At 58.7% G+C, this 115,343-nt stretch carries 93 protein-coding genes and 1 tRNA gene (2 of these 94 cut by a window edge); 52 read left to right on the top strand and 42 right to left on the bottom strand.

Annotated elements, in window-relative coordinates; all coding sequences use genetic code 11:
• The 4 genes in view from AC13DD_RS19975 to AC13DD_RS19960 are tightly spaced (at most 50 nt apart) and all read left to right on the top strand, a layout consistent with a single transcriptional unit that may run on beyond the window.
• Positions 1 to 1,276, top strand: the 3' portion of a protein-coding gene (locus AC13DD_RS19975) for a DUF2868 domain-containing protein (RefSeq protein ID WP_482931643.1). Its footprint begins 134 nt before the window's first position; 1,276 of the gene's 1,410 nt are visible here — the last part of the coding sequence; its start codon lies beyond the left edge, outside the window; its stop codon occupies positions 1,274 to 1,276.
• Complete coding sequence (locus tag AC13DD_RS19970; protein ID WP_482931642.1) at positions 1,273 to 2,703, top strand: GTPase/DUF3482 domain-containing protein; 1,431 nt, start codon at positions 1,273 to 1,275, stop codon at positions 2,701 to 2,703. Before AC13DD_RS19975 ends, AC13DD_RS19970 begins: the two co-directional genes overlap by 4 nt.
• A 50-nt stretch (positions 2,704 to 2,753) precedes the next feature.
• On the top strand, positions 2,754 to 3,149 hold the full coding sequence (locus AC13DD_RS19965; protein ID WP_008176749.1) for an ectoine synthase: 396 nt from the start codon (positions 2,754 to 2,756) through the stop codon (positions 3,147 to 3,149).
• Between the two features lie 12 nt (positions 3,150 to 3,161).
• Complete coding sequence (locus AC13DD_RS19960; protein WP_104270389.1) at positions 3,162 to 4,364, top strand: MFS transporter; 1,203 nt, start codon at positions 3,162 to 3,164, stop codon at positions 4,362 to 4,364.
• 170 nt (positions 4,365 to 4,534) lie between these two features.
• Here the strand turns inward: AC13DD_RS19960 and AC13DD_RS19955 are convergent, their stop codons facing one another.
• Together AC13DD_RS19955 and AC13DD_RS19950 are read right to left on the bottom strand one after the other, a co-directional pair.
• Positions 4,535 to 5,710, bottom strand: coding sequence for a type III PLP-dependent enzyme (locus AC13DD_RS19955; RefSeq protein WP_008176745.1), 1,176 nt, complete (start codon positions 5,708 to 5,710; stop codon positions 4,535 to 4,537).
• Between the two features lie 178 nt (positions 5,711 to 5,888).
• Positions 5,889 to 6,707, bottom strand: a complete 819-nt coding sequence (locus AC13DD_RS19950; protein WP_053113477.1) for an alpha-L-glutamate ligase — start codon at positions 6,705 to 6,707, stop codon at positions 5,889 to 5,891.
• A 141-nt stretch (positions 6,708 to 6,848) separates the two neighbouring features.
• Between AC13DD_RS19950 and AC13DD_RS19945 the strand changes: the two genes are divergently transcribed.
• Complete coding sequence (locus AC13DD_RS19945) at positions 6,849 to 7,703, top strand: eIF2B alpha/beta/delta subunit family protein (protein WP_008176740.1); 855 nt, start codon at positions 6,849 to 6,851, stop codon at positions 7,701 to 7,703.
• Here AC13DD_RS19945 and hrpB read toward each other — a convergent pair.
• The 6 genes from hrpB to AC13DD_RS19915 form a co-directional block, all read right to left on the bottom strand.
• Positions 7,657 to 10,137, bottom strand: coding sequence for an ATP-dependent helicase HrpB (hrpB, locus tag AC13DD_RS19940; RefSeq protein ID WP_482931641.1), 2,481 nt, complete (start codon positions 10,135 to 10,137; stop codon positions 7,657 to 7,659). The genes AC13DD_RS19945 and hrpB overlap by 47 nt on opposite strands.
• A gap of 22 nt (positions 10,138 to 10,159) precedes the next feature.
• Positions 10,160 to 10,831 (bottom strand): SCO family protein, encoded by a 672-nt coding sequence (locus tag AC13DD_RS19935; RefSeq protein ID WP_088558551.1) that lies wholly within the window; start codon positions 10,829 to 10,831, stop codon positions 10,160 to 10,162.
• Between the two features lie 148 nt (positions 10,832 to 10,979).
• The gene (gene cyoE, locus AC13DD_RS19930) at positions 10,980 to 11,900 is read right to left on the bottom strand and encodes a heme o synthase (protein ID WP_014578909.1); all 921 of its coding nucleotides are present in this window, start codon (positions 11,898 to 11,900) and stop codon (positions 10,980 to 10,982) included.
• Positions 11,897 to 12,958: a COX15/CtaA family protein gene (locus AC13DD_RS19925; RefSeq protein WP_053113475.1), complete on the bottom strand. Its 1,062-nt coding sequence runs from the start codon at positions 12,956 to 12,958 to the stop codon at positions 11,897 to 11,899. Before AC13DD_RS19925 ends, cyoE begins: the two co-directional genes overlap by 4 nt.
• Before the next feature lie 64 nt (positions 12,959 to 13,022).
• Entirely contained in the window at positions 13,023 to 13,661 is a 639-nt protein-coding gene (locus AC13DD_RS19920) for a hypothetical protein (protein ID WP_053113474.1), read from the bottom strand.
• Positions 13,654 to 14,391, bottom strand: coding sequence for an SURF1 family protein (locus AC13DD_RS19915; RefSeq protein ID WP_092032210.1), 738 nt, complete (start codon positions 14,389 to 14,391; stop codon positions 13,654 to 13,656). The genes AC13DD_RS19920 and AC13DD_RS19915 overlap by 8 nt, the downstream gene beginning before the upstream one ends.
• An 80-nt stretch (positions 14,392 to 14,471) precedes the next feature.
• Between AC13DD_RS19915 and AC13DD_RS19910 the strand changes: the two genes are divergently transcribed.
• On the top strand, positions 14,472 to 14,675 hold the full coding sequence (locus AC13DD_RS19910; RefSeq protein WP_053113472.1) for a twin transmembrane helix small protein: 204 nt from the start codon (positions 14,472 to 14,474) through the stop codon (positions 14,673 to 14,675).
• A 10-nt stretch (positions 14,676 to 14,685) separates the two neighbouring features.
• Here AC13DD_RS19910 and AC13DD_RS19905 read toward each other — a convergent pair whose 3' ends face one another.
• From AC13DD_RS19905 to coxB, 4 genes are read right to left on the bottom strand one after another with little or no spacing between them, the layout of a single operon-like run.
• On the bottom strand, positions 14,686 to 15,573 hold the full coding sequence (locus AC13DD_RS19905; RefSeq protein ID WP_014578903.1) for a cytochrome c oxidase subunit 3: 888 nt from the start codon (positions 15,571 to 15,573) through the stop codon (positions 14,686 to 14,688).
• Between the two features lie 16 nt (positions 15,574 to 15,589).
• Positions 15,590 to 16,192 carry a cytochrome c oxidase assembly protein gene (locus AC13DD_RS19900; protein ID WP_092032207.1) on the bottom strand — a complete coding sequence of 201 codons (603 nt, stop codon included), beginning with the start codon at positions 16,190 to 16,192 and terminating at the stop codon, positions 15,590 to 15,592.
• Positions 16,193 to 16,207: 15 nt separating this feature from the next.
• On the bottom strand, positions 16,208 to 17,791 hold the full coding sequence (gene ctaD / locus AC13DD_RS19895; protein WP_041645872.1) for a cytochrome c oxidase subunit I: 1,584 nt from the start codon (positions 17,789 to 17,791) through the stop codon (positions 16,208 to 16,210).
• 57 nt (positions 17,792 to 17,848) lie between these two features.
• A complete protein-coding gene (gene coxB, locus AC13DD_RS19890) occupies positions 17,849 to 18,973 on the bottom strand; it encodes a cytochrome c oxidase subunit II (RefSeq protein ID WP_482931640.1) in 1,125 nt (374 codons plus the stop codon).
• 200 nt (positions 18,974 to 19,173) lie between these two features.
• Between coxB and AC13DD_RS19885 the strand changes: the two genes are divergently transcribed.
• The 7 genes from AC13DD_RS19885 (at position 19,174) to AC13DD_RS19855 (ending at position 26,122) form a co-directional block, all read left to right on the top strand.
• Positions 19,174 to 20,502, top strand: a complete 1,329-nt coding sequence (locus AC13DD_RS19885; protein WP_482931639.1) for an MATE family efflux transporter — start codon at positions 19,174 to 19,176, stop codon at positions 20,500 to 20,502.
• 206 nt (positions 20,503 to 20,708) lie between these two features.
• Entirely contained in the window at positions 20,709 to 21,359 is a 651-nt protein-coding gene (locus AC13DD_RS19880; protein ID WP_008176713.1) for a hypothetical protein, read from the top strand.
• A 16-nt stretch (positions 21,360 to 21,375) separates the two neighbouring features.
• Complete coding sequence (locus AC13DD_RS19875; RefSeq protein ID WP_104270382.1) at positions 21,376 to 22,041, top strand: methylamine utilization protein; 666 nt, start codon at positions 21,376 to 21,378, stop codon at positions 22,039 to 22,041.
• Positions 22,041 to 24,395: a putative bifunctional diguanylate cyclase/phosphodiesterase gene (locus tag AC13DD_RS19870; protein WP_104270381.1), complete on the top strand. Its 2,355-nt coding sequence runs from the start codon at positions 22,041 to 22,043 to the stop codon at positions 24,393 to 24,395. The genes AC13DD_RS19875 and AC13DD_RS19870 overlap by 1 nt, the downstream gene beginning before the upstream one ends.
• A complete protein-coding gene (locus tag AC13DD_RS19865) occupies positions 24,392 to 25,267 on the top strand; it encodes a DUF3034 family protein (RefSeq protein WP_104270380.1) in 876 nt (291 codons plus the stop codon). Before AC13DD_RS19870 ends, AC13DD_RS19865 begins: the two co-directional genes overlap by 4 nt.
• Before the next feature lie 2 nt (positions 25,268 to 25,269).
• Complete coding sequence (locus tag AC13DD_RS19860) at positions 25,270 to 25,719, top strand: group I truncated hemoglobin (protein WP_008176706.1); 450 nt, start codon at positions 25,270 to 25,272, stop codon at positions 25,717 to 25,719.
• A 16-nt stretch (positions 25,720 to 25,735) separates the two neighbouring features.
• Positions 25,736 to 26,122 (top strand): DoxX family protein, encoded by a 387-nt coding sequence (locus tag AC13DD_RS19855; RefSeq protein WP_008176705.1) that lies wholly within the window; start codon positions 25,736 to 25,738, stop codon positions 26,120 to 26,122.
• Positions 26,123 to 26,136: 14 nt separating this feature from the next.
• On the opposite strand, the gene AC13DD_RS19850 is transcribed toward AC13DD_RS19855, so the two are convergent.
• Complete coding sequence (locus AC13DD_RS19850) at positions 26,137 to 27,933, bottom strand: sensor domain-containing diguanylate cyclase (RefSeq protein WP_199185491.1); 1,797 nt, start codon at positions 27,931 to 27,933, stop codon at positions 26,137 to 26,139.
• A gap of 159 nt (positions 27,934 to 28,092) precedes the next feature.
• Between AC13DD_RS19850 and AC13DD_RS19845 the strand changes: the two genes are divergently transcribed.
• Entirely contained in the window at positions 28,093 to 28,323 is a 231-nt protein-coding gene (locus AC13DD_RS19845; RefSeq protein ID WP_104270379.1) for a DUF1653 domain-containing protein, read from the top strand.
• Positions 28,324 to 28,439: 116 nt separating this feature from the next.
• The gene (locus AC13DD_RS19840) at positions 28,440 to 29,762 is read left to right on the top strand and encodes a Na+/H+ antiporter family protein (protein ID WP_092032198.1); all 1,323 of its coding nucleotides are present in this window, start codon (positions 28,440 to 28,442) and stop codon (positions 29,760 to 29,762) included.
• A gap of 93 nt (positions 29,763 to 29,855) precedes the next feature.
• On the opposite strand, the gene AC13DD_RS19835 is transcribed toward AC13DD_RS19840, so the two are convergent.
• Genes AC13DD_RS19835 through prlC form a run of 3 tightly spaced genes read right to left on the bottom strand, consistent with a single transcriptional unit; the run spans position 29,856 to position 32,445 of the window.
• A complete protein-coding gene (locus tag AC13DD_RS19835; RefSeq protein WP_139216041.1) occupies positions 29,856 to 30,047 on the bottom strand; it encodes a hypothetical protein in 192 nt (63 codons plus the stop codon).
• A gap of 40 nt (positions 30,048 to 30,087) precedes the next feature.
• Positions 30,088 to 30,342, bottom strand: a complete 255-nt coding sequence (locus AC13DD_RS19830) for a YheV family putative zinc ribbon protein (RefSeq protein WP_041645867.1) — start codon at positions 30,340 to 30,342, stop codon at positions 30,088 to 30,090.
• A 57-nt stretch (positions 30,343 to 30,399) separates the two neighbouring features.
• Positions 30,400 to 32,445, bottom strand: a complete 2,046-nt coding sequence (gene prlC / locus AC13DD_RS19825) for an oligopeptidase A (protein WP_482931638.1) — start codon at positions 32,443 to 32,445, stop codon at positions 30,400 to 30,402.
• Between the two features lie 306 nt (positions 32,446 to 32,751).
• Here prlC and AC13DD_RS19820 point away from each other — a divergent pair, with 306 nt between their 5' ends.
• The 5 genes from AC13DD_RS19820 (at position 32,752) to AC13DD_RS19800 (ending at position 37,891) form a co-directional block, all read left to right on the top strand.
• Positions 32,752 to 33,288, top strand: coding sequence for a gamma carbonic anhydrase family protein (locus tag AC13DD_RS19820; RefSeq protein WP_104270376.1), 537 nt, complete (start codon positions 32,752 to 32,754; stop codon positions 33,286 to 33,288).
• A gap of 66 nt (positions 33,289 to 33,354) precedes the next feature.
• Complete coding sequence (locus tag AC13DD_RS19815) at positions 33,355 to 33,600, top strand: hypothetical protein (RefSeq protein ID WP_104270375.1); 246 nt, start codon at positions 33,355 to 33,357, stop codon at positions 33,598 to 33,600.
• On the top strand, positions 33,593 to 35,503 hold the full coding sequence (gene mdoH / locus AC13DD_RS19810; protein WP_104270374.1) for a glucans biosynthesis glucosyltransferase MdoH: 1,911 nt from the start codon (positions 33,593 to 33,595) through the stop codon (positions 35,501 to 35,503). Before AC13DD_RS19815 ends, mdoH begins: the two co-directional genes overlap by 8 nt.
• A gap of 178 nt (positions 35,504 to 35,681) precedes the next feature.
• Positions 35,682 to 37,250, top strand: coding sequence for an alkaline phosphatase family protein (locus AC13DD_RS19805; RefSeq protein ID WP_104270373.1), 1,569 nt, complete (start codon positions 35,682 to 35,684; stop codon positions 37,248 to 37,250).
• Positions 37,251 to 37,435: 185 nt separating this feature from the next.
• Positions 37,436 to 37,891 (top strand): Hsp20/alpha crystallin family protein, encoded by a 456-nt coding sequence (locus tag AC13DD_RS19800; RefSeq protein WP_104270372.1) that lies wholly within the window; start codon positions 37,436 to 37,438, stop codon positions 37,889 to 37,891.
• 41 nt (positions 37,892 to 37,932) lie between these two features.
• On the opposite strand, the gene AC13DD_RS19795 is transcribed toward AC13DD_RS19800, so the two are convergent.
• The 8 genes from AC13DD_RS19795 to AC13DD_RS19760 all read right to left on the bottom strand — a co-directional run bounded on the left by AC13DD_RS19795 (position 37,933) and on the right by AC13DD_RS19760 (position 44,633).
• On the bottom strand, positions 37,933 to 38,250 hold the full coding sequence (locus AC13DD_RS19795) for a PA4642 family protein (protein WP_008176684.1): 318 nt from the start codon (positions 38,248 to 38,250) through the stop codon (positions 37,933 to 37,935).
• A gap of 113 nt (positions 38,251 to 38,363) precedes the next feature.
• Positions 38,364 to 39,197: a flagellar motor protein MotB gene (locus AC13DD_RS19790; protein ID WP_482931637.1), complete on the bottom strand. Its 834-nt coding sequence runs from the start codon at positions 39,195 to 39,197 to the stop codon at positions 38,364 to 38,366.
• 4 nt (positions 39,198 to 39,201) lie between these two features.
• Positions 39,202 to 39,975, bottom strand: a complete 774-nt coding sequence (locus AC13DD_RS19785; RefSeq protein ID WP_482931636.1) for a motility protein A — start codon at positions 39,973 to 39,975, stop codon at positions 39,202 to 39,204.
• A gap of 55 nt (positions 39,976 to 40,030) precedes the next feature.
• The gene (aroE, locus tag AC13DD_RS19780) at positions 40,031 to 40,858 is read right to left on the bottom strand and encodes a shikimate dehydrogenase (RefSeq protein ID WP_008176678.1); all 828 of its coding nucleotides are present in this window, start codon (positions 40,856 to 40,858) and stop codon (positions 40,031 to 40,033) included.
• Positions 40,851 to 41,777: an oxygen-dependent coproporphyrinogen oxidase gene (gene hemF, locus AC13DD_RS19775; RefSeq protein WP_008176676.1), complete on the bottom strand. Its 927-nt coding sequence runs from the start codon at positions 41,775 to 41,777 to the stop codon at positions 40,851 to 40,853. The genes aroE and hemF overlap by 8 nt, the downstream gene beginning before the upstream one ends.
• 8 nt (positions 41,778 to 41,785) lie before the next feature.
• The gene (tsaC, locus tag AC13DD_RS19770) at positions 41,786 to 42,358 is read right to left on the bottom strand and encodes an L-threonylcarbamoyladenylate synthase type 1 TsaC (protein WP_008176674.1); all 573 of its coding nucleotides are present in this window, start codon (positions 42,356 to 42,358) and stop codon (positions 41,786 to 41,788) included.
• Positions 42,359 to 42,402: 44 nt separating this feature from the next.
• Entirely contained in the window at positions 42,403 to 43,545 is a 1,143-nt protein-coding gene (gene dprA, locus AC13DD_RS19765; protein ID WP_482931635.1) for a DNA-processing protein DprA, read from the bottom strand.
• Positions 43,546 to 43,616: 71 nt separating this feature from the next.
• Positions 43,617 to 44,633: a LysM peptidoglycan-binding domain-containing protein gene (locus tag AC13DD_RS19760; RefSeq protein WP_008176670.1), complete on the bottom strand. Its 1,017-nt coding sequence runs from the start codon at positions 44,631 to 44,633 to the stop codon at positions 43,617 to 43,619.
• Between the two features lie 418 nt (positions 44,634 to 45,051).
• Between AC13DD_RS19760 and def the strand changes: the two genes are divergently transcribed.
• The 8 genes from def to AC13DD_RS19720 all read left to right on the top strand — a co-directional run bounded on the left by def (position 45,052) and on the right by AC13DD_RS19720 (position 53,200).
• Positions 45,052 to 45,555, top strand: a complete 504-nt coding sequence (gene def, locus AC13DD_RS19755; protein WP_482931634.1) for a peptide deformylase — start codon at positions 45,052 to 45,054, stop codon at positions 45,553 to 45,555.
• Positions 45,556 to 45,648: 93 nt separating this feature from the next.
• The gene (gene fmt / locus AC13DD_RS19750; protein ID WP_482931633.1) at positions 45,649 to 46,584 is read left to right on the top strand and encodes a methionyl-tRNA formyltransferase; all 936 of its coding nucleotides are present in this window, start codon (positions 45,649 to 45,651) and stop codon (positions 46,582 to 46,584) included.
• 1 nt (position 46,585) lies between these two features.
• Complete coding sequence (gene rsmB, locus AC13DD_RS19745; protein WP_482931632.1) at positions 46,586 to 47,887, top strand: 16S rRNA (cytosine(967)-C(5))-methyltransferase RsmB; 1,302 nt, start codon at positions 46,586 to 46,588, stop codon at positions 47,885 to 47,887.
• Positions 47,884 to 49,287, top strand: coding sequence for a Trk system potassium transporter TrkA (gene trkA, locus AC13DD_RS19740; protein ID WP_439531716.1), 1,404 nt, complete (start codon positions 47,884 to 47,886; stop codon positions 49,285 to 49,287). Before rsmB ends, trkA begins: the two co-directional genes overlap by 4 nt.
• A gap of 105 nt (positions 49,288 to 49,392) precedes the next feature.
• Complete coding sequence (glyQ, locus tag AC13DD_RS19735) at positions 49,393 to 50,418, top strand: glycine--tRNA ligase subunit alpha (RefSeq protein WP_041645858.1); 1,026 nt, start codon at positions 49,393 to 49,395, stop codon at positions 50,416 to 50,418.
• A 2-nt stretch (positions 50,419 to 50,420) separates the two neighbouring features.
• Positions 50,421 to 52,502 carry a glycine--tRNA ligase subunit beta gene (gene glyS, locus AC13DD_RS19730; protein ID WP_053113427.1) on the top strand — a complete coding sequence of 694 codons (2,082 nt, stop codon included), beginning with the start codon at positions 50,421 to 50,423 and terminating at the stop codon, positions 52,500 to 52,502.
• Between the two features lie 28 nt (positions 52,503 to 52,530).
• Positions 52,531 to 53,088: a D-glycero-beta-D-manno-heptose 1,7-bisphosphate 7-phosphatase gene (gene gmhB, locus AC13DD_RS19725; protein ID WP_014578870.1), complete on the top strand. Its 558-nt coding sequence runs from the start codon at positions 52,531 to 52,533 to the stop codon at positions 53,086 to 53,088.
• Between the two features lie 35 nt (positions 53,089 to 53,123).
• Positions 53,124 to 53,200, top strand: a tRNA-Pro gene (locus tag AC13DD_RS19720).
• A gap of 26 nt (positions 53,201 to 53,226) precedes the next feature.
• Here AC13DD_RS19720 and AC13DD_RS19715 read toward each other — a convergent pair.
• Positions 53,227 to 54,591, bottom strand: coding sequence for an OmpP1/FadL family transporter (locus AC13DD_RS19715; protein ID WP_474545883.1), 1,365 nt, complete (start codon positions 54,589 to 54,591; stop codon positions 53,227 to 53,229).
• A 188-nt stretch (positions 54,592 to 54,779) separates the two neighbouring features.
• Between AC13DD_RS19715 and AC13DD_RS19710 the strand changes: the two genes are divergently transcribed.
• The gene (locus tag AC13DD_RS19710) at positions 54,780 to 57,173 is read left to right on the top strand and encodes a 7TM diverse intracellular signaling domain-containing protein (RefSeq protein WP_482931631.1); all 2,394 of its coding nucleotides are present in this window, start codon (positions 54,780 to 54,782) and stop codon (positions 57,171 to 57,173) included.
• 20 nt (positions 57,174 to 57,193) lie between these two features.
• On the opposite strand, the gene AC13DD_RS19705 is transcribed toward AC13DD_RS19710, so the two are convergent.
• Positions 57,194 to 58,750 carry a phospholipase D family protein gene (locus tag AC13DD_RS19705; protein WP_474545884.1) on the bottom strand — a complete coding sequence of 519 codons (1,557 nt, stop codon included), beginning with the start codon at positions 58,748 to 58,750 and terminating at the stop codon, positions 57,194 to 57,196.
• Between the two features lie 176 nt (positions 58,751 to 58,926).
• Here AC13DD_RS19705 and AC13DD_RS19700 point away from each other — a divergent pair, with 176 nt between their 5' ends.
• The 6 genes from AC13DD_RS19700 to AC13DD_RS19675 all read left to right on the top strand — a co-directional run bounded on the left by AC13DD_RS19700 (position 58,927) and on the right by AC13DD_RS19675 (position 68,162).
• Positions 58,927 to 60,183 carry an NAD(P)/FAD-dependent oxidoreductase gene (locus AC13DD_RS19700; protein ID WP_053113421.1) on the top strand — a complete coding sequence of 419 codons (1,257 nt, stop codon included), beginning with the start codon at positions 58,927 to 58,929 and terminating at the stop codon, positions 60,181 to 60,183.
• Positions 60,184 to 60,400: 217 nt separating this feature from the next.
• Positions 60,401 to 61,954, top strand: coding sequence for a methyl-accepting chemotaxis protein (locus AC13DD_RS19695; protein ID WP_053113420.1), 1,554 nt, complete (start codon positions 60,401 to 60,403; stop codon positions 61,952 to 61,954).
• Between the two features lie 27 nt (positions 61,955 to 61,981).
• Positions 61,982 to 64,036 (top strand): putative bifunctional diguanylate cyclase/phosphodiesterase, encoded by a 2,055-nt coding sequence (locus AC13DD_RS19690; RefSeq protein ID WP_053113419.1) that lies wholly within the window; start codon positions 61,982 to 61,984, stop codon positions 64,034 to 64,036.
• A 9-nt stretch (positions 64,037 to 64,045) separates the two neighbouring features.
• A complete protein-coding gene (locus AC13DD_RS19685) occupies positions 64,046 to 66,412 on the top strand; it encodes a sensor domain-containing phosphodiesterase (RefSeq protein WP_053113418.1) in 2,367 nt (788 codons plus the stop codon).
• 33 nt (positions 66,413 to 66,445) lie between these two features.
• The gene (locus tag AC13DD_RS19680) at positions 66,446 to 67,735 is read left to right on the top strand and encodes a sensor domain-containing diguanylate cyclase (RefSeq protein ID WP_053113417.1); all 1,290 of its coding nucleotides are present in this window, start codon (positions 66,446 to 66,448) and stop codon (positions 67,733 to 67,735) included.
• 55 nt (positions 67,736 to 67,790) lie between these two features.
• Positions 67,791 to 68,162, top strand: a complete 372-nt coding sequence (locus tag AC13DD_RS19675) for a VOC family protein (RefSeq protein ID WP_053113416.1) — start codon at positions 67,791 to 67,793, stop codon at positions 68,160 to 68,162.
• 41 nt (positions 68,163 to 68,203) lie between these two features.
• On the opposite strand, the gene AC13DD_RS19670 is transcribed toward AC13DD_RS19675, so the two are convergent.
• From AC13DD_RS19670 to ptsP, 3 genes are read right to left on the bottom strand one after another with little or no spacing between them, the layout of a single operon-like run.
• On the bottom strand, positions 68,204 to 69,967 hold the full coding sequence (locus AC13DD_RS19670; RefSeq protein ID WP_482931630.1) for a PTS fructose-like transporter subunit IIB: 1,764 nt from the start codon (positions 69,965 to 69,967) through the stop codon (positions 68,204 to 68,206).
• A complete protein-coding gene (gene pfkB, locus AC13DD_RS19665) occupies positions 69,964 to 70,929 on the bottom strand; it encodes a 1-phosphofructokinase (RefSeq protein WP_482931629.1) in 966 nt (321 codons plus the stop codon). Before pfkB ends, AC13DD_RS19670 begins: the two co-directional genes overlap by 4 nt.
• Entirely contained in the window at positions 70,929 to 73,760 is a 2,832-nt protein-coding gene (ptsP, locus tag AC13DD_RS19660) for a phosphoenolpyruvate--protein phosphotransferase (RefSeq protein ID WP_405417737.1), read from the bottom strand. The genes pfkB and ptsP overlap by 1 nt, the downstream gene beginning before the upstream one ends.
• Before the next feature lie 132 nt (positions 73,761 to 73,892).
• Between ptsP and cra the strand changes: the two genes are divergently transcribed.
• Positions 73,893 to 74,927 (top strand): catabolite repressor/activator, encoded by a 1,035-nt coding sequence (gene cra / locus AC13DD_RS19655; protein ID WP_405417735.1) that lies wholly within the window; start codon positions 73,893 to 73,895, stop codon positions 74,925 to 74,927.
• On the opposite strand, the gene AC13DD_RS19650 is transcribed toward cra, so the two are convergent.
• Both AC13DD_RS19650 and AC13DD_RS19645 read right to left on the bottom strand, forming a co-directional pair.
• Complete coding sequence (locus AC13DD_RS19650; protein ID WP_405417732.1) at positions 74,848 to 77,145, bottom strand: helicase C-terminal domain-containing protein; 2,298 nt, start codon at positions 77,143 to 77,145, stop codon at positions 74,848 to 74,850. The genes cra and AC13DD_RS19650 overlap by 80 nt on opposite strands.
• Positions 77,142 to 78,851, bottom strand: a complete 1,710-nt coding sequence (locus AC13DD_RS19645) for a VRR-NUC domain-containing protein (protein WP_482931628.1) — start codon at positions 78,849 to 78,851, stop codon at positions 77,142 to 77,144. Before AC13DD_RS19645 ends, AC13DD_RS19650 begins: the two co-directional genes overlap by 4 nt.
• A 105-nt stretch (positions 78,852 to 78,956) precedes the next feature.
• Here AC13DD_RS19645 and folM point away from each other — a divergent pair, with 105 nt between their 5' ends.
• On the top strand, positions 78,957 to 79,664 hold the full coding sequence (folM, locus tag AC13DD_RS19640; RefSeq protein ID WP_053113411.1) for a dihydromonapterin reductase: 708 nt from the start codon (positions 78,957 to 78,959) through the stop codon (positions 79,662 to 79,664).
• 5 nt (positions 79,665 to 79,669) lie between these two features.
• On the opposite strand, the gene AC13DD_RS19635 is transcribed toward folM, so the two are convergent.
• A complete protein-coding gene (locus AC13DD_RS19635) occupies positions 79,670 to 80,110 on the bottom strand; it encodes a DUF4864 domain-containing protein (protein ID WP_405417729.1) in 441 nt (146 codons plus the stop codon).
• An 83-nt stretch (positions 80,111 to 80,193) separates the two neighbouring features.
• Entirely contained in the window at positions 80,194 to 80,625 is a 432-nt protein-coding gene (locus AC13DD_RS19630) for a hypothetical protein (protein ID WP_088558601.1), read from the bottom strand.
• Positions 80,626 to 80,702: 77 nt separating this feature from the next.
• Here AC13DD_RS19630 and AC13DD_RS19625 point away from each other — a divergent pair, with 77 nt between their 5' ends.
• Complete coding sequence (locus AC13DD_RS19625) at positions 80,703 to 80,993, top strand: DUF6482 family protein (RefSeq protein ID WP_014578848.1); 291 nt, start codon at positions 80,703 to 80,705, stop codon at positions 80,991 to 80,993.
• A gap of 18 nt (positions 80,994 to 81,011) precedes the next feature.
• Here the strand turns inward: AC13DD_RS19625 and AC13DD_RS19620 are convergent, their stop codons facing one another.
• The gene (locus tag AC13DD_RS19620) at positions 81,012 to 81,797 is read right to left on the bottom strand and encodes an SDR family NAD(P)-dependent oxidoreductase (RefSeq protein WP_053113407.1); all 786 of its coding nucleotides are present in this window, start codon (positions 81,795 to 81,797) and stop codon (positions 81,012 to 81,014) included.
• A gap of 155 nt (positions 81,798 to 81,952) precedes the next feature.
• Between AC13DD_RS19620 and recC the strand changes: the two genes are divergently transcribed.
• The 4 genes from recC to AC13DD_RS19600 all read left to right on the top strand — a co-directional run bounded on the left by recC (position 81,953) and on the right by AC13DD_RS19600 (position 92,985).
• Positions 81,953 to 85,579 carry an exodeoxyribonuclease V subunit gamma gene (gene recC, locus AC13DD_RS19615; protein ID WP_482931627.1) on the top strand — a complete coding sequence of 1,209 codons (3,627 nt, stop codon included), beginning with the start codon at positions 81,953 to 81,955 and terminating at the stop codon, positions 85,577 to 85,579.
• Positions 85,576 to 89,298 carry an exodeoxyribonuclease V subunit beta gene (gene recB, locus AC13DD_RS19610; RefSeq protein ID WP_482931626.1) on the top strand — a complete coding sequence of 1,241 codons (3,723 nt, stop codon included), beginning with the start codon at positions 85,576 to 85,578 and terminating at the stop codon, positions 89,296 to 89,298. Before recC ends, recB begins: the two co-directional genes overlap by 4 nt.
• A complete protein-coding gene (gene recD, locus AC13DD_RS19605; protein WP_104270976.1) occupies positions 89,295 to 91,568 on the top strand; it encodes an exodeoxyribonuclease V subunit alpha in 2,274 nt (757 codons plus the stop codon). The genes recB and recD overlap by 4 nt, the downstream gene beginning before the upstream one ends.
• A 67-nt stretch (positions 91,569 to 91,635) precedes the next feature.
• Positions 91,636 to 92,985: a sensor domain-containing diguanylate cyclase gene (locus AC13DD_RS19600; RefSeq protein ID WP_104270975.1), complete on the top strand. Its 1,350-nt coding sequence runs from the start codon at positions 91,636 to 91,638 to the stop codon at positions 92,983 to 92,985.
• Here the strand turns inward: AC13DD_RS19600 and AC13DD_RS19595 are convergent.
• Positions 92,970 to 94,787 carry an ABCB family ABC transporter ATP-binding protein/permease gene (locus AC13DD_RS19595; protein WP_482931625.1) on the bottom strand — a complete coding sequence of 606 codons (1,818 nt, stop codon included), beginning with the start codon at positions 94,785 to 94,787 and terminating at the stop codon, positions 92,970 to 92,972. The genes AC13DD_RS19600 and AC13DD_RS19595 overlap by 16 nt on opposite strands.
• A gap of 252 nt (positions 94,788 to 95,039) precedes the next feature.
• Between AC13DD_RS19595 and AC13DD_RS19590 the strand changes: the two genes are divergently transcribed.
• The 3 genes from AC13DD_RS19590 to AC13DD_RS19580 all read left to right on the top strand — a co-directional run bounded on the left by AC13DD_RS19590 (position 95,040) and on the right by AC13DD_RS19580 (position 99,107).
• Positions 95,040 to 96,770 carry an ABC transporter transmembrane domain-containing protein gene (locus AC13DD_RS19590; RefSeq protein ID WP_482931677.1) on the top strand — a complete coding sequence of 577 codons (1,731 nt, stop codon included), beginning with the start codon at positions 95,040 to 95,042 and terminating at the stop codon, positions 96,768 to 96,770.
• Between the two features lie 89 nt (positions 96,771 to 96,859).
• On the top strand, positions 96,860 to 98,137 hold the full coding sequence (gene gabT / locus AC13DD_RS19585) for a 4-aminobutyrate--2-oxoglutarate transaminase (protein ID WP_014578841.1): 1,278 nt from the start codon (positions 96,860 to 96,862) through the stop codon (positions 98,135 to 98,137).
• 205 nt (positions 98,138 to 98,342) lie between these two features.
• Positions 98,343 to 99,107, top strand: a complete 765-nt coding sequence (locus AC13DD_RS19580; RefSeq protein WP_008176596.1) for a VC0807 family protein — start codon at positions 98,343 to 98,345, stop codon at positions 99,105 to 99,107.
• Between the two features lie 102 nt (positions 99,108 to 99,209).
• On the opposite strand, the gene gyrB is transcribed toward AC13DD_RS19580, so the two are convergent.
• The 5 genes from gyrB to dnaA all read right to left on the bottom strand — a co-directional run bounded on the left by gyrB (position 99,210) and on the right by dnaA (position 106,824).
• The gene (gyrB, locus tag AC13DD_RS19575; RefSeq protein ID WP_062783697.1) at positions 99,210 to 101,624 is read right to left on the bottom strand and encodes a DNA topoisomerase (ATP-hydrolyzing) subunit B; all 2,415 of its coding nucleotides are present in this window, start codon (positions 101,622 to 101,624) and stop codon (positions 99,210 to 99,212) included.
• Between the two features lie 55 nt (positions 101,625 to 101,679).
• A complete protein-coding gene (gene recF, locus AC13DD_RS19570; RefSeq protein ID WP_482931624.1) occupies positions 101,680 to 102,807 on the bottom strand; it encodes a DNA replication/repair protein RecF in 1,128 nt (375 codons plus the stop codon).
• Between the two features lie 128 nt (positions 102,808 to 102,935).
• On the bottom strand, positions 102,936 to 104,207 hold the full coding sequence (locus AC13DD_RS19565) for an ABC1 kinase family protein (protein ID WP_421866669.1): 1,272 nt from the start codon (positions 104,205 to 104,207) through the stop codon (positions 102,936 to 102,938).
• A gap of 15 nt (positions 104,208 to 104,222) precedes the next feature.
• Positions 104,223 to 105,326 (bottom strand): DNA polymerase III subunit beta, encoded by a 1,104-nt coding sequence (gene dnaN, locus AC13DD_RS19560; protein ID WP_008172539.1) that lies wholly within the window; start codon positions 105,324 to 105,326, stop codon positions 104,223 to 104,225.
• 55 nt (positions 105,327 to 105,381) lie between these two features.
• Positions 105,382 to 106,824 (bottom strand): chromosomal replication initiator protein DnaA, encoded by a 1,443-nt coding sequence (dnaA, locus tag AC13DD_RS19555; RefSeq protein ID WP_228743933.1) that lies wholly within the window; start codon positions 106,822 to 106,824, stop codon positions 105,382 to 105,384.
• Positions 106,825 to 107,481: 657 nt separating this feature from the next.
• Here dnaA and rpmH point away from each other — a divergent pair.
• The 5 genes from rpmH (at position 107,482) to mnmE (ending at position 111,492) form a co-directional block, all read left to right on the top strand.
• Positions 107,482 to 107,616, top strand: coding sequence for a 50S ribosomal protein L34 (rpmH, locus tag AC13DD_RS19550; RefSeq protein ID WP_008172542.1), 135 nt, complete (start codon positions 107,482 to 107,484; stop codon positions 107,614 to 107,616).
• Positions 107,617 to 107,630: 14 nt separating this feature from the next.
• A complete protein-coding gene (gene rnpA / locus AC13DD_RS19545) occupies positions 107,631 to 108,038 on the top strand; it encodes a ribonuclease P protein component (protein WP_075267623.1) in 408 nt (135 codons plus the stop codon).
• Positions 108,038 to 108,331, top strand: a complete 294-nt coding sequence (gene yidD / locus AC13DD_RS19540) for a membrane protein insertion efficiency factor YidD (protein ID WP_008172546.1) — start codon at positions 108,038 to 108,040, stop codon at positions 108,329 to 108,331. The genes rnpA and yidD overlap by 1 nt, the downstream gene beginning before the upstream one ends.
• Positions 108,332 to 108,335: 4 nt before the next feature.
• Positions 108,336 to 110,051, top strand: coding sequence for a membrane protein insertase YidC (gene yidC / locus AC13DD_RS19535; RefSeq protein ID WP_482931623.1), 1,716 nt, complete (start codon positions 108,336 to 108,338; stop codon positions 110,049 to 110,051).
• Between the two features lie 70 nt (positions 110,052 to 110,121).
• Positions 110,122 to 111,492, top strand: coding sequence for a tRNA uridine-5-carboxymethylaminomethyl(34) synthesis GTPase MnmE (gene mnmE / locus AC13DD_RS19530; protein ID WP_482931622.1), 1,371 nt, complete (start codon positions 110,122 to 110,124; stop codon positions 111,490 to 111,492).
• A gap of 2 nt (positions 111,493 to 111,494) precedes the next feature.
• Here the strand turns inward: mnmE and thpD are convergent, their stop codons facing one another.
• Both thpD and AC13DD_RS19520 read right to left on the bottom strand, forming a co-directional pair.
• Positions 111,495 to 112,430, bottom strand: coding sequence for an ectoine hydroxylase (gene thpD / locus AC13DD_RS19525; RefSeq protein ID WP_482931621.1), 936 nt, complete (start codon positions 112,428 to 112,430; stop codon positions 111,495 to 111,497).
• Between the two features lie 165 nt (positions 112,431 to 112,595).
• Positions 112,596 to 114,416 carry an acyl-CoA dehydrogenase C-terminal domain-containing protein gene (locus AC13DD_RS19520; protein WP_482931676.1) on the bottom strand — a complete coding sequence of 607 codons (1,821 nt, stop codon included), beginning with the start codon at positions 114,414 to 114,416 and terminating at the stop codon, positions 112,596 to 112,598.
• A 247-nt stretch (positions 114,417 to 114,663) separates the two neighbouring features.
• Between AC13DD_RS19520 and AC13DD_RS19515 the strand changes: the two genes are divergently transcribed.
• Together AC13DD_RS19515 and AC13DD_RS19510 are read left to right on the top strand one after the other, a co-directional pair.
• The gene (locus tag AC13DD_RS19515; RefSeq protein ID WP_008172557.1) at positions 114,664 to 115,224 is read left to right on the top strand and encodes a DUF3833 domain-containing protein; all 561 of its coding nucleotides are present in this window, start codon (positions 114,664 to 114,666) and stop codon (positions 115,222 to 115,224) included.
• A 38-nt stretch (positions 115,225 to 115,262) separates the two neighbouring features.
• Positions 115,263 to 115,343 carry the 5' portion of an efflux RND transporter periplasmic adaptor subunit gene (locus AC13DD_RS19510; protein ID WP_008172559.1) on the top strand. 1,014 nt of this gene lie beyond the right edge of the window, so 81 of the gene's 1,095 nt are visible here — the first part of the coding sequence; it begins with the start codon at positions 115,263 to 115,265; its stop codon lies beyond the right edge, outside the window.

Here is a 115,343-nt window from a genome sequence, read left to right as displayed (position 1 = left end):
GGACGCGGCCCGCTGGCTCGCCCACCTGAACCGCCTCAGCGGTCCCCGGGCAACCCCGACATCCGCGGACCGGACACTGGCATCGTGGCGCCGGATCAACGGTGGTTTTGCACTGTCAGGCGCGGTCGCGGGCACGCTGGCGATGGCCGGGCTGCTGTTCTATGACGGCGGCCAGCGCATCAACATCACGGTTTTCCTGGCGTTCGTGTTGCTGCACCTGATATTTGCCCTGTTCACCACCGTGCAAGCCATGGCCGGATGGCAGCCCTGGCGCTGGTTGGCGCATCGATTGGGGGTCAACCCGGGAGATGGCGCCTTCACCAGGCTTCAGCCTGTTCTGATGGCCAGAGCGGCTCACCTGGGCGGCATTGCGTTCGCCATCGCAGGGCTGTTTACCCTGCTGGCCATGGTCGTCTTGCAGGACCTCGCCTTCGGCTGGAGCACCACGCTGGACACTGCCGCCACCAGCTATCACGGATTGGTTAGGGCCATTGCGACGCCCTGGGCCTGGCTCTGGCCTGCCGCGGCCCCGGATCTTGCGCTGGTCGAGGCGACGCGTTTTTTCCGGGCCGGTAACCCAACGGCAAGTCCTGACCCGGTCCTCTGGGGCCTTTGGTGGCCGTTTGTGGCCATGATGTGGGCAACCTGGGTTCTTCTGCCAAGGATAATTCTCTGGGCGTGTGCGTCCGTGCAGGCCCGGCAAAAAGCCCGGCGCCTGCTCACCAGCCATCCAGCCATGCACGCCCTGCTGTATCGCATGGAAACACCCGCCCTGGACACTGGCAACAGCCATCATGACGCCGACGATCTTCCGGACACCGACACTCGAGGCAACCTGCGATCACTGCCCGACAGCGACATTCTGTTGTGTTGGGCCGGCGCCGGTGAACCGGAATTGCCAGAGTCGCTTCGGTCAGGCAAGCAGCTCGTGCTCACGGCCGGCGGCGGCGCCAGCCTTTCGGACGATGATCAGGCTCTGCACCGGATCGCCGAGCATCTGAAAAACAACGCCAAGGCAGTCATCCTGCTGGTTCGCTGCTGGCAACCCCCGACCGGCGAGCTTCAGGACTTCCTGGCGGCCGCCCGGGACATCTGGCCCGACAACGCCAGGGTCGCGCTGGTGCCACTGGCCACGGACAGCAATCAGCAACCCGATGCCCACCAGATCCAGCCCTGGCTGCGATTTGCCGAAAGGGTGGGCAGCGAGTTCGTCCAGGTGTCTCTGCCCCCATTCCAGATGCGGGATCCCTACACAGCCATCGGGGACGGGTCATGACTCAGATACCCACGTTTGCGGTCGTCGGACACCCGAACAAGGGTAAATCCAGCGTGGTGGCGACCCTGTCCCAGAACGATGCCATTGCCATTGCCCTGGAACCCGGCACCACACGCAGGCATCAGGCTTACCCGCTGAAGGTGGACGGCCAGACCCTCTACACTCTGGTCGACACGCCCGGATTCCAGCGGCCGAGACGGGTAATGGAGTGGCTGGAAGCTCACAGTGTCTCCGTCTCTGATCACGCAGACACCGTCAAAGCCTTTGTGGCACAGCATGAGGGGGACGGCCGATTCACCGATGAATGTGAGCTTCTCAGACCGCTGATTGAAGGCGCCGGGATCATCTACGTGGTGGACGGCTCGGTGCCCTACAGCGCAGAGCACGAGGCAGAAATGACCATCCTGCGCTGGACCGGCCGCCCGAGCCTGGCCCTGATCAACAGCATCGGTGCCGACGACTACAGTGATACCTGGCAGGCCGCGCTGGGCCAGTTCTTTCAGGTTGTCCGCCGTTTCGACGCTGTTCGCGCCCCATTCGAGCAACATCTGGGCCTTTTACGGGCTTTCGGACAACTGGAGCCGGACTGGGAAACACCACTGGAACAGGCCACTCACTACCTGTCCGCCCAGCGGCAGCAGCGCCGCCATCAGGCCGCAGTACTGATCGCCGGGACACTGGAGAGCATGATGTCCTACCAGGAAAAACGGACGCTTACCGCCGGCCAGGCTGCAGAAACCAGTGACGGCTCCCTGGCCGAACAGCTGCGGGAACGTTGGTATCGTCACCAGCGCAAGCGGGAACAGACCCTGCGCGTGGATATCGAACATCTTTATCAGCACCAGCGCATCCGTCGCCAGGAGCCCGAACTGGAGTGGCACAGCGAACACGACCTGTTCTCGGAAGACAGCCGCAAAGCCTGGGCGGTCAGCAAGCGCTACCTGGCCACCGCCGGCTTCGGCGCGGGCGCCGTCAGTGGCGCCGGAATCGACGCGCTGACCTTCGGCTCCTCCCTTGGAACCGGCGCTCTGGTGGGCGGTTTGATCGGTGCTGCCGGCAGCTATTTCTACGGCGATCGGCTGGCCCTGCCGGCGCTGAGCATCGGCGTGCTAAGGGACGGATTGAAAACAGCCACCTTCGGTCCTGTACAGGACAGCCAGTTCGGCTATGTTGTATTGGGAAGGGCCGTGGATCACTGGTGGCATATCTCCCATCGGAATCACGCTGGTCGCGACCTGCTGGACCTTGAGCCAGCAGACCATCACTGGCTCGAGCGACTTGAAAAATCGAGCCGACAAGAAATTCAGAAAGCCTTCGACAAGTGCCGGAAACGGCGCCCCCTGGATGAACGCCAGCGGGAAAGATTCGCCACCTCGATCGAACAGGCCATGGCCGTTTACGACGATTGGCGGTTGAACCGCACCTGAAAGGGATGTTTATACTAAAAGGCTATTCCATCACAAAATGAGGAATGCTCATGAAAATCGTACGAGTGCAAGACATTATCGGTACCGAGCGGGAAGTCACCGGCCCAGGGTGGACAAGCCGCCGCATGCTGCTCAAGAAAGACGGCATGGGCTTTTCCTTCCACGAAACCATCATCCCTGCCGGGGCCGAGTTGAACCTCTGGTACAAGCATCACCTCGAAGCGGTCTACTGTGTTGCCGGCAACGGCAAGATCCTGGACAAAGCCACTGGTGAAACCCACGAGATCACTGACGGAACCCTGTACGCACTCGACAAGCATGACCAGCACACCCTGTACGGTGGCACGGAAGACATGCGACTGATCTGTGCCTTCAACCCACCGGTTACCGGCCGTGAAGTCCACGACGAAGACGGTGCCTATCTGCCGGACACCAGCGAAGACTGAATCGTCTTGCCCGTGGCTGAACACCAGGCCGCGACCACACCGCCACCGCCAGCGAAGCTGCTGCCGGTGGCGGTGTTGCTTTGGCTGGCCGGCGTTTACCTGCGGATACCGGTACTGGTCGCGCCGCCCCTGGCGCCTTTCATCAGCAACGAACTGGCACTCACCCAGGCACTCACCGGCGCCCTGACCACCCTGCCCATCCTGATGCTGGCCATCGGCTCCATGCCCGGCTCACTGGCCATTGCCCGGATTGGCCCCCGCAATACCCTGGCTCTGGCCATGGTGATTATGGTGATCGGCTCCGCCGGGCGCGGCCTGATGCCCGACACCCTGACCCTGATGATTGCCAGTGCCGTCATGGGCATCGGCGTCTCCATGATGCAACCATCACTGCCGGCACTACTGCCCCGGTGGCTGGAACCCCACCACCTCGCGTTAGGCTCGGCGATCTACATGAACGGCATGCTGATGGGTGAGTTCATCGGTGCCGGCATCACGCTGCCTGTGCTCATGCCCCTGCTAGACAACAGCTGGCGCGCCACCCTGGTGGCCTGGTCACTCCCGGCGCTGCTGGTTGCCGCAGCCCTGTTCCTGCCCAAACGGGACCGGGCCAAACCGGTGCGAAAAGTAGCCTGGCTACCGGACTGGCATAACCCCTTGACCCTGAGAATCGGTCTACTGCTCGGCCTCTCCGGCTCGCTGTTTTTTGGCCTCAACGCGTACATGGGCAACCTGCTGCAGCATCAGGGCCAGTTCGACAAACTGCCGGATGCCCTGTTCTGGTACAACCTTGCCCAGGTCTTCGCCTCCCTGATCATGCTGAAAATGGCGCGCTACTGGGTCGGGCGTCGTGGCGTCATCGCCACCCTGGCCAGCATCAGCCTGCTCGGCGCCATTGGCGCGGTCATGCTTACCGGCTGGTGGTCCATCGTCAGTGCCACCCTCATGAGCTTGGTCGCCGGCATGCTCCTGATCCTGCTCGTAGCGATACCCCCGCTGGTGGTCTCCGCCGCCGAAACTGGCCGCCTCTCCGCCGGCACCTTCCTGGTCGGTTACACCGTCGCTTTTTGCGTGCCTATGCTTGGCGGTGTCGTCGCCGACTGGACCGGCGATGCCCGCCATGCCCTGATGCTGATGATCACCTACGGCCTGCTGGTCTTGCCCCTGGCCTTTACCCTGAACCTGGAACGAAAAAAGGACCAGCCCGAAAGCTGATCCTTCTCTGAATACCAATTTTCCCTTCGCGGACTCCCCATATCCAGCCGGAACGGCCGTGGGGCGGGGGTGTCCTTTCCGCCGGGAAAAAATGTCTGAGCAAAGCGAGTTGTTTTTCCCAGAGGAAAGGACACCCCCGCCCCGCGGCCAGACTCCGAACTAATACAGGGTCAGATGTAATAGTCCTTCAACGGAGGAAACCCATTAAACTCAATGGCGCTGTATGTCGTTGTATAGGCTCCGGTAGACAGCCAATACATCCGATCCCCAATCGCCAGATTCAACGGCAACGGATACTTGTGATGCTCATACATGATATCGGCACTGTCACAGGTCGGCCCGGCAATCACACAGTCCTCGCCTTCGCCCGCCTTCTCAGTCCAGATCGGAAACTTGATCGCCTCATCCAGGGTCTCGATCAGGCCTGAAAACTTGCCCACATCGGTAAACACCCAGCGATGCAGGGCAGTACGGGATTTCCGGGAAATCAGAACCACCTCGCTCACCAGAACACCGGCGTTGGAAATCAGCGATCGGCCCGGCTCGATGATGATCTCCGGCAGCTCCGCACCAAAGTCCTCGTGCAGGAAGCGGGCAATCTCCTCGGCGTACACCTTCAGCTCATTGGTGCGAGTGATGTAGTTGGCCGGGAAACCACCGCCCATGTTGATCATCTTAAGCTCGATACCGTCTTCTTCCTTCAGACGCTCGAAAATCACCTTCACCTTGTTCAGGGCCGCATCCCAGGCGCCAATCTCGCGCTGCTGGGAACCGACGTGAAACGACACGCCGTAGGGCACCAGACCCAGGTCACGGGCAAGGATCAGCAGGTCCATGGCCATGTCGGTCTGGCAGCCGAACTTGCGGGACAGCGGCCAGTCTGCCGTCAGGGTACCTTCGGTCAGGATACGCACATACACTTTCGAGCCCGGGGCCGCCTTGGCGATGTTGCGAAGGTCTGCCTCCGAGTCGGTGGCAAACATACGAACGCCTTTCTCGTAGAAGGTGCGAATGTCCTTCGCCTTCTTGATGGTATTGCCGTAGCTGATCCGCTCACCGGTCACACCCAGGGCCATCACCTTGTCCAGCTCGTAAACCGACGCGATATCGAAAGAGGCACCCTTGTCGCGCAGCATGGTCAGGATCTGCGGGGCCGGGTTGGCTTTCACCGCATAGTAAACCTTGGCGTAGGGGAAACCCTCGACCAGCTCGTCGTACTGACGGTCAATCGTTGCGGTATCGATCACCACAAACGGAGTTTCCTTGCCGTCGGCAAAGTCCTTGATGCGCTTGAACGTGTCGGCTTCGTAGTAATCGGCGATATTGGCGTTAGCGGCTTCGGTCATGGGTGGTGTTTCCCTCCACAGGGCAAACAGGCATAAAAAAAGGCACTACAGCAACGCTGCAGCACCCGTTAGATAGCGCGATCATCGGGCTTTTTTGAGGGCCCGGATATGAGCAAATCTACCCATAAGTAATGGGCAATACTGGCAACGCCACTGGCATGAATTCTGGCGGGAATTCCTAGACCGCCACCGGCCATATCGGCGGTGGTTCGGTAGGCCCGTCCGGGTCTTCCGGTTCAGTCTGTTCCCGTAGATAGCCGAGAATCGCTTCCTGGAGCTCCGTGCCCTGGCCCAATCCCTTGTTTCCGAACAACCGGTTGAATTCCAGTACGTAAGGGTGGCCATCCACCAGCGCAATATCAAAGCCGGCGTGATCAACACCCAGATCCCGGGCCAGCCGCAATGCCAGCGCCGTCATCGCCGGGGGAACCGGGCTGTTGTCGATGCGGCCACCTTGGGCCACATTGTTGTAGAAGCCCTGATCGGCCTGGGTTCGCCAGTAAGCCGTCAGCACCTGATCGCCAACCACAACAACTCGTGCATCCCGGTCCAGAGGCAGGTATTCCTGGGCGTAGAGCACGTCAGTGCGCTCGCAGTAGCGGCGCCAGTCCTCACGGGATTCAATCAGCCAGACGCCTTCGCCCATGCTGGCCTTGGGAAGCTTTGCCACGAACGGATGCACCATGGCATCCCAGATCATGTCACGTTCCACCGGGCCGTTGGCCTCAATCATGGTCCAGGGCGTGTGCTCCGGGGCCACCGTCTGGAATGCACGGGTCATCTCCACTTTGTCGTGGCCGATGCGGTAGCTGGCTTCGCTGGGAAACACCCGGCACTTGAGACCGTGAACCAGGGCATTTAACTGCCAGTACTCTGGAAACAGGACCCAATCTGCTTCCCGCAACAGTTCTTTATGACGCAAAAACTGGTCCGGCTTGAGGACGGTGGTGTCGGGAAAACCCAGGGTTCGGAAAATATCGAAGGAAACAAGGTGCATGGATACTGCGCACTCGGGGTTGAGTTGCGCGTATTTTATACAGGGCTGACATTCAGGCAAGTGCTATTTTCACCTCCAGACATCAGGAAAAGACCGTACAGGTGCTACCCTTGAAGCAGCACATAAGCACGGAAGAGCGGAATGCAGGAACTTGATGCGAGGGCAAAGTCCCTTCTGGCCGCACTGAAAGCGGACTCCCGGTCAGGCGCTACACAGCTGGCAATGAACACCCTCGATCAACTGCTATCTTACCTGGACGAGGTCGAGCCAGAGGGCGAGACATTTCTGAGGCTACTGGCAGAACTCCGGGCGGCACGCCCGAGCATGATCGTGATTGGCAATGCACTGGCCATGATCGAGCAGCGTCTTTCCAGTGATGTTCAGGTCGCACTTCAGGCCGTCATGGACATCAGAGACCAGCTGGAAAATGCCACCGGAACCATTGCCCGGCAAGCCCTCGATCTTCTGCCAGAGTCGCCGGTGATACTGACCCATAGCGCCAGCTCCGCGGTACTGGCGCTGTTTCGTAACATGGCGGAACAGCGCCAGGCCTTCTCTGTCATCTGCACCCAGAGCAGCCCGGGCTTCGAGGGCCACTCCCTGGCACGGGCGCTGAACGAGCTAGCCATACCCGTCACCTTGATCACCGATGCGCAGATGGGGCTGTTTGTGCCCCAGGCTGACCTGGTGATCACCGGGTGCGATACCTGGCTTTCCAATGGGCATTTTATCAACAAAAGCGGTACACACTTGTTGGCTCTGGCGGCCCATGCGGCCGGGAAGCCCCTCTGGGTTCTTGCCGACAGCTTCCGGAACAGCGACGCCGACCCCGGGTCGGTTGAACTCGAGGAAATGCCCGCGGAAGAACTCAACGCACCGCCGGGAGACTGGATAACGCCACGGAATATCTACTTTGAGCGGGTGCCACACGCGCTGGTCAGCAAACGCATCAGCGAGTTGGGCGTTTTTTCGTGCCCTGCTGAGCCTCGGCGGTAAACGGATCTTCCGGCCAGGGATGCTTGGGATACCGCCCACGCATATCCTTGCGCACCTCGGGGTAGGCGTTATGCCAGAAACTGGCCAGATCGGCGGTGACCGCCAGAGGCCGTTGCGCGGGGGACAACAGATGAAGCACCACCGGTACCCGCCCACCGGCAACGGCAGGGGTTTCTTTCCAGCCAAACAGCGCCTGGAGCTTGGCCGCCAACACCGGGCCATTGTCGGCGGTGTAATCCAGACTCACCCGCTGGCCGGTCGGTATGGTCAGATGTGTTGGCGCCAGACTCTGAAGCTGCTGCTGGGACGGGTAATCAATCAGGCTGTTAAGGGCCGCCAGCAAGTCGATCCGGGCCAGATCGGACCATCGGGTCATGCCGACCAGAAACGGGCCCAGCCAAACCTCGAGACTATCCAGTAACGCCGCGTCATCGGTGTCCGGCCAGCCGGAATCCGGGAAGGTTCTGGCGAGCAACCTCATTCGGGCACGCCACTGGCGACTGCCATCACTCCAGGGCAGGCTTTCCAGGCCCTTCTTCCGAATCGCGCTGAGCAGCCCCTGCCGGACCAGTTCCGGATCCACCCGGCCGAGCGGCTTTTCCTGAAGCACGAGTTCACCCAGTTTTCGCGCACGCCGCGCCAGAATTTTACCCTGGCTGTCGTCCCACAGTGCCTCTTCGATCTCCTGTATGTGGTCAGCCAGGTCGAGCTCCAGGTCCGGAATGTCCACCGGCGCGGCCAGGTAAATCGTGGCTTCGCGGGCCTGGCCATCCAGCTCGGCCGCCACCAGCCACTCGTGCCGTGCCAGGGGATCATCCTCTCTCAGTACCGCACCTTTGCCATTACTGAGCTGATACCTCGCCGCCTTATCCGATCGCCGCCTGGCAATACGGTCCGGATAGGCCAGGGCAAGCAATCGGCCGATTTCGGTCTCCGAGGGCGGTGTTGCCTCAGTCGTCCCGGGCCCGGAAAGACGCCGGGCCGACTGGCGTACAGCCTTCAGGCGAGCGACATCCAGCGTGCGATCCCGCCGTTCCCCGAAGAACACCCGAACCCGCTCGTGCATGTCCGCACCAGTTCCGGGGCCCAGGAGATCACGCTCTTCCAGCAAGGCGGCCACGGCCGCAGCCGCGCCTCCGAGCCCTATAGAACGGCCTTTCAGCACCATATGCGCCAGTCGCGGGTGTATACCCAGCTCCCGGGCCGCTTTGCCGTGGTCCGTAATAGCTCCGTCTGAATCGAGCAGATCGAGCCACCGCAGGAGGGCCACAGCCTGCCTCCAATGGGCGGCAGGGGGCTTATCAATCCAGGCGACGGCATCGGCTTCCCGCGCGCCCCACTGGGCTAATTCCAGCACCAAGGGTGCCAGATCGGCCTCCAGAATTTCGGGCGGCGTGTAATCGGCCAATCCGAACTGTTCCGATTCGCTCCACAATCGATAACAGACCCCGGGCTCCATCCGGCCGGCCCGGCCTTTACGCTGTTCCGCAGAAGCCCTGGATACCCGGCCAGTGACCAGGCGGGTCATGCCACTGTTGGGATCAAAAACGGCCCGACGCTGCTGACCGCAATCGATAACAACCCGAACCCCTTCAATGGTCAGACTGGTTTCGGCAATAGCCGTAGCCAACACCACCTTGCGCTGGCCTTCGGGAGCCGGCGAGATTGCCTGGTCCTGCTGCTCCGATTTCAGATTGCCGTATAGTGGAGCAAGCATCACCCGGTCCGGCAGGTTTGCACGGAGCTGTTGCTCAACCCGACGTATCTCACCCACACCGGGCAGAAACACCAGCAGTGAGCCGCTTTGATCAGCCAATGCCTCCCGAACCACAGCGGTAACCTGATCCACCATGCGGCCACTGCGCGGCAACGGCCGGTAATGAACATCGACCGGAAACGCCCGTCCTTCACTGGTTATTACGGGAACGTCTCCAAGCACTTGCGCAATCGGCCCGGTATCCAGGGTTGCGGACATCACCAGCAACCGCAGATCCTCCCGCAACGCCTGCTGCGATTCCCGCACCAGGGCCAGGCCCAGATCCGCCTGCAAAGAGCGCTCATGGAACTCATCAAAGATGACCGCCGCGTACTCCTCCAGCATCGGATCCACCTGGATCAGCCGGGTCAGGATGCCTTCGGTCACGACTTCGATCCGGGTGGCCGCAGACACACGGGTATCCAGCCTTGTGCGATAGCCTACCGTCTGTCCGGGCTGTTCATTGAGTTGCCGGGCCATGAACCGGGCGGCAGAGCGAGCTGCAAGCCGACGGGGCTCCAGCATCAGGATCTTGCCGTCACCGCGCCAGGGCGCATCCAGAAGGGCGGCAGGCACACGGGTGGTTTTACCGGCACCGGGCGGAGCCTGCAGAAGTACGGTAGTCGTGCGTTCCAGGGCCGCTTTCAGGTCTGGAAGAATGGCATCAATAGGGAGCATCGGATTCCGGGTTTCTGAAGCGTCAGGAGCTCACCCGTTCACGATTGGCCTTTGCCCACTGGTAAATCCGCTCAAAGGCCTCGGCCAGGTTGTGCGGATTATGGGGCGGCTGGATCACAGCAGCAAGTTCGCCGTCGGGGTTCAGCAGCGCAAAATGGCCGCTGTGATCCACCAGCAGCTCGCCATCCACCTCACGATGGACAAACACCGCGTTCAGGCTTTTGGCCAGTTCCCGCAAGGTGTCCAGATCTCCGGTCAGACCATGGAAATTTTCACCGAAGAAGTCCGTGTAGGCTTTGAGTTTCTCCGGCGTATCGTGCTCCGGGTCAGCGCTGACCAGCAGATAGTCAGGCTGGGGCAATTCCTTGGACAGCAGCTTGTCGGTCTGGCGCAAATTGGCCATGGCTGCCGGGCAGATATCCGGGCAATTGGTGTAGCCCACGAATGCAATGGTCCAGCGACCCCTCAGACTCTCCCGCGTGACCGTTTCACCGTTCTCATCCGTCAGCGTGAACTCTGCCAATTGACGAGGCTGATCATAGACATACGTATTGAACTCCGTCAGCTCCGGCGCCGGAATCGGTTCCTGGTTACCCACCAGAAATACCTGCCGTCCAACAACCAGTCCAAAGATCAGAACAACGATTAGCAGAAGGCAGAACAGGGTAAGGCGAATAGAGCTGGAGCTTTTCATGGGTGGTCCACTTCGTTGATCAGATAAGCAGACGGGGATGGCTTTCCGAAACCGTGCGGAGCCATGGATGGCGTAGCCGGGCGTACACGGACGTATTTACAGCGTGTTTCGGAAAGCCATCCCCGCCTGCGTCAGCACAATGTCTGACTCAGAAGAATACAAAATGATCCACAAGCAATACCACAAACAGGGCCATGAGGTAAGTGATGGAATACTTGAAGGTATTCAGGGCCACCCGCCGATCGTCACCCTTCAACAGCCTTACCGCATACTGCAGAAAGCGCAGGCCAAGGGCCAGGGCGCCCACCAGGTAGATACCGCCGGACATGCCTGTGACAAAAGGTAGCAGACTGACCGCCAGCAACATCAGGGTGTAGAGCAGGATGTGCAGCTCGGTGAACTTGTTGCCATGGGTGACCGGCAGCATGGGAATGCCCGCCTTGGCGTACTCTTCCTTGCGATGGATAGCCAGAGCCCAGAAATGCGGCGGGGTCCAGGCAAAAATGATCAGCACCAGCAGCAGAGCGTGGCCCTCAACCTGGCCGGTCACAGCGGTCCACCCCAACAGCGGTGGCATGGCTCCGGCAAGACCACCGATGGTGATGTTCTGGGGCGTAGCACGCTTGAGGAACAGGGTATAGACACCGGCGTAACCCACCAGGGAGGCGAGGGTCAGCCAGGCAGTGAGGTGATTCACCTGCCACATAAGCACGGCCATACCAACACACGCGAGTATCGTTGCGAACAGGATCGCATCCACAGGCGAGATCTTGCCTGTGGCCACCGGGCGCTTGCGGGTGCGAGCCATGACGGTGTCAATTTTCTGGTCTACCACATGGTTGACCACTGCAGCCGCGCCGGCCAGCAGGGCGATACCCAGATTGCCCCAGACCAAGACGCCCCAACCGGGCACGCCTGGCGCCGCCAGCAGCATCCCGATAACCGATGTGAGGATCATCAGCGCGACAACCCTGGGCTTGGTCAGCTCCAGGTAGTCACGCCAGGAAATGGTTGTTCTGGAGTCGCTCGCAATTGCCTGGGCCGGCAGTGCTTCCACTTGCTCGCTCATGCCGTAACCTCCTGGTTCATTGTTGTTGTGTGTGTTGCCGGGATGCTATGTGGTTCGAGTAACAGCTGATGCCGCCAGATCAGGTGAATGACTGACAACAGCAGACCTGCGCCCATGGCGTTGTGGGCCACGGCGATGGACAGGGGAATATGGAAAATTACGTTGGCCAGACCCAACAGGATCTGAACACCCAGCAGGACCGCCACCAGCCGGATGGCGTTATCCAGGCCGGAATCACCACGTCGACGCCACATCAACGCCAGTAATGCGGCGAAATAGACCAGCACCAGCATGGCACCGAGTCTGTGAGTGACATGAATGGCCACCCGGCCATCCGCCGTCAGCTGGCCACCCAGGTAGTTCGGGCCCACATGCTGGGTCACGTCAAAGCCGTGCCGGAAATCCATGCCCTCAGGCCACCACTGGCCCTGACAGGTGGGCAGATCGGTACAGGCAACGGCCGCGTAGTTGGCCGCTGTCCAGGCCCCCAGGGCAATCTGCATCACCACTAACAGCAGCCCGCCATAGAGCCAGGGCCGGAAACCGGACAGGGCATTGGATGGCGGGGGCTCCCGATCCCCTGTCCGTCTGGCCTGACGTCGCAACCGGAGGGCCAGCAGCGTCAGGAGACTCAGGGTGGTAAAGCCGCCAAGCAGGTGCAGCGCCACCACCTGGGGCCACAGTTTCAGGGTCACCGTCCACATGCCGAAAGCGCCCTGAAGAATGATGAAACCGGCGATAAACAAAGGCAGCTTTACCGGAACACCCTGGCGCCGGTTACGAACCGCGTAGGCCGCCAGGCCGAACACCACCAGCCCCAGGGTGCCGGCGGCGTAACGGTGGATCATTTCGGGCCAGCCTTTTTGCACATCCACCGGCGTATCGGGAAAACGGGCATTCGCTATGGCAATGTTCGATTCGCTCTGGGGCACCGTGAGAAAACCATAGCACCCGGGCCAGTCAGGACACCCCAGCCCTGCGTGCACCAGGCGGGTCCAGGCACCCAGCATGATCACGACAACCGCCAGCAAAACGGCAAAGGTTGCCCACTTTGCCATCTTGTGGGCTGCCGTAGTTGGGGAAACAGATGACTGATTCAAGGCTGACTCTCCGCTCTGGCCATTAACCGATCTGCGACAGTTTGAGCAGGTGTTTCAGGTCCTCCAGCATATCCTTACCAGTATGCTCGGAACCGTAATGCATCATCACATTACCGAACGGATCAACCAGCAGGATGCGCGGCTCCGCTTCCGGATTGATACCGGCTGGCCAGTCCGGCCGGGCACCCGCCGCAGGCACAAGGCGCTCCATGGAGCTGTATTCGGAGGACCAACGCGCCTGCAGATCGGAGGGCACACTACCCAGTGCGGCAGCCCGGGAGACCCGGTTGGCGTTCTTGCCAAGGGCGATATTCACCTGCCTGGCCAGATAGAGCAGCTCTTCGCACTGACTGCCACATTGGCCGGCAGCCACAATCATGAGCCAGTCCGGATCGATTTTTTCCGGGCCAAAGCGTTCTGCCAGCGGAGTACCGGAAGCCGTTTCGAGATTGAGCGTTGAAACCGGGGCCACTGGCTGGAGCAAAACGCCGTTATTGGTGTGGCCGGCCGGGTTCAGCCAGCCGGTATAAAACATGATGGTTGCAACAATCATCGGGCCAAAACCCAGCGCAAACAGGAGGAATGCCGTGCGACGGCCGCGACGCACCTGTTCCGGGGTTGGCCCTTCGTTGTGTTCCTGGTCGGATATCCGGTTAGCCATTGTCATTGTCATTATTGGCTCCTGTCTTTCGGTAACTCGCCACTATAGTCAATATAGTCAGCGCCACGGCCAGCGCAAACCATTGCGTGGCATATCCGTAATGGGTTTGTGGCCCCATCAGGTCCGGTTCCCAATCCGCCCGGTAAGCGCCCGGCTGGCGATTGCCGGAAAGCCTTACTATTTTGTCGGGAAGATCCGGAATCTCCTTTCGTGCGGCCTCTCCGGACAGACTCTGTACCCGCCGGGGCCACGGACCGCCTGCCTCTGGCTGATCCACCAGCACCGGCGGCACCGGATAGTCACTGAGTCGACCTTCCAGGGTAAAAATCCCTTCCGGCGTTTCCAGCTGCGGGAGCTGATCCCGGGTTCGCGGCGCCTGGACCCAACCGCGATTAACCACAATCGGCGGCCCTTCCAGAGGACGAAACTCTGTCAGGACTTCATAACCCGGGATGCCATCACGGGTCCGGTTATCCAGCAGCCAGTTTCGGCTTCCGTACATCCCGGTCAGTGTCAGAGGCCGACCACGGGTCAGATCACCGGACTCCATGTCCTGCCAGGCCCGGTTTTCCGCTTCCTGCTGCCACTGGTTCAGCAGAAGCTGCTTTTCTTCCGCCCGATTCAGCTGCCAGACACCGAGGCCAATAAGTATGGGCAGGAAGACGCCGCTGAACACCAGCAATCGCCAGTCAAAGTGCCATTGACGGTGTTGGCCCTGCGAATCAGACATGCTCTGCTATAGTGACCTCAACGGGTCTGGAACCTGTTCCTGCCCGTACATTCACTGCACCTACAAAAACAGGAACTCCCATGCTCAAGGGCTTTATCGTTTTTCTGATGCTTGCCGTCGTGGTGAGTCTGTTCAGTGGCCTGTTCTTTCTCATCAAGGATGGCGGCAAAACCAACCGGGTGGTGAACTCCCTGGCGGTTCGGGTCACACTCAGCATACTGCTCCTGGCGGTCATTCTGATTGCTCTGTGGCAGGGCGCCCTGACATTGAACCCGACGCCCTGATCAACCTTTTTCAGAGAATGTAGACAAAGACAAAGAGACCAAGCCACACCACGTCCACAAAGTGCCAGTACCAGGCCGCCGCTTCAAACCCGAAGTGATTATCGGCCGTGAAGTGGCCTTTGTTTATGCGAATCAGCATGATGATCAGCATCAGAGACCCGAGAATCACATGTGCCCCGTGGAAGCCTGTCAGCATGAAGAAGGTGCTGCCGTAGATCCCGGATTGCAGAGTCAAATCGAGGTCCTGGTAGGCGTGCATGTACTCATAGCCCTGGACAAACACGAACACGATGGCCAGCGCAATGGTCAGGGCAAGCCAGAGCTTGGTTTTCGCCCGATTGCCCGCCTTCAGGGCATGGTGAGCCACGGTTACCGTGAAGGAAGATGTCACCAGCAGAATGGTATTCATCAACGGCAAGCCCCATGCACTGATGACCTCTTTGGGTCCGGGGTAGGCCTCCGGGCTAGGGTTATTGATGAGAGGCCAGCTCGACTGAAAGCCTTCCCACAGCATGTTGGAGGAACCCCGGTCGCCCTCGCCACCCAGCCAGGGCACAGCGAAAACCCGAACGTAAAACAGGGCCCCGAAAAACGCGGCGAAGAACATCACTTCCGAGAAAATAAACCAGCTCATGCCCCAGCGGAAAGAACGATCCATCTGCGGACTGTACAGCCCGGCCCGGCTTTCCTTGATGACGTTCCCGAACCAGCCGAACAACATGTACGCCATGATGATGGCGCCAATCATGAACATGATCCAGGCACCGGTGGTGCTCTCGCCCTGCTTGCCGTTGACCATGATGGCCGCAACCCCATAGAGGGTCACGCCGAGGCCAACCGTCGCAATGATGGGCCACTTGCTCTGTTCCGGAACGTAGTAGGTCTGGTTTTCCGCCATGACAGTCTCCGATGGCTTATCCGTTATCGTTTGTTGTTGTGTCTTTCCGGGAAGTTTGCGTTACCGCCGGCTGCTTGCCCTGATCGTAAAGCGTATAGGACAGGGTGAGTTTCGTGATGTGCGCCGGCAGGTCTTTATCGACGATAAAAATCAGGGGCATTTCAGTGCTTTCGCCGGCTTCAAGCGGTTGCTGGTTGAAGCAGAAGCACTCGGTCTTGTGGAAGTAGAGCGTGCCTTCCGAGGGCGCAAGGCTGGGAACCGCCTGCCCGACCATCGGCTCGGCCGTGGGGTTCTCGGCATAGAAGTTCACCGTCGTCGGCTCTCCGGGATGCACTTCCACGGAGCGCACAACCGGGCGAAACTTCCAGGTCATTCCCGGGCCATTGGACGCAAGAAACTGAACTTTTACCGTCCGGCTCATGTCAGCTTCGGCCACCTCGGTGGACTCGTATCGCCCGCCGGTTTTGCCGTTTATCCCGGTAATCTCACAGAACACGTTGTAGAGAGGCACCATGGCAAAGCCGAAGGCAAACATGCCAACTACCCCGGCCAGGCACCAACCCACAACACGGTTGGTGCTGCGGGATGCGCCTGCCTTGTTTGCCTGCTGGTTCGACATGGTGCCGGCCTCCGGTTACTTAACTTCCGGTGGTGTCGAGAAGGTGTGGTAAGGCGCCGGTGAGGGCACGGTCCACTCAAGACCTTCGGCACCATCCCAGGGCTTGGCGGCCGCCTCTTTGCCACCCCTGATGCACTTGACCACGATAAACAGGAACAACAGCTGTGTGGCACCGAACATGAATGCACCGACACTGGAAACCATGTTGAAATCGGCGAACTGCAGCGCGTAATCCGGAATCCGTCGTGGCATGCCTGCCAGTCCCAGGAAGTGCATCGGGAAGAACGCCAGGTTCATGCCAACAAAAGACAGCCAGAAATGGGTCTTGGCCAGGGTTTCGTCATACATGTGCCCGGTCCACTTGGGCAGCCAGAAGTAAGCCGAAGCGAAGATCCCGAAGATGGCACCCGGCACCAGCACATAGTGGAAGTGGGCAACCACGAAATAGGTATCGTGGTACTGGAAGTCAGCCGGCGCGATGGCCAGCATCAGACCGGAGAAACCTCCAATGGTGAACAGGATCACGAAGGCCACGGCAAACAGCATGGGCGCCTCAAAGGTGAGAGAACCCCGGAACATGGTGGCCACCCAGTTGAACACCTTCACCCCGGTGGGCACCGCGATCAGCATGGTGGCGTACATGAAGAACAGCTGGCCAACGATGGGAATGCCAACGGTGAACATGTGGTGGGCCCAGACCACGAAAGACAGCAGGGCAATGGCACCGACCGCATAGACCATGGAGGCATAGCCAAACAGGGGTTTGCGGGAAAATGCCGGAATGATATGGGAGACCGCCCCGAAGGCCGGGAGGATCATGATGTATACCTCGGGGTGCCCGAAGAACCAGAACACGTGCTGGAACAGTACCGGATCGCCGCCGCCGGAGGCGTCAAAGAAGCTGGTGCCGAAGTTGATGTCCATCAGCATCATGGTCACCACACCGGCCAGGACCGGCATCACCGCAATCAGCAGGAACGCCGTAATCAGCCAGGTCCAGACAAACAGGGGCATCTTCATCAGGGTCATGCCCGGCGCCCGGAGGTTCAGGATGGTGGCGATCACGTTGATCGCGCCCATGATCGACGAGATACCCATGATGTGGACCGCGAAAATGAAGAAGGTCGTGCTCGGCGGCCCGTAGGTTGTGGACAGGGGCGCGTAGAAGGTCCAGCCGAAGTTGGGACCGCCGCCTTCCATGAACAGGGTGGAAACCAGAATCAGGAAGGCGCAGGGCAGCAGCCAGAAGCTCCAGTTGTTCATCCGGGGCAGCGCCATGTCTGGAGCCCCGATCATCAAGGGCAGCATCCAGTTGGCAAGGCCGACAAACGCCGGCATGACCGCACCAAAGACCATGATCAGACCATGCATCGTGGTCATCTGGTTGAAGAATTCCGGCTGCACGATCTGCAGCCCGGGCTGGAAGAGTTCTGCCCGGATGACCATGGCCATGCTCCCGCCCAACAGGAACATGGCAAAGCTGAATATCAGGTACATGGTCCCGATATCCTTGTGGTTCGTGGTCAGCAGCCAGCGGCTGATGCCTTTTGCCGGGCCGTGATGATGATCCTGGGCGTGGGTATCTGCAACCGCACTCATGAAAACCCCCGTTACCGCCATTTATTGTGGCTGGTGATATCTGTTATCTGGCGTTGATTACTGCTGGTTCTTGTAATCAAAAATTTCTTTCGGAGTGACCATTTCACCGGTGTTGTTACCCCAGGCGTTCCGCTCGTAGGTAATCACCGCCGCCAGGTCCACTTCGCTCAGCTGGTTGCCGAAAGCCTGCATGGCCGTGCCGGACTTGCCGTTCACAACGATGTCTATGTGAGCCGCCATGTCCTGGGTTGCAATGGGACTGCCCTTCAGCGCCGGGAACGCCGGTGGCGCACCGCTGCCGTCGGCCTGGTGGCAGGCAGCACAAGCGGTCTGGTAGGCTTTTTCGCCCCGTTCCATCAGCTCGGCCATGGTCCAGTCTTTCTGGGTCAACTGGCGCTCGCGCTCGGCAGCTTCCTTCTTCTCCGCGACCCAGGTGTTGTATTCCTCCTCGGGAACCGCCTCGACAACCACCGGCATGAAGCCATGGTCCTTGCCACAAAGTTCGGTGCACTGACCGCGGTAAATGCCGGGCTTGTCGACGCGGGTCCAGGTCTCGTTGATGAAGCCTGGAATCGCATCTTTCTTGACACCAAAGTCCGGCACCCACCAGGAGTGGATAACATCGTTCGCCGTTACCAGAAAACGAATCTTTTTCCCGACCGGAATCACCAGATGGTTATCCACCTCGAGAAGGTAGTTTTCACCTTTGGCCTGTCGGTTCTCAATCTGGTCACTTGGCGTCGCCAGGTTGGAAAAGTAGCCGAAATCTTCATTGATATATTCGTATTGCCACTTCCACTGATACCCGGTGATCTTGATGTCCACCTCCGATTCGGAGGTGTCATACATGTCGACCAGGGTCGCCGTGGCAGGAATCGCCATAACAACGAGGATCACAAACGGTATGATGGTCCAGAGAATTTCTACCAGGGTGTTCTCGTGAAAGTTGGCCGGTTTGGCGCCCTGGGATTTTCGGTGGGCAAAAATAGACCAGAACATGACTCCGAAGACCACGACGCCAATGACGACGCAGATCCAGAGTATGGTCATGTGAAGGCTGAAAATTTCGTTACTGGTGCCGGTCACCCCCGGGGTCATGTTCAGTGTCCAGTCCGCCATGGACCAGGCGGGGAACATCAGACCGCCTAAAAGGGCACCTGCCCGCTGAGCGTGCACGCGCATACTGTGTCTCCACAGAGTGTTATTCTTGTCGGATTTTGCGTTATCCCGCTGGCATTTTCGGCGTCGCATACACCGCAAAACCAGAGTGGAAGCCTGCTTTCGGATACTCAGCTTGGAGTATAGACACAGATCAAAAAAAGACTAAAAAATCGGCTAAACCCAAAAAAGCTAAACAGAATTTTTTAAGAATTAAAACGCATATGCCTTTTAACTTGCCGGCAACCGACCGACGTCTCTGGGCCCTGGCCTGGCCATTGATGCTCACCAACCTCACCGTCCCTCTCCTGGGACTGGTGGATACGGCCGTGCTCGGCCACCTGGAAAGCCCGGAGTATCTTGGCGCCGTCGCCGTTGGTGCCAATCTGTTCAGCATCCTGTACTGGACCTTTGGCTTCATGCGCATGGGCACGACCGGCCTGGCCGCTCAGGCCTGGGGCAAGCGGGACAACTTCAGCCAGGTCGCATTACTGCTGCGCTCGATCCTGTTGGCAACCGGGATCGGCCTTCTTCTCATTCTGTTTCACCAGCCTCTGATCCAGACCGGCCTGAGCCTGATGAATCCCAGTGACAACGTGACCGAACTGGCGGCCGAGTACGCCGGAATCCGGATCTGGAGCGCGCCGGCCGTTCTCTGCCAGTACACGCTGGTTGGCTGGCTCATCGGCACCCAGTTTCCACGGGGCCCGATGATCATGCTGATTGCAGCAAACGGCCTGAACATCGTGCTGGATATTCTTTTTGTTACCGTGCTTGGCTGGAACAGCCGTGGCGTTGCCATTGCCACTGTGATCGCCGAATACGGCGCCGCCGCCATCGGTTTCCTGATCGTATTACGACGAATGCCTGAGGGGCAGGGGCTGACGAGGGCTCTGTTCGGCAAACTCGAGGATTACCTGAGGATTCTCCAGGTTAACCGCTACATCATGGTCCGAACCATCGCGCTGTTATTGGTGCTGGCATTCTTTACCGCCCAGGGCGCCCGTCAGGGAGACACCATCCTCGCTGCCAATGCCGTTCTGATCACCTTTCTTCTGTTGATCTCCAACGCCCTGGACGGTTTTGCCAATGCTGCCGAGGCGCTGATTGGCGAGGCTATCGGCAAAGGCAGCCGGCGGCGCTTCCGGGTGGTCTTTCGCAGTGCCCTGCGATGGTCACTCTGGGGCGCCCTCTTGCTCACCATTGTTTTTGTGGCCGGCGGGCATTGGCTCATTGCACTGCTAACCGGTATCGAGGAAGTGAGAGCCACCGCCTGGCGTTACCTGCCCTGGCTCTGGCTGCTACCTTTTGCCGCAGTCTGGGGCTTTCTTCTTGATGGGATTTTTATCGGCGCAACCCGGACCCGGGACATGCAGAACACCATGCTGTTTTCGGCCCTTGCCGTGTTTGCACCGGTCTGGTGGCTGACAACCGGATGGGGCAACCACGGGCTCTGGTTCGCGCTGATCTCCCTGATGGTGGCGCGGGCTCTGAGCATGGGATGGCTGTGCTGGTCCCATACCAGGAACGATCGTTGGTTCCAGAGCCAGTGACGCAGATTCAATCCGTAACATTACAGGCGGGGATTTTCACCACAGCGGAAAAGCAGGGGCAAAAATCTCGGCTACACTTGTCTAAAAAGGCAGGCACGATGTGGTAGCCAGCCCTCCTCTCCTGCCCGGGAACTCGTTGCTATCAGTTGCTAACAACGGGAGGCGCCTTGCGACCTCAATTCGTTCAGACATCGGCTTCTCCTGAAATGACACCACAGGTAGTCCTTGAGATTATTGACCAGGCGCGGCGCAAGGAAGCCCGCTCCGGGACCTTCCTCCGACAGCTTCACGAAAAGGTTGCCGCGCTCCCGTCTGCGGTCACTATTGAGGGGTATCAGCCCGCCACCTGCCTGTTCCAGTTCGTGGTTGAGTACATCGAAATGGCACCAAGGCTGATCGAATGCGTCGAAGCCTGTGCCCGGGAAGCCGGCAAAGCCGATCTGTTTGAGCCCTTTGTGAATGCCGCCATCCGGTATTTTACCCAGCCATCAGCGCTCCTGGTTCGCTACGACGGTCTCGATGGCCTGCTGATCCGCGCCTACCTTTGTCATCGGTTGATGGAAGAAATGTACGAAAACAACCGGTGTACCCGGGCCAGCGAAATCGTGGATATGGAAGCAACTCGTGCTAATCTTCTGGCTCATCAGCTTATCGGCGAGCCCTTTGCCAACGAGCTGGACGACTCCATCACCGTAACCGTGTTGCAGATAGCAGGCACGCCGGACTACTACGAACTCAACCTCGACCCGTTTGTCGAGCAGGTGAACAACGCCGCCTGGGACTGGATGCGGCATTACTGGGAAAATCTGCTGGTAAGGAACCACATTCGATTTTCTCTCGGGTCCGGCCTGGCCTGACAGGTTCAGAGGTTTAATGAAAGTATCAGCGATTGCAGTGCTGGCGGGACTGTTGATTTCTGCCATGGTATCGACAGCCAACGCGTACGAGCTGTCCGTAACCGTCACCCTGGAAGGCAACACCGAACCCGTGGCCAATGCCGTGGTTTCCGTAGACAGTGCCCGTCCGGCAACACCGGTTTCTGCCGAAATCTATCAGAAGGATCGCGCCTTCCACCCCCATGTACTGGTGGTGCCAGTCGGCTCCAGCGTGGATTTCCCGAATCGCGACAATACCCAGCATCACGTGTATTCCTTCTCGCCGGCAAAAACCTTCAACATCGAGCTTTACGCCGACCGCCCGGCGGCTCCCATTGTTTTCGACAAGCCAGGCATCGTTGAACTGGGCTGCAACATTCACGACCACATGCAGGGCTTTGTGGTGGTCACCGACACCGCTGCCACCGGCCGGACAGATGCCTCCGGCAAGGTCACCCTCTCGCTCGATGCACTGCCCAGCGAGGGCAGCCAGGGCACGGTGACACTTGAGATCTGGCACCCACGACTGCCGGATAATACCCGCCCGGTCACCCGTGAAATCGAACGTGATAGCGAGTCCGCAATCGTCACCCTCAATCTTGAGCCCGAGCCCGCCGCGGAAGGCTCGCTGGACCGTCTCCAGCAGCGCTTTCGGGAGCTTTGATGGGTCTGGTATCTCGTCTCGGATTCCGGGGCCGGCTTATTGCCGCCATGATCTCTCTGGTGGCGCTGGTCAGCCTGGTGATCGTCGCCCTGCTGATGGTGTACCTGTTCGAGGATGAGAAAAGCCGGGCACTGGAACAGCTGGCCATCGGAGAGCGGCTGACCAACGAGGTCATTGACCGCCGGACTGAGCTGGAACTGTCCCGGCTCAGTGTTGTGGTGCAGGATTTCGGCTTTCGCTCGGCCATTGCCAGCCGCGACCCGGCAACCATCGACAGTGCCCTGGAAAACCACAGCGGCAGGGTGGGTGCCGACTTCGCGCTCTTGCTGGACAGTCAGGGAGAGCCCCTGGCCTCGACCCTGCAAAACCCTTTTCCTGCCGTCAGCCAGGAACAGCTGACAAGCACCCGTCGTAATGGGTTTACCCGGTCACTGCGGGCCATTGATGGCAGGGGCTACGAGATTCTCATCATCCCGATAGAGGCCCCGGGGCTTCGGGCCTCGCTGGTCAGCGGCTTTGCCATGGACCAGTCCCTGGCAGAGGTCATCGCCAGGCTCAGTGGCACCTCGGTGATCTTCCGGGCGCGATCGAACCAGAACGACAACCTGAACAGTTTTGCCGCCACCAGCAGCATCGATGCCAAGCTGGAACAGGAGCTTGCAGGCGCATCCGCCAACGCCAATTTTATTGAAAGTGCCGGTTATTTCACCCGGATCATCAACCTGGGCGAATCAGACCCCGCCGCCGTCCAGGCCGTGCTCCTGATCAGCCGTGATGCCACGCTCCAGAATTACTACCGGCGAGCGGTGGAAATTGCCCTGCTGGTGACCGCCATCCTGATTTTCGCCATTCTGCTGGCGCTGGTCATTGCCCGGAACCTCGGGCGCCCGGTTTTGCAGCTGGCAAGCTACGCGCGGGCTATCGGTGAGGGCACCACACCCGAGGCACCGGCCATCCGGGCCGGCGGCGAACTGACCCAGCTCCGCAACGCCCTGCGGGATATGCTGTCTGGCCTTCGGGAGCGGGAAGCCCAGATCCGCTATGCGGCGACCCACGATGACGTCACCGGACTGAAAAACCGCAACGCCCTGATGCAGGAGGCCGCCGAGCTGTTTGAGAACCGTGGCACGGGTTCACTGGTGGGGATCCGGCTCAACGATCTCTCCGATATCAACGACACCCTGGGGCTGGAATTCGGCGACAAGGTCCTGATCGGTATTGCCAAGCGCCTGCAGCAGGAACTCCCGGACGCCCATATCCTCGCCCGCACCGGTGGCGGCGAATTCCTGGCCCTGATCCCTTCACTGCCCCCGGAGCAAGGCAGTGACAGAATCCGGCAACTGCACGCGCTCATCGAATCTCCCTTGCAGGTAGACCAGACGCCCTTCTCCCTCAGGGTCACCATCGTCACCATGGAACTGCCGGAAGATGCCTCGGATACCGACGCCCTGCGTCGCCGGCTCAATCTCACCTTCGAGCAGGCCGAGGCCCATCCCGAAGCCTTCACACGCTACAAGCCCGGACAGGATGAAAGTCATCTCCGGGAACTGAAACTGGTTACCGATCTGCACACCGCCATCCTGAACAACGGGTTGCACATGAACTATCAGCCAAAACTGAACAGCCAGACCGGCGAGCTGGAGCAGGTGGAAGCGCTGGTGCGATGGATTCACCCGGAGTTGGGCTTTATTTCCCCGGAAGAGTTTATCTTTCTTGCCGAACAGTCGGGACAGATCCACGATCTGACAGCCCACATACTCCAACGCGTAGCCAGCGATGCCCGGCGATGGCATGAACAGGGTGTCGACGCGGGCGTTGCCATCAACCTGTCCGCCATGGACCTGATCTGGCCCGCCCTGACCCGGCACATTGCCGAAACCTTTTCCGATTGGCACCACGACCTGGAACGGGTCACCCTGGAAGTGACCGAGAGCGCCCTGATGGAAGACCCGGAAGTGGCCATGGCCACCCTGAAACAGCTTCGGGAGCTGGGCGTGACTTTGTCGGTAGATGACTTCGGCACCGGCTATTCCTCGTTGTCCCAGCTCCGCAAACTGCCGGTACAGGAGTTGAAGATCGACAAATCGTTCGTACTTAAACTGGATTCCGAGCCTCAGGACCAGCTGATTGTGCAGTCCACCATTGATATGGCCCACGGCCTCGGGCTGAAGGTTGTAGCCGAAGGTATCGAGAACCTGGAGGCGTGGCGTCTTCTGCAGCATTGGGGCTGCAACCTGGCTCAGGGTTTCTACCTGAGCCGTCCGGTCGCACCGGAGGACCTGCCGGAGACGGCCCATTCCCTGGCTGCACGCCGGGAGCAATTGACCCATACCAACCCGGAGTATTCAGAATGACAGCTAGACGTCTGATGGCCCTAATCCTGGCGTTTCTGGCAGCACCGACTGCCACGGCCGACATCGGCAGCCGGATCTGGGCGACCGGCGGCGTTACCACCATAGAGGGCAGTGCCGGCGGCGGCCTGGTACCCTGGGCACTGCTGGGGAGCTATGCCAGCGACGAGGAGTGGGGTGGCACCCTGGCACTCAGCCGGGCCGAAGTGGACGATTACACGCTTGCGGTTACCGGTGCCGGCTTGAACTGGAATAACCGGCTGGAGCTCACCGTGGCGCGGCAGACCCTGGATCTGGACAGCCTGGTGTTTACCCTCAAAGACGGCTTCGGCCTTGAACAGGACGAGCTGAACCAGGATATTTTTGGCGCCAAGATCCGGCTCGTTGGCGATGTGCTTTACAGTCCCTCGGGCCAGTGGTCCGCCGGCGTGCAGTACAAGCGGCAGCGGGATTTCACCGTATCCTCGGCGATCGGCGCCCGGGATGACAGTGGCACCGATGTCTATGTCAGCGGCAGCAAGCTGTTCTTCGCCGCCGTGATGGAACGCAACCTGCTGGTTAATCTGACCGCCCGGGCCACCCGGGCCAACCAGGGCGGGCTTCTCGGTTTTGGCGGCGACCAGAACAACAGCCACGAACTGATGATGGAGGGCAGCGTCGGGCTTTTCCTCAACCGCCAGTGGCTGGTGGGCGCGGAATACCGGCAAAAACCGGACAACCTGGGGTTTGCCACCGAAGATGACTGGTGGGACCTGTTCGTGGCCTGGGTGCCGGACCGTCGTCTGGCGGTCACGGGCGCCCTGGTCAACCTGGGTGACGTTGCCACACTGGAAGACCAGCAAGGTCTGTATCTGTCGCTGCAGGGGAGTTTCTGATCATGGCACTTACCAATCTCTACCTTACGCCTACCGCCCTGTTAATCTCGCTGGCACTGATGCTCGGTGGCTGCCAGAGTCTGAACAGCCAACCTGATAGATCCCTTTATCAGCAGCTCGGTGAACGTGAAGGCATTGAAAACGTGGTGGAGGACCTGCTCTACCTGATCGTCGAGGACGAACGCATCAACCAACAGTTCAAAGGCATGGATGTCGCCCGGTTTCACCAGAACCTCACGGATCAGTTGTGCGAGCTCAGCGGTGGGCCCTGCAGCTATACCGGGCGAGAGATGCGTGAACTGCACTCTGACATGGACATCACGGACACCCAGTTCAATGCCCTGGCCGAGAACCTGATTCTGGCCATGGAACAGAACGATATCCCAACCGGCGCCCAGAACCGACTGATCAAACAACTGCTGCCGCTTTACCCTGACATTCGCAATCTGTAGAACGGAGACCTGTACCTTGCTCGAAAACGCTGATCTGGGAAAACTGATTATCCGCCTGACCCTGGGCGGCCTGATGCTGTTCCATGGCATTGCCAAGCTGCTCAACGGCATCGGCTTCATTGAAGGGGAGCTGGCCAGCCACGGCCTGCCAACCTTCCTCGCCTACGGGGTGTACGTGGGTGAGATCATCGCGCCGCTGATGGTCATCCTTGGGTATCAGACCCGGATCGGTGCGCTGCTGATTATTTTCAACATGCTGTTTGCCATCATCCTGGTTCACGGCAACGAACTCCTGAGCCTTGGGCGCAGCGGCGGCTGGGCGCTGGAGCTGCAGGGCTTCTTCCTCTTTACAGCAGTTGCAGTGATATTCCTCGGACCAGGGCGGTACAAACTGAAGAACTGAAGATCCGGGAGACCTCAGGCACCAGGTGCGCTCGCCGCCCTGAAATCCCGCGCCACCATAACCCGGTTACGGCCAGACTCCTTGGCCGCGTATAGCGCCTCATCGGCCTGACGGATGAGCTCCTGGGGCTCCATATCTGGCCCTGGCACCAGGCACGCCACGCCCACACTGATGGTAAGACTGACCGGAGCCACCCGTTCCCCGGAATGCACCGGGGAACGGGCCACCGCCTGACGCACTCGCTCGGCCACCCGAACCGCTCCCTCCTCAGGCGTGGCTGGTAGCAGGATGCTGAATTCCTCGCCGCCATAGCGGGCCAACAGATCCCCGGAACGCTGCACTTCTGCGACGCACAAGGCGGCCACCGCGGTCAGGCAATCGTCGCCAACCAGGTGTCCCAGCTCGTCGTTTACCCGCTTGAAGTGATCAATATCCAGCATCAACAGGCTCAACGGGTGACCGTGTCTCTGGGCCCGTCGCCACTCATCGTTGAGTTTTTCATCGAACCGACGCCGGTTGGCCACATGGGTCAGACCGTCGGTGAGGCTGATCGCCTTGAGCTGCTCATTGGCCCGTTCCAGTTCGTCGGTGCGCGCCTGAACCCGCATCTCCAGGGTCAGGTTGGCCTGCTGCTGGATCGCCAGCGCCTGCTCCTGGGCCTCATGGCGCTTGCGACGTTCCAGGTTGATCCGGTAGGCAAGCGCAAAGGAAAGCAGAACCACCTCCAGGGCCACGCCGATCTGAGGCATGAACTCGGTCAGGAAACTGCGGGGCATGATGCCAAGCTTGCTGACCGCGAGAATCAGATGGCCGATCAGCAATGGCGTCCAGGCCAGAACGTAGAAACCGCCCAATACCTGACCTTTCCGCCAGACCAGGAAACCGATGAACCAGACCGCGGGAGTGACCACTGCCGCAATCGCGCTGACCAGGACAATCCCCGTCTGGTAACTGCCAAAAAGAGTAAAGACGAAGCTGGCAGAAATGGCGGCCAGAATCCACTGCAGGAAGCGGTAACTTCTGAGGCTGTAGGACCGGATATTGAGAAAACGGATGGCGAAGATAATGGCGGAGAACAGAGCGAAACAGATAACCGGAATGGTGAAATACCGGTTGATACCCGGGGCATTCGGCCACAGCCACTGGAAGAGCACACCATTGAAGTTGAGCTGAACCAGCCCGGTAAACACAACCGTCAGCACGTACCAGAAGTAGGTGGAATGGCGCACGATGACAAACAGAAACAGATTGTAGAGCGCCATCGCAGCGATGATACCCAGAAACATCGTCTGCCAGCCGTAAGACAGCTGCTCATTGGCCAGGAATTCGGCCGAAGGCGTGACTGCCACGGGAATCTGTACCGACCCGAGCGTTTGCACGCGCACAAAGGCGGTCGCCGTATCGGTATTCGACGGTACCAGGAAGACGAAATTGCGGTGATAAATCGGGCGACTGCTGAACGGGAGGGTATCGCCCGTATGGTGGGTCTGGATCAGCTCGCCATCAACCACCCAGTGCACGGACACCTCGTCCAGCAACGGATAGCCGATTTCCAGAACCCGGTTCACCGGCTCTGGCGGAATCTCGACTCTCAGCCAGAAACTGCCATCGCTGAACCCGCGATTAAAAACCTCATTTGAGCCAAACCTCTGCCAGGCGCCCGGGGGCAGGGCGCGAACGTCTTCGAGTGCCAGCTCATCGGCGGGCGCTTCCAGCCAGTCAAAGGCTACGGGAGCGGCCTGAACAGGCGCGCTGGCCAGGCATGCCAGCGACAGAAAAATCAGAAGGATGCAGGATAACTGCCGCATCATAGCGGTTTCCGGTTTCCGGGCCCTTCCTGGTGTTCTACACTTTCAGGCCCTGACTGAGTCTTTTTGCATCCTTGCAGTTGCTTCCATTTTAGACGGTTGCGCGTGCTGCGTCCTCTATAACTGCAAGGCCAGCATAGCCTGAAACCATCGAGGCCGAGAATGACCGAACGCAAGAACGACATACGCCCTGGCCGTTACCGGCACTATAAGGGCAAGGATTACGAAGTACTCGGGATCGCCCGGCACAGTGAAACTGAAGAACAGATGGTGGTTTATCGCTGCCTGTACGGTGATTACAGCCTCTGGGTACGCCCGCTGACCATGTTCCGGGAAACCGTGGAAATGGCCGGCGAACAGGTCCCCCGCTTTGCCCGCCTTGATGAAGCCTGACCGTTACACAACCGCTTTGACTACCGCGACCATTTCCTGCACATTACCGCGCTTTTCATGATGCCGGTCCCCACAAGGGGCCGGACAAACCATTAATTCCTACCCGGAGTTTTGCCATGAATGCCGTTGTTGCTGCGGTTGCCATCATGCTCGTCCTGAGTTTGTGCCGCATTCACGTTGTTGTTGCCCTCATCATCGGTGCCGTATCCGGCGGCCTGATTGCAGGAATGTCCCTGGAAGCCACCATCGAAGCCTTCAATAGCGGCCTGGGCGGCGGTGCCACCGTGGCACTGTCCTATGCCACCCTCGGTGCTTTCGCCGTTGCCATCGGCAAGTCCGGCCTGGCCCACGCCCTGGCCGACAAGGCCCTGGCCCTGGTCGGTCGCCAGGAAGAAGGCGCCGCCGTTAACGGCATCCGCTTCCTGATCATTGGCCTGCTGCTGGCCATTGCCATCTCGTCCCAGAATATCCTGCCGATCCACATTGCCTTCATACCGTTGGTAGTACCGCCGCTGCTGTACGTGATGGCAAAACTGAACATGGACCGCCGCCTGGTTGCCTGTGTGCTGACCTTCGGCCTGATTACACCCTACATGTTTTTGCCCGTCGGCTTTGGCGGCATTTACCTGAACGAGATCCTGATCGCCAAGATCAACGCCAACGGCGTCGATGCCTCCGGCCTGAGCGTCATGAAAGCCATGGCCCTGCCGGCACTGGGCATGCTGTGCGGCTTGCTGATCGCGGTCTTTTTCAGCTACCGCAGTGGCCGCACCTACAACCTGGAAACCATCACCAAAGCCGAACGGGTAGACACCAGCTATAGCCCCCGCACCCTGGTTATGGCTCTGTTGGCCATCGTCACCGCCTTTGTAGTGCAGCTCTGGCTTGGCTCGATGATCCTGGGCGCCCTGGCCGGGTTCGTGCTCTTCAACCTGTCTGGTGTGGTGCGCTGGAAGGAGGCCGACGACCTGTTCACCGAGGGCATGAAGATGCTGGCGATGATCGGTTTCATCATGATCGCCGCGTCTGGTTTTGCCGAAGTGATGCGGGAAACCGGTGAAATTGCCGCCCTGGTGGACAGCTCCGTGGCGACCATCGGCGAGAACAAGGCCATGGCGGCGCTGCTGATGCTGGTGGTGGGTCTGCTGATCACCATGGGTATCGGTTCGTCCTTCTCGACCATCCCCATTATCGCGGCCCTGTACGTGCCCCTGGCCCTGCAGTTGGGTTTCAGCCCCCTGGCCATCGTGGCCCTGGTCGGCACCGCCGGCGCCCTGGGGGATGCCGGTTCCCCGGCCTCCGACTCCACCCTCGGCCCCACCGCCGGCCTGAACGCCGACGGCCAGCACAACCACATCTGGGATACCGTGGTGCCGACGTTCCTGCACTACAATTTGCCGCTGCTTGGCTTTGGGTGGTTGGCGGCTATGGTTCTCTGAGCTTGGAGTTTGCCGTCCCTTGTAGCCTTCGTGTTGAGGGGAATTGCGAGGGGGCCGTACTACTTTTCCCTTGGAAATGGCAACTCGCTGCGCTCAGACATCAATTTCCGGCGGGAAAAGTAGTACGGCCCCCTCACATAAGAACTCACGGATATCGCTAAAAAGATCTTGTTCTGAAGAAATATCTTTTGAGTCAGGTAGAGAGGGTGTGGGTGTGCTTTTCTGGCGGGGAAAAGATGTCTGAGCGAAGCGAGTTGCTTTTCCCCAGAAGAAAAGCATTCCCATGGCCTCTCCGCCCGCAAACCTGCAGGCTAGGAAGAACAGCTTACTCGTCGTCGGCAGAAGACTTGAAGAACACGACCTGCTTGACCGTGTGATCGTCCTCGTTCTTGCGCTTGTTCACCCGCGTCTCAAGCTCGGGGTTGGACGGCTGTTCGGCGTCAGACACTGCATCGGTGAAGCCACAGGCCACGCACTCGCGAACCTGGTCATCGTCGTCGGTGGTGAACATCATGATCTTGTCCATCTCCGCGCAGCGAGGACAGACGGCGCCGGCGATAAAACGTTTTGGACTCGCCATATAAATACTCCCGTTTGGAACAACCGGCAGCCTTTACGACTGCCGGCTCAAATTGGGTCAGGCCGCTTCGTCCGTGATGCCGGTTTGTTTCAGTAGCGCATCCACCTGCGGTTCGCGACCCCGGAAGGCCTTGAACAATTCCATCGGCTCCTGTGAGCCGCCTTTCTCCAGAATATTATGGAGGAAGGCCTTGCCGGTTTCCGGGTCGAAGATACCTTTTTCCTCGAACAGGGAGAAGGCATCGGCCGCCAGCACTTCCGCCCACTTGTAGCTGTAGTAACCCGCCGCATAGCCGCCGGCAAAAATGTGCGAGAAGGAGTTGGGGAAGCGGTTGAATTCCGGCGCTTCCACCACGGCGATCTCGCTACGTACCTTGCGGTGCATGTCCAGCGGGTTGGTGGGTGCCTCTTCGGTAAATTCCGCGTGCAGGCGGAAATCGAACAGGGAGAATTCCAGCTGGCGCACCATCCCCATGCCGGACTGGAAGTTCTTGGCTGCCAGGAGTTTCTGCAGCAGGTCTTCCGGCAGCGGCTCGCCGGTTTCGTGGTGCGAGGCGATCAGGCCGAGAGATTCCGGATTCCAGCACCAGTTTTCCAGGAACTGGCTGGGCAGCTCGACGGCGTCCCAGGCGACACCGTTGATGCCGGACACATCCAGCACGTCCACCTGGGTCAGCATGTGATGCAGGCCGTGGCCGAATTCGTGGAACAGGGTGGTGACCTCATCGTGGGTCAGCAGTGACGGCTTGCCGCTGACCGGCGGTGTGAAGTTGCAGGTCAGGAAGGCTACCGGCAACTGGAGCTGGCCACGCAGGTTGCGCCAGCGCACCCGGCAATCGGCCATCCAGGCACCGCCACGTTTGCCTTGGCGGGCATAGAGGTCGAGATAGAACCAGGCCAGGGGCTCACCGTTGCGACTGATACAGTAGGCAGTCGCATCCTCGTGCCAGGTTTCCACTTCCGGCTTCGCTTCAATCTGGACATCGAACAGCTTTTCAGCGACACGGAACAGTCCGGGCACCACCTTGTTCACCGGGAACCAGGGACGCAGGGTTTCCGGAGAGATGTCGTAGCGCTTCTGGCGAAGCTTTTCGCTGTAATAGCCGATATCCCAGGCCTGCAGTTCCTCGGCGCCGTACTCGTCTTTCGCGAACGCCCTGAGTTCGGCAAATTCTTTTTCGGCCTGGGGCTTGGACTTGGCCGCCAGCTGGTTCAGGAAGTCCAGCACTTCGTCGCTGCTGCGGGCCATCTTGGTGGCCAGAGAGCGCTCGGCGTAATTGTCAAAGCCCAGCAGCTTGGCCTGGGCGTGGCGGCGCTTGAGGATCTCCGCCATCACCGGGGTGTTGTCCCACTGGCCGGCATCCGGGCCCTGGTCGGAGGCGCGGGTCACAAAGGCTTCATAGACTTCCCGGCGCAGATCCCGGTTGTCACAGTAGGTCATGACCGGAAAGAAGCTGGGGAAATCCAGGGTGATCACATAGCCTTCCAGCTCTTTCTGGCGGGCGGCCTGCTTGGCGCTCTCAATGGCGGTTTCGGGAACACCGGCCAGCTCATCAACATCGGTAATGTGCTTGAACCAGTGCTGGGTAGCATCCAGCACGTTATCGCTGAACTTGTTGGACAGCTCGGACAGCTCCCGGGACAACTCGGCATACTGCTTTTTCTTGTCTTCCGGCAGGTCGACACCACCCAGATGGAAATCCCGGAGGGTGTTTTCCACAGACTTGCGCTGGGCTTCGCTCAGGTTCTTGAAATCGTCTCGCTCGGCCAGCTTCTTGTAGGCGTCGCAGAGGGCCGCGTTCTGGCTCACCTCGGTGCTGTACTCGGTGAGCTTCTCCAGGCAGTTCTTGTACACCTTGCGCAGTTCGTCGTTGTTCATCACGCCGTTGAGGTGTGAAATCACCGACCAGGCATTGCTCAGCTTGTCGTCCAGCGCCTGCATCGGCTGCGCCAGGGTCTCCCAGGTGGGATCGTCCTGCTCCGCGAGCTGGCTGATTTTCATCCGGTTTTCACTGAGAATCTGGTCAATTGCCGTTTCCATGTGCTCGGTGCGAACATGGTCAAACTTCGGCAACAGGTCGTCAGTCAGTAACGGGTTATTCATAGGTCCCCTTCTCAGTTCGTCGCATCTTGGGTAGTTTGGTTTCTTAATTCTATGGGGCTGGCACCTGTGGGAGAGGTCCTTCCAAAACACGCTCCTTGCGGCACCCCTCCGGGGTCCGGCCTGCAATCATAGATTGCAGTCGTTCGGCTGAAGCATGAAGCTTTGCTTCATAAACGCTCAGCCTCACCCATGTGACGCTTGACTGTCGCCATCCATGGCGACAGACAGTTTTGGAAGGACCTCTCCCACAGGCGCCCCGGGCCTCCGGGTATACGCGTTCAATTTCACTTTAACAGGTACTATGTAATGACGAATATACGTTCACACAAGGGTATCACGCCACATTTTGGGGAACGGGCATGGGTCGATCCAAGTGCGGTGGTGATTGGCGATGTTGAAACCGGCGATGACGTTTCCATCTGGCCGATGACCGTCGTGCGTGGTGATATGCACAAAATCCGTATCGGGCATCGGTGCAGCATCCAGGATGGGTCGGTTCTGCATATCACTCACGCCAGTGACTATAACCCCGGTGGTTATCCGCTCACACTGGGGGACGACGTGACTGTGGGTCACAAGGCGCTGCTGCACGGCTGCACCATTGGCAGCCGCGTTCTGGTGGGCATGGGCTGCATCATTATGGATGGCGCCGTGGTGGAGGACGAGGTGATTGTTGCCGCGGGCTGTCTGGTGCCGCCCGGCAAAACCCTGGAATCCGGGCACCTTTATGTGGGATCGCCCTGCAAAAAAGCCCGGACGCTGACCGAGAAGGAGCGGGGGTTCTTCAAATACACCGCCGCCAACTACGTCCGCCTCAAGGATGAGTACCTTAACGATCAGTAAGCCAGTGGTCTGAACTCAGGGCCGTAGCCGTATGTTTTGGGGTAACCCTGCATTCCGGAGACCCTTGTGGATACATCGGACGAACCGTTTGATCGAGCATTGCTGTACCTGCGTGCTGCAGGCCACGATACCGGCCCGGAAACCCGGGCACGGTTGTACAGCATGTTGCAGGCGCGCAGGGCTGAAAACCCGGCCTTGAATACCGGGCAATTACTGGAGCAAATGCCCCAATGGTTTGTACTGCCCGGACCGCTTGAGGGTCATCACCTGCCACCCATAGCCCGGGCCAGTATCGGGTATCCCCGTGAATAATGCCGGCTCCTGGCGCCCGATTGCCTTCCGGCGGCGGTTCCTGCTTGTCCTCCTTGTAGCCGCTCAGACTCTGGCCGGTGTGTTTCTGTTTGCCCAGACTATCCCGGATCAGGCCAGTTCCGGAATGATCGCCGTATTGCTGTTGGTATTCGGGGTGCTGTTTGCCTGGATTGGCGTGGGTTTCTGGACGGCCGTTTTCGGATTCGTTGCCCTCCGTTTCGGTGGCGACCCCTGGAGCCTTTCCAGCCGTGCAGGGCCGAGTGGGCCCTCGGAGTCGCTCTCTGCCCCAACCGCGGTCGTGATGCCCATCTGCCATGAACCTGTGCAGCATTCCCTCGGTGGTTTGAAAGCGATCATCCAGGATCTTGAGCAACAGGGGCAGGCCGGGCCCGTGGATTTCTACGTGCTCTCGGACAGTCGGGACCCGGACATCTGGCTGGAGGAACAAGCGACCTGCGAGCAAATACGCCGGGAGCTGGGCCCAGGCCAGCAACTGTTCTACCGGCGGCGCAACATCAACCTGAACTATAAGAGCGGCAATATCGCCGATTTCCTGCGTCGATGGGGTCGCCGCTACCGCTATATGGTTGTCCTGGATGCCGACAGTCTGCTCAGTGCCCACTGCATTACCCGGCTTATACAGCTCATGGAAGCTCGGCCCAAGGCGGGGATCATCCAGACCACACCCCGCCTGGCCCGGGCAGAAACCCGGTTTGCCCGTCTGCAACAATTTGCCAATCGCTGCTATGGCAGGCTCTACAGTGCCGGTCTGGCAGCCATCCAACTGGGGGAAGCCACTTACTGGGGCCACAACGCGATCATCAGGGTAGCCCCGTTCATGGCTCACTGTGGTCTTCGCAAGCTTCGGGGGCCCGGTCTGTTCCGGGGGCCGGTACTCAGCCATGATTTTATCGAAGCGGCACTGATGGGACGGGCCGGCTACGAGGTCTGGCTGGAACCGGCCATCGCCGGCAGTTTCGAGGAATCACCGCCGACACTCGAAGACGACCTGATCCGCGACCGGCGCTGGTGTCGGGGCAATCTCCAGCACCTGTGGCTACTGGTAACCATGGGCAAGATCCGAATGGCCCACCGGATGGCCCTGTTGACCGGTATTCTCTCCTATCTGGCTTCTCCGCTCTGGCTGATTTTCCTGGGCTTATCCGGCTATGTGGCGTTGGCCGGACCAACAACAGAGCCAACGCTACCCGGCGTTATGGCGACAACCGAGGCGGGCTCAGGCGCAGGTATGATGCTGGTGGCGGTAACCGGGCTGCTACTCTTTGGCCCCCGGCTTCTTGCCGTGACCGACCACGGTCTGGCCCGACGAACCGCCAGGTTTGGAGGCCCGTTCAGGCTCTATGGCAGCACTCTCGTCGAAACACTGGCGGCGCTGGCGCTCGCTCCGATCCGGATGCTGGTTCATACCCTCCATGTGGTCCGGGCTCTGCTGAATCTCAAGGTGGGCTGGCAGGGGCAGAACCGGTCCGGCGGTCTCACTCCGGGGCTCAGCTTCCAGCACTTTGGCCCGCTTCTGTTATCAGCCGCCGCAGGCCTTGCTCTGATTCACTGGCACGCGCCAACTCTGACGCCCTGGGCCCTACCGGTAATGGCACCGGTATTACTGGCGCCGGCTCTGGCCTTCTTGCTGGCCCAAAAGCCCGGCACAGGTACCTGGCTGAAAGTGCCCGAGGATGGTCATATCGCGAGAGTGATTGAGCTGGCCAGCGCCATACCCCCACTTCGCCATAACCCCGACCGGTTAAGCTGGTTCGAGCAGATGGTTCTGTCGCCGGTCTTTGCCAGGGTTTCCCGATATGACGCTCAGCCGGCCCCGGTAAAAAAGCACGGGCACTGGAACGGCTGGTCAATCTTTGCGCCACGGAGGGTAAAGAGGCCCTGAATGACCGGCAGCTTAGCCTGATCTGCAACCATCCGGTGGCCCTGGAAGCCCTGCATTGGCGAGCCTGGAATGCCTCACCAGAATCACCATGGCGTGACGTGCTGGCTCGTATGGCGCAGTCCGTTGAAGGGGCCCCTCCGGCAGCAGTGTCCTTGCCCCGTCGGCGAGACGAACTGGCATGGGTAGAGGCGGCCTCGTGATACTGGCCTGGCTGCTCATCCTGAACGGGTTATTCCTGCTGCCCGCTCTGGCACTGCCCGGTGACAATCCCTGGTTTTCCCCGGAAGCCCTGGTCGTCTGGGCCGTCATCTGCGGGCTCAGAGTGCCGCAACAGCGGTATCGCGTCGCCCAGGTGTTGGCCGTTCTGTATGGGCTGCTGGTCCTTCTTGTTCTGGTAGATGCCCTGGTTCGGGAAAGTCTTGGCCGAGGACTGAATCTTTATCTGGAGTTTGGTCTGCTGGACGCCGCCTGGAACCTGCTGGATACCAACCTGGGGGGCGTTCTGGCGGTGCTGGCTCTCGGTGCTCTGGCAGCCGTGCTTGTCGGGATAGGCTGGCTGTTTCACTATGGACTGGACCGACTGGGCCATCATTCCCCGGCCCATCTGGGCAAACCCCTCTGGCTGATGTCCGGGCTTTTCCTGGCCGGGGCCGTAACCCCGTGGATTGGTAGCCCGGCACTGGCGTTCGTTGCCAATCAGGCTTCCCTGATCACCCACACCCACCAGACAACCCGGAACTTTGCCGCCGAGCTGAACACCCGGCCCGGACGACAGAGCCAGCCCACTCCGTTGCCAAAGCTGGCGCAAACGGATGTAATTCTGGGTTTTATCGAATCCTACGGCGTGTCGACAATCACCGACGAGCGCTACCGTTCGACGGTCAGCCGAGGCCTTGAAGCCATGGGCCGGTCACTTGACGCGGCCGGGCTGACGGTCGCCACCGGCCGGCTGCAGTCGCCCATCCAGGGTGGCCAGTCCTGGCTCGGCCACCTGTCAGTACTCAGTGGCCAGTGGATCCACAACCAGCTTGCCTACGAAACCCTGCTCAGTAGCAGCTACGCCACCCTGGTCGATGACTTCCGCAGCACCGGACACAAGACCCTGGCCGTAATGCCAGCCATCACCGAGACATGGCCCGAGGGCCGACTGTTCCGGTACGACCGGATCTACGATCACGATGATCTGGATTACCAGGGGCCGCCGTTCAACTGGGTCACCATGCCCGACCAGTACACCTGGCACCGGTTCCAGGCCATTCGGGAAGCCCATCAGGGGCCGCTGTTCGCCGAACTGGCGCTGATCAGCAGCCACGCACCCTGGGTTCCGATCCTGCCGGTGCTTGAGGACTGGCAAAGCATCGGCAACGGAGAGGTGTTCCGGCGCTGGGAGGGTGCCGGCGAGGCACCGGTTTCGCTATGGCGCGATCCGGACCGGGTTCGCCAGCACTACGGACAGGCCATTGCCTATGCCCTGGAAGTTGCCGGAGGCTTCGCCACCCACTATCTGAAACAGGACGCTCTGATGGTCATCCTGGGCGACCATCAGCCGGCGCCGCTGATCACCGGTGAGGACGCCAGCCGCGATGTCATTGTTCACGTGATCAGTGCCGATCCGAAGCTGGTGAAACCTTTCTTGTCCGGTGAATTACCGGGATTTCGACCGGGTATCCGGCCCGATCCGGACACAGCCGGAGCCACCATGGCCCGTTTCCGCCCTTTTTTGCACCGGCATTTCGGCGAACTCTGAACCCGACTTGACCCTGATCAAAATTCGACCAACCCCGCCCTTGAAAACATCCATACTGCACCTACATTCGGTACTAGCAGAGGTTCACGGATAACCATCCGGCTGGCGCCACCGGCATGGAGCTGTTCCGCGATCGAAGCTGATGTCACACATTCAGATTCGTTCCGATAAAAGGAGGAGATCCTATGACCAATCTTACCCGCTGGAATCCGGTCAATGAGTTCGAAGACCTGATGAACCGCTATAACCGCATGTTCGGCCTGACACGCTCAGGCGGCGAGCGCGAAAGCAAAGACGTGTTCAGCCGCAGCGACTGGGCTCCGGCCGTGGACATCAAGGAAACTCCGGAGGCCTTCACCATCGAGGCGGAGTTGCCGGGCATGTCCAAGGAAGACGTAAAAGTAACGGTACACGAGGGCGTTCTGAGCATTCAGGGTGAACGCAAGAGTGAGAACGAGACCGACGACAAGAAGCACCACCGGATAGAGCGTTTTTATGGCAGCTTCCTGCGCCGCTTCACGCTGCCGGACAATGTCGATGAGAACAGCGTGAAGGCCAACTTCAAGGACGGCATGCTGACCCTGACGCTCCAGAAAGCCGAGCCGAAGGAGCCCAAGGCCATTGAAGTCGACGTGCAGTAAACGCCGACAACCTCAGGCAATAACGCACGGCCGCAGCGGGATCAGTTCCCGGCTGCGGCCGTTTTTTTGGCACCGGCCTTTTCCAGCGCGCGGGCATAATCCACACTGCGGCGATGCCGGGAAATCAGGTCCAGAATGGTTTCCCCGTCCGGGCCGGTGGCATTCAGATCCCGTCCTTCGGCAACGAGAAATCCGATAAAGCGTTCGAAATCTTCCGCTCGCATGGCCTGGTAGGCTTTCAACAGAGCGTTATAGTCGGCATTCTCCGCAGCATCCCAGGGGCGGATATCCAGAAAACTCCTGACCCGCTCATCGCTCCATTCCTCGCCAATCACTTTCGGCTTGTCCGGTCCACTCATGGTTGCTCTCTCGCTTCGCTGTGCCAGTCAATTATCGGGCGCACAGTATAAAGCCCTGAAAGCTGGACAGTTATATGGATTGCGCATGAGAAGCTACGCCTCAGATATAAGGCTCAGGGCCTGATTTCGACGGGCAGATCGCCGGTGGGCACCTCGTCGTTGCATTCGGGATTGCGAATGGCGATTTCCACCCGGCGATTCAGGGCCCGGTTCTCCGGTGTGTCGTTCGGCGCAAGCGGGTTGGTCTCGGCACGCCCGGCCGCCACCACCCGTTCGGCCGGCACCTGCCGATTCATCACTAACTCGTGCACCACGGACACGGCACGGGCCGCGGAAAGATCCCAGTTAGAGCGGTAGCGGTCACTGGAAATGGGCCGGTTATCGGTGTAGCCGGACACCAACACATCACCGGTACACGCCGACAGCACGTTCACCACCCGTTCGATAATCGGGATCATCTCGGGCTTGATGGCGGCCTCGCCGGATCGGAAGGTAGCCTCCTCGGAGAAGCGGATCACCACCTGGTTCTGGTCGTAATTGACACTCAGGGCTTCCGAAGCCACCTCCGATTCCAGTTCCCGGATCATCCGGCTGGCCAGATCGATCACACCACCCGGAATCTGGGTGGGCGCGGCACCCTCCGCGCGCTCATCAATGAACTCGGGCTCCCGTGCCTGGGATTCTGTGGGCTCGGGAAGGGAGACCGTGTCCGATTCAATCATGGTCAACGGGGAGCCACCAATATCCTCCGCCAGGACGTTGCTGGAGCCAAAGGCCACGGCCATGGAGTTGGCCATGGCCCGGTACTTCTCAACGTCCATTTCGGCAAACGACAGCAGCAGTATGAAAAAGGTCAGCAGCAGGGTGGCCAGATCGGCAAAAGTGACGATCCAGGCCGGCGTCTGGTTCTGCAGACGCTTCCTGTTTTTCTTATGGACCAGTTCCAAACCCTCAGGCCTCCCGCTCCGGCGCCAGGCCGGTGCGCTGCTCCGGGTGAACAAACGACGACAGCAGTTCGGTCATTACCCGGGGATTCTCACCGCGCATGATGTTCTTGATGGACGTGATGATCAGCACCTGGTTCCGGGCCTCGTCCTCGGCTTTCAGCTGCAGCTTGTCGGCCAGGGGCAGGGCAACCAGCTGGGCAATAAACGCACCGTACAAGGTGGTAAGCAGGGCGATGGCCATGGCCGGGCCGATGGAGGACGGATCGTCGAGGGTGTTGAGCATCTGCACCAGGCCTACCAGGGTGCCCAGCATGCCAATGGCTGGAGCCGATTCGCCGATGCCCCGGAACACCCGCTCGGCCACTTCGTACCGTTCGGCGGTCTGCTGGGTTTCCTGGGCCAGCGCCTCTTCCACCAGTTCCGGCGGGTGGCCGTCGACACACAGATTGATCGCCTTCTGCAGGAACTCATTATCCGTCTGGTGGTTTTCCAGGCCGAGAATGCCCTCTTTGCGCACCACCATGGCCAGCGCGCCCACTTCCCGGATCAGCTCCGCCGGCCGCGCCATACGGTCGGTAAACGCGGCAGACATGGCCAGGCGGAACGCGCTCATCACCGACGCCATGCGGAATTTGATCAGGGTTACACCAAAGGTTCCGCCCAGCACAATGGCGAGGCCCGGAAGGTTCAGGAACGTCAGGAAGGAGGCGTTGGCCAGCATCGCCAGCAAGACGATCAGGACACCAGCCACAAGCCCCACAAGGGTAAGAATATCCATCGAAAATCCCTACGGAATGTTGACCCTGAGCATAGCCCAATCCGGGGGCCGCGACTCAGTCGTTACGCAATTCCTCAATGACAGGACGTGTGGCGGGGCTGATGCCGCGCCAGATCCGGAACGATTCAGCCGCCTGCTCCACCAGCATACCAAGCCCGTCATGGACGATCTGTGCGCCCTGTTCAAGTGCCCACTGATTGAAGGTGGTGGTCTGCAGAGAATACATCATGTCGTAGACCACCGTTTGCTCTCCGAGTACCTCCGGTGACAGCGGTGGCAGATCGCCCTGGAGGCTGGCACTGGTACCGTTGATGATCACGTCAAAAGGCTCCCGGGGCTGTTCGAATCCGCAGGCAGAAAGCGCGGTCTCGCCCGCCACGGGTTTAAACAGCTTAACCAGCGCGTCAGCCTTGGCAACCGTCCGGTTGGCAATGGTAATGGCGGCAGGATGCTCCGCCAGGATCGGCCCCAGAACACCACGAACCGCGCCACCGGCCCCCAGCACCAGGATGCGTGCCTGCCCAAGGACAACACCGTGGTTCACAACCAGGTCTCGCACAATACCGCACCCGTCAGTGTTGTCAGCGGTGAGCCGGCCCTCGTCATCGAGATACAGGGTATTGGCGGCCCCGGCATTCTCGGCCCGCTCGGTACGACGGTCCGCCAGCTTCCAGGCGTCCTCCTTGAAGGGCACGGTTACGTTCAGGCCCTTGCCACCCCGTTCAAAGAATTGCCTCACCGTGCCGGCAAAATCATCCAGTGGCGCCTGGATGGCCGTGTACTCAACCGGCTCACCGGTCTCGCTGGCAAACAGGCTGTGGATCCTCGGCGATTTGCTGTGGCTGATGGGGTTGCCAACTACCGCGTAGAGATCGTTAGTCATGTTGGGTCTCCAGCCAGTTCCGCCCGGTCAGGAAATAGTCTGTCAGCCGGGCTTCTTCCGAATCGGGCTCCGCGGTCCGGTTGTAGTCCCAGCGCACCAGCGGCGGCAGCGACATCAGTATGGATTCGGTGCGACCGCCGGATTGCAGGCCAAACAGGGTGCCGCGGTCATAGACCAGGTTGAATTCCACGTAGCGCCCCCGGCGGTAGAGCTGGAAATCCCGCTCACGGTCACCAAACGGATGATCCATTCGGCGCCGGACGATCGGCTCGTAGGCGTCTATGTAGCTATCCCCCACCGCTTTCATCAGGCCGAAATCCTGCTCGAAGTCGCCGGTGTTGTGGTCATCAAAAAACAGACCACCAACACCCCGGGGTTCATCCCGGTGTTTCAGATAAAAGTAATCATCGCACCAGTCCTTGAAGCGCTTGTAGGTGCCCTCTCCGAACGGCTCGCAGGCATCGCGGGCTGTTCGGTGCCAGTGCACACAGTCTTCCTCAAAACCGTAGTAAGGCGTGAGGTCGTAGCCGCCGCCAAACCAATAAACCGGCTCGCTGTTCTGCGGCGTGGCAATAAAAAACCGCACGTTGGCGTGGGAGGTCGGCACATAGGGGTTGTTGGGGTGGATCACCAGGGACACACCCATGGCCTGCCAGGGAGCACCGGCCAGATGGGGACGATGAGCGGTGGCCGAAGCTGGCATGGTATCGCCCATGACGAGAGAGAAATTAACACCGCCTTTCTCGAACACCCGGCCTTCGGTGATCACCCGGCTGACACCGCCGCCGCCTTCCGGCCGGTCCCAGGCATCCCGGATGAACGATGCACCGTCATCGACAGCCTCCAGTCGGCTACAGATCGATTCCTGCAATCCCAGCAGGTACTGCTTTACCGCCTGGCTATCGGGTTGCTGTGCCATAAACGCTCCTAACGAAGTTGCTGACCACTGACAATATCAATAATACGACTGGGTTTGCGATTACCACCCAATGCCCCCGGTACGATCCAGTCAAGCTGATCGCCAAAGTAGCCCCTGACCTGCCAGATATGCCGGGCTGGCTGGCGCCCGGCCGGATTGCAGGATGTGGAGACCAGAGGCATGCCCGTGGCCTCGCAGAGCGCACGTACCACAGGATGTTCGCTGACCCGGACGGCAATGGAACTGTGTTGTCCACGGACCCAGCCCGGAATCTGGCGCTCAATGTCTGGCAGCAGACAGGTCACAGGGCCTGGCCAATGGCGCTCCGCTTCGGCCTGCATCGACCGGGTAAGGGGATCGAGCAGAAAGCGGATCTGGTCCACGGACGAAGCCACCAGAATCATCCCTTTTTCGACCGGGCGCTGTTTCAGTTCCAGAATCCGCTCCACCGCCTCCTGATCCCAGGGGTCACATCCCAGGCCCCAGACAGCTTCGGTGGGATAGGCAATAACACCGCCACTGAACACTGTGCGGCGAGCACAGTGCAGTTGCCAGTCAGAAAGGGGATGGGAGTGGGCCATACTGCTCGTGTCAGAATTGATCAGGGTAGATGGTTACACCGGATTCAGGCGATTTTCTGAAAACCTCCCGGCGCCGAACTGACCAGGCCCTGCAACTCCAGAAGCAACAGGGACTGCATGAGTTGATCGGCTGGAAGACCGGTTGCTGAACTCAGTGCATCGGTTGATTGTGGATCATACCCTAAAGCCTCAAACACCGCGATTTCGCGACTGTCCAGGCCGGCCAGGGATCCGTTGTCATGGCGCTTTGGTTCTGGCTCTGAAGCAGGCTTGGGCGTAAGCGGCGGGGACCACCAGGCGCCCAGTTCCTCCAGAATGTCATCCACCGTTTCCACCAGTCGGGCGCCCTGCTTGATCAGATGATGACAGCCGCGGGCAACCGGGCTATGCACCGAGCCGGGAATGGCGAATACTTCCCGCCCCTGCTCCAGCGCCATCCTCGCGGTAATCAGGGAGCCGCTGCGCAGTCCCGCCTCGACCACCAGCACCCCACGGCTCAGGCCACTGATAATCCGGTTACGTTGGGGAAAGTGCGCGGCTCTTGCCGGCGTGCCAGGAGGATACTCGGAAATCATCAGTCCGTCGGCAACGACTCGCTCACCCAGGCGGCGATGCTGGTGAGGGTAGACGCGGTCGAGGCCACAGCCAATCACCGCGACGGTGGGATACCCCGCATCCAGTGCCCCCGCATGGGCAGCGCCATCGACCCCGAGCGCCAGACCGCTGGTCACCATCAGATCGCGGGCGCTCAGTTCGGCGGCAAAACGCCGGGCATGATCCAGGCCGGCGGGCGTAGCCTTGCGACTACCGATGATACCGATCTGGTCCCGTGCCAGGAGCTCCGTATCACCTCGGGTGAAGAGCACCAGGGGCGCGTCGTGAATGTGCCGGAGCTGCTCGGGGTAGTGGGTATCTCCCCAGGTCAGAATACCGACGGCATGCTTCTGGCAATCGTGCATTATGGTCCGCACCTCACGAACCGCCGGATGCGCATCATCCTGCTTTTGCCAGGCCTGGATTGCGGCCATGGCGTCTGCAGTCATGCCCACGGCCCGCAGGGTTGCAGCATTCATGGAAAGCATTTGGGGCAAATCAGGAAATTCAGTCAGCAGTTCACGCCGACGGGTACGGCCGAGGCCGGGCAGGCAAGTCAGGAACAGCCATTGGGCTGTGGCAGAGGAAAACACGGCATCATCCTTGAAAACAGCGAGGCCGGACTTTCCTGGTCCGGCCGTTGCGTCTATCGGTAGTCAGTCAATCAGGGGTTGGTCACCTTGTCGCCCACCGTCAACACGCGGTTGGCCTGCAGCACCAGACCGTAGCTCATTTTTTCATAAGCCTGGAACACCATCAGCAACCCGGCACGCTCGGAGGGCAGCTCGATGGTTTCTCCGGTCACCGGATCGCGAACCAGGTTGCCGCTTTTCAGCACGGCCATCACGTTGCCAGCTTCCAGACCTTCCCGAGTGCCGCGGTTTATGGCAACCACATCAAACTGACCGATCTGGCTTACACCGCCATCAACCGAGATCATCTGCCCTTCAATATCCTGGTCGGGAGCACTGGGCACAAAGCTGGTGGTCAGACGGCGGTCTTCACTCACCATCAGTCGGTCGCCAATGCGAACTTCTTCGCTGGAGCTGGTCAGGTTTACGGTCAGCACATCGCCGTTTTCCCGGGCGACATCACCACGGGCAATACTGCGCGCCTCAAGACCGAGGAACTCGCCAGTATCCGGATCCCGGAACTCCTTGCTGCGCCGAAATACACCCACTTTGTCTGCAGGCTTTTCTCCGCGAGCATACAGCTTGTCGCCGGCACCGGTGATAATCCGGCCGTCTTCACCTTCTAGAACATACGGAGCACCGTTGATCTCTTCCGGACTGACAATACGGGTGTCCGTCAGGAAACTGCCAATGGCATCAAGCGGGATCGCCGGGATGGGCGTATCGATGGGCTCGGAACGTACCTTGGGCGACAGCTTTACGACATCGTTGCTGGCAACCTTCGTAATACGGGGCTTGCCATCAATATAAACCAGGGCAAGGCGATCACCGGGATAAATCAGGTGAGGGTTGGCGACCTGCGGGTTTACATGCCATATTTCCGGCCAGTACCAGGGGTTGTTCAGAAAACGGGCCGAAATGTCCCAGAGGGTGTCACCCTTAACTACGGTGTAACGCTCGGGATGATCGGACCGCAGCTCCGGTGCAGCATGAGCCCAGGAGGTTATAAGCAGCGTAGTTGCTGCCAGAGCGTACAGCAGTTTCCTCATTGTGTAAGTCCTTGATCGCGTGCCTTGATTCTTTGCATTCTGTTGGGATGCAGTCAGTTACCTGAAGCTTATTACGTTGTTATTCCAGTTACTATAGAAGAAGTCTCGCAAATTGTGATGTTATCTTTTGTTCTTCCAGTAAATTCTATCCCGTCGTTGAAAGATTTTAACTATTAACTGATCAGTTTGTACTCAATCGACGAATTGTTGGATAATAGTCGTATAAAGCTTGAGAACTCCTCCAGCCGTTGAAAGCTGGGGCCTTGCCCCGATAATAGTAGAGGCAAGGTGAAAATTTGCGCAGTACGCTGTCGCATTTCGGAGATCAGTTTCACACTGTTACAAAGAGCAGCAAAGTCAAAAGGCATGCCGGCACAATACCGCGGGCATCCCGACATACAGGCTAAAAGACCGACCTATGATACTAGAGATTCTCGAATACCCGGATCCCCGTCTACGCACCATTGCCAAACCGGTAGAAGAGGTGACAGACGCCGACCGCAAGCTGATCGACGACATGTTCGAGACCATGTACGATGCGCCCGGCATTGGCCTTGCGGCCACCCAGGTGAATGTGCACAAACAGATCATCGTTATGGATCTGTCCGAGGACAAGAGCGAGCCGCGGGTGTTCATTAACCCCGAGGTGGAAGTGCTCGACGGTGAACGGGAAGCCATGCAGGAAGGCTGCCTGTCGGTACCCGGATTCTACGAAGACGTCGAACGGATCGAACACTGCATGATCCGGGCCCTGGACCGGAACGGCAAACCGTTCGAACTGGAGGCCAAAGGCCTGCTGGCTGTCTGCATCCAGCATGAGATGGATCACCTGAACGGCAAGCTGTTCGTGGACTATCTCAGCTCGCTCAAGCGCACTCGCATTCGCAAGAAGCTGGAGAAGCTGCACAAGAAGAGCGCCTGATCAGGCTGCAGGCGAGCGTCAAAACCAGACACTATTCCGGACCGGGTCATGACCCGGTCTTTTCGTATACAACGGAACAGAGATCACAACACCGTGCGACTTGTTTTTGCTGGCACACCGGATTTTGCGGCGACCGCGCTCCAGGCCCTGATTGCGGCCGGCCACACCATTGTTGGCGTTTATTCCCAGCCGGACCGTCCCGCCGGCCGTGGCCGGAAGCTGCAGCCCAGCCCGGTCAAGCAGGTGGCGCTGGACCACGGGATCCCGGTCTTCCAGCCCGAAACACTGAAAACGCCCGACGCCCAGAAGCAATTGTCCGATCTGAATCCGGACGTGATGATTGTCGCGGCCTATGGTCTAATCCTGCCGAAGGCGGTCCTGGACATTCCAACCCACGGTTGCCTGAACATCCACGCCTCGCTGCTGCCACGCTGGCGCGGCGCCGCACCTATTCAGCGGGCCATAGCGGCAGGCGATGCGGAAACCGGCATCACCATCATGCAGATGGACGAGGGTCTGGATACCGGCGCCATGCTGTTGAAATCCCTGACCACCATCGAGGACAACGACACCGGCGGCAGTCTCCATGACCGCCTGGCTGAACTCGGTGGCCTGGCCATCATCAAGGCCCTGGAGCTTCTTCAGAAGGGCGAACTCACCGGGGAATCCCAAAACGACCAGCTGGCCTGCTACGCCAGCAAACTGAGCAAGACCGAAGGCCATATTGACTGGGCCGCAGATGCCACAGCCATTGAACGGCTGGTTCGCGCCTTTAACCCCTGGCCCGGAACCTACACCGATCAGGGTGACCAACGCATCCGGATTCACGAAGCCCAGGCCCTGGTTACCGCCAGCGACGCTTTCCCCGGCACCGTAGTACAACGGGACCGGGACGGCATCGACATTGCCTGCGGCAACGGCACCCTGCGCATCACCCGTCTCCAGCTGCCGGGCTCCCGCGCCCAGAGCGTGAACGACCTGATCAATGGCGGCAAGGAACTGCTCATGCCCGGCCAGGAGCTGCGCTGAGATGGGCGACCGACAACACCCCATGCGCGCCATCGCCGCGGGTGTGATGCTTTCCGTGGAGAATGGCCAGTCCCTGTCCCAGTGCCTGCCGCCCGCACTGAACCGCCTGCCCGCCAATGAACGCCCGGTTCTCCAGGCGCTCTGTTACGGCACCTGCCGCTGGTATCACCGCCTCGAGGGAGAGCTCAACAGCCGGCTGAAAAAACCTCTGCGCAAACCTGACCGCATCATCCATCACCTGATGTTGGTTGCCCTGTTCCAGTTGCGCTTCAGCCAACAGGCCAATTACGCCGTTCTCAATGAAACTGTTGAAGCCTGTAGGGCCCTGGACAAACCCCATTTGACCGGGCTGGTGAATGGTGTCCTCAGGGCCGCAGAGCGGGAAGGCGCACCAGAACCGGCAGACGATGCCGCCAGGTTCAGCCACCCGGTGTGGATGGTGGAAAAGCTCCGTCACAACTGGCCGGAAGACTGGCAACACATTCTCGACGCCAACAATGCCCAGGCACCCATGACGCTCCGGGTAAACGCCCTGCGCTTCGGACGGGATGAGTATCTTGGCCTGCTGGCTGAGGCCGGTATCGAAGCAAACGCGACGCGCTTCGCGCCCCACGGTATTCAGCTGGCCACCCCGGTTCCTGTCGACCGGCTGCCCTGGTTCGCCGATGGCGCTGTCAGCGTGCAGGATGAGGCCGCGCAATTGTGCACCACCCTGATGGACCTGGCGCCTGGCCAGCGGGTTCTGGATGCCTGTGCCGCTCCTGGCGGCAAAACCTGCGCGATTCTGGAGAGCTGTGGCGAGCTGGCGGAAGTGGTCGCCATTGACGAATCCGCTGATCGACTGCCCAGGGTACAGGAGAATCTGGATCGCCTTGATCTCAACGCCACCCTGAAGAAGGCGGATGCAGCCGCGACCGACCAATGGTGGGACGGCGAGGCATTCGATCGCATTCTGCTGGACGTGCCCTGCAGCGCCAGCGGCGTGATTCGTCGCCACCCTGATATCAAGTTATTGCGCCGTGAATCGGACATTACCCCCCTGGCGGCCATACAGCTCGGGTTGCTGGACGCAATGTGGGCTATCCTGAAACCCGGAGGCCGGCTGGTGTATGCCACCTGCTCGGTGTTCCCGCAGGAAAACCACCGTATAATTCAGCGGTTTTGCAAGCAGCAGACCGATGCCATTCTCGTTGAGCCGGATGCTCAGTGGGGGCGCGATATGGGTGCGGGGCGGCAACTGCTCCCGGATCCGGACAGCCATGACGGCTTCTTCTACGCCGTGCTGGAGAAACCCGAACCATGAAAATCCTGATTCTCGGTGCCGGCCAAGTCGGCGGTACACTTGCCGAAAACCTTGCCAACGAAGCCAACGACATCACCATCATCGACAGCGATGGTGCCCGATTGCGCGAGTTGCAGGACCGGCTCGACATCCGCACCGTTCAGGGCGCGGCGTCCTATCCCACGGCACTGCGACAGGCCGGGGCCGAAGACGCCGACATGCTGATTGCCGTCACCAACAGCGACGAAACCAACATGGTCGCCTGCCAGGTGGCCAAACTGCTTTACAAGACCCCGACCACCATATGCCGGGTGCGCGCCAACGCCTACCTGGCGAAATCCGAGCTTTTCTACCAGCGCGACCAGACCAAGGACCTCGACAGCCTGCGGGGTTTTCCCATTGATGTTCTGATCAGCCCCGAACACCTGGTGACCAAACACATCACCCGGCTGATCGAGAACCCCGGCGCCCTCCAGGTACTGGAGTTTTCCAAGGGCCTGACCCGCCTTGTGGCCATCCGTGCCACCAAGGGTGGCCCGCTGGTGGGCCACGAGCTGTCTTACCTGCGCACCCACATGCCCAAGATCGATACCCGGGTGGCGGCCATCTTCCGGAAAGACCGCGCGATCATGCCCGAGGGCAACACTGTTATTGAAGACGGTGATGAGGTGTTCTTTATTGCCGCCGGCGACCACATAAAGTCGGTGATGAGTGAACTACAACCGCTGATAAAACCCTACAAGCGGATCTTTATCTGCGGAGGCGGCAATATCGGTCAGCGGCTGGCCCATACCCTGGAAAACCGCTACCAGGTCAAACTGCTGGAGCGGGACCACGAACGCTGTGTCATGCTCTCGGAAAACCTGCGGAAAACCGTGGTGCTGGAGGGGAACGCCGCCAACAAGGACATCCTCCTGGAAGAAAACATCGAGAATACCGATGTGTTCTGTGCGGTAACCAACGACGATGAAGCCAACATCATGGCGTCACTGCTGGCCAAGCGCCTGGGCGCCCGCAAGGTCCTGACCCTGATCAACAATCCGGACTACGTGGACCTGATTCAGGGCGGCGACATCGACGTGGCCATCTCACCCCAGCAGACCACAATTGGCAGCCTTCTGACCCACGTTCGCCGGGGTGATGTTGTGAACGTTCACTCACTTCGCAGGGGCGCGGCAGAGGCAATTGAAGCGATTGCCCACGGGGATCACCGGTCTTCGAAAGTGGTCGGTAAACGGCTTGATGAAATCAACCTGCCAGAAGGCACCACCATCGGCGCCATCGTGCGCCGCAACGAAGTCCTGATCGCCCACGATCATCTCCGGATCCAGCCGGACGACCACGTTATCCTGTTCCTGGTGGACAAAACCCGCATCCGGGATGTGGAAAAACTGTTCCAGGTGGGTCTTACCTTCTTCTGACTTAGAAATACACAGCCAGCACGCGTATAATGCGCCTTTCTTTTTTCGGAGCGCCCCGAAGGACAACCGGGGCGCCACACACAGACTGATCAGCAGGCAACCGTCGTGACAGACAAGGCAACGAAACAGACAACTCCGGATATCGGGACCTTCCAGGGCCTTATCCTGGCTCTGCAGAATTTCTGGGCGCAGCATGGCTGCGTGGTCCTCCAGCCACTGGACATGGAAGTAGGTGCCGGCACGTTCCACCCGGCCACCTTCCTGCGTGCCATCGGGCCGGAAACCTGGAACGCCGCCTACGTTCAGCCCAGCCGCCGTCCCACCGACGGCCGTTACGGTGAGAACCCAAACCGCCTGCAGCATTACTACCAGTTCCAGGTGGTTCTGAAGCCGTCACCGGACAATATTCAGGAACTGTATCTGGATTCCCTGCGTGCACTGGGCCTTGATCCGCTGGTGCACGATATCCGGTTTGTAGAGGACAACTGGGAGTCCCCGACATTGGGTGCCTGGGGCCTGGGTTGGGAAATCTGGCTGAATGGCATGGAAGTGACCCAGTTTACCTACTTCCAGCAAGTCGGTGGCCTGGAGTGCTTCCCGGTGACCGGCGAGCTCACCTACGGTCTTGAGCGGATCGCCATGTACCTGCAGGGCGTCGACAGCGTGTACGACCTGGTCTGGACCGAAGGTCCGGACGGTGTGGTCACCTACGGTGACGTGTTCCACCAGCAGGAAGTGGAGATGTCTACCTACAACTTCGAGCACGCTGACACCGAGTTCCTGTTTCATAGCTTTGATGTTCACGAGCGGGAGAGCGCAAGGCTGATCGAAGCCGGCCTGGCCCTGCCAGCCTATGAACAGGTTCTCAAGGCCTCCCATACTTTTAACCTGCTGGACGCCCGCCATGCCATCTCGGTTACCGAGCGTCAGCGCTTCATCCTGAGGGTTCGCACCCTGGCTCGTGCCGTAGCCCAGGCGTACTTCGACAGCCGTCGCTCGCTTGGCTTCCCGCTCGCCCCCGAGGCGTTGCGCAAGGAAGTCCTTGCCGCCGCTGAGGCCGCCGACGACAAGGCGAAAAGCAAGAAGGGCAAGAAAGCGAAGAAGGCACAGCAGGAACAGGGGAACGCATAACCATGGCAACACAGGATTTTCTGGTCGAACTGGGCACCGAAGAGCTGCCCCCCAAGGCCCTCAAGCCGCTGTCTGACGCCTTCACCCAGGGCATTGCCCGGGGCCTGGAAGAAGCGGGCATCGAATTCGGCAAAGTTGAAGCCTTTGCCGCTCCGCGCCGTCTGGCCGTGCGCATCCGGGATCTGGCTGACTCCCAGCCGGACAAGTCGGTTGAAAAACGTGGCCCTGCCGTCAAGGCGGCCTTTGATGATGCCGGCAATCCGACCCGCGCGCTGACCGGCTTTGCCACCTCTCTGGGCGTGACCCCGGACCAGCTCGACACCCTGGAAACCGACAAGGGTGCCTGGGTGGTCTACCGCACAGTCGAACAGGGCAAGCCCACCGTAGAGCTGATGCCGGAACTGGTGGAGCAATCACTGGCCGGCCTGCCGATTCCCAAGCGCATGCGCTGGGGTGCCCACCGTACCGAGTTCGTGCGTCCGGTCCACTGGGTAGTAATGCTGTTCGGCAACAAGGTGATTGAGGCGCCCATCATGGGCCTGACTCCGGGCAACAAGACCCGCGGTCACCGCTTCCATTGCCCGAAATCCCTGATCGTACCTACGCCGAGTGATTACGAAGTCGTCCTCAAGCAGGAAGGCTATGTGATTGCCGATTTCGCCGAGCGCCGGGAACAGATCCGTGCCGGCGTCACCGAGCTGGCCGAGAAGGAAGCCGGTGGCAAGGCAGTCATTGATGAGGACCTGCTGGACGAGGTCACCGCACTGAACGAATGGCCGGTACCCTTGATGGGGCGCTTTGAGGAGCGGTTCCTCGAGGTTCCTGCGGAAGCGCTGATCTCCTCCATGAAGGAACACCAGAAGTACTTCCACGTGGTGGCCGCCGACGGGGAAATGCTGCCGCTGTTCATCACCGTTGCGAACATCGAGAGCAAGGATCCGTCACAGGTTGTTTCCGGTAACGAGAAGGTGATCCGGCCCCGGCTGTCCGACGCCGCGTTCTTCTATGAAACCGACCGGAAGACCAAGCTCGAGGATCGCATCGACGCCCTCAAGCCCATCGTGTTCCAGGAGAAACTGGGGAGCATCTACGACAAGTCTGTGCGCGTTGCCGCCCTGGCCAAGAAAATCGCCGACGCCATCGGCAGTGATCCGGCCCTGGCCGAGCGCGCCGCCATGCTGGCAAAGACCGACCTGGTTACCGAAATGGTCCTGGAGTTCACCGACCTGCAGGGCATCATGGGCCAGTACTACGCCGCTAACGACGGCGAACCGGAAGACGTGGCCAAGGCACTGAACGAACAGTACATGCCCCGTTTCGCCGGCGACGATTTGCCAACAACCCTGACCGGCTGTGCCATTGCCATCGCGGACCGTCTGGACTCCCTGGTGGGCCTGTTCGGCATCAACCAGCCGCCATCCGGCACACGGGACCCGTTCGCCCTCCGCCGGGCCTCCCTCGGGGTGCTGCGCATTATCATCGAGCGCGAACTGCCGCTGGACCTGCAAACCTGCTGCGAGTGGGCCGAAGAGAACTTCACCGTGCTGACCGAGCAGAACACCGCCAGCACCGTGGTGGACTATATGCTGGAGCGCTTCCGTGCCCACTACGACGAACAGGGCATTGGCGCCGAGGTCTACCTGGCCGTTCACGCCCGCCGTCCGACCCGCCCGCTGGATTTCGACCGCCGGGTAAAAGCGGTAGAAGCCTTCCGGCAGCTGCCCGAAGCGCAGGCCCTGGCCGGCGCCAACAAGCGGGTTTCGAACATCCTGACCAAACAGGGTGGCGACAGCATCGGTGAAACGGTCAACGCCAGCCTGCTGCAGGACAGCGCCGAAAAGGCCCTCGCCGAGCAGGTCGACCAACAGGCCGCGAAGGTTCTGCCGCTGTTCGAGAACGGCGACTACGCCAGTGCCCTGAGTTCACTGGCCAGCCTGCGGGCACCGGTGGACAACTTCTTTGATGAAGTGATGGTCATGGCCGACGACGAGGCGGTAAGGAACAACCGGCTGGCGCTGCTGAACCGCCTGCGCAACCTGTTCCTGCGCGTTGCGGATATCTCCCTGCTGCCCACAGCAGGCTGAGGCCGGACCAAGGGGCACGCGCACAGCGATGTTGATCATTCTCGACCGGGACGGGGTCATCAACGAATACGATGGCAATTACATCTGCTCGGCAGATGAATGGCACCCCATTCCCGGCAGCGTTGAAGCGGTGGCCCGGCTCTGTATTGCCGGCCATCGCATTGCCATCGCCACCAACCAGTCAGGCATCGGCCGCGGCTACTACGACACCGATGAGCTGGATGCCATGCATGAGAAGCTCGAGCAGCTGGTGGAAGCCCAGGGTGGCTGCATCGACTTCATTGCCTACTGCCCCCACCACCCCGACGACCAGTGCTGCTGCCGCAAGCCACTGACCGGTCTGCTGGAGCAGATCCGCGAGCATTTTCATCTCGCCAGCCTTGAAGGGGTCATCATGGTGGGAGACAGCCGCAAGGACCTGGAGGCCGGCCACGCTGAAGGGTGTCGTCCGGTCCTCGTGCGAACCGGTAACGGACTGGACACCGAACGCCACCTGGACGCCAGACCCATACCCGGCGCCGATGTCAGTATCTATGATAATCTCAGCAAATTTACGGACGCCCTTTTATCCGCCGAGGGCTGGTAAAACCGAAGCGAATCCGTATAATACCGGCCGTTGATCGGCGTGTGGCGCAGCTTGGTAGCGCACTTCGTTCGGGACGAAGGGGTCGCAGGTTCGAATCCTGCCACGCCGACCATTTTCCCGCTTTGATTCCTTCCCGTGTTAAAACTCCCTGCTTAACTGCAAGCCAGCTGTCCACGGCACCACGTCGTACTCGCTTTTGAATGAAGTCTGCCCCTGCAAAGGATCCGTCGCCTTATAATCGATGGAAATATCGCCCTCATAAAAGACTCGTGCGACAAACATGTCTACCGTCCAGTCGCCTGCCAAATCGCGAATCTGTGCACCCAGAGAAACCTGATGGTAATCATCGAACGGTGTCAGCGGCGAACGCGTCTCGATGGTGACGGGAGATTCGTCAAACAAATAGCCTGCCTTCAGTGACCATGTTGGTGCGACCTGCCAGATTGCGCCAACCCGCCACTGCCAAGTGTCTTTCCAACTCTGAACCTGCTCCTCGGACGGCTGCTCGGCAGGGAAAGCCGCCGGCGTCTTCTCGCGGGATACGACCGACAGCGCCGAAGCATCACTCCATTTCGCCCAAGTTGCTCCGGCAAGCAGTTCAAGTGTGTCACTCCATTGGTGAGCAAGACCGACACTCAGGCTTTGAGGAATCGTGATCGGGACTTCTATCTGCTCAGAGACAGTTGTTTGAGTCAGACCACTGGCTGACAGGGTGGGGAAGTTGTTGATGGTGCCGGTACCCTTCAGATTGAATTCGGTGCCCGTGCGGGCAGCGAGTCCAAGCGACGTTTCAGGAGTCGCCTGCCAGAGCAGGCCGACAGTGAACTCCAATGCAACATCATCTCCCTCCAATGTCGCGTAGCCATCGTTCAGAGTGCCGCGAGGAAGTGAAAAACGTGATTCGATGCCACTGAAATCAACTGGATTACGCTGCTCGGCATCGGCATAAAGCACATTGATGCTGCCACCCAATGAGAATCCCTCGCCGCTGTTTACCGCAAAGGAGGGACTCACACCGTAGGACACCAGTTCAATTTCATCACCAATATATCGCCCTGCAAAAGCATCGCCGTAATCGAAGCCGAGGCCGTAAGGAACGTAGACCCCCAGACCGACATCCAGCCAGTCGTTCACTTCATGGGTAAGGTAGGCATTGGGTACTGCAAACGTTTTAACGTGATCACCACCACCATCACCGACAACCGGATCGCCATTGGCACGGGTTGCCGATGTTTGGGAGTCCCTGCCCACGGCGTCGATCTCGAAAACGATCGCACCCAATGAGATGTTGGTGCCGGAAAGCTGGCTCATCCCGGCGGGATTGAAAAAGATCGTGGAAGCATTTTCCGGGTTGGCGACACTGCCGGCGTTGCTGACACCGGAGACACTGGCGCTTTGGTCACTATTGGACAAGCCGCCGGCGAAAGCTGTCAAAGGGATAAAGACGGCCAATGCAACAACTGCGCGAAATCTCTTTACAAAACCTGACCTTGAGCTATACATACAGCATCCTTTTGAGTAGGCTCCGAAGTATAGATTTCGGCGACACACCTATCAAATCAAAGAAGACAAAGACGCTAACTACGTGACATTCAGTAGAGTCAATTATGCTCTCCAAGCACCAATCGTTCGGGGGATTCGATAGCAAAACCTGTGGGTGTTCTGTGGGCCTATAGATCAAGGAACTTTGAATGACTGACGTTGGTCGGAGAGGGACCGCTCTCCTGGTAGTGATTTTTTCATCTCTTTTACTACTGTCTTTTTGCGCAACCGCCGCAGAGCAACAGGGATACGCCAGAAATCTGACCCAGACGATGGAGGTCTTTAAAGGAGCTTGGGATCAGGAAACACCACCTCCAGAAAAACACGCTGCCTGGTCTCCAATAAATCATGATGTTTTTACCAGTGAACCTCGTGAGCCATTCGTGTGGATAAGGGGCAAGATAAATGCAGCCGAAACCATTGAACAGCGCTGGTTACTACTAAGCCCTCTGGCCTCAAGCGCTCAAGTATTTATCGATGGTTCCCCAGTTTCCCAAAACCCCAAATTTTTTCTCGAACCGCCGCAACAGAAGGCTATTCCATTTCATCACCTGATCTTCGAGTTACCCAAGATCTCATCGGTTTCGGATATTCACATTCGATTCGAGGCGGACTTTCCGATAAATACGCCGGTGAAAGTTCTTAATCAAACCGACCTCTTCAGTGAGGCAGTCTTCCATACCGCTCTCAGCGTTAGTCTGGCGTCAATTATCTTTGCGCTGACGGTTTATAACCTTTTCCTGTTTTTCAGTATCAGAGACCCCATCTACCTTTTTTACGTGGTAATTGCATCTGGTGTTTTAGTCTACTCTTTGAGCCTGACAAACCTGCAAGCCTATCTGGGAATGAACGAAGCCCAGTTTAATTTGCTAGGTAAAACCCTTTTGATTCTCATGCCCCTTCTTACTATCCAATTTGTTTCAAGGGTTCTTCAACTGGGGACGCTCGCGCAATGGGTTAACCAGATGTACCGTTTTCTGTCGCTCATTTATCTGGTTCTCCTGGTTGCAACGCCTTTTCTGTCGCTCAAGACCGTTGCCTTCCTTGCCGCAACTATTGGGATGGCTGCTTACCTTCCGTTCCTTCCTTTTGCCTTCATTCAGGCAAGGAAAAAATACCAACCGGCTCTGTATTTTCTGATTGGCTGGATTCCCTTAATCATCGCTCAAAATGTAACGGCTTTGGATTCTCTGGGTATTATTGAAGGTAGCCAATGGGTGATGTACTACATCCCCGGAGCCATGTCCTGGGAAATGGCTCTGTTCTCACTAGCCCTGGCATCCCGCATAAAAATCCTTCGCGACGAACGGGACACCCTGCAGGCCCAGCAGATCCATGTCAGCGAAAAAGCCCGAAAGGCCCTCGAACGCAGCAACCGTATCAAGGATGACTTCCTGAATGCGGTCAGCCACGAGTTGCGCACGCCCCTGCATACCATCCAGGGCCAGCTGGATCTGCTTCGGGAGGCACCGCTTAACCGGGAGCAGAACGACGCATTCCGTCTGATCGAGTACGCCAATCTGCGAATGACCCGGCAGGTCGGTGGCATTCTGGACTTCGTTGATGCCCAGGAAGAGAACCTGCTCAGCTCGCCCCAGATTTTCGAGCCTCAGTCCCTGTTCGATCTGCTCGAATACGAGTTCCGGGAGGCCGCAAGGGCCAAACCGGTTTCCCTCGCATTCGGCATGGAAGACTCAGTACCTGGAAAGGTCTTCATGGATGGTTTGATGCTTGAAAAGGTCCTGTACCAGCTCATCGATAATGCCGTGAAGTTCACATCTGCAGGGGGCGAAGTGCTGGTTCGAGGGAGCAGACTGACAGACGATTCCGTTTTGCGGATTCTGGTATCAGACACTGGGCCTGGTATCCCGGATGCACAGAGGGAGAAAGTATTCCAGGCCTTCAGGCAGGGAGAAGCTGGCCTCACTCGGCGTTACGGCGGTGTGGGCCTGGGGTTACCCCTTGCCAGTTCTCTGGCCAATGCCCTTGGCGGCCAGATGAGAGTTCTTGAAACATCGGATCACGGCACAACGCTGGAAGTCACAGTACCCTACGGCGATGTTCACCAGTCAGAGCACCACGATCCAGACCAGCTGAGCCTTGGCGACGTGATTCAGGTGCCCAGGGTTCTTGTCGTGGAAGACGACGCCGGTAACCGGATGATTCTTCGCAAACAGCTCGAGAAAATAGGGGTGATTTCAGAGGGGGTCCAAAACGGCCTGGAAGCTGTACAAGCCGCCATGAACGAACCGTGGGATATGATTATCATGGATTGCCAGATGCCAGTCATGGACGGCATTGAAGCCACTCGTGAGATCAGATTGAAAGCCGCCGCCAACCTGGACACACCCATTATCGCGGTTACCGCCAACGCCAGTGAAAGCTATCGGACCCAATGTCTTGAGGCCGGCATGGATGACTACTGCACCAAGCCGCTGCGAATGGAAAAGCTGCAACGACTTGTTACTCACTATGCAGAACACCGTGTCGTCACAAGAGTACGTGAGCAACGAGGACTCAAGGATTCGCTGATAGATTCATGACAGTAATCGGGCATGCCGGATTACAGCAACGGCTCCACAGGCAACAGAGAGAACAGATACACCAATGCCCGTTTGAAAGGGCCGGTATTCGGCTCGTGGCGATGCTCAATCGTTTCTGTACCCGTGAATTCCAGCCACCGGAGATCGCCTTCTTTATCCAGCACAACCTCATAAGCCGCCAGCCTCACTTTCTCGGGAAAGGCGGATTCCAGTGCGGTCGCCAGCTCCGGGCTCTTGATCAGAAAACCCAGCTCGGTGTTCAGATTCGCTGAACGGGGGTCGAAATTGAAGGAACCAACGAAAAGCGACTGACCATCTACGGCAAAGGTTTTGGCGTGAAGGCTGGCGGCCGAGCTGCCGGCAATGCCGCCAGGGCTCGACTTGCTGTCTGCATCCTCAGACCTGAATTTGCGCAGCTCGAACAACTCAACGCCTGCCTTTAATAGGGCCTCCCGGTATTTCGCATAGCCTGAATGCACCAGGGCGACGTCGTTGGCTTCCAGGGAGTTGGTGAGAATCCGCACCTGCACACCGGCGCTTTCAAGCTCGCGAAACAGCTCAACGCCACGATTACCGGGAACGAAGTAGGGCGAAACCAGGGTCACTGTCTTTTCAGGTTCACCCAACGCCAGGGCCAACTGTTGGCTCAATCGACCCTGCTCTCCTTCGAGCCCCTGGGCCTTGGCAGGATCATCGCTCACCATCTCTACCGGCGCCCAGACAAAAGAGACCTCCCGGTCCAGCAATTCCCTGAGAAAATCCGAATTCTGCAAAGCAGCCACGAAGCGCCGGGCTTCAGCATCCTGTTCGACGGAAGCAAGACTTGCTGCCATGGCATCCAGATCCTCATCATCGGCGCCTGCGAGCAACCGATCCACCGGGTACGCGGACTGACTCGCCCAGTAGCGATCAAAATCCCTGGAGACACGCTCCACGACGGGCCCGATCGCCAGAACATCCAGATCCGCGAACAGCGTACCGTCACCCACACCGAAATACTCATCAGCAATGTTGCGGCCGCCAATAATGGAGGCCTGGTTGTCAGCCGTGAATGACTTGTTGTGCATCCGGCGATTCAGGCGACCAAAGTCCGTCAGAAAGCCCAAAGTCCTGGAACTACGAATCACAAACGGATTGAACAGCCGAACCTCGACGTTGTCGTGATGATTTAACGCCGCCAGGAAATCGTCCATGCCGGCGATGCCGTTGTCATCCAGAAGCAGCCGAACCCGAACGCCGCGTTCGGCCGCGCGATATAGCGAGTACAGAAGCAGCTTGCTGGTAATATCGTCCCGCCAGATGTAGTACTGGACATCCAGGGATCTCTCGCTGGCCTCGGCGAGCAAAGCGCGGGCAACGAAAGCGTCCAGTGGATCCTCCAGCGTTGTAATACCACTGAGATCGGGGTGGGCTTCAATCTCTCTGCCAACTGCGCTGCCAAGGCGCGTATCCGCCGTCTGCGCCTGAACGAAAGCGACAGACTGTGAGCGGTCTTTCAAGGATGGCAACGCACAACCTGCCAGCAGACCTGTCAGCATTAGGAGTGCAAGAAGGGTAAAAGTTCGGCATTCAGTCATTTTGCACGGGGCCATCCAGGTCGAGATTGAGAGAGTCTTCCCCTTGAAGCATGACACAAAGCATTTCCGATCTTTATATTTCCTATTGATATAACGTTAGACTCTAAAGTTTGGTACGCTTTGATATATCTCAAACACCACTCGCGCAGAGCAAACAAAGACAAGAGGTTCGAGGCATGACCAGCAACACAACCACCACGGGCAGCGTCAAAACTCATACCGTCATAATCGTGGGCGGCGGGGCAGCCGGTATATCGGTAGCATCCAGCATCCACAAACGGGATAGCAGCATCGACATTGCCATCGTGGAGCCAGCCATCCGGCACCACTACCAGCCCGGCTGGACGATGGTGGGAGGCGGGGTTTTCCGGCCCGAGGTCACCTCCAAGCCCATGTCAGACGTCATGCCCAGTTTCGTGTCCTGGTACCAGCAACCGGTGACCGCCATCGACCAGGACAACAACCAGGTTTCCCTGGGTGACGGCTCATCCATGCAATACAAGGCGCTGGTTCTCGCTCCCGGCCTGGAGCTGAACTGGGGCGGCATCGAAGGTCTTGAGGAGGCGCTGGGCTCCAACGGGGTCACCTCCAACTACCGGGAAGGCATGGCCAGCTACACCTGGGACATTGTGCAGAAGCTCAAGAAAGGCCGGGCTCTTTTCAGCCAGCCGCCAATGCCGATCAAATGTGCAGGCGCCCCTCAGAAAGCCATGTATCTGTCTGCCGATTACTGGCTCAAGCACGGCGTGCTCAACAATGTGGATATCCAGTTTCATAACGCCGGAGCCGTCTTGTTTGGTGTCGCCGATTACGTCCCGGCCCTGGAAGCCTATGTCGAAAAATACGGCATCGACCTGAATTTCCAGAGCACACTGGTTGCCGTGAACGGGCCTTCGAAAACAGCCGTTTTCCGCTCAACCGATGGCGAGGGCAACAGCCAGGACCGCGAAGTAAGCTTTGATATGCTGCACGCCGTGCCGCCCCAGCGGGCACCGAAGCTGATCCGGGAATCCGCACTGGCAAATGAAGGCGGCTGGCTGAATCTTGAGGACGATACCCTGCGCCATAAAACCTACACCAACATTTTTGGCCTTGGCGACGTGAGCGGAACCGGAAACGCAAAAACCGCCGCCGCGGTGCGCAAACAGGCGCCGGTGGTGGCGGAAAACCTGGTGGCCACGCTCCGAGACCAGCCCCTTGAGGCCGCCTATCTGGGCTATGGTTCCTGCCCGCTGACCGTGGAAAACGGCAAGATCGTACTGGCGGAATTCGGCTACGGCGGCGTACTCCAGCCCAGCTTCCCGAAATGGATCAACGATGGCACCAAGGCTACCCGAGCCGCCTGGTGGCTGAAGGCCAAGCAGCTGCCGACCCTTTACTGGCATGGCATGTTAAAGGGGCATGAATGGCTCGCGAAACCGGCCAAAAGATAAGTTGCCAAACCTTTAGGGGTAAAGGCACCGAAACCTTGTGTTACACATGAGAACAACTGGAAAATAAGGTGCTTCGGCTTTGAATTCCGGGCAGTTTTACTATTGCAATCGGGAATTTCCTTAGCTCCTTAATCTGTACTCCCTATAGTTCTTTTGCATTAATTGTCCTACTTTGAAATAGTAAACATTCCTGTTTCCATTCAAATCAGGCCCCGTCATGCGAAAGAATCTACCGGTCACGGATAACGAGAAAACCTTCTCGCCTAACCAGAAACTGATTTCTTCCACTGATCTGAAAGGGAAGATTCGCCACTGTAACTCTGCGTTTGTCGAGGTGAGTGGTTTCACTCGTGATGAGCTGATCGGCCAGCCCCACAACATCGTCCGGCATCCGGATATGCCGCCGGCCGCCTACGAAAACATGTGGTCCCATCTGAAAGCCGGCCAACCCTGGATGGGTCTGGTAAAAAATCGGTGCAAGAACGGTGACTACTATTGGGTCAGTGCCTACGTTACGCCCGTAACCGAGAACGGTAAGGTGGTCGGGTACGAGTCCGTCAGATCCTGCCCGGACAGAGAAGACGTGGAGCGGGCGGAAAATCTGTATGCCTCCATCCGTGCAGGAAAGTCCGGCATCCCTCTGTGGCACAGGGTGCAACCTCCCACCATCTTTCTTGCCCTCGTATTCATCGTCGCAGGCGCCCTGTTTCTCGCCGGTCAGCAAACCTTCTCGGAACTGGTTCTGGCCGGTGGCGTCATTGCTTATGCCGGCTGGATGCATCTGGCCCGTAAGCAACTAATGGGGTCGGTCACGAAGCTACTTGAACACAGCTTTACGGATGATCTCGCTGCAAAGAGCTACACCGATGACGACCTGCCACTTGGGCGCATCAAAGTCGCAGTGAAAGCCCAACAAGCACACCTGGATGCGGTACTTACCAGACTTGAAGATTCTGCCGATGAGATGAGGCTGCACTCTGTTAAAGGTCGGGAGGTCAGTTTCGAAGCACAGGAGGCCCTGAAGCAGCAGCAGTCCGAGACCGAACAGGTTGCAGCGGCCGTGCACGAGATGTCTCAAACGATTGCTGAAGTCTCATCAAATGTTCAATCAACCGCAGAGCGAGCAGACAGTGCCAAGGAATTTGCCAATGAGGGTCGCTCTGTTGTTCGCGGCACTCGGGAGGCGATTGAGACCCTTAAGGGTTCCGTCCATGGCATCAGCGATTCCGTCGGGGAATTGGCGCAACAGACTCAACAAATAGCCTCCGCTGCAAAGATTATCGAGGAAATCGCCGAACAGACCAATCTGTTGGCACTGAATGCCGCCATAGAAGCAGCCAGGGCCGGGGAACATGGTCGCGGTTTCGCTGTGGTAGCCGAGGAGGTGCGAGGTCTGGCCTCCCGCACCCGCAACTCGACGAGTGAAATCCATGGCATCGTAAACGAATTGATTTCTCGCTCTGAGGAGGCCAATCAAAAGGCCGACGAAGGCAAACTGTCAGCAGACGAAGGCATGGAAAAAATGCTCTCGGCCGAGAGCACTCTGAATGATATCGCCGAGTCCGTCACCAACATTGCTGAAATGGCGCTGCAGATGGCGGCAGCGGTGGAAGAACAGGCTCAGGTGTCGGACCAGATTAATGAGCAGGTGGAAAAAATATCCGATCTGGCGTCCAACAACCTGGCCAAAGGTGAGGAGTCCACCCAATGCGTGAAAAACATTGAACAGATTGCGAACGATTTGCACGAGCTCGTCGTTAGGTTCAAATGACGGATAATTCCAGGTGGCACGACGACAATGATTGAGCAAGGCCTGGCGTCGGCGCTGATGGATGCGGCGGTTGATGCCATTATCGTTATCGATGACAAAGGAATCATTCAGCAGTTCTCTGAGTCTGCGACAGTGCTTTTCGGCTATGCTCCCGAGGAGGTATTGGGTAATAACGTGTCCATGCTCATGCCTGAGCCCGACGCCCGGCATCATGACCAATACATTGAAAACTACAAAAGCAGCGGCGTTGGAAAAATTATTGGCATCGGTCGTGATGTCCGGGGCCAGCGGAAAAACGGCCAAACCTTCCCAATGCACCTATCCGTAGGCGAGACCAGGCTTGCTGACCAACATCTGTTTGTCGGCATCTGCCACGACCTAAGCAGTTATAAAAATGCACTCGACAAGCTTGCCGCAGCAGAGGAGCGCTATCGGGAAATCGTCCAGGCGCAGAAACAGTTTATCCTTCGCCTCGACAGCGATTTCCGCATTACCTTTGCTAATGCCTCATTTACCAGGGCCCTGGGCACAGAGAACACCGACATTATCGGCGCCCCCATCACGGTCTTCTTCAATGAACCGGGCCACCATATCCGTCAACGACTGGCCTCACTGTTCAATGATAAGGATGCGTCTGAAGAGATTGCCGTCAAAGTGACGATGATTGGAAAAGATGGCGCGCAAACGCTGGTCGAATGGAGCTTTCGAAGGACCTCGGCGCCCGGAAGCGATGATGCCGAGGTACAGGGCTTTGGCATCGACGTATCTGAACAGGAGCAGGCACTCCAGCAGGCACACTACCTCAGGACACACGATCCTTTAACTGGTTTGCTCAACAAACAAACACTGGTTGAAGATTGCAAGGTCTGGTTCAAAAGCGCCAGTCCCGGGGCGCTCCTCTTCATCGATATTGAACATTTCAGCCTTATCAATCAGCGTTATGGCTACGAGATTGGCGATGCAGTTCTTATCAAGCTTGCCAACCGTATCGGTCGCGCTATTCAGCGCGCCAATCATTGCGCGCGCGCAGGAGCGGATACGTTCCTTGTCGCACTGCATGTCAGCAGCCGTGCAGACGCAGAGGCTATTGCTGAACGCATTGTCGACTACGTTTCGAAGCCTTTTAAACTTCGGGAAAACCAGTTGAACGTGAGGGCAACCATCGGGATTGCGATGTACCCTGCGGATTCCGGGGTTGTTGAAGTATTACCGGAATTGGCGGAGTCCGCCAAAGGGTCTGCACGGCGACGCAACCAGCGTATCGGCGTTTTTGATTCCGAACATCACAGGGTTCTTCATCGGCAAATAGAAATAGAGCAGGGGCTGAAGGATGCCATCGAGAATCGGCAACTGGCAGTCTATCTGCAACCAAAATACAAGTGTGCTGATCGATCGATAGCCGGCTATGAGGCTTTGGTTCGCTGGCACCATCCAAAGGAGGGATTTGTCTCTCCGGGTGAATTTGTTCCCATCGCGGAAAAATCCTCTCTGGGCCTGGAGCTGGATCGGTATGTTCTGAGTCAGGTTTTTGCACTTATATCGACCGCTCGAGCCACGATTCCCGGTTTCCCACCGGTCGCCATCAACATAACACCAGCACACTTTTCACAGGCGGATTTCCACAAGTGGGTATTGGCGAGCATCGCAGAGGCGCAGATTCCGATCGAAAGCGTCGAACTCGAGATTACCGAGGGTGCGGTCATGGAACGGTCGGAAGAAGCCCATCATAACCTTGATGCGCTTCGCACCCAGGGTGTCCGTATCGCTATTGATGATTTCGGCACTGGTTACTCTTCACTGAACTATCTGCGATACCTCGGCATTGATGACCTGAAAATCGACAAAACCTTTGTGGATGAGGTCTCGACGGAAAAAGGAGCAGTGATCGTCAAATCCATTATTGATATCGCCGTCGCTCACAATATTCAGGTTATTGCAGAGGGCGTAGAAACTGTTGAGCAGTTCGAACTGTTACGTGAAATGGGTTGTCATCTGTGCCAGGGCTATCTACTGTCGAGGCCGTTACCTGTTGAAGAAGCCATTGAACTTTTTTCCCAGCAGTCGTCTGGTCAAACAAGGTGAGTCAGAACCATGGACAGCAGTACCCTGGAGAAGCGTCGGCTCACAGCACTTGAGCGCCTGGGCATCCTTGATACGCCCCCGGAAGATCGGTTCGAAAGGCTCACCCGGATTGCCCGCCAATACTATGGCGTGAAAACCGCGCTCTTTTCGATAATTGATAGCGAACGGCAGTGGTTCAAATCCCGCCAGGGCCTCGAAGCCAGCCAAACCCCCCGCTCCGTTGCTTTTTGCGATTACGCAATCCAGCAGGACAAGGCGTTTATAGTGTCGGACGCCACGAAAGATCCACGCTTTTCGCAAAATCCCCTTGTGACCGGCTTCCCCAATATTCGATTCTATGCCGGCATGCCGGTGCGCGAGCCAACCGGTTTCAAAATCGGCACGATCTGCATTATCGACGATAAGCCGAGGGATTTCGGGGAATTGGACCTCGATATCCTTCGCAACCTGGCCACGATGATAGAAGACGAACTCGAGCGAACCTACCTGTCGATCGAAAACCATGAGTTCGTCGAGGTTTCCCACCTCAACCGGTCGATCCAGAGGGCCCTGAACGTCTTTCTTACCAGTGATAACCAGCATGCTGCCTTCGAGCAAATGCTGAATGACATGCTGTCTCTCACAGGCAGCCAGTTCGGTTTCATCGGTGAGACCCTGTTCCGGCCCAACGGCGACCCTTATCTGAAAATCGGCGCGATCACCAACATTGCCTGGAATCCGAAAACACAGGCGCTTTACCAGCAGGTGGAAAGGCGAGGGCTGGTTTTCGACCGCCTTGATACCCTAATTGCCCTTCCGATGACCACGGGAGAAGTTGTGGTCTCGAAGGATGTTACCACCGACCCCCGCCGTGGAGGATTGCCGGAGGGGCACCCAAACATCGACGCCTATATCGGCATTCCGGTCTTCTCGGGCGATCAACAGGTGGGGCTCGTAGGGCTGGCCAATCGCCTCGGGGGATATAAGGTCAGGCTAGCCGAAGAGTTGGAGCCACTGCTACAAACCCTCGGGAACCTGATTGAACGGAAGCGCCTGCATCACGAAAAACAACAGCATCAGGAACGCCTTGAAAAAGCCGCCAATTATGACGCCCTTACTGGGTTGCCCAACCGCCGGAGACTCACGGAAATCTTCACCCAGGAGCTCCATGAGGCTAATCTCCGCCATGGCACGGTGGCGCTCTGCTTCATTGATCTGGACGGTTTCAAAGCCATCAACGATCACCACGGCCATGCATTGGGCGACGCTGTTCTGAAGATCATTTCCGAACGTCTGAAAGCCACTATACGGCAACACGATGCCATCGGCAGACTCGGGGGCGATGAATTCGTCGCTGTTCTCAGGGATGTCGAAGACTCAACAGTCTACAACCGGATTCTGGAAGCTATCCGCCGGCCCATCAGCTACCAGAATGCCGTCATGAAACTGTCGGCCAGTATGGGGGTGACCGTTTATCCCGATGACGCCGAAGACCCGGACACGCTGCTTCGGCATGCCGATCAAGCCATGTATGCGGCCAAAGATTCGGGAAAGGATACCTATAGCCTGTTTGATCTGGCGTCTCACTTTAATCGCAAGGAGCGAGTTCGTGTACTCGAACAGGTTGACGAAGCGCTGGCGAAAAAACAGTTCGAACTCTACTACCAGCCGAAGATCAACTACCGCACCGGAACGGTTGAGGGTTTTGAAGCACTGATTCGCTGGAACCACCCGGAGGAGGGACTCCTTTCCCCGGCGCGCTTTCTGGAGCACCTGGAGTTTACCGACTACGCCAGACAGGTTGGACTGTTCGTGATGGAAAGCGCGGTCAGCGTGATCTGTGACTTCATGAGCCTGGGGCTGCCGTATACTCTCAGTATCAACCTCAGCCCCTCCCATTTCCTGAGTGAACACTTCCCGGACGATATCACAGGCACGCTGAACGAGTGCCCTCACGAAGTGCGTGACCGGCTGATCATTGAAATCCTGGAAACGACGGCATTGGACGATACCACTACCGTCATGAAGAATCTCAGTGTCTGTCGCAATACCGGTCTTTGCATCTCCCTGGACGATTTCGGAACCGGCTACTCGTCACTGAATTACTTCCGGACATTGCCGGCCCAGGAAGTAAAAATCGACCGAACCTTTGTGGGCGATCTGATAGGAAACCAGGATAACTCGATGATCGTAGAAGCTATTTTACGCCTGTCCCAGAGTTTTCAGAGGCGCACTGTGGCGGAAGGGGTGGAGACCGCCGAGCAGGAACAACGTCTCCTCGAACTTGGCTGTGATGTCGGACAGGGCTACCGGTACAGTCCACCTCTGCCACTGGCAGAAGCGCTCGACTGGGCCAATAATTTCAATTGGGCTCGTTACCATTCGGGCCACAACTAGCCGCGAACAAGCGGCGTTCGTGTGAGGGATCACATGCACCTGACTGCAGAAACCAGGCTCAATGCCATTCTTGACGGCACCGGGGCAGGCACCTGGGAATACAACCTGGACACCGGCGAAATCATTTTTAATGAACGCTGGGCCACCATGCTGGGTTACACCCTGGAAGAGCTTTCGCCATTGTCGTTCCAGACCTGGGAAAAGCTCAGTCATCCCACCGATATCGAGTCAGCAAACCAGGCATTGACCGCGTACCTGAGCGGTGATGCCCACCAGTTTGAATGCGTGGTGCGTATGCTTCACAAGGACGGAGACTGGCGTTACATCCACACCCGCGGGACCCTGTTCAACAATGACCAGACGGCAGAAAGCCGTTGGCTGATGGGTACACATCTTGATGTCACGGAAGAGAAAGTTTCCCAACACCAGTTGCAACAGCTTGCCGAATCTCTCCCGGGGGTCATTTATACCTTTACCCTCAACAAAGATGGCAGCTTTCACTTCCCCTACATGAGTCGCAAGGCCAAGGATTTTTATGGCTTAACAGCAGAGGAAACCCGAACCAACCCGGAACGGATGTTTGAAGCCATTCATACGGAAGATATTTCAAGAGTCCACGAAACCATAGAGCGCTCCCGCAAGACGCTAAGCGAATGGGTTTGCGACTACCGGATCATCAAGGACGGCGAAATCCGATGGCTAAGAGGTGTCTCCCAGCCGGAGAGAAATCCGGACGGCAGCACTACCTGGCACGGTGTTATTACTGACATCGACGATCAGAAACGCCTGGAATTCCAGCTGGAAGCTTTGACGATTACCGATGAACTGACAGGGCTCTATAACCGGAGATACCTGCTCAGAAAGCTTGAGGAACTGGAAGAACAATCCGCCCGTTACGACCATCCTTTCTCATTACTCTCCCTGGACATTGATTTCTTCAAAAGCGTCAACGATTCCTGGGGCCATCTTACCGGCGATACGGTATTGCGCACGGTGGCCAATCTGATCGAAACACGGACTCGCAAGACTGATATTGTCGCCCGAACCGGGGGGGAGGAGTTTATCGTTCTGATGCCTCACACCACGTTGAGTGATGCCCGCCACGTTGCCGAATCCCTGCGTATCGGCATGGAGACGGAGAGCTTTGTCAGCGACGATGGCACCCCTTTCAATGTTACCTTGAGTGCCGGGGTCGTATGCTGGAGCAGAAGTATAAACGGTGTTCGGGAGCTGTTGTCAGCCTGCGATCAACTGCTTTATCAGGCCAAGAGAGCGGGCAGAAATCAGGTGGTAGTCAGCGAAATCGGCGCTGAAAAGAGCTGACAGGCAAAAAACAGCGTATTCTGGCTCTCCACACAACCATGAACGGAGAAAGAGTATGATCGGATACGTCACCCTTGGCGTCAGTGATATGGAACGAGCAAAGGCATTCTATGCCGATTTGTTAAGCGACCAGGGGGCCAAGGTGCTTCTGGACATGGGCCGCATCGCTTTTATCGGCAAAAGCATGAGTGCCCCCATGCTCGCGGTGTGCGTTCCCTTCAATGAAGAACCCAACCATCCCGGCAACGGCAATATGGTCGCCCTTCCCGCGGGTTCCAAAGAGAATGTGGATGCCATGTACAAGAAAGCGATCGAGCTTGGTGCTACCTGCGACGGTGAGCCCGGGCAGCGAATTCCGGACCAGTTCTACGGCGCCTATGTGAAAGACCCGGACGGTAACAAGCTGGCGTTCTTTGTATTCGGTTGATTAATTGCGGCCCTCAGACGAGGGCCGCAATTTTTACATTTTCAGCTTACCGCTGTCGCCACTTCCGCCTTGCCGGTTTTCAGCAACGCGTAACCGAAACCGATCACCAGTGATCCCACGGTAATCGCAATCAGATAGGGCAATACGGTACTAACCGCATTCGGAATGGCAAGCACAAACAGCCCGCCGTGGGGTGCCATCAGCTTGACGGTGAACAGCATCGACAGGGCACCGGTAATTGCGCCACCGATCATACACACCGGGATAACCCGCAACGGATCCTTTGCCATAAACGGTATTGCACCTTCCGAGATGAAGCACAATCCCAAGACAAATGATGCCCGTCCGGCCTGGCGTTCCGCCTCTGCAAACTTACGCCGGGCGATGAACGACGCCACACCCATGCCGATGGCCGGTACCATTCCTGCCGCCATGATGGCCGCCATGGGTGCCGAGCCGCCGCTGCCCTCAGACAGCAGACCCACGCCGAAGGTATAGGCCGCCTTGTTGACAGGTCCTCCCAGGTCAAAGCACATCATGGCGCCCAGAATGCCACCAAGCAGGATCGCATTGGTCGTTCCCATACTCTCGAGGAAACCGGTCAGGGCGCCCATGATGGCGGCCATGGGCTCTCCGATCACATAGATCATCCCCAGGCCCGTCACCAGACTGGCCAGCAAGGGAATAATGAGGATCGGCTTCAGCGATTCGATGCTCTCTGGCATCGGCAGTTTCTGGCTGATAAACCGCGCCACATAGCCAGCCAGGAAACCCGCCACAATACCGCCGAGGAACCCAGCTCCTAACTCACCCGCCAGAAACCCACCGATCATGCCCGGGGCCAGACCGGGACGGTCGGCAATCGACCAGGCGATGTAACCAGCCAGTAATGGAATCATCAGCTTGAACGCCGTGCCGCCACCAATCTGCATCAGGGCAGCGGCCAGCGTGCCTTCCTCCTGAAACGCTTCAATCCCGAACACGAAGGACAGGGCGATCAGCAAACCGCCAGCCACCACCATGGGCAGCATAAAAGAGACACCGGTCAGCAGGTGCTTGTAAGGCCCCTTTTTCTCTCCACTTCCGGAAGCGCCAGACGTTTTCTTCTGGCCGGCGTTCAGAACCACGGCCTGTTCCAGGGCATCACGGATGGTATCGGCTGGTTTTTTCAGGGCGGCACCGGTCGAGGTCCGCCAGACCCGCTTGCCAAAGAAGCGGCCCGGATCTACCTCAATATCACAGGCCAGGATCACCACATCGGCAGCCGCAATTTCCTCCTCCGTCAGCGGATCCTGGGCGCCGACCGACCCCTGGGTTTCTACACGGATCTTGTGGCCCGCGGATTCCGCGGCAGCGGTCAGTGCCTCCGCCGCCATAAAGGTATGGGCGACGCCAGTGGGACAGGCAGTAACGGCAACGATCCGCTTACCGGCAGAGCCACTGCCGACACCGGGACTGGTTGCGATAGATTCCTGACTGGCCATTGCCGGGTCCCAGGGTGTGGCCTCCGCCTGCGCCCGGGTGAGGATGGCGTCCGGGTCTGGCAGGGCCGCGGTGACCGGAATCTGCAGCAGCCGCTTGCCTGCATAGGCGTCCAGATCTACCGGGACACCGACCGCGGCAATAACAAGATCGGCCTGTCGGATAGCCTCTTCGCTGGGCTTGTTGTCGGCTTTACCATCCGGGCCTCGAGTATCAGTGGTAACAGACCAGCCGCGCCGGTTCGCCGCACGCTCAAGGGCCCGGGCAGCCAGAAAACGAGTCGCCACGCCCTGGGGGCAGGCAGTCACAATGATCAGATTCATAACCGTATCTCTCCGGTGTTGTTTTCCGCGGGCCACGGCTGCACCCGGGTTTGTTGGAGAAGGGAGGGAAAGTCCGGGGCCTCGGGGTCTCCGACACCAATGTGTTGCACACATTCGGCAGACAAAGCCGTGGCGAACGCCAACACTGTGTCTTCAGACTGTCCACCAAGCACGCCATGGAGCATGCCTGCGAGCAAGGTATCGCCGGCGCACACGGTGCTGACCAGCGAGACCGGGGGTACCCGGGACCTCAGGATGCCGGCCGGCGACGACCAGAACACGCCGTCTGCACCCATGGATACCACCACGTGGGACACGCCACCGGCACGGATGCCGTCAACCGTAGCTGCCACTGAGGCCAAATCCTTCAGGGGTGTGCCGGCCCAGTCAGACAGCTCGTCCGTGTTGGGTTTGATGGCGTAGGGACCAGCTTTGATGCCGGCCTTCAGGCCCGCGCCACTGGTATCCAGCCATACCGGTTTGTCTGCTTGGGAAGCTTGCTCGACAAGGTTTGCCAATCCAGAAGGCGGAAAGCCATCTGGCAAACTGCCTCCGATGACCACCGCGTCGCATTCCGGCAGCAGGGATTTAAGGCGGAGTTGAAGGCGCTGAACTGCGTCATCCGGGACCCGGAAACCGGGGCCATTCAGATCGGTTACCCGGCCGCCAGCCTCAGCAATCTTGATGTTGTTTCGGTTCTGGCCGGGAACGCGTACAAAACTGTCCTGCAGGCCCTCTGCCTCAAACAGACGTTCAAAGGGCGCAGCATTGGCGTCTCCCAACAGCCCTGCAACGGTGACCGAATGGCCCAGACGCGCCAGCACCCGAGCTACATTGATGCCTTTTCCGGCCGGCTCCATCAGGGTATGACCTGTGCGATTTACCTCTCCGAGAGCGAGGGGCGCCGTTTCAACACTCAGATCGAGAGCCGGATTCAGGGTGATTGTCAGGATACGGGCCATCACCAGGCCTCCAGGGCATCACGTACCTCGGACGCCGTTGCCAGAGACAGCGCCTTTTCAGCCTGTTGTCGGGCGTTTTCAAGGTTCAGACCGCGAATACAGGCCTTAACCAGGGGCACCCGACGACTGGTCACAGACAGTTCGTCGACATCCAGCCCGACCAGAACCGGAATCGCCTGGGGATCTGAGGCCAGCTCCCCACACACCCCGACCCAACGGTTGTGGGCATGGGCAGCTTCCACGGTCATCCGGATCAGCCGCAATACCGAGGGGTGCAGTCCATCCGATTCCGCAGAGAGCTGCCCGTGGCCGCGGTCGATGGCCAGTGTGTACTGGGTCAGGTCATTGGTACCTATCGAGAAGAAATCCACTTCCGGCGCCAGGGTCGAAGCCAGCAAGGCACAGGAGGGCACTTCAATCATCACGCCGACCTGAACATTACTGGCCGAAACCTCGCTCTGGACTTTTGTAACAATCGCCCTGGCTGCTCGGAACTCCTCGAGATCCTTCACCATGGGGAACATGATGCGAAGGGGGCGATCACCTGCCGCGGTCAGCAGGGCCCTGACCTGGGTTTCCAGAATGTCCGGGCGGGTCAGTGACAAGCGGATGCCACGCATGCCCAGAAACGGGTTGTCTTCCTGGGGTAACGGCCAGTAATCCAGCGGCTTGTCGCCACCCACATCCAGGGTACGGGCTACCAGGGGCAAACCGTCCAGGGCATCGAATGCGTTCTGGTATTCAGTGACTTGAGTGGCCAGATCCGGCGCTTCCGGATGGGCCATGAAAATGAACTCGGTTCGAAGCAGGCCTACACCGTCGGCGCCCCGTTCAACAGCATCCGGGGTGTGGGCGGTGTTGCCGAGATTGGCGCAGACTTCGATGGTATGGCCATCTACGGTGGTAGCAGGTTGATTGCGGTTCTCATGAGCTTCGGCCTGCAACGCTTCCAGTTGTTGCAGACGGCGACGGATCTTCTCGCAGCGTTCGGCCCCGGGGTTCGGCACCAGGCAACCCCGTTCGCCATCCACCACCAGATCGGAGCCATTCAGGATTGTCAGTATTCGCTCACCGGCACCCACGACCGCAGGCAGCCCCAGGGCTCGGGCCAAAATCGCACTGTGGGACGTCGCTCCCCCGCGGGCTGTGACGAGGCCACGCACCCTGGTGGTATCCAGCCGAGCCACATCCGATGGCCCGAGATCGTCAGCCACCAGGATATAAGGAGTGTCCGGCGGCGTCGGCATGGCCACGCCACAGAGGTTGGACAGGACCCGGCGCCCGACATCCCGCAGATCCGCGGCACGTTCGGCCAGCAAACGGTCCGCCAGCGCTTCCTGGGCCCTGGCCGCGGTATCTATGGCTTTCCACCAACCTGCCTCGGCGGACGCCCCTTCGTTGATCGCTTCCAACGTAGCCTGGTAGAGATCTTCGTCCTGAAGCATTTCCACGTGAACCGAGAGAATAGGCGCGGCTTCGCCGCCTTCCGCCTGACGGATCAGGGTTCGAAGCTGACCGTCAGCACTATCGACGGCCTGTTTGAGGCGCTGGATCTGTTGTTCGCTATCTTCTGCGAATTGCGGATATTCAAGGGTCGGCTGTCGCATGACGAAAGCCGGTGCCAGCGACAGTCCGGGAGATGCGGCAACCGCTTTAACCGGCTGATCATCCGTCAGTGCGGGAGCCTGTTCGGCTTCAGGCACCTTGGTTTGCGGATCCGCAGACCGCAATGGAGAAACTTTTTCACCCAGGCCGCCTTCAATGGCGCTGGTCAGAGACTGAATGGCCTGGCTTGCGTCATCCCCAGTCGCCGAAAGCAGCAACGTCTGACCCCTGCGGGCGCCCAGGCCGATCACCCGAGTCAGGCTGGTAGCGGATACTGCGGCACCTTCGCCTTCCAACAGGCGCAACCGAATACTGGCATTGTGGCGACGCGCCTCCTGGACGAGTTGCTTGGCGGGTCGCGCGTGTAGGCCATGGGTATTCAACAGGGTGACTTTAGCCGTCACTGCGTCGGCCGCCTCGCCGGAAAGCCTTGCCAACAAAGCCTCAGCACTCAGGCCCAGAATAGGTTCATCACCAGCCAGGAAAGTATCGATGCGCTCCAGCAGGTCATGGCACTCATCACCGGGTCCGGCCAGACAGAACACCCCACGCAGCTCCGCAGTTGCACGCTTTGGTGTTGCCAATGAAAGGGTCGGGCGCCTGGCGCCAACAGTGTGGTGGGTCAGCCAGAAGCCCTGACCAAGGTCCACCGGCGGTTGGCCGACAATGCTGGCCAGAAAATCCGTGTCGACGCACCGCAAACTCTGCAGACGTGCAGCTGCAATCAAGGCCAGTTCGTTCGGTGTGGAGGCATCTATTCCCAGACAGAGCGTCTCGCTGTCGCATTTGGCAACGGCCGGAGCTTTGGAAAGCAAGGCAACCAGTTCCGCGGCATCCGTAGCATGGCCAAGCTTCTCAGCCAGTCCTGGCTTATCCAGTACCCGGGTCAAATGTCGGAGAATATCCAGGTGCTCGTCGGACTGTGCAGCGATGGCCACCAGTACATTTACCCGCGCACCATCGTGCCAGGTGACCCCCTCGGGGAATTGAAGAATGCGAACACCGGTTTCAAGGACGGCATCCCGGCTTTCCGGTGTACCGTGGGGAATGGCGATGCCGTTGCCCAATACCGTGGAAGACTGTTGTTCACGGGCGTTCATTCCAGCCAGGTATTCCGGGCAAGTCCGGCCAGCGCGCTCAAGGTCTCGAGCAGCCTGTTGCAGTGCGTCCTGCCAGTCAGAGGCAGTGGCACCCAATCGAACGTCATTGGCAGTTAGCGTCAGCATGAGGTTGCCTCGCTTTTTGTTTTGATACTGCGTATCAGTTTTTGTTTGCTGAATCGTGTCAGCATGCTTAAAATCGATGGTGAAACAGATATGATCAGAAATCAAGCAATCTTTTAATCGGAGCTGTCGTCCATGACCCTTGCAGAACTTGCCCGGCTTGCCGGCGTTTCAAGAACCACGGCCAGCTATGTCATTAATGGTCAGGGGGCTGCACGGCGCATCAAACAGGACACCATCGAAAAAGTGCTTACGGTGGCTCATAAGCACAACTTTCAGGTAGATACACAGGCGGCAGCGCTACGGGGTGGGGCCAGCCGGACCCTCGGATTTATTCTGCCGGATCTCGAGAACACCAGTTATGCCCGCCTGGCCAAATTGCTTGAGCAGGGCGCGAGGGCGAGAGGCTATCAGCTCCTGATTGCGGGCTCTGATGACGACCCCGAGACCGAAAAGTCCCTGGCCCGAGCACTGAAAGCAAGGCGCTGCGACGCCCTGATAGTCGCCAGCGCCCTGTCCCTGGACGACCCTTTTTATCCCCAACTGCAGAAAGAAGGTCTACCGGTGATTGCTGTCGATCGCGCCCAGTCTCCGGATCAGATTCGATGTGTGGTCAGCGACAACCGCTCAGCAGCCGAGATCCTGACCCGTTCTGTGCTGGGAGGAGAAACCGGCAGTATCGCCTGGCTGGATGCCGTGCCGGAGATCGCCATGACCCGGGAGCGCCGGGAAGGTTTTATGGCGGCCGCAAATGAGGCCGGCATTGCCCCGCTGGTAGAAAGTGGCCTCCACTACGATCGCGCCTCCGGTGCCGCAATGATGCGTCGGATCCTGACTGACCATGGCTTGCCGGATGCCTTGGTTACAGCCTCTTTCACACTGCTTCAAGGGGTTCTGGATGTTCTGCTCGATCAGCCGGACCCGCTTCCGAAGGCTCTGAAAATAGCGACCTTCGGCGATGACCGGCTGCTGGACTTTCTTCCACTGGCGGTCAACTCTCTGCCCCAGGATCATGAGGCCATCGCCAATGCGACACTTGAGCAGGCACTGTCGGCTATTGCACAGGAAGGCCCTGTAGACACCATAGTGATTAACCGGTCTCTGAAGACTCGGGCCGCGGATCGGCAGAGTCGCCCTGTGCAAACCACCAGCGCGGAAAAAACCTGCTGATGGCCGGCTGCAGAAACCGGTCATCAATGAGCCAGATCACCCCCCGGTCTTCCGGGGTGCGAATCACCCGCCCCGCCGCCTGGGCCACTTTCTGCAGCCCCGGAATCAGATAGGTGTAGTCATAGCCGGCGCCGAAGCGTTTTTCGAGGCGACCCTTCAGGATTTCATGCCAGGCATCGAACGGCGGCAAGCCCAGGGTGGCCACAAAGGAACCGATCAACTGATCGCCGGGCAGATCAATGCCTTCACTGAACACCCCGCCCAACACCGCAAACGCCACACTGCCCTCCGGGTTCCGGAAACCGGCCAGAAAGTCTGCTCGATGCTGAGGCGACATGCCCGGTTGCTGAGCTCGCTGGGGTATATCCGGCGCATGCTCCGCCAACGCGTCGCTGGCCTGCTTCGCGTATTTGAAGCTGCTGAAAAACGCCAGGTAATGCCCGGGCCGCTCACGGAACTGGCGGGCGATCAGGTCGGCAATCGGTTTGAGTGATGCCTCCCTGTGAGCCTGGCGGGTGCTGATACCAGGCGTGAACTGCACCTGCAGCTGGTCGGCGCTGAACGGGCTGGGCAAGGAGGTAAAACGGGAATCCTCGGGCAACCCCAGCAAATCCCGGAAGTAAACACCGGGGCTCAGGGTGGCGGAAAACAGCAGAACCGAATGCGCCGCCTCGAACCTTTCCCTCAGGAAATCCGCCGGAATGAGGTTCTGGATGGTCAGGCTGGCCCGCCCCCGACCGGCGCGCTGGAACTCACACAGGGAATGATCACCAAAGGAGTCCGCCAGCTTCATGAAGGCGACGCTTTCAAACAACAGCTCCTGCAGGGCCAGATCCGGGGGATTATCGGCCAGGTAATCGGTCAGATTCGAGACCATGGCCTGCAGGGCACCCAGCAATTGCGTCGGCAGTGTCTCCAGAAACTCCGGGCTTTCTGTATCAGCCTGGTAATCCCGGATCAGGCTCTGCCAGGCGCGGGCGGTGCGATCGATGGCGGATTTCAGCGGCTTCGGTGCGGTTTTTTTGATCCTCAGTAAGCGCTGCTGATCCAGCCGAACCGAATACATACCCCGGCCACGGTCCACCAGGTTATGGGCCTCATCCACCAGCACGCTGGCCTTCCAGCTGTTCTGGCGAATCAAACCGTGGAGCAGGGCGGATTGATCGAACAGCCGGTTCACATCCCCGATCACCACATCGCTCCACCGGGCCATTTCCTGGGCCAGAAAGTAGGGGCAAATATCGTGACCGGCGGCGATCTTCGCCAGAGTGTGCTGATCCAGCGTGCCTTCGCTCTGGGCGGCTTCCGCCCGGGCGTCAGGAAGCCGGTCGAAAAACCCTTTAGCCAGGGGGCAGGAATCGCCATGACAGGCCTTGTCCGGGTGCTCGCAGGCATCGTCTTTCGAGACCAGTTCCAATGTTCGCAGTGGCCAATGCTGGGCAGCTTGAGCCGAACGCAGGCGGGCTACCGCATCCATGGCCAGCTGACGGGCGGTATTGCGACAGGTGAGGTAGAACAGGCGGTCCTGGCCGGCTGCTGGCATCGCCATCAACGCCGGGAACAGGGTGCCGAGGGTCTTGCCCAGGCCTGTGGGGGCTTCCAGCAAAAGGGTGCCGGACTTTACCGAGTTTTTGTACACCGTCTCCGCCAGCTGGCGCTGCCGGGGGCGAAATGCGGGGAAGGGGAATCTAAGGCCTGAAAGCAGGACATTGCGCTGCTCGCGGTGATGTTCTTCCTGCTCAGCCCAGGCCTTGTAATGACTACACAGGGTTTCCAGTTCCTGCCAGAGCTCTTTGGCACTGGCGGTCTCCACCACTGGCGTTTCCTTGTCTCTTCCAGTGTCGTAATAGATCAGTGCCAGCTCCAGGGTTTTCCGGTTTTCCTGCCGGCACAACAGCGCGCCGTAGGCTCTCAGCTGAGCGCGATGGAGTGCCCGCTGATGCTCACGGATTCGGGACAGGTCGCCCCGATGGGTTTTGATCTCTTCCAGCCGGCCTCGGTGGGGGTTATAGATATCGGCGCGGCCGGAAAGCAATAACCCCATACATTCACCGGTCAGTAAATGCTCGCTTTTATAGCCGTAGCCGCGCCGGGACTGGATTGCCTGATGGCCAGCAATGCCCTCCTCGGCACTGGGTGCCGGGGTATAGCGGAAGTCCAGGTCGCCCTTACGCGCGGCAAACTCGCACAGAGTCCGGACGGCAACTGTCACCGTCATTCCATCGCCTCGCTCGCCTGCCATCGCACGTAACAAACACTGGCGGGGATGCCTTCAACCGCAAAGAACTCGAGCCAACGAATCTGGTGGTCCTGCAAACGGTCACCCGGCCCCTTCACTTCGATCATTTCATAACGCTTGTCAGGCTCAGCCGCATTGGGGAGAAACCGGATCAGATCAGGAAAGCCGCTACGATGCTCCCGGATATTCAACAGCAGGCGACGGAACAGGCGTTCCAGATCCGCCGGTGGCAGACAGTCCAGCGCCAGGCTCAGCAGTTCCTCGGTGATGACCGGCCAGATGACGAACGGATTGGTGGTGCCCTGTTTGGCCCGGTAATTCGCCAGTATCCGCTCCCGATAACTGCCATCCGCCAGCCGCGCAAAGCATTGCTCGAACGATCCCTTCCGACGGCTGACGAAATCTTCCCGGGTCAGGTCCGCCGGGCCCACATGGAAGGGATGGAAAAAGGCCCCCGGCACCGGCGCAAAAATGGTTTGCCAGCACAGAAGGCCGAACAGGCCGTTGATCAGGGTGTTCTCCACATAAAGCACGGGCGCCTCGTCCCGATACAGGTGGTCCCGTAAGGCGTATTCGACCGACCCGACCTCGGGCTTCGGCAGGGTCAGGGTGATCTCCCGGATGAGCGGCTGCTCCGGAGGAAGTGGCGGTATCTCGCCTAGCCGGCTCGCAAGCCGCTTGAGAATCCGCGTCAGACCCTTGGCTTCTGCATCGCTCAGTTCCTGGTTCTGCCACTCGGAGGCAATGGCCCAGGCTTCCCGGTGACGCTTCATCCGCTCCAGCAACCGGAGCCGTTTCAGCCGCGCTTCCCGATGGCCGCTGCTGGCGAAAGCCTCCAACGCCAGCTTCCGTTCCCCCTGGCGCTCTGCCTGCCGGCCCAATTCCAGCAACAGCCGGTCCCGGCGGCTGGTCAGCCAGGCGTTATCCGAGGGTGCCGGAACCGCCTGCCAAACCTCGTGGGCGAGTACGCCCTGGTCCAGCCATTCCCGGCACTGGTGCATGGCAAGATACAGGTCGACCTCTGAACGATACTGGAACGCCCGGGAATCAGGCGTGAAGGTCACCGGCTCATACTGCTGATGGCCCAGTTCCACCAGCACAAAATCGGACCAACTCTGGCGGAGGTTGCCGAAAAACATCAGGCGCACCCGGTCAAACAACGCCATGGTTTTGAGCCTGATAACCGGTCTGGCGTGCTGGCCGAGCCAGTCGGCAACGATCAGAGGGTCGGGAAATCGCAGAAGCAGAGCGTCCCGCATCCGGCCTTTGGGCAGGTTGGCGGGCTCTCCGGCCGCCTTTAAAAGCGGCTCCATGGCCGGACGCAGTTCTCCAAGCGTGAACAACCGAAACAGCTCATCCAGGCTGAGCAGAGGATCGGTGTCCAACCAGCCTGCCTCCATGATTTCGTCGAGGGCACGGGCCTCTGGTACGCCGAGCTCCGGATACTTGAGCTTGTCCGACCGGAAGAGATCGCCCGTGCGCATCACCATTCGGGTCAGCAAGGCCCGGGCCGGCATTGAAAGGGTATGAAAACTGGCCAGTCGATCCAGCTCTTCTGCTGTCAGCAAGTCACCGTGATGGCTCTGAACCCAGCCAAGGACGGTTTCCATGTTCTCGAGGTAATAGAGCGGATTATCGAGATCCGCAGTGGCCAGTTGTGTGCTCTGTCGCTTCGCCGGTGACATGGCCAGGTTGATCTTCCTTCAAGATGGTTCGGGAAAGTGACGCTACCACGTTGAGCCGTCGGCATGACATTAACGTAGGTAAGACACTGATTACAGGAGAACACCATGACCGCACCCATCCTGATTACCGGCGCCGGCCAACGCATCGGCCTGGCCTTTGCCAGAGCCTGCCTTGACCGCGGCCAGCCCATCATCGTCACCTACCGCTCCTATCGACCGGCCATCGACGCGCTGCAGAAGGCGGGAGCAGTGTGTCTCCATGCGGATTTTGCCACGAATGCGGGCATTGATGACTTCATCCAGGCCCTGAAATCCCGGACGGACACGCTACGTGCCATTATCCACAATGCCTCGGACTGGATACCAGAGAGCGAAGACTCCGACCCGGCAGACGTGATGAACGCCATGATGCAGATTCACGTGATGACACCTTACCGGATAAACCTCGCGTGCCGGTCGATGCTGGAGCAGGAGGGTTCGACAACCGACATTATCCACATGACCGACTACGTGGTGGAGAAGGGCAGCGCGAAGCATATCGCCTATGCCGCCAGCAAGGCAGCCCTGACTAACCTGACCCTGTCGTTCGCCCGTCTACTGGCGCCCAGGGTCAAGGTGAACGCCGTGGCGCCGTCCCTGATCATGTTCAACCAGGGCGATAGCCAGGCGTATCGGGAGAAAACCCTGAAGAAGTCGCTTATGGGAATAGAACCGGGGGCTGAGGTCGCTGTCGCCACGCTTCAGTTTCTGCTGGACAACCCCTATATCACGGGCCGCACCCTGCCCCTGGATGGTGGGCGCCATCTGGTTTGATACCGTTAAATGCCCAGCTCGGCCGACTGGAGTCTCACGCCGGCCACCTTCCAGACCCCTTCAGTGAGCACCATCCGGTAATAGGCGTCCCATCGCTTGCCCTCCGGCCCCTGCAAACGCACCACCTGGATTTCAAAGGCGCCGTGGGGCACGCGCTGGGTAAACTCGATGGCCGTGGCGTTGTGCACCGCCGGGTAGGCTTCACGAACCATATCGACAAACACCTGTGACGACCCGAATCGACGCTTGATACCCTCGGAGGCGTGGGCCCAGGCCTGCTCCTCGTCGTTGTTCGCAAACGCTTCGATCTGGCGCAGGATGGTGTCGCGGATTTCTGCGTCTTTGTCTCTGGCCACAGACTGTGGGGACCCGAGAACCGCGAAGCCAATGAAAGCCAGAAGCACGGGAATCAGCCACTTTCCGGAAACGATGTGTTGGTGACCCATGATGGCACCTCTCTATTGTTCATCTTTTAAACAATACGGTCGGATCAGGGCTCCGGATTCGCGTTCCGCCAGCCAGCTTGCTCTCACCGACGCCCCTTCTCCGGCCAGATGATCTTCATCAGGGCTCGACGCTTTGGATCCGGGAAGGCAATGGCGTTATCAGACCTCGCGATTGACAGGACCTCGCCGAGCATACGAAACAGTTCGATGTTGTCGTGAACACAACGGGGAATGGCCTCATCCCTCAGAAAATGCAGGTAGCGCTCCAGATTCTCCTCATCAGGCCGCCAGTGATCGCCAAAGGCGTTCCGGAACAGGGCCCGGGTGGCAATGGCACGCCATTCGTCGCGATACCCGGTATCGAGCCTTTCCGGATACACGTACAGGTCTTTGATTTCCTGATCAATTTTTACTTCCACGTGGTCCGGGGGAAACAGCATCCGCATGGCCAGCAGGTCGTAGCTGTCATTCAACTGCTCGTCCACGGCGGCTTTGACCAAATCAATCCTGCTCATAATTGCTCGTTTTATGACCTGTAACGGAAAGCGTTTCGTACTGTTCCTTACGACAACAAACCTGCGGGAGACTTCCCATGCACATGGACACTGGCGAACTGAAAAAACACAAGCACGACACGATTTCTCTGTTGGAGATTGTCTCGATGGAAGGGCGCTATTATATGGCGCGGTTCTATCTGGATGGTCAGGGCTACGTTCTGACGGACCCCTACGACAAGCCAGTCATGTTCACCGGCGCCTGCGCGGTGCGAGAACATTTCCACGAATACGAGGTCGAGCGCACCGAGGTGATTCCGCCGACTGGAACCGATGAAATGATTGGTATGCCTGACAGCGGCTCCGAAACCATGCGGGTCCCTCTCTAGGGCCCGCTTGACGTTCCCCTAGCTTCCAGCGAATGAGAGCGAATCCACCAGATCGGCGCCGTTGAAAACGGCCCCGTGAAAATCGCTCTCCGGTATCTGATTGAGCGTAAACACGATGGCACTGGCGGCCTGTTCGGCACTCAGGCAATCCCCCGACGTCAGACGATTGGCCAGCCACTCCGCGTGGGGCAGATCTAACTTGCCCGCCTTGTCGATATGGCTTCGAATACCCGGCGTATCCACCAGCCCCGGCTGAAAGAGGCTGACAACCGGCCCGTCCGACATGGTGTCGAACTCAACGGACATCTGACGCACCAGCCGACGCAGCGCCATCTTGCTGATCCCGTAGCTGCCCGTTCCGGGTTGCGCATGCTTGTCCATACCCGCACCAATCATCACGATTCGCGACGAGGGTTCACCCCCTTTGAGTATCGGTAACAACGATTGGGTGAGCAGCATGGGCGCGGACACGTTCACGGCCAGGGCTTCCTGGAAATCGATGAGCCCAAGGCTGGCAAAATCCGCAGCCGGCTCACCCACGCCAGCGCAATACACGAACGCTGAGAGATGATCGACGGCATCACTTAGCTGTTGAGCCAGATTGCGGGTGCTTTCGGGATCCGCAAGGTCCACTTCCAGCGTCATCACTTCACGGTCGGGCGCCTCCACGCGGAGCTTTGTCGCGACCTCCTCCAGCTTCGACACGGTGCGACCTGCAAGGATCAGGTCGTGGCCTTGAGCAGCAAGTTCCAGGGCCAGGGCCCGCCCAATGCCCGACCCCGCGCCAGTGATCAGTGTCCACATAGTGCTTCTCCCTTTTGCCGATAATTCACGACACCGTTTGTCGCGACGGGCCGTTATGATTTTTGGAGATCAGACGTTTCAGACAGTCCGCATCTGTGGTCACATACGGTAACCTGTAGCAACAGGATTGAACTGCACACCAGACAAGGAAATTCATGGCCGCACTCTCCACCGAGCCCACCGAGCTACGCGCCAGGATCGAACCCGGGTTTCACGCAATCCACGCCAACCATCTGGAAGACTTGCGCCGGGCCGTTGTCTACATCTGTCGGCACAACCCCATGCCGCCACTGGAGAGCGAGACCTTCCTGGTGCAGAGCAACGGTATTGCCCAGTGGCTGAAGCTGGCGCTGGCGGAGAAGCGCACCGAAGATGGCCTTGAGGGCGGCCTCGGGATCGCTGCCGGTATGGATTTCCTGTTCCCGGCCCGGTTTATCTGGCAAGCCTACCGGGCCGTGCTTCCGGACGGTGAGGTACCGGAACAGTCGCCCTTCGACAAACGGCGGCTGGTGTGGCGGCTGTACCGGTTATTGCCACGTCTGGTGGGGCAGGACGAGGCCTTTACACCGCTGGCCCGGTTTCTGGAAGGTAACGATCCGGACCTGCGCAATTTCCAGCTGGCGGAAAAGGTGGCCGATCTGTTTGATCAGTACCAGGTGTTCCGGGCCGACTGGCTGGCTGCGTGGGAGCAGGGCAAGGACGTGATTATCACGGCCCGGGCCGAGGAAAAGCCTCTGGATGCGGAAACCCGCTGGCAGCCCCTGCTCTGGCGCCGGCTGGTTGAGGATGTGGGCGCAGACGCTCATACCAGCCGCTCGCAGATCCATACCCGGTTCATGGAACAGGGCCAGCGACTTCAGGCGCCGGCCAACCCGTTCCGGCTGCCGACCCGCATTGTCGTCTTTGGCGTCTCCTCATTGCCCCGGCAAGCGCTGGAAGCCCTGTACGTCCTGAGCCGGTTCAGTCAGGTGGTGCTGTGTGTTCACAACCCCTGCCAGTTCTACTGGGCCGACATCATCAGCGACCGGGAGCTGCTCACCGCCGAACGCAAACGTGGCAGGACCCATCCGGCACTTTCCGCCATTGAGGATCCGGACCAGCTGCACCAGCACGCCAATCCGCTGCTGGCCGCCTGGGGCAAGCAGGGCCGGGACTACATCCGGCTGCTGGACGAGTTCGACAACCCGGACCAGTACCGTGGCAGCTTCCAGACTCCGGACCAGAAAATCGATATTTTTTCGGACCATGGCAACGAGGACGCACCGCGCCTGCTGCATCAGCTGCAGAACGATATCCACAACCTGACGCCCCCCCAGGAAATCCGCCAGCAACAACGACAACTGGATATTCAGCGGGATCATTCCCTGGTGTTCCACGAGGCCCACAGCCCGCAGCGGGAAGTGGAAATTCTGCACGATCAGCTTCTCGCCGCCTTCAACGTCGATCCCACGCTGCGGCCCCGGGACGTCATCGTGATGGTGCCCGATATCAACGTGTACGCGCCCCACATCCAGGCCGTATTCGGCCGCTACCAGCCGGGCCGGAAGCGCCACATTCCCTTCACCATTTCCGACCAGGGCCAGCGCCACCACGAGCCGGTTCTGATTGCCCTGGAAACCCTGATGTCACTGCCCCGCAGCCGTTTTTCGGTGAGTGAGATCATCAGCCTGCTGGAAGTACCTGGCATACGGGACCGTTTCGGAATCAATGAAGACGAGATCCCCCTGGCTCGTCGCTGGGTCGAGGGCGCCAATATCCGCTGGGGTCTGCACGGCCAGCACCGGGAAAGCCTGGAACTGCCCTCCGAGCTGGAGCGCAACACCTGGCAATCCGGGCTGCGCTCAATGCTGCTGGGCTATGGTATGGGCGACGATGAGCCCTGGGCCGGTGTGGAACCCTTCGGTGAGATCGGCGGCCTGCAGGCCAGTCTTGCCGGCCGTCTGAACGACTTTGTGCATCAGCTGGAAACCCTCTGGCAGGCGCTGCAGACCCATCGCACACCGGACGAATGGGAGGGCCTGTTCTCAGAGATGCTCGGGCAGTTCTTCCACAAGGTCGAAGGCAGCGACCTGTTGCTGCTGAACCGTTTCCGCCGCCAGTTGGAGCAGTGGCTGGAAGACGCCCTGGCAGCGGGCCTTGAGGAACAGACCCTGCCCCTGAACATCGTCAAGGATGTGCTGCTGGAGGGGCTGGATGAAGGCGGCCTGAACCAGCGTTTCCTGGCCGGCAAGGTCAATTTCGCCACCCTGATGCCCATGCGTGCCATACCCTTCCGGAAAGTGTGCCTGCTGGGCATGAACGACGGCGACTATCCCCGCTCCCGGCCGCCGGTGGATTTCGATCTCATGGCCCAGGATTACCGCCCGGGGGACCGCTCCCGCCGGGAAGACGATCGCTACCTGTTCCTGGAAGCCCTGTTGTCTGCCCGGGAGCAGCTTTACATCAGCTGGGTCGGCCGCAGCATCAAGGACGATTCGGAACGGCCGCCGTCGGTTCTGGTGGGGCAGCTTCAGGATCATCTGGACAGTCTCTGGTCTGTGTCAGGGCAACCCGAAACCAGGGTCATCGAGGCACTGACGACCCAACACCCGTTGCAGCCGTTCAGCCGGAGCTATTTCCCGAAAGCCAACGGGCTGGAGGAGGGTGGAAAGGGGGAAAACAGTTCGCCCCATCCCCTGGCCGAGGTGTTGGAGGCACGCCGGTTATTCACCTACGAGCGGGAATGGCGCAGTGCCCATGGTGGTGAGGCTGCCGCGCAGACACAGTCGGCACTACCTTACCAGGCGCCCGAAGAGCCCATCAGTCTGAACGATCTGGCGGCTTTCCTGAAAAAGCCCATCGATACCTTTTACCAGCGCCGGCTGCAGGTGCGCTTCGAGGATGTCGAAGACGACGACACCGACAACGAGAATTTCGAGCTGGACGGCTTGGACCGCTGGCGCCTGGACAACGAGCTGATCCAGGACGGGCTATTGAAAGCCAGCAGCGAAGAGGAACTGCACGATCGGTTGCAGGCAACTCTGGACCGCATGGCGCGACGCGGCGACCTGGGTATGGGCGTGACCGAACACCGCCTGCGTTCCGAGCTGGCGGGGCGCTTGCCCGATCTGTTCGAGCGTTACCAGAACGCACTGGCTGACTGGCCGGAAGCGGTTGCTGAACCGCTGCCCTTTGATTACCGGTTTGAAAGCGCCCTGGGTTCGGTGGAAATCGCGGATCTGATCGACAACCTGCGCTGCAATGCCCAGGGAGAGCTGTGCCGGCTGGTGGTGGCGAGTTCCAGCCTGCTGACCGGTTCAGGATCCAGCAAGAAAGTACGCTATGCCAATCTGATGCGGGACTGGCTGATCCATCTGGCAGGCCAGCTCGGCGGTCAACCTTTTGAGACCCTGGTTCTGGGCAAGGAGGAGGGACGGAAATTCCGCTTTGCTCCATTGCATCCAGAGCGGGCCAGACCGTTGTTCGAAACGGTGCTCAGCGGATGGATGGACGCCACCACCCGGGCGCTGCCCATTCACTGCGAGGCCGGCTTTGCCTGGATCACCAGTTTCTACGGCAGCAAAAAGTACGTCGGTGACCATGAACGAGCCATATCAGAGGCGCAGCAGGCATATACCATTGCTCTGGAGCGGGATACGGGTTACCTGAGAGGAGCCTTTGAAACACCGGAGCTGCTGATGGCCAGCGGTGAATTCGAAGCCCTGCTGCATCAGCTCTACGTGCCGGTTTGGGAAGCCGAGCAGGACAAATCGGCTGCAGATCAGATCGGAGGCCTGGAATGACCGAGCAGATGACCAACCGGAATCCGAACCTGGATCCCCTGGCACTGGCCCTCAACGGCAGTGCTCTGATCGAGGCCAGTGCCGGCACCGGCAAAACCTTTACCATTGCTATTCTGTACGTACGCCTGGTGCTTGGCCACGGCCAGTCGCCCGACAGCCCTCTGCAGAACCTGCTGCCTCCCAACCTGCTGGTGGTCACTTTTACCGAGGCCGCCACCAAGGAACTGCGTGACCGTATCCGCACCCGGCTCACCCAGGCCGCCGAGGTGTTTTCTGACGCGCCCGACGAGCCCAATCCACCCGCGGAGACGGCACTGATCTACCAGCTACGGGATGAAAGCTACCCGGATCCGGCCAGCTGGCCGGAATGCCGAAAGAAGCTGCTATTGGCCGCCGAATGGATGGACGAGGCGGCGGTATCGACCATCCACAGTTTCTGCAACCGCATGCTCAGCGAGCACGCCTTCGACAGCGGCAGCCTGTTCAAACTCACCCTCGAAACCGACCAGAGCGAATTGCTGGACGAGGTCGCCCGGGATTACTGGCGCACCTTTGTCTATCCTCTGCCGCCGGCGCTGATGGACGAGGCCCTGAGCCACTGGAAAACCCCCGGGGACCTGCGCCAGGGTGTTCGCAATCTGATTGACGATCCCCTGAGCCTGGGCACACCCCCGGAGAGCGTTCATAAGGCCATCGATCAGGTGGTCCGCCGGCGTCTGGAACAGTCACAGTCTCTGAAAGCCCACCCCTGGAGCCAGTGGCGCGATGACGTCATCGAGCTGCTGAGCGATCTGAACAAGAGCAAGCGACTCCATGGCGCCAGCAAGAATGCCATGATCAAGGTCTGGGATTTGCTGGTTGCCTGGGCGGAATCGGACGACCTTTTGCCCGAAAAGATCGATAGCGCCGCGGGCTTCAAGAATCAGACGCCCGAAGGGCTCGACAAGATTCTCAAGGGCGATGATCCTGCCCCTCATCACCCGGCCTTTGATGCCATCGGAGCGCTGCTGGATTTCAGCCAGAACCAGCCCAACGCCAAATCCGACATTCTGCGCCACGCCAGCCACTGGATTGCCGAGCGGCTGGAGTCAGAAAAGCAGAAACGCTCGGAAATGGGCTTTGACGATCTGCTCACCCGGCTGGACGATGCGCTGCACGGCCCCCGGGGCGACCAGCTGGCCGCGACGATCCGTCGCCAGTTTCCCGTTGCTCTGATTGACGAATTCCAGGACACCGACCCGGTGCAGTACCGAATCTTCGACCGCATCTACAACGTGGCAGGTGGCGATCACGGTACCTGCCTGCTGATGATCGGCGATCCGAAGCAGGCCATATACGGTTTCCGGGGTGCCGACATCTACACCTACCTGCAGGCCCGGCAGGGCGTGAAAGAGCGCACCTACACACTGGGTAAGAACTTCCGCTCCGCCAAGACCATGGTGGCGGCGGTTAACCGGGTCTTTGAACACAGTGACCAGAACAGCCGGGACGGCGCCTTCCTGTTCGGCAAGGGCGATACCTCACCGCTGCCGTTCCAGGGTGTGGACGCCCATGGCACCAAACGAAGCTGGTCGATCAACGGGGAAGTGCAGCCCAGCCTGGTGTTCTGGACCCACGAATCCGGGGAAGAGGACAGGGACGGCAATCCGAAAGGTATGGCCAAGGGCACTGCCACCGCCGATGTGGCGGAAACCTGCGCCAGTGAGATCGCCCAATTGCTGACCCTGGGCCAGGCCGGGCAGGCCGGTTTTGCGCGGCCCGATCATCCCGAGGATCTGGAGCCGGTTGCCCCCAAAGACATCGCGATACTGGTCAACAACCGCAACGAGGCCAGCGCAGTTCGGGAGGCTCTGGGCCAGCGACGTATCAAGAGTGTGTACCTGTCAGACCGTGATTCGGTGCTGACCTCACGGGAATCACAGGAAATGCTCTGCTGGCTTCGGGCATTTGCCGAGCCCCGGCAGCTGGCCTATATCCGCGCGGCCCTCGCTACACCCACCCTCGGTCAGTCCTGGCATGCCATGAATCAGCTGCTCACCGACGAGCTCGTGCTGGAACGGGAAATCGAGCGTTTTATTGGTTACCAGCAGCAATGGCAGAAGCAGGGTGTACTGCCCATGCTGCGAACCTTCCTGATGGATTTCGAGGTGCCAGGCCGGTTACTGCAACGCCCTGACGGCGAACGGCGGTTGACCGACATTCTGCACATTGCCGAGTTGCTGCAGCAGGACAGCCTGCAACTGGACGGCGAGCATGCCCTGGTGCACCACTACACCCAGATTCTGCGTGCAGCCGAAGAGGAAGATGAACACCGTACCCTGCGGCTGGAGAGTGATGCCGGCCTGGTAAAGGTCATCACCGTGCACAAGTCCAAGGGTCTGGAATACCCGCTGGTGTTTCTGCCCTTTGGCACGGCCTTTCGCGCCCAGAGTGAAAAGCAGGCCTTCGTGCGCTATCACAATGACCAGGGCAGGCTGGTCACGGTATTCGACCCGTCGCCGGACGACGTGGCCAGGGCTGACCGTGAGCGCCTCGGCGAGGATATCCGCAAGTTCTACGTAGCCCTGACCCGGGCCCGCTTCGCCACCTGGGTCGGCACGGCGGCCCTGGACAACTGGCAGCAAAGCGGACTGGGCTACCTGATTGCCGGCGAAGGGCAAAGCCGTATCAGCGATTGCCTGGGGAAACTGGCAGAGGGCAGAGCAGAGATCCGGATAACCCCGTTACCGGATCCGGACGATACGCACTACCACGAACCGGCGCCCGAAGCGCTTGGCCCGGCCATGGTCTCTTCCCGTGAGGCCAGAGAGGACTGGTGGATTGCCAGCTACTCCTCCATCGAATACACCGGCATGACCGGCACCGGGATCGCGTTTACCGGTGAGGTGGAAGATGCCCAGACCCAGAACCTGCTGGAAGAAAGTACCTTGGACGAAGAGGAAAACCCGGCTCAAATGGCCAACCAGCGCAACCAGCATAACTTTCCGAAAGGCGCCGGACCCGGCACCTTCCTGCACGAATTGCTGGAATGGTGCACACAGCAGGGGTTTCAGCGGGTTGTGGATAACCCGCCGCTACTTCATGAGCAGCTGACCCGGCGCTGCGGCACTCGTGGCTGGAACGAATGGGTGGAGCCGCTGGAGCGCTGGTTGCTGGCATTGATCAGCAAACCATTGAGCCTCGACCGGGCCGGTGCAGAAACCGTCTGCCTGGCGGACCTGATCACCCTGCGCCCGGAACTGGAGTTCTGGTTTGAAAGCCGCAACGTCAGTATCCGCAAACTCGACGAGCTGGTAACCGTGCACACCCTGAATCGCGCGGACCGTCCCCGAGTCGAGGAGACCCGATTCAACGGGATGCTCAAGGGGTTTATCGATCTGGTGTTCGAACACAACGGGCGCTATTACGTGCTGGACTACAAATCCAATACCCTGGGCGAAGACGACAGCGCCTATACCGATCAGGCAATGGGCAACGCCATCCTGGATAAACGCTACGATCTGCAATACGTGCTCTACCTGCTGGCCCTGCACCGGCTGCTTAAAGCCCGTTTGCCGGATTACGACTACGACCGACACATTGGCGGCGCGGTGTATCTGTTCCTGCGAGGCATTGATTCCAGCACAGGTGGCGCCTTCACCGACAAACCGCCCAGAGCCCTGATTGAACAACTGGATGCCCTGTTTGATGGCGAGTCGGTTGCGGAGGTGGCCGCATGAGCCGTTCCCGCTCCCAAACCGGAAAGTCCGACCACCAGATTGATCTGTTCGCGGAGGACATCGCTGCGGAAACGCCGACCGTACCCGCTGCCGGTGATACCACCTTCGATATCAACGATCTGCTCTCGAGCCCGGATAGAACCGAGACCCTGCTGCTGCACTGGCAGCAGGCGGAGTGGATCCGCGCGCTGGATGTGGGGTTTGCCCGGCTGATCCGGGAGCTCTCGGAAGAGCAGGGCGAACGCCCGGACCCACTGCTCCTGCTGCTGGCGGCACTGGTCTCCCATCAGGTGGGGCGTGGCCATGTCTGCGTCGATCTGGGCAATCTCCTGGCCGATGCCGGGCATACCCTGTCACTGCCGCCAGAGGAGTCGGTCCAGGAGCCGCTCACCGATTCCGGCACCAGCGAGCCGGACCGGCCCAAGCCCGCCGACGTGCTTGCACTTGTAACGCTGCCGGAATGCTTGATCATACTGGAAGGCGCCTGCGCCGTAAGTGATGGCTCACATACAACACCCCTGGTGCTGAACGGAACCCGGCTCTATCTGCGCAGATTCTGGCGCTACGAACAACGCATTGCGGCGGGTATCCGGCACCGCCTGGCTTTGCCATCACCCCTGGCAGATCCGGAATCCGGTCCGGCCCGCACCCTGTCTCTCGCTCTGGATACGCTGTTCCGGTCGTCAGAACCGGTGGATTACCAGAAACTGGCCTGTGCCCTGGCGGCCCGCAACCATTTCGCCGTGATCACCGGCGGGCCGGGCTCCGGCAAGACCACCACCGTGGTCAACCTGCTGGCGGCCCTGCAGGCCGTCGCCGGGGAATCCCCCGAACGGGCCGGTCGGAAATACCGGATCCGCCTGGCAGCCCCGACCGGCAAGGCGGCAGCCCGACTGAACGAATCCATCGGTGGTGCGGTGAGCCGGTTACCCCTTGCCGAACTGCCGGGCAACGTGGACCTGAATGATATCCCCACCAGGGTCACTACCCTGCACCGGTTACTGGGCAGCCGGCCGGATACCCGCAAATTCCGCCATAACCGGGACAACCCTTTGCTGGTGGATATCCTGGTGATCGACGAGGCCTCGATGGTGGACGTGGATCTTATGGCGTCGGTGTTTGATGCCCTGCCCGCCAACGCCCAGCTGATCCTGTTGGGCGACAAGGACCAGCTGGCCTCGGTGGACGCCGGTGCGGTACTGGGGGAGCTGTGCCAGCGGGCGTTGCTGGCGCATTACACTCCGGAAACTGCCCGGTGGCTGGCCGCCTTGGCCGGAGGCGAGATACCGGAGTCACTGGTGGACGAAACCGGCCAACCCATGGATCAGGCCGTGGCCATGCTGCGCAAGAGCTACCGGTTCCGGGAGGACAGCGGTATCCGCGCCTTTGCCGAAGCTGTGAATACCAATGCGCTTGATAACGCCATGTTGCGCCAGATCCGGCAAGCAGAATTCGACGATGTCATTTTGCTTAACAGCCGGTCGAAAAGTGGGGATACGGAAGACACCCTGGACCTGGTGTGTCGACATGCCATCACCGGCTCACCCGAGGCATTCCGAAATGCCGGGCAGGGCCGGCAAGTGAATGGCCAAAGCCTGCCACCACCCGTTGGTTACCGCCATTACCTCGAACGCTTGCAGAATCATGGCCTGAACGAAAACAGCCCCCGCGAAGACTGGGATGCGATGGCGGTGCAGCTCCTTGAAGCCTTCAGTGACTTTCAGGTGCTCTGTGCCCTGCGCAAGGGCCCCTGGGGCGTAGAAGGCCTCAACGACCGGATCGCAAAGCAGTTACTGGCTGAAAAACTGATCCCGCGGGCCGAGGGCTGGTATGAGGGCCGGCCTGTGCTGATTACCGGCAACGACTACAACCTGGGCCTGATGAACGGCGACATTGGCATTGCCGTCAACGTGCCCTGGGATCGGACCGACACCGGTGAGCCCCGCTATACCCTGCGGGTGGCGTTTCCGGATAGCGACACCGCTGGCGGTATTCGCTGGATCTCGCCCAGTCGTCTGCAGCAGCTGGAAACCGTGTACGCCATGACGGTGCACAAATCCCAGGGTTCGGAGTTCAACCACACCTGCCTGGTCTTGCCGGACCGTTTGAGCCCGGTCCTGACAAAAGAGCTGGTCTATACCGGCATCACCCGCGCCAGAAACTGGTTCAGCCTGATTGTTGGGGACATTCCGGTGCTCAGGGAGGCCGTCTCGCAGCAGGTCTCCAGGGCCTCAGGTTTGGCGCTCGCACTTGTGGAATCTACTGACTAATGGGTATCGCCTCCAGCTACATGTTCTTATATGATCGCCGGGAACTCTCTGACATGCAGTACGTGGAATGCCCTCTCATTCTTTTTATCTTCAGCAAGACGAAGCCTCACGTCTAAAAACCATTCTGGAAGGGACCGGCGCCGGAACCTGGGAATGGAACGTCCAGACGGGGGAGACGATTTTTAATGAGCGCTGGGCGGAAATCATCGGGTATTCGCTGGAAGAACTTCAACCGGTGTCCATTGACACCTGGATGAAGCACGCCCATCCGGACGATCTGGCTCTCTCAGAGCAGAAGTTAACGGCTCATTTCCGCGGCGACTCCGAGTATTACGAGTGTGAAGCCCGCATGCGTCATCGCGACGGCTATTGGGTTTGGGTCCGAGATTATGGTCGCCTCGTCAGTCGGACACTTGAAGGTGAGCCCGAGTGGATTTCCGGAACGCACATAGAGATCTCCAGCAGCAAGCAGTACGAACAGAGGCTGGAGCAAATCAAGGCTGAGCAACAGCAAACGATCCAGCGTTTTGAAAAAATGGCGTCGCTCTTGCCGGGTGTGGTGTTCCAGTTCGAGATCAAACCGGACGGAACCATGACGTTTCCCTATGCCAGTGCCGGCATTGAACGGGTCTATGGCGTGACGCCTGAGCAGGCGCTCGCCGATGGGACTATTGTATTCCAGGCCATTCATCCAGAAGACCGCGGCTTTGTTGAACAGACCATTAACCACTCGAAGAAAAGCGGCGAAAACTGGATCTGTGAATATCGGGTTATAAACGAGGGCGTGGTCAGCTGGGTTCTGGGCCGTTCCAAACCGGAATTCAAGCCGGACGGTACGGTCATCTGGCACGGCGCGATCCTGGATATCACCTCCCAGAAAACGCTTGAAGAAGAGCTCCGACAGACATCAACCACTGACGATCTCACAGGTGCAGCCAATCGGCGTCGCTTCACCGAGGTGCTGTCCTGGGAGTTTGAGAGGCTGAAACGGAACGGCGCCGGCTATGCGGTCGTACTCTTCGATTTTGACTGGTTCAAGAGAGTGAATGATCATTACGGGCACCACGTTGGTGACCTTGTCCTGAGGGAGACTGCCCACCGCATCAAAAATGAACTGCGTACGGGCGACACGCTGGGGCGAATCGGTGGCGAGGAGTTTGCCGTGCTCTTGCCTCAGTGCGACGAGAACAGTGCCAGGCAATTTGCAGAACGCCTTCGCCGATCCGTTGAACAATTGCGGTTCATTGGCTTTGATGAACTGCGGGGCACCATAACCTGCGGCGTTGCCATTTCCGACCGGACTGACGAAAAACCCAGCCAGATTCTGGTACGTGCGGACCAGGCGATGTACCGGGGCAAGGCTCAAGGCCGCAATCAAGTGGTCGTGTTTGACTACAACGATCAGGATTCCGGCTGAATTTCGGTATCCCCGCCATCAGACTGGTGTTGCTGGAACCACAGCCGGGCGTAGTGCCCGTTCCGGGCCAACAAATCCTGATGGTGTCCGCTCTCCACGATTTTTCCGCCCTCCATCACAAGGATGCTGTCCGCATCCATGACAGTCGACAGCCTGTGGGCAATCACCAGTGTTGTGCGCCTCTGGCTGACTTCCTTGAGCGCCGTAAGGATGGCCTGCTCCGAAAGTGAATCGAGGGAGGACGTGGCCTCATCCAGGATCAGCAACGGCGGGTTCTTCAGGATCACCCGGGCAATGGCCACCCGTTGTTTTTCACCACCGGAGAGCTTGAGGCCCCGTTCGCCGACTTTGGTTTCATAACCCTCCGGCAGGCTGTGGATAAAGTCTTCCAGGTGAGCCATTCGAGCTGCCCGGTACACCTCTTCTTCCGTGGCTTCCGGCCGGCCATAGGCCAGGTTCTGGTAAAGGGTATCGTTGAACAGCACCGTATCCTGAGGCACCACACCAATCGCCGAGCGCAGGCTGTCCTGGGTCACCTGCCGAATGTCCTGGCCGTCGATCCTTATGGCGCCCTGATCGACGTCGTAAAAGCGGAACAGCAGGCGGGCGAGGGTGGACTTGCCGGCACCACTGGCCCCCACCACCGCAATCTTGTGACCGGCCGGGATGGTGAAATTCACATCCCGCAGGATCGGCCGGTCCGGGCGGTAGGCAAAGTGGATATGCTCGAACCGCACTTCGCCTCTATCTACAGCCAGCTCGGTGGCATCGGGGGCATCTTCAATGGCCGGTTTATCTCCCAGCAGTTTGAACAGCCGCTCGACATTCACCAGGGCCTGTCGGATTTCCCGATAGACAAAGCCCAGGGCGTTCAGGGGAATGAACAGCTGGAGCAGGTAGGCATTGATCATGGTGAAATCACCGAGGGTGATCTCTCCGCTGGCCACTTCCTGGACCGCCATGGCCATGATCACGATCATCGCCAGACCGATAATCAATGCCTGGCCGGTGTTAAGCGCGGCCAGGGACAACCGGTTTTTCAGCCGGGCCTGTTCCCAGTCGTCCAGATCGACGTCGTATAACTGCGCCTCATAGCGTTCATTGTTGAAGTATTTGACGGTTTCATAGTTCAGCAGGCTGTCGATCGCCCGCGAGTTCGACTGGTTATCCCGCGCATTGGCTTCGCGCACGAATTTGGTCCGCCACTCGGTAATCTTGATGGAAAAGACCACGTAGACCACCACGGCCACCAGGATCGCCAACACATAACCGACGTTGAACACCACGAACAGGATGCCGGCCACCATCAGGATTTCCAGGAGGGTGGGCACAATGTTGAACAGGGTAAAGCGCAGCAGGAAGCTGATGCCGTTGGTACCCCGCTCGATATCCCGGGCCAGGCCACCGGTCTTGCGGTCCAGGTGGAAAGCCAGTTCCCGCTGGTGCAGGTGCTCGAACACCCGCAGGGAAACCCGCCGCATGGCCCGCTCTGCGACCCGCGCGAAAACCGCATCCCGAAGCTCATTGAACAGCGTGGCGCCAAAGCGCAACGCGCCATAGGCCACCACCAGAACCACCGGGATCCAAAGCAGCATGTCCGCGCCGCGGTTCTGATCGAGGTAGTCGACGATGTATTTCAGGGCAATGGGCGTGGCAACGGTGGCCAGCTTGGCCAGCACCAGCAAAGCCAGGGATAAGGCCACCCGGCCGCGGAATTCGGCGAGATAGGGCCAGAGGCCTGAAATGATTTTCCAGTCCGGTTTATGATCTGCCGGGTAATCGTTGTCGGCGTAGGCTCTCAATTCATGTTCCTTCCGCTTCGGAGTAGTCGAGCGCGCGGGTGGAGCGGCTTGCCAGGACACGCTGTAAATACGTCCCTGTACGCTCGGCGAAAGCCATCCCTGGCTTTCGACGGTCCTGGCAAGCCGCTCCACCCGCACGCTCTTGCGTAGCTGTATGATAGGTCTTGTATGGAGTACAAACCGTATTGTTAGCGGAGTCTACAGCACCCCGTATCCAGGAGGCACATCATTAACACTCGTCACCGCAAAGCCCTGAAACTGGTCATCGACTTTATCAGCCCCTATCGCCGGGCTGTTGCCGGTGCCCTGGTGGCGCTGATTTTTACGGCCGGAATTACGCTCGGGTTAGGGCAGGGTTTACGTATCCTGGTGGATCAGGGATTAGCTACCGAGTCGCCGGAGAACCTGGCCAGGGCCATCGGGTTGTTTTTCATCCTGGTATTGGGGCTCGCATTTGGCTCGTTTGCCCGGTTCTATCTCGTGTCCTGGATCGGCGAGCGGGTGGTGGCGGATATCCGCAAAAAAGTCTTCAACCACCTGATTGATCTTCATCCGGGCTTTTTCGAGCAGAACCGGGCCCTCGAGCTCCAGTCTCGGTTTACTGCCGATACCACCGTGCTTCAATCGGTGATTGGCTCGACCGTATCCATTGCCCTGCGTAACGCCCTGATGCTGGTCGGCGGGTTGCTGCTGCTGTTCATTACCAACGCCAAGCTGGCGAGTATCATTCTACTGGGCTTTCCACTGGTGATTGCCCCCATCCTGTTCTTTGGCCGGAGAGTTCGCGCGCTGTCCCGGCTCAGCCAGGACCGGGTGGCCGATGTTGGCAGTTATGTGGGCGAGAACCTTACCCAGATCAAGACCGTGCAGGCCTTTAACCATCAGCCCCACGACCGTCGGTATTTTTCCGAGGTGTCGGAACGGGCCTTCGACATAGCCCGGCAGCGTATCCGGCAGCGGGCCTGGCTGACCACGCTGGCTATTTCCCTGGTGATGGGCGCCGTCGGGATTGTTATCTGGATAGGGGGGCTGGATGTGATTAACGGCCGGATCAGCCCCGGCGAACTGGCGGCCTTCGTGTTTTACAGCCTGCTGGTGGGCGTTGCTGCCGGTGCCATCAGCGAGGTGATTGGCGAGTTGCAAAGGGCGGCCGGGTCGGCGGCACGGCTGTTCGAGCTGCTGCAGACCGAGCCGGCGTTTGAGCGTAAAGAGACCACCCGAAGCCTTCCGGAGCCCGTTCAGGGTGAGATCCGGATTGACCACCTGAGCTTTCATTACCCGGGACGTCTGGAGCACCCCGCGCTGACAGATCTCACGCTGACGGTAAACGCTGGCGAGACCCTGGCCCTGGTGGGCCCGTCCGGCGCCGGAAAATCCACCCTGTTTGATCTGCTGCTGCACTTCTACCAGCCGACGGAGGGCAGCATTCTCATTGATGGCATGGACACCGCCGAGCTGTCTCTCGAGGCCCTGCGCCGGTGTTTTTCCCTGGTACCCCAGAATCCCGCCCTGTTCCACGGCACCGTGGCCGACAACATCCGATACGCACGCCCCGACGCCAGCCAACAGGACGTCGAGCAGGCCGCGAAGATCGCCCATGCCCATGATTTTATCCAGGCTCTGCCGAAAGGCTACGAAACCCGGCTTGGAGATGCCGGCCTGGGCCTCTCCGGTGGCCAGAAGCAGCGTCTTGCCATTGCCCGCGCCCTGCTTGCCGATGCCCCGATCCTGTTGCTGGACGAAGCCACCAGTGCCCTGGATGCGGAAAGTGAAAACCTGATCCAGCAAGCGATGCCGGCGCTGACCGCGGAGCGTACCACCCTGGTGATTGCCCATCGTCTGGCAACAGTGCGGGACGCTGACCGTATTGCGGTACTGGACCAGGGACGCCTGCTGGCAGTGGGCAGCCACGATGAGCTGAAGCGCCATAACGCCCTCTATCAGCGGCTGGCAAAACTGCAATTTCGGGACGATGCGGCCTGAGGGCGACAATAGTCGGTTTGTTTCCTGTGACCGTACTACTTACACTGTTAGGTGAAACTTTCGAACCTGAACCCAGGGAGAATGGCAAAGTGAGCAATAAAGAATTGCAGGCACTCAAAGAACGCTACGTTGCGGCGGGCGCGGCAAGTCCCAATGAACAGTTTGCCGACCATGCAACGAATGCAGAGCTGTGGGATGCAGACGGCAAGCGCATGATCGATTTCGCCGGCGGCATCGGCGTACTGAACATCGGCCATCGCCACCCGAAGGTGGTGGAAGCGGTCAAGGCACAGCTGGACAAGCTGATGCATACCTGCCAGACGGTTATGCCCTATGAGGGCTACGTGAAACTGGCGGAGAAGCTCAGCGGTGTGGTTCCTGTGCGTGGCCACGCCAAGGTAATGCTGGCCAACTCCGGTGCCGAGGCCCTGGAAAACGCCATGAAGATCGCCCGTGCAGCGACTGGCAAGACCAACGTCATCTGCTTCGACGGTGGTTATCACGGCCGGACCTTCTACACCATGGCCATGAACGGTAAGGCAGCGCCGTACCAGACGGATTTCGGCCCCATGCCCGGCACCGTTTATCGCGCGCCTTATCCGGTTCCGTACCATGGCGTCAGTGAAGATGAAGCACTGCGTGGCCTGAAAATGGCCATGAAAGCCGATTCCCCGGCCCACAACACCGCAGCGATCGTTATCGAGCCGGTGCTGGGTGAGGGCGGCTTCTACGCGGCTCCGACCAGCTTCCTCAAGGAAATCCGCAAGATCTGCGACGAGAACGATATCCTGATGATCGCAGACGAAGTGCAGAGCGGCTTTGGCCGGACCGGCAAGATGTTTGCCATCGAGCACAGTGGCGTTGAGCCGGATCTGATGACCATGGCCAAGAGTATGGCTGATGGCATGCCGATTTCCGCCATCGTCGGTACCGACAAGTATATGGACGCCTCCGGCCCGAACTCTCTGGGCGGCACCTACACGGGCAGCCCGACCGCCTGTGCGGCAGCCCTGGCAGTATTCGACGTGTTCAAGGAAGAGGACATCCTCGGCAAGTCCCAGGCGCTGGGCGAAAAACTGAAGCAGCGCTTCAGCCAGTGGCAGGAACAGTTTGCCCACGTCGACAATGTGCGCAATCTTGGTCCCATGGCTGCGTTTGAGCTGGTGGAAAGCAAGGAAAGCCGTACGCCGAAGCCGGAACTGGCAGCGGCGGTAACCAAGAAGGCGAAGGAGAAGGGTCTGATTCTCCTGAGCTGTGGTATGTACGGCAACACCTTGCGGTTCCTGATGCCGGTCACCATCGAAGACGAGGTGCTGGAAGAAGGACTGGCGATTGTGGAAGAAAGCCTCAAGGAAGTGGGTGCCTGATCGGCGCTGACGTTCAAGAGGAAACAGAAAAGCCGGGCATAAGCCCGGCTTTTTTATGCCCGTTTGGAAAGCGTCTATTCAGCCAGACCGCCGCTTCTGTGTGCGGTGACGGCGGTTACGTCCACACTTGTATTCATCGTATACTGCCCAGACTACTCCGGCAGTGCCTTCCGGCCTGCTCCAGTTTCACCAATCAGGCTAGAACATGACGTCTCCGAGCTCCGCCAACGTTCCGGACCACAAGCCAAGGCCCTGGGTCGACTTGCTGGTCAGTATTATCATTCCATCCGTTATCCTGATGAAGTTCAGTGGCGAAGAACATCTGGGCAGCGTGAACGCACTGGTCATCGGCCTGGCGTTTCCACTGGGTTGGGGTTTGTTCGAACTGATCAAGTACCGCAAGAAAAACTTCATTGCGGTACTCGGTCTGGTCAGTGTCGGGCTGACAGGCGGCATTGGCCTGCTTGAGCTGGATGCGGGTTGGTTAGCCATCAAGGAAGCCGCGATTCCCGCGATTATAGGTCTGGCGGTACTGGCTTCCACACGAACCAAGTACCCTCTGGTACGCACCCTTCTGTATAACCCAAGTGTTCTGGATGTCGATAAGATCCATAAGACCCTTGAAGAACACAATCGGGTTGAGGAATTCGAGGCCCGCCTGCTCAAGGCGAGTTACTTCTTTGCGGGCACCTTCCTGTTTTCATCCATCATGAACTACGTGATTGCTAAATGGATCGTGGTCAGCCCGTCCGGTACCGAGGCGTTCAATGAGGAGCTTGGTCGGATGACCCTGGTGAGCTATCCCATGATCGCCATTCCTTCCATGATTATGATGATGCTGATCTTTTATTATCTCTGGCGCACCATCCGCCGGCTGACCGGGTACACGCTGGAAGAGGTGATGGCACCGCATCTGGCGGAGAAAGAGAGGGAGCGAAACGAATCGTCGGAATCGAGCACCGGTAAATAAAACCTCCGGTGGATCGTTGTTGCCGCACGGGATCGAAAACAAAAAAAGCGGCGAAGGTTTGAAGCCTTCGCCGCTTTTTTTGTGCCTTTTGGACGGTTGTGATCAGACGTCCAGGTTGGTCACTTCCAGGGCATTGGTCTGAATGAAGTTACGACGCGGTTCGACATCGTCGCCCATCAGGGTTGTGAAGATCTGGTCTGCCGCAATGGCGTCTTCGATCGTCACTTTCATCATGCGGCGGGTCTCCGGATCCATGGTGGTTTCCCACAACTGCTCCGGATTCATCTCGCCAAGACCCTTATAGCGCTGGATATTCAGACCGCGCTGGGCCTCTTTCATCAACCAGTCCAGGGCACCTTCGAACGACAGCACCGGCTGCTTACGCTCGCCACGTTGGATATAGGCGCCGTCTTCAATGAGGCCATCCAGAGTTTCACCCATGCGGGCGATCGCTGCGTACGAGGATGATTCAAAGAACTCATGGCTGAATACATGCTCGTAGGGAATGCCATGCACGTAGATGGTTACCTTCGGCAGGTACAGCGCCCGCTCGGTATCCTTGGTGACCGAGAAGGTGTATTTGGTACCGGTGCGGGTATCCAGGTCCAGGCCATCACCAAGACGCGCAACCCAGCGAGCCACGGAAGCTTCTTCCTTCAGATGCTCAGGCTTGAGCGTGACGTTCTGGAGCATCTGCTCCAGCACCTTGGCCGGGTAGGCCCGGGACAGTCGCCCAATCATGTTCATGACCGCCTGGTAGTCCTTGACCATGGTTTCCAGAGCGGAATCCTTGATCGCCGGGGCTTCCGGGTTCACATAGAGCTGGGCACCTTCCAGAGCGGTCTGGGTGAGGTAAGCTTCCTTGGCCTTCTCGTCCTTCAGGTACTGCTCCTGCTTGCCACGCTTGACCTTGTAAAGCGGCGGCATGGCGATAAAGACATGGCCACGCTCGATGATTTCGCGCATCTGACGGAACAGGAAGGTCAGCAGCAGTGTCCGGATGTGAGAACCGTCCACGTCCGCGTCGGTCATGATGATAATGGAGTGGTAACGCAGTTTATCGGGATTGAATTCTTCCCGGCCGATACCACAGCCCAGAGCCGTGATCAGGGTGCCCACTTCTGCAGAGGACAGCATCTTGTCAAAGCGGGCTTTTTCCACGTTCAGGATCTTACCTTTCAGCGGAAGGATTGCCTGGGTCTTGCGGTCACGGCCCTGTTTGGCGCTACCACCGGCCGAGTCACCCTCCACAATGTAAAGTTCGGAAAGGGCGGGGTCCTTCTCCTGGCAGTCGGCCAGTTTGCCGGGCAGACCGGCGATATCCAGGGCGCCTTTGCGGCGAGTCATGTCACGCGCCTTTCGAGCGGCTTCACGAGCCCTGGCGGCTTCCAGCATTTTGTTGACGATGAGTTTGGCTTCGTTCGGCTGCTCCTGCAGGTACTCCGCAAAACTCTGGTACAGCTCCTGCTCAACCGCGGTCTTCACCTCGGAGGAGACCAGCTTGTCCTTGGTCTGTGAGGAGAACTTCGGGTCCGGAACCTTGACGCTGATGATGGCAGTCAGGCCTTCCCGGGCATCGTCACCGGAGGTCGCAACTTTCGCCTTCTTCCCCAGACCTTCCTGCTCGATATAGTTATTGAGGGAACGGGTCAGGGCCGCCCGGAAGCCGGCCAGGTGTGTGCCGCCATCGCGCTGGGGGATGTTGTTGGTAAAGCAGTAGATGTTCTCCTGAAAAGCATCGTTCCACTGCATGGAGACTTCCACCGCGATACCGTCTTCGCGCTCGCGATTAAAATGGAAAACGCGGTTGATCGGGGTCTTGCTGGAATTCAGATGCTCGACAAAAGCGCGCAAGCCACCTTCGTACTCGAAGACTTCTTCCTTGCCAGAGCGCTCGTCGGTCAGACGAATGCGCACGCCACTGTTCAGGAACGCGAGCTCACGCAGACGCTTGGCGAGAATGTCGTAATGGAATTCAATGTGGGTAAAGGTTTCCGGCGAGGGAATGAAATGCACCTTGGTACCCGATGCGTCGGTCTCGCCGACGGCTGCCAGAGGTGCATTGGGAACACCGTGGGTGTAGGTCTGCTCGTAAACCTTGTTGTCTCTACGAATGGTCAGGGTGAGGGTAGAGGACAATGCGTTCACGACCGAGACGCCCACGCCGTGAAGACCGCCGGACACCTTGTAGGAGTTATCGTCGAACTTACCGCCGGCGTGCAGCACGGTCATGATAACTTCCGCAGCCGAAACGCCTTCCTCTTCGTGGAGGTCCACCGGGATGCCACGTCCGTTGTCTTTCACGGTTACCGATTCGTCCGGGTGGATAATCACACCAATCTCTGAGCAGTAGCCCGCAAGCGCTTCGTCGATGGAGTTATCCACCAATTCAAAAACCATGTGGTGCAGGCCAGTGCCATCATCGGTATCCCCGATGTACATGCCTGGCCGCTTTCGCACCGCATCCAGCCCTTTCAAGACTTTGATACTGGAGGAATTATAGTTCGATTCACTCATTCGGAAACTCCTGAAGCGTGATAGGCCGGAGCATTCTTTGCTCTTCGCACCGGTCTTATTCTTCCGTCAATTTGCCATGTTCCACGTGGAACAATCTGTAATCCGGTGCATTACCCTCGGGCCAGAGCTGATCCACCATAGGACGCTCAATCGACGTGATAAACACCTGACAACGTAATGCCTGTAACCTGATAGCCAGCATGGCGCGATGGCCCTCATCCAACTCGGCGTTAATATCGTCGAGCAAAAAGGTCACCTGCTTGCCCATGGCACTCAACACCATGCCTTGGGCAATCTTCATCAAAATCACCAGGGTTTTCTGCTGGCCCCGGGAGAACGTTTCGGCAACAGGCCTGCCCTGAAACTTCAACCGGATGTCTGCGCGATTCGGACCATACAATGTGTGCCCGACTTTTCGCTCCTGATCCCGATGGTCTACCAGTAATTCTGCCAGCGGCCGACTGACATCCCAGCCCGGGTAATACTCGAGCTTCAGACCTTCGGTCCAGGGTACCTCTACTTCCCGAACCAGCTTTTCAAAAGCCAACTTGAACCGGCCAAAGGTGCCGGCACGGGCCTCAGTAATGCGCTCACTCAGGGTAGCGTACTGATGATCCCAGACACGCAACAAAGCTTCGTCTAGTCTACCATTTCTTAGCGTTTGATTCCGCTGTGATGTCACTCTCTGGCATTGTTGCCAGAGAGATCCAAAGGAAGGTTCCACGTGGAACACCAACCAGTCCAGAAACTGACGCCGCTTCCCGGGTCCACCTGCCACCACATCAAAAACACCAGGATCGATCACCGATACCGGCAGATGCTTGGCGAGGGCAGAAAGACTCCTGACCGCCTCACCATCCACCCGTAACATCGTTTCCTTCTGACCCAAATCCCGGGATATTCCCAGGCGATGCACCAGATCGGTCTCGCTGCCATGCCTGCGTGAGTCCAACCCATGATCGAGACCACCAAACACCGTCAGCCGTTGTTCGCCATGACTCACCACTGCCTGGTGTCTGTTCACCCGAAACGAACGGCCCAATCCCAGATAACCGATGGCTTCCAGCACACTTGTTTTGCCGCTTCCATTTTCTCCGTAAAGCAGATTAAACGACGATGAAAAGCTGACCGGCGCCGACGACAGGTTGCGGAAGTTCTCAGTCTGGAATTTTACAAGCGCCATAGAAAAGCAGACTCGAAGGGGACGATGGCAGGAAACAACACAAAACCCTTTAACGAAAAAGGCAGCGTTACCCTCCCGTCGGTAACGCTGCCCTAGTGTACAAAAGCCAATCGCTCAAGGCGACAGCCTCAGTGGAGCATGTTCAACCGTTCGTCCATGAACACATCCATTTCTGGTGCAAGGATGTGAACATAGCGATCGAAATACAGGAACTGTTTCAGTAGCAAAGCGAATTCCCTTGGAAAATGCAGGCCATGGCTTTCGCCGATCTTAACCATATCCATCAGGATATGATTAACATCGTCTTCTGCCTGCTCCGCCTCATAGGGAACCTCGTCGGGCACCATTCGGTCCATCTGCTGGTAGAGCCGTCTCAAATCGCTGGCCAGATCATCTACCCGAACCGTCTGGCGGGTAATACCGATGCGGATCATCGCGTCGGCCATTCCCTCGAAATTCCCAACCATAACGGCTGAAATAAAATCACTCACCGCCTGCCAGGTATCCGGCTTGATACGACCAACAATTCCGAAGTCGATAAAACCAACCCGACCGTCCTTGAGAACCATCAGGTTGCCGGCGTGCACATCCGCGTGGAAAAACTCACATTGGGTCAGACTGGAAAACCAGGTGTTCATGGCCGTGATCAGGGTACGCTCCGGATCACGGGCGTAACCGCGGATACTTTCCAGATCGGTCAGGGACACACCGTGGAACCGCTCCATGGTCAGGATCCGCCGGGTGCTGCAGTGTTCGAACACCCTCGGTACTGCCGCATCTTCATTATGGGTATCGTGCAGAAACTCCCGGAACACCTTCAGGTTGTTCGCTTCCTTGATGAAATCGCACTCTTCCATCATGGTCCGCTGGATTTCCTCGACGATGCCGGACATCGACGTCCAGGACAGTTTTGGCGCCAGGGTTTCCAGAATACGGGCAGACAGGTACAGGAAGTTCAGATCGGTTAAGAGAATGTTTTCCACACCCGGCTTCTGAACCTTGATCACCACTTCTTCACCGGAGACCAGACGCGCGGCGTGAACCTGGGCAATCGATGCCGACGCCAGGGCCACCGGATCGATTTCCGAATAGACTTCCTCCAGGGGCCGACCAAGCTCTTCCCGGATAATTCTCTTGATCACACCAAAGGGCAGGTTGGGTGTTCTGTCCAGGCAGTGCTGGAACTCCTCGACATACTCCTTAGGGAAAAACGTCGGGGAGCTGGCAATGAACTGTCCCAGTTTGATGTAGGTTGCACCGAGGGATTCAAACGTCTGCCTCAGCAAGCGCGGCGTTGGAGGGCGATCCCCCCGAAGCCAGTTGATCCCGGTGCGCCCGAGTACCGACACAGTCTGGCCAATCCTGAAGGCGCCTTTGATTCCATTCGTTACGGTACTCATCAATCTCATCTCCTCCTACAGCCTCATGGGCATGACAACATAGAGGCAACGGTTATCGTTTTGCGCCTCTATCAACGCACTGCTGTTCGGATTCGACAGGGTTATTTTTACCTGGTCCTCATCCAGCGCGTTCATGACATCCACCAGATAGCCTACATTAAAACCGATTTGCAGGGATTCGCCCTGATAGTCCACGGGCAGCGCATCTTCGGCCTGTTCTTGATCCGGGTTGTTGGCAAATACCTGGAGTTCATTGGATGCCAGGTTCAGGCGCACGCCGCGGATGTTCTCATGGGACAGGATGCCCGCCCGTTGCAGGGTGTTCTTCAAGGTGGCGCGGTCCGCCAGGACGATCTTGTCGCCCCCGCGCGGAATCACGCGATTGTAGTCGGGGAATTTGCCTTCAATCAGTTTCGAGGTGAAGGTATAAGACCCCACCGTCGCTCGCAGGTGGTTATCGCCAATAACCAGGGTCACCGGTGTTTCCACATCATCGAGCAACCGGGCCAGTTCCAGTACCCCTTTGCGCGGAACAATAACCTGACGCAGCTCCGGGCAATTGGTGGCCAGTTCCAGATGTGCCATGGCCAATCGATGGCCGTCGGTAGCTACCGTCCGCACATGGTCCTTGTCCACTTCCAGCAACAGTCCGTTCAGGTAATAGCGCACGTCCTGCTGAGCCATGGCGAACGCCGTGGCATCGAGCATCCGGCCGAGTTCTTTCTGGGGTAATTCCAGACGGAAGCTCTCGTCTTCGTCTTCCACGTTCGGAAAGTGCTCCGCCGGCAGGGTCGACAGGGTAAAGTGGCTGGCGCCACACCGCAGGTGCAACCGATCGCCTTCAAGCGACAGCTCCATCGGCGCCTCGTCCCCCAGGGCCCGGGAGATATCCGACAGCTTGCGGGCCGGAACGGTAATCCGGCCGGGCTGATCTACATGCACCGGTGTTACCCGCGCCACCAGTTCCACTTCCATATTGGTACCGGTCAGGGTCAGGGTATTGTCCTCGGCCACCAGCAAGACGTTGGAGAGCACGGGCATGGTCTGTTTCTTTTCCACCACGCCAGCAATGCTTTGCAGCGGGGTAAGCAGGGATTCACGGCTGATCGTCAGTTTCATGGCACTCAGCTTTCTTTATGTTGGAAGGGTGAATGTTGTTCGCCAACGCCCGGCATCAGGTGGTCAGCAGTCTCATAAAATTCTGATAATCCTCGCGGATGCCCGGATCAGTCTCCTGCAACTCCACGATTTTCTTGCACGCATGCAATACGGTGGTGTGGTCACGCCCGCCAAAGGCATCACCAATCTCCGGCAAGCTGTGATTGGTCAGCTCCTTCGACAACGCCATGGCGACCTGCCTTGGCCGGGTCACCGTTCGAGTCCGGCGCTTGGATAGCAGATCGGCCACCTTGATCTTGTAATATTCCGCCACCGTGCGCTGAATGTTGTCGATGCTCACCTGTTTCTCGTGCAGCGCCAACAGGTCTTTCAGGCTCTCCCGGATAAACGGCGGAGTGATTTCAGAGCCGGTGAAGTGAGCATTCGCTATCACCAGCCGAAGCGCGCCTTCGAGCTCCCGAACGTTTGAACGAATCTTCTGGGCAATAAAAAAGGCCGCTTCGCTGCTGAGCTTAACATTGGCCTGATCGGCCTTTTTCATCAGAATGGCAACCCGCGTTTCCAGTTCCGGCGGCTCTACCATCACCGTCAGGCCCCAGCCAAACCGCGATTTGAGTCGCTCTTCCATATCCACAATTTCTTTCGGAAACCGATCGCAGGTAACGATTACCTGCTGCCCGCCTTCCAACAACGCATTAAAGGTATGGAAGAACTCTTCCTGGGAACGCTCCTTGCGGGCGAAGAACTGGATATCATCAATCAACAGCGCGTCCACTGAACGGTAATAGCGCTTGAACTCGTTGATGGCGTTAAGCTGCAATGCCTTCACCATATCGGCAACAAAACGCTCCGAACGGAGATAGGCCACCTTCGCCTTGGGGTTACGACGGACAATTTCGTTGCCGATCGCATGCATCAGGTGTGTTTTACCAAGACCAACCCCGCCGTACAAAAACAGAGGGTTGTAGGCTCCACCCGGATTCTCGGCCACCTGCATGGATGCGGCACGGGCCAGCTGGTTGGATTTGCCTTCCACGAAGGTTTCGAAGGTGAACCCCTCGTTGAGGAAGCTCTGGTGTTTGATGTCACCTTCAACCTGAACCGGACGCCGCTGGGTGTCACTCTTCGGGCGCACCGATGGTGTGGATGCAACGGTGGCGGCCACCCCTTTTTCTTCTTCGGTTACCCGGCTGCCGGCCTCTTCCTGAACCTGACCGTTAACGCGGGCAGGTACTTCCGACCGTTTGACCGGTTCGCCTTCACGGGGTGCGGAACCCACTTTCATATTGACCCGGGGCGCCTGCCCACCGTTCAGATCCTTGAGCACCTCTTCGATACGTCGCAGGTACTTTTCGTTTACCCAATCCATGACAAAACGGTTTGGGGCGAAGAGCATGAGCTGCCCCTCCCGGTGATCGGACTGCAGGGGCCTGAGCCAGGTATTGAACTGTTGTGCGGGAAACTCGTCCCGGAGTACTTCAAGACATTGATGCCACATACTGTTTGGCACGACAGCCTGCTCCCGATAACCCTGAAATGTCTCTGAACGGACAAGGGACTTCCTGTCCTGTGAGATGACCCCGAATTCTAACCCGACCGGCCCTCCAGTGAAAGGGCTAAAGCCAGTTCATGAACAGCCTGTGGAAATTTATTTCTTTATATTTCAATTTTTTACGAACTTACCTACAACCTTGTGTACAGAAAATTCCTGCAATGAAAGTTACCCACAGCCCTGTGTGTACAGCCCGGGTTTAACCCTGTTAGGAACCACGGGATGCAACCGGGGATAACTTTGAACCTCGCTTCGAAAACGACTTACCCACATTTCACCCTGCCATCGTCCACAGATCTCAGGGCGCCTTATCAATACCCTTATAAACCGCCCAACGAACTGTTTTTCTGATCTTTTCTTCGCTTATCCACAGAAACCTGCGGTACTAATAACAGTAATAATTAATTCTTAAAAGAATTCTAAAAAGACTTACTGAATTTATTAGCTGACCTGCCTGATTCCGAATTTCGGGCATGCGCACAACCCCCTAGCAATAAGCATTGAATTCCCCCCGGTATTTGCATAGAATGCCGCTCCTGTTTTGGCTGTTCATTTTCCAGCCAGTTACTGAATTTCCAACTTACGAATTGTGAGATCATCACCATGAAAAGAACGTTTCAACCAAGCGTCCTGAAGCGTAAGCGCGTTCACGGTTTCCGTGCCCGTATGGCCACTGCCAACGGTCGCAAGGTTATTTCCCGTCGTCGTGCCAAGGGCCGCGCACGTCTGTCCGCGTAAGCTCTGATTGCCTCATGAAGGCTTTGAGTTTCCCGAAATCACATCGTCTCTTGCGACCTGCTGATTACGGCAAAGTCTTCAACGACGTGCAGCTGAAAGTTCCACACCGGAATTTTCTGATCCTGGCGACACCGAATAATCTCGGTCACGCCAGGATCGGTTTGATCTTCTCGAAGAAAAACCTGAAGCTTGCAGTCCAGAGAAACCGGGTAAAGCGCCAGGTCAGGGAAAGTTTCCGTCACCAGACGGACCTGCCCGGCCTGGATCTTGTGGTTCTGGGACGCCAGGGGCTGGTTTCCCTGGACAACCACTCGGTTCGGGCATCCATGGATGACCTCTGGCGACGTCTCAGGAAAAAGTACGCTCAATCTCAGCCATCTCGGGCAGCACCATCGGAATCTGCCAATCGAGGAACGGGTTAATGCGCAAGCTTCTGCTTCTGCCCATCCGCTTCTACCAGTATGCAATCAGCCCGCTGATGGCCAGTCACTGCCGCCACTACCCCACCTGCTCACAATACGCCGTTGAAGCCATTAACCACCATGGCGCGCTTAAAGGATTATTTCTCGCAATCCGGCGTCTGTTAAGGTGTCATCCCTGGGCGGAAGGCGGTTATGATCCTGTACCGGGAACGGCAGAACCCCGGGCTCCGGAAACCGCAACAGCCTGCGTACACGCTGATCACTCCCATACAACAACCCAGACCAGACAGTAACTCTATGGATATTCAACGCATCGTATTATTTGCCGGCCTGGCTATTGTCAGTTATCTGATGGTGCTTGCCTGGAATGAGGACTACCATCAGCAGCCGCAGACGGCTCAAGTCGCTGAATCCCAGCCTTCGCAAACCGCTGGCAACATGGGCAATTCCGACAATATGGTGCTTCCGGAGGACAGCTCCGCTCAGGTTGATGGTGATGGCGAGTTCACCACTCCGGAGACTGGTCAGGCTGTCATCAGCTCAACCGAAACCACCACCGCGGTCAGCGATCAGTTCATCACAGTTCGCACCGATGTCTACGATCTGCAAATCGATCGGGTCAGCGGTAACCTGGTAAAAGCACGGCTGCTTGATTACGACGATACCCTGAACAGCGAAAAGCCGTTGACGCTCCTGAACAACACGCAGAATCGCCTGTACGTTCTGGAAAGTGGGCTGATTGGTCGTGATGGCCCGGATAGTCGCAAAAACGGTTCGGCTCCGGTCTACAGTGCTGACGCTGCAAGCTATGAACTGGCGGAAGGCGACAATCAGCTTCAGGTAGATCTGACTTACACCTCTGATAATGGCGTCCAGATCACCAAGCGTTATGAATTTGAACGCAACAGCTACGAAATTGGCGTCAAATATCTGGTTGAAAACCAGTCGAGTGAAGAATGGCAGGCCAATTTCACCGGCAAGATCGTCCGGGATCAGTCCCCGGACCCGACCTCCCAGACCAGCATGGGTATCCAGGCCTTCCTGGGTCTGGTCATCAGCTCTCCGGAAGATCCCTACGAGAAGTTTGATTTCGGAGATCTCCAGGAAAACCAGATCAATCAGTCTGTTACTAACGGCTGGCTGGCCTTCCTGCAGCACTACTTCCTGTCGGCATGGGTACCGGAGCGCGATATTCCCGCCCAGTACCAGACCACGCGCCGTGGCCCGAACTATGTAATGGGCTTTGTTTATCCGGCTACCAGTGTGGCGCCGGGCGAAACCGCAGAGATCGGTGCCCGCGCCTACGTCGGTCCCAAGATTATTGATCGTCTCGAGAGCCTGGCGCCAAACCTCGACCGTACCGTTGATTTCGGCTGGTTGTTCTTCATTTCGCTGCCGCTGTTCATCATTCTGGACTGGTTCCATAGCCTGGTTGGCAACTGGGGCGTGTCCATCATCCTGCTGACGGTTCTGGTCAAGGCGGTGTTTTTCCATCTGTCCGCTACCAGCTACAAGTCCATGGCCAAGATGCGGGCCGTTGCGCCTCAGCTGACCCGGCTGAAAGAACTATACGGAGACGACCGGCAGCGCATGTCCCAGGAAATGATGGCACTGTACAAGCGGGAGAAGATCAATCCGCTCGGTGGCTGCTTGCCGATCCTGGTTCAGATGCCGGTGTTCATTTCCCTGTACTGGGTCCTGTTCGAAAGTGTTCAGCTGCGCCATGCGCCGTTCATGCTGTGGATTCAGGATCTGTCGGTGATGGATCCCTACTTCATCCTGCCGATCCTGATGGGTGCCAGCATGTTCCTGCAGATGAGTCTGAACCCGACTCCGCCGGATCCGATGCAGGCCAAGATCATGAAGATGATGCCGTTGATCTTTACGGTCTTCTTCCTGTGGTTCCCGGCAGGTCTGGTTCTGTACTGGCTGGTGAACAATATTCTGTCCATTGCCCAGCAGTGGTACATTACCCGCAAGATCGAAGCAGAAATGGCCGGCAAGAAGCACTGACCGGTGCCCGAACCGACCCGGCAAAGGCTCCTGTATGGAGCCTTTGTTGTTTTCAGCCTGTGGAAAAAGCATGAGCCAGAGTTCTGACACCATCGCAGCCATCGCCACCGCACCGGGACAGGCCGGAGTTGGCATTGTTCGTATCTCTGGGCCCAAGTCCCTCGCCATTGCAAAAAAGATGCTGGGGTTTGAGCCGAAACCGCGATATGCCCATTACGGCCCCTTCCATGACAGCCATGGCGAGTTAATAGACGAGGGCATCGGCCTGTTTTTCCCCAACCCCCACTCGTTCACCGGCGAAGATGTGTTCGAGCTTCAGGGGCACGGTGGTACGGTGATTCTCGATCTTCTGCTCCGTGAGGTGTGCAGCCAGGGTGCAAGGCTCGCCCGGCCCGGCGAGTTTTCCGAGCGGGCGTTTCTGAACGACAAACTGGACCTGGCCCAGGCCGAAGCGATTGCCGACCTGATTGAAAGCAGTTCGGAACAGGCGGCCCGCTGCGCGGTTCGTTCGATGCAGGGTGTGTTCTCCCGGCAGATCGAGGATCTGGTGGAGGCGGTCACTCATCTACGGATCTACGTGGAGGCGGCGATCGATTTTCCAGAGGAGGAGATCGACTTCCTCGCCGACGGCAAGGTAGCCAGTGACCTTCAAAACCTCCTGGAACGGCTCGGGAAAATCCTGGCCGAGGCCCAGCAGGGGACCATTCTGCGGGACGGCATGAAAGTGGTCATTGGCGGCAGGCCAAATGCCGGGAAATCCAGTCTGCTCAATGCCCTGGCTGGTCGTGAGGCTGCTATTGTCACGGCTATTGAGGGCACAACCCGTGATGTCCTGCGGGAGCATATCCACATCGATGGTATGCCGCTGCACATCATCGACACGGCCGGTCTCCGGGACAGCCCGGATGAAGTGGAACAGATCGGTATAGCCCGTGCCTGGGACGAAATCCGTCAGGCCGATCGCATTCTTCTGATGGTGGATGCGACTACCACCGATAAAACCAGTCCCCATGAAATCTGGCCGGATTTCATCGACCAGCTACCGGCCAACGCCCCGGTGACGGTGATACGGAATAAGGTGGACCTCTCTGGTGAAACGGTCGGTATCAGTGCTGAAGAGCATCAGAGCGCGCCGGTGATCCGTTTGGCAGCAAAGTCTGCCGAGGGCCTGGAGATACTCCGGGACCATCTCAAACAATGCATGGGGTTTGCCAGCACCACAGAAGGTGGTTTCCTCGCCCGGCGCCGCCATCTTGATGCCCTGGAGCGCGCCCAGGCCCTGCTGATCCAGGGCCAGAGCCAGCTGGAGGGTTTCGGTGCCGGCGAGCTTCTGGCTGAAGACCTGCGTGCCGCCCAGGATAGCCTTGGCGAGATCACCGGGCATCTGACGCCTGATGAGTTACTGGGCAAGATCTTCAGCAGCTTCTGTATCGGTAAATAGCGCTAACCGGTCTTCCGGCGTTCCTCGGAGGTAACTGGCATCAATGCCTCAGTGCTGGTGCGGTTGCCCAGGAAATCCGGGCGCGGTTTGTTGCCGCAGAATGGGGCCTGGAGCTGGTTTTCCACACTGTTATAGACGAAAAACAGGTTGCTGCGCGGCCAGGGCGACATATTGGCATTGGAGGCGTGGAGCGTGTTGCACTCGAAGATGATCAGCGAGCCGGCAGGGCCGGTTGGCGCTTTGATACCGTAGTCATCCGCCATGGCTGCCAGGTCCCGATTGTTGGGAACACCCAGTTCCTGTTTTTTCAGCGACGACTGGTAGTTGTCCTCCGGTGTGCGGCCAACGCAGGGCACAAAGGTCTTGTGGGAACCGGGAATGAGCATCAGGGGGCCGTTGAAAGGCGTGTTGTCGGTGAGGGCGATGGAAAAGCTGACTGCCCGCATCCGTGGCATGCCGTCCTCGGCGTGCCAGGTTTCAAAATCCGAGTGCCAGTCAAAACCCTTGCCGTGGAAACCGGGTTTGAAGTTGATCCGGGACTGGTGGATGTAGGCTTCACTGCCCAGAAGCTGACGCACCATGGCCAGAATCCTGGGATCCCGGGTCAACCGGTCGAATCGGTCCGACAGTTCGTGAATGCCAAAAATCGAGCGGATTCCCTGCTTGCCGGGTTCTGTAATGGTGCCTTCCGAGCGCAGAATGCTTTCATCGTCCTCATAGCCCCGCAAATCCTCCCGGAACCGGCGCACCGTGGCCTGGTCGAGAAAACTGTCGAAGACCAGAAAACCGTCGCGCTCATACTGTGCCAGCTCAGTCTCACTCAGTGGTCCGTCGGAACGGTCCGAGCCGCTGCTGTGCACCACGGGATCCTGACGTTCAAAGCTTTTGGTGGGGCGTTCCAGGCGGGTGGGATAAAAGTCGTCAGTACGAGTCTCCATATTCGAACCTCCTCACTTTTATTCGAGAAATCAGAACATTTCTATTTAATTCAGTGAGTTAATAACTCCAATGCGGAAATGCACCTGTTAGATGGGTTCAGGCGGACGTATTTCAAGGGCAAAAAAACCCGGGCCGAGACCCGGGGATAAGGTGTACCGGATACTTTACCCGGTGAAGGCCAGATCTTCGGCGTCGAGCTGCATCAGGTTTTTGCTGGGGCTGAGCATGCTGGTGGCGTGGCTCTGGGCCCGGGGCAGCAAACGTTCAAAATAGAACTCGGTGGTGGCGAGCTTGGCCTGGTAAAATCCGGTGGATTCCTCACCACCGTTAGCGAGTTTATCCACAGCCACCGCAGCCTGACGCAGCCAGATATAGGCCATGGTGACGTAGCCGCTATACATCAGGAAATCGTAGGATGCGGAACTCACCACCTCGCGATCCTTGCGCGCCGCGAGCATGATACGGACGGTCAGCAGGTTCCATTGCCCGGTCAGCTTGAGCAGTTCCAGAGCCCAGGGCCGTAGCCGTTTATCGGTGAGATGCTTACGGGCAAAATTGGCAATGTTCAGGGTGAACTCGCGCACCGCGCCGCCCTGGGTCATCAGCAATACTTTTCGTCCCAGCAGGTCCAGCGCCTGGATACCGGTAGTGCCCTCGTACAGGGTGGCGATGCGGGTATCCCTGACAATCTGCTCCATGCCGTGTTCGCGGATGTAACCGTGGCCGCCAAAAACCTGGACCCCCAGGTTAGCCGCTTCGCAGCCGAGTTCAGTGAGAAAGCCCTTCAGAATTGGCGTCAGGAAGCCGAGTTTGTCATCGTACTTTTCCGCCTTTTTATCGTCACCTTCGGTGAATCCCTCGACCATGTGATCGGCCAGGCGGGCCGCATAATACAGCATGGCCCGACCGCCTTCGGCGATGGCCTTCTGGGTCAGTAACATCCGGCGCACATCAGCATGATGGATCAGGCTGTCGGCGACCTGGTCCGGCTCTTTCTTGCCTGAGAGTGCCCGCATGGAGCGCCGATCTTTTGCATAGGCCAACGCCCACTGATAGGACAGCTCCGCCGGCCCGACGCCCTGAATGGCGGTGCCGATGCGGGCGGTGTTCATGAAAGTGAACATGCAATTGAGCCCTTCATTCTCGGGGCCAATGAGAAAACCGGTGGCGCCATCGAAATTCAGCACGCAGGTGGCCGAGGCCTTGATGCCCATTTTCTTTTCCAGGCTGCCGCAGACGACACCGTTGCGCTCACCGACATCGCCGTTACTGTCGGGCAGGAACTTGGGTACGATAAAAAGGCTGATACCCCGGGTGCCCTTGGGGGCGTCGGGCAGACGGGCCAGTACAATGTGGACAATGTTCTCGGTCAGGTCGTGGTCGCCAGAGGAGATGAAGATCTTGGTTCCGGTAAGCCGGTAGCTGCCGTCGGCCTGGGGTTCGGCTTTGGTCTTTACCTGGCCCAGATCGGTGCCACACTGGGGTTCGGTCAGGCACATGGTGCCGGCCCAGCGGCCCTCCGTCAGTGGCGCAAGGTAGGTCTGTTTCTGGTCTTCCGTACCATGAAGGAAAATCGTGTTCATGGCCCCCAGGGACAGCCCCGGATACATGGAGAAAGGCCAGTTGGCGGTACCCATCATTTCCTGTTTCAGCAGTCCCATGGACGCAGGAAGGCCCTGGCCGCCGTATTCCTCGGGCGCTGAGAGTCCCTGCCAGCCCCCCATGGCGTACTGCTGGTAGGCGTCCCGGTAACCGGCGGGTGTGGTGACTTCACCGTTGTCCAGTTTGCAGCCTTCTTCGTCGCCAGAGAGGTAAAGTGGGCTCAGCACCTCTTCACAAAACTTTCCGCATTCGCCGAGTATCGCGTCCACGATATCGGGCGTGGCGTTTTCACCGCTGGTCAGGGTGGCGTAATGACCCGGGTAATCGAACACCTCGTTCAGCAGGAATTTCATGTCGCGCAGGGGTGCTTTGTAAACCGGCATAGCGGAATCCTCTGTGTCTTTCTCAACAATCTTGGGTGGGCAACCACCGTTCGTTGCCTTGTGTTTTACGCCAATACCCGGGCACTGCCATTGACGAAAAGCACCGGGCAGACTGTCAGAATGGACAATTGGCTGAGATGACGTAGCTGAGATCGTGGATTCCGGGTAATGATCGCTAAAGAGGGTTTCGGCGTATTTCCTTGCGCCGAGGACCCCCACATATTCCTGTTCAGAGAGTGTAAAAGTCATGCAAAGCCTGTTTACTGAGATATCGAAACGCCTGTCGACACCTATACTCTGGGTATTGTTTTCGGCACTGCTGCTCAGTGGCTGTGCCAGTCCCTCGCTCGAGGACTACGCCGACCGCACGCCAGAGCTGGTCCCTGAAGAGTTCTTTACCGGCGAACTTTCCGCCCGGGGGGTGGTCAAGAATTTTTCCGGTGAGGTGATTCGCACCTTTGATGCGGATATCAGCGCATCATGGGATGACGAGGGCGTAGGCACCCTGGATGAGGTGTTCCGTTTCGATGACGGCGAAGTGCAGACCCGCGTCTGGACCCTGACTCCCGCGGAAGACGGCTACCATGCTGACGCCGGTGACGTGGTTGAACCCGGAACCATGCGTTGGAGTGGCAATGCAATTCACATGAATTATGTGCTCCAGGTGGCCTATGGCGACGGTACCCTGGACGTACGCATGGATGACTGGATGTACCTGATTACGCCCGACACGTTGATCAATCAGACCACCATGAGCAAGTGGGGAATCGACGTGGGCGAGGTGGTTCTGGTCATCCAGAAAAAGTAACAGACGACTAACCTGACCCCGAAATACCTGGAAATCCTATGTGGAAACAGTGGTTGATTGCGTTGGTACTGGTGGCTGTCGCTATCGGCGGCGCCTTTGTGTATCAGAACTTCGATGAT

Source organism: Marinobacter sp. L-13, assembly GCF_056857715.1.
Note: the sequence above shows the minus strand (reverse complement) of the source record. Positions and strands in the feature narration are given on the sequence as shown.

Coding starts and splice junctions, on each gene's coding strand:
- AC13DD_RS19970 (WP_482931642.1), top strand. CDS start 1,273: ATGACTCAGATACCCACGTTTGCGGTCGTCGGACACCCGAACAAGGGT.
- AC13DD_RS19965 (WP_008176749.1), top strand. CDS start 2,754: ATGAAAATCGTACGAGTGCAAGACATTATCGGTACCGAGCGGGAAGTC.
- AC13DD_RS19955 (WP_008176745.1), bottom strand. CDS start 5,710: ATGACCGAAGCCGCTAACGCCAATATCGCCGATTACTACGAAGCCGAC.
- AC13DD_RS19950 (WP_053113477.1), bottom strand. CDS start 6,707: ATGCACCTTGTTTCCTTCGATATTTTCCGAACCCTGGGTTTTCCCGAC.
- AC13DD_RS19945 (WP_008176740.1), top strand. CDS start 6,849: ATGCAGGAACTTGATGCGAGGGCAAAGTCCCTTCTGGCCGCACTGAAA.
- hrpB (WP_482931641.1), bottom strand. CDS start 10,137: ATGCTCCCTATTGATGCCATTCTTCCAGACCTGAAAGCGGCCCTGGAA.
- AC13DD_RS19935 (WP_088558551.1), bottom strand. CDS start 10,831: ATGAAAAGCTCCAGCTCTATTCGCCTTACCCTGTTCTGCCTTCTGCTA.
- cyoE (WP_014578909.1), bottom strand. CDS start 11,900: ATGAGCGAGCAAGTGGAAGCACTGCCGGCCCAGGCAATTGCGAGCGAC.
- AC13DD_RS19925 (WP_053113475.1), bottom strand. CDS start 12,958: ATGGCAAAGTGGGCAACCTTTGCCGTTTTGCTGGCGGTTGTCGTGATC.
- AC13DD_RS19920 (WP_053113474.1), bottom strand. CDS start 13,661: ATGGCTAACCGGATATCCGACCAGGAACACAACGAAGGGCCAACCCCG.
- AC13DD_RS19915 (WP_092032210.1), bottom strand. CDS start 14,391: ATGTCTGATTCGCAGGGCCAACACCGTCAATGGCACTTTGACTGGCGA.
- AC13DD_RS19910 (WP_053113472.1), top strand. CDS start 14,472: ATGCTCAAGGGCTTTATCGTTTTTCTGATGCTTGCCGTCGTGGTGAGT.
- AC13DD_RS19905 (WP_014578903.1), bottom strand. CDS start 15,573: ATGGCGGAAAACCAGACCTACTACGTTCCGGAACAGAGCAAGTGGCCC.
- AC13DD_RS19900 (WP_092032207.1), bottom strand. CDS start 16,192: ATGTCGAACCAGCAGGCAAACAAGGCAGGCGCATCCCGCAGCACCAAC.
- ctaD (WP_041645872.1), bottom strand. CDS start 17,791: ATGAGTGCGGTTGCAGATACCCACGCCCAGGATCATCATCACGGCCCG.
- coxB (WP_482931640.1), bottom strand. CDS start 18,973: ATGCGCGTGCACGCTCAGCGGGCAGGTGCCCTTTTAGGCGGTCTGATG.
- AC13DD_RS19885 (WP_482931639.1), top strand. CDS start 19,174: ATGCCTTTTAACTTGCCGGCAACCGACCGACGTCTCTGGGCCCTGGCC.
- AC13DD_RS19880 (WP_008176713.1), top strand. CDS start 20,709: ATGACACCACAGGTAGTCCTTGAGATTATTGACCAGGCGCGGCGCAAG.
- AC13DD_RS19875 (WP_104270382.1), top strand. CDS start 21,376: ATGAAAGTATCAGCGATTGCAGTGCTGGCGGGACTGTTGATTTCTGCC.
- AC13DD_RS19870 (WP_104270381.1), top strand. CDS start 22,041: ATGGGTCTGGTATCTCGTCTCGGATTCCGGGGCCGGCTTATTGCCGCC.
- AC13DD_RS19865 (WP_104270380.1), top strand. CDS start 24,392: ATGACAGCTAGACGTCTGATGGCCCTAATCCTGGCGTTTCTGGCAGCA.
- AC13DD_RS19860 (WP_008176706.1), top strand. CDS start 25,270: ATGGCACTTACCAATCTCTACCTTACGCCTACCGCCCTGTTAATCTCG.
- AC13DD_RS19850 (WP_199185491.1), bottom strand. CDS start 27,933: ATGATGCGGCAGTTATCCTGCATCCTTCTGATTTTTCTGTCGCTGGCA.
- AC13DD_RS19845 (WP_104270379.1), top strand. CDS start 28,093: ATGACCGAACGCAAGAACGACATACGCCCTGGCCGTTACCGGCACTAT.
- AC13DD_RS19840 (WP_092032198.1), top strand. CDS start 28,440: ATGAATGCCGTTGTTGCTGCGGTTGCCATCATGCTCGTCCTGAGTTTG.
- AC13DD_RS19835 (WP_139216041.1), bottom strand. CDS start 30,047: ATGGGAATGCTTTTCTTCTGGGGAAAAGCAACTCGCTTCGCTCAGACA.
- AC13DD_RS19830 (WP_041645867.1), bottom strand. CDS start 30,342: ATGGCGAGTCCAAAACGTTTTATCGCCGGCGCCGTCTGTCCTCGCTGC.
- prlC (WP_482931638.1), bottom strand. CDS start 32,445: ATGAATAACCCGTTACTGACTGACGACCTGTTGCCGAAGTTTGACCAT.
- AC13DD_RS19820 (WP_104270376.1), top strand. CDS start 32,752: ATGACGAATATACGTTCACACAAGGGTATCACGCCACATTTTGGGGAA.
- AC13DD_RS19805 (WP_104270373.1), top strand. CDS start 35,682: ATGGGTAGAGGCGGCCTCGTGATACTGGCCTGGCTGCTCATCCTGAAC.
- AC13DD_RS19800 (WP_104270372.1), top strand. CDS start 37,436: ATGACCAATCTTACCCGCTGGAATCCGGTCAATGAGTTCGAAGACCTG.
- AC13DD_RS19795 (WP_008176684.1), bottom strand. CDS start 38,250: ATGAGTGGACCGGACAAGCCGAAAGTGATTGGCGAGGAATGGAGCGAT.
- AC13DD_RS19785 (WP_482931636.1), bottom strand. CDS start 39,975: ATGGATATTCTTACCCTTGTGGGGCTTGTGGCTGGTGTCCTGATCGTC.
- aroE (WP_008176678.1), bottom strand. CDS start 40,858: ATGACTAACGATCTCTACGCGGTAGTTGGCAACCCCATCAGCCACAGC.
- hemF (WP_008176676.1), bottom strand. CDS start 41,777: ATGGCACAGCAACCCGATAGCCAGGCGGTAAAGCAGTACCTGCTGGGA.
- tsaC (WP_008176674.1), bottom strand. CDS start 42,358: ATGGCCCACTCCCATCCCCTTTCTGACTGGCAACTGCACTGTGCTCGC.
- AC13DD_RS19760 (WP_008176670.1), bottom strand. CDS start 44,633: ATGAGGAAACTGCTGTACGCTCTGGCAGCAACTACGCTGCTTATAACC.
- def (WP_482931634.1), top strand. CDS start 45,052: ATGATACTAGAGATTCTCGAATACCCGGATCCCCGTCTACGCACCATT.
- rsmB (WP_482931632.1), top strand. CDS start 46,586: ATGGGCGACCGACAACACCCCATGCGCGCCATCGCCGCGGGTGTGATG.
- trkA (WP_439531716.1), top strand. CDS start 47,884: ATGAAAATCCTGATTCTCGGTGCCGGCCAAGTCGGCGGTACACTTGCC.
- glyS (WP_053113427.1), top strand. CDS start 50,421: ATGGCAACACAGGATTTTCTGGTCGAACTGGGCACCGAAGAGCTGCCC.
- gmhB (WP_014578870.1), top strand. CDS start 52,531: ATGTTGATCATTCTCGACCGGGACGGGGTCATCAACGAATACGATGGC.
- AC13DD_RS19715 (WP_474545883.1), bottom strand. CDS start 54,591: ATGTATAGCTCAAGGTCAGGTTTTGTAAAGAGATTTCGCGCAGTTGTT.
- AC13DD_RS19710 (WP_482931631.1), top strand. CDS start 54,780: ATGACTGACGTTGGTCGGAGAGGGACCGCTCTCCTGGTAGTGATTTTT.
- AC13DD_RS19705 (WP_474545884.1), bottom strand. CDS start 58,750: ATGACTGAATGCCGAACTTTTACCCTTCTTGCACTCCTAATGCTGACA.
- AC13DD_RS19700 (WP_053113421.1), top strand. CDS start 58,927: ATGACCAGCAACACAACCACCACGGGCAGCGTCAAAACTCATACCGTC.
- AC13DD_RS19695 (WP_053113420.1), top strand. CDS start 60,401: ATGCGAAAGAATCTACCGGTCACGGATAACGAGAAAACCTTCTCGCCT.
- AC13DD_RS19690 (WP_053113419.1), top strand. CDS start 61,982: ATGATTGAGCAAGGCCTGGCGTCGGCGCTGATGGATGCGGCGGTTGAT.
- AC13DD_RS19685 (WP_053113418.1), top strand. CDS start 64,046: ATGGACAGCAGTACCCTGGAGAAGCGTCGGCTCACAGCACTTGAGCGC.
- AC13DD_RS19680 (WP_053113417.1), top strand. CDS start 66,446: ATGCACCTGACTGCAGAAACCAGGCTCAATGCCATTCTTGACGGCACC.
- AC13DD_RS19675 (WP_053113416.1), top strand. CDS start 67,791: ATGATCGGATACGTCACCCTTGGCGTCAGTGATATGGAACGAGCAAAG.
- AC13DD_RS19670 (WP_482931630.1), bottom strand. CDS start 69,967: ATGAATCTGATCATTGTGACTGCCTGCCCCCAGGGCGTGGCGACTCGT.
- pfkB (WP_482931629.1), bottom strand. CDS start 70,929: ATGGCCCGTATCCTGACAATCACCCTGAATCCGGCTCTCGATCTGAGT.
- ptsP (WP_405417737.1), bottom strand. CDS start 73,760: ATGCTGACGCTAACTGCCAATGACGTTCGATTGGGTGCCACTGCCTCT.
- cra (WP_405417735.1), top strand. CDS start 73,893: ATGACCCTTGCAGAACTTGCCCGGCTTGCCGGCGTTTCAAGAACCACG.
- AC13DD_RS19650 (WP_405417732.1), bottom strand. CDS start 77,145: ATGACGGTGACAGTTGCCGTCCGGACTCTGTGCGAGTTTGCCGCGCGT.
- AC13DD_RS19645 (WP_482931628.1), bottom strand. CDS start 78,851: ATGTCACCGGCGAAGCGACAGAGCACACAACTGGCCACTGCGGATCTC.
- folM (WP_053113411.1), top strand. CDS start 78,957: ATGACCGCACCCATCCTGATTACCGGCGCCGGCCAACGCATCGGCCTG.
- AC13DD_RS19635 (WP_405417729.1), bottom strand. CDS start 80,110: ATGGGTCACCAACACATCGTTTCCGGAAAGTGGCTGATTCCCGTGCTT.
- AC13DD_RS19630 (WP_088558601.1), bottom strand. CDS start 80,625: ATGAGCAGGATTGATTTGGTCAAAGCCGCCGTGGACGAGCAGTTGAAT.
- AC13DD_RS19625 (WP_014578848.1), top strand. CDS start 80,703: ATGCACATGGACACTGGCGAACTGAAAAAACACAAGCACGACACGATT.
- AC13DD_RS19620 (WP_053113407.1), bottom strand. CDS start 81,797: ATGTGGACACTGATCACTGGCGCGGGGTCGGGCATTGGGCGGGCCCTG.
- recC (WP_482931627.1), top strand. CDS start 81,953: ATGGCCGCACTCTCCACCGAGCCCACCGAGCTACGCGCCAGGATCGAA.
- recB (WP_482931626.1), top strand. CDS start 85,576: ATGACCGAGCAGATGACCAACCGGAATCCGAACCTGGATCCCCTGGCA.
- recD (WP_104270976.1), top strand. CDS start 89,295: ATGAGCCGTTCCCGCTCCCAAACCGGAAAGTCCGACCACCAGATTGAT.
- AC13DD_RS19600 (WP_104270975.1), top strand. CDS start 91,636: ATGCCCTCTCATTCTTTTTATCTTCAGCAAGACGAAGCCTCACGTCTA.
- AC13DD_RS19580 (WP_008176596.1), top strand. CDS start 98,343: ATGACGTCTCCGAGCTCCGCCAACGTTCCGGACCACAAGCCAAGGCCC.
- gyrB (WP_062783697.1), bottom strand. CDS start 101,624: ATGAGTGAATCGAACTATAATTCCTCCAGTATCAAAGTCTTGAAAGGG.
- recF (WP_482931624.1), bottom strand. CDS start 102,807: ATGGCGCTTGTAAAATTCCAGACTGAGAACTTCCGCAACCTGTCGTCG.
- AC13DD_RS19565 (WP_421866669.1), bottom strand. CDS start 104,207: ATGAGTACCGTAACGAATGGAATCAAAGGCGCCTTCAGGATTGGCCAG.
- dnaN (WP_008172539.1), bottom strand. CDS start 105,326: ATGAAACTGACGATCAGCCGTGAATCCCTGCTTACCCCGCTGCAAAGC.
- dnaA (WP_228743933.1), bottom strand. CDS start 106,824: ATGTGGCATCAATGTCTTGAAGTACTCCGGGACGAGTTTCCCGCACAA.
- rpmH (WP_008172542.1), top strand. CDS start 107,482: ATGAAAAGAACGTTTCAACCAAGCGTCCTGAAGCGTAAGCGCGTTCAC.
- rnpA (WP_075267623.1), top strand. CDS start 107,631: ATGAAGGCTTTGAGTTTCCCGAAATCACATCGTCTCTTGCGACCTGCT.
- yidD (WP_008172546.1), top strand. CDS start 108,038: ATGCGCAAGCTTCTGCTTCTGCCCATCCGCTTCTACCAGTATGCAATC.
- yidC (WP_482931623.1), top strand. CDS start 108,336: ATGGATATTCAACGCATCGTATTATTTGCCGGCCTGGCTATTGTCAGT.
- mnmE (WP_482931622.1), top strand. CDS start 110,122: ATGAGCCAGAGTTCTGACACCATCGCAGCCATCGCCACCGCACCGGGA.
- thpD (WP_482931621.1), bottom strand. CDS start 112,430: ATGGAGACTCGTACTGACGACTTTTATCCCACCCGCCTGGAACGCCCC.
- AC13DD_RS19520 (WP_482931676.1), bottom strand. CDS start 114,416: ATGCCGGTTTACAAAGCACCCCTGCGCGACATGAAATTCCTGCTGAAC.
- AC13DD_RS19515 (WP_008172557.1), top strand. CDS start 114,664: ATGCAAAGCCTGTTTACTGAGATATCGAAACGCCTGTCGACACCTATA.